Source organism: Metabacillus schmidteae (assembly GCF_903166545.1).
GTDB lineage: Bacteria > Bacillota > Bacilli > Bacillales > Bacillaceae > Metabacillus > Metabacillus schmidteae.
The window spans coordinates 3,654,777-3,770,119 of the sequence record NZ_CAESCH010000001.1 but is presented as its reverse complement, the minus strand read 5'-3'; the positions used below and the strand labels follow the sequence as shown (position 1 = coordinate 3,770,119).

The following is a 115,343-nucleotide window of genomic DNA, read 5'->3' as shown; positions in this document are numbered from 1 at the left end:
AAGAAAGCTACAATATTGAGATTGATTTAACAGCTTTAATAAAAGAAAGTGTCGAGAAGTATGTCAACCAAGAAGAAATAAAAAAAGAAATTGAAACCCTTGTTAAAGAAGAAGTAGAAAAAACATATAAAACAGCTAAAAAGTTAGGAGCAGATATTTTTCAATTAGAGGATCATGCATATCGATATCACTTTAAAGAGTGGCAAAAAAATAAAGAAGACCAAAAAAATATAACCCTTTCTACTGTTACTATAAATGTCAAAGCATTATACAGCGTTGACAAATATAAAAGTAGAAAAAACGATGCAAATACAAAGAGAGAAGAAATTGAATGACCGGAGCCCTAATATCATGCAGAAAAAAGCTCTGTATGGTACACTAGGCTCAAAAGAAGCAGTGAGGAGTTTTTTCATGCAAGTAACCTTTTCAAAAGAAGCGATCGAGCAATTAACACCAAAGTTAAATGACAATAAAGACCGTCAATTGAAATTAAAATATGACACAGATGGTTGTGGCTGTGTTATGAGTGGAGTAACAGCATTGTGGCTCGTTGAGCAGGAGGACCAAGGAGATGTAAAGCTTGATACAAATCTAGTGCCTTTACTAGTAGAGAAAACCAAAATGGTCTTTTTGGATGAACAGCTAACAATAACTTATAATGAAGCTGCGAAAAGCTTCATGTTAAAAAGTCCTTCACAAATTCTAAATCCTAGAATGAGTATACTTCTAAAGTAAGGAGTTTGAGTGTAGATGAAGGATCGATTAACTGCAATAAAAAACGTAGCATTAAACAAAACATGGGTCTCATTTTTACATGAAAACCACCCGTATAGCCTTCTCCATTGGTCAATAGGTGGAGTTCATGATGAAACAAAGGATGTATGGCTGCTTCAAGACGAAATGTCGTTTGAGGCACAGGAGTTTCCGACAATCGATGAAGCTCTTCAGTGGATGGAAGAGAACATGGTAAATATTTCTGATGTTTTAGGTTAAAAGAGAATGATTCAGGAAATTAACTAACTTCTGAATCATTCTCTGCTTCCTTCTGTAATGCAATTTCTTCTAAAAAATCATCAATAACTTTAGCATATTCCTCGCGATTTTCCGCATATGACATAGCATGAGAGCCTTTTTCAGCTATAAATAGTTTCTTAGCACCCTGCTTTTTCTCAAAAAGCAATTTTGACATATCTGCAGGTATGTAATCATCATCTTTACTGTGAATAAAAAGAACAGGGCTTTTAATGTTTTGAACAGCTTGTAAGGGTGAGACTCCTTTAATAGAATAACGATCACGCAGCTGAACAAACGGCTTTGCAATTGGCATAACAAGAACACTTGGTAACTTAAATTCGACTTTAAGACGATATAGCAGCTGGGCCTCGAGTTCGGAAAAAGGACAATCTGCAATGTAGAAATCTGCTCCATCTTCAACCATTCCAGCATAAAGAAGCGTTGTAACAGCTCCCATCGATTCACCATGAATACCTAAGATAATGGAGTCCCCAATCTCTTGTTTTAACCAATGAACAACCGATTGAAGATCAAATTTTTCATAATGGCCGTAGCTGGTAGTTTTTCCACCACTCTCTCCATGTCTGCGATGGTCATAAATGAGCACATTCCACCCTTTTTGAAGAAATAAATTCATGTATTTCACAGAATTTAACCGATTAACGGTGACACCATGACAAATAATCATATATTTATTCGTTGCATGAGGTTCAAAAACAGAGCCCTTAATTGAATAGCCAAACTGTGATTCAATCGAGAAATCTCTTCTATCAAGAGCATCATATTCCTGTTGGTTATAAAGTCCATATTTGCTATCACGATCAATAATGTCCTTATTATCCTTCTTTTTGATAAACATCAGTTTATTTGTGAAGAAAAATCCGACAATCAAAATGTAGGATAGGAGAATAAGGAATGAAATCATCATTTTTCTCACTTGGTTACCTCCATGGATAAGCATTACCTATATTTTACATGAACGAAAAGGAACTTCCAAGGAGACACTCGAACAATCCATAAAAAAAGACAAGCAGGAGCCTGTCTTCTTAATTATTGCGGAGAATTCTGTCTTTTTGTTGGGTGAATCGCTTTTTCCATTTCTTCAGCCGCCATCTTATTATTGGTTGTGTCAGCATTCGGCTTTCCTTTTTGACCACGTTGTTTTGCCACTAGAAATCGCTCCTTTCTCCATCTTAAAATGTCATAAGAGATCAAAAATTATACAATTCATAACAGAAGAAAAGATACTTGAATCCTAGTGAATATATTTACTATAATTTTGATAAAGGCAGTCGGTAAGAGGAGGCAACTAAGATGAAAAAGTCAAAGAAAAACAAGGACGAGCAAGCAGTCTCATTAACTGATCATTTAAATCGTGATTTAGTAGAGCAGTTAAAGGCTGTTAAGAAGGATTTAACAAAGGAACAGGAAGAGAAAGAGGCAGCTCTTGAACAACAGAGAATTGCAGAGAGAAAGCAAAGAGAAAAAAATAAAAGCTTTGAAGAGCTGTTTAGTGAAAGCTCTTTATCATGGAAGGATTTTAAATAAATAAATAAAAAGCGGAGCATAGTGCCCGCTTTTTATGTAGAAAATTTTAGCGATGTTGCTCATATTTTTCACATTTAGTAAGTTCTTGAAGATGATGATAGACTTGAGGAGATAGTCTTTCTGAAGAACCGGCATTAACATTTTCAATTAACTGCTGTAACTTACTAGCCCCGGGAATAACTGCACCTACTACTTCTTCAAATAGGCAATACTGTAGAGCTAACTCGGTCATGGAATGGGTTGAATCAACATCTTCTAATTTAGATAAAAGCTGTGTAAGCTCTTCGTTTGAATAGGATAAGTAACCTTCTGACTTTAATTTTTCCTCAAGAGGTTTTTCAGTTAGAAGCCCTTTTGCCAGGGGGCCGCGTGCAATCACACTGACATTATGTTCTTTTAAAAGTGAGAACCACTCCTCAGGTCGACGGTCTAACAGGCTATATTGCATCATGATCGACACTATATTTGATTTTTCTACATATTCTTTAATAACATTTGGACGTATAGAAGAAATACCATAGTATCGAATTACACCTTCTTGTTTTAATTCCTCAAAGGCTTCTATTGTTTCATCAATATGATCCTCAATCGTACCGCCATGAAGTTGATAAAGGTCGATATAGTCTGTTTGGAGACGGTGCAGACTTTCTTTGACAGCTTGTTTAATGTAGGTCTTTGATGGATCCCACGTCCAGCCTGATCGATCTTCTTTCCAACGGTTACCCACCTTTGTTGCTAAAATAATGTCATGGCGACGATTTTTAATCGCTTTACCTACTAATTCCTCGTTCACACCAGCATCATATAAATCTGCTGTGTCAAAATAGTTAATCCCTAGGTCAATTGCTTTGTCAATAAGTGAAAGAGCATGCTGTTCCTCTGTACCCAGCGACATGCAGCCAAGTCCGACTTCACTAACAAATAAATCTGAATGTCCGAGTTGTCTTTTTTGCAAATCATACCACTCCCTAAAAAATTTGAGTATTCTTATCATCGAGAGTAGTATAAAGCAAATCAAAGGTCAACTGATAGGTATTAAAGTCAAACTACTTGCGGATAGAAAGAGGGGAATGTGGAGATTTTCTGAAAGCTTGTTTGCTTTCATCGTTAATCCATTCATTGACAGTTTCGTACATGCGGCTATATTCTTTTAATTTTGTACGGATTTCCCATGCTTTTCCGACTAAGATTATCCCTTTATCCAATCGATAGATTTTCATTCCAGGATTAATTCCCTTCCATTAAGATATGGTAGAATGTATGAAAAGAGAAATGTTTATAGAACAGGAGCTGAGAAAATGAATCATTTAATCGAAACAACACTATCTTCAAAAGAAATTTATAAAGGGAGAATCATTGATTTATACTTAGAAGAAGTTCAGTTGCCAAATGGAAATACGAGTACGAGGGAAATTGTGAGACATCCAGGAGCGGTAGCTGTCATCGCGATCACCCCTGAAAATAAGATTTTAATGGTCGAGCAATACAGAAAGCCATTAGGAAGAACAATTGTAGAAATACCTGCAGGAAAGCTGGAAAAGGGTGAAGAGCCAATAACAACAGCTAAAAGAGAACTAGAAGAAGAAACAGGTTATACTTGCTCGGATTTAAAGCCGCTTATTTCATTCTACACATCACCTGGATTTGCAGATGAACTCGTTCATTTATTTATTGCTGAAAATTTAGAGATCCTAACCGAAGCAGCAGAATTAGATGAAGATGAATTTGTTGAGGTGTTGGAGGTAACACTAGAGGAAGCTAAGGAAATGATTCAAAATAACCGGATTTTTGATGCAAAAACAGCTTATGCTGTACAGTATTTACTATTAAAGGAAGCTTTGGATAAATAACATTAAGGCTGTTTCATAAAAATTGTTTCTTTTGACTACCTATTTAAAATTGAGCGAATCTGTAGAGCAAAGGGACTATCCGTAAACAGCAGATTTAAAAAGAGGATGTAACATAAATGAACAGTTATTTTGCTGACTTACATATTCATGTTGGACAAACAAGCTCTGGAAAGCCAGTGAAAATTACGGCATCTAGAAATTTAACCTTAGAAAACATTTTGATAGAGGCGAGTGAACACAAAGGAATTGATATGGTAGGCATTATTGATTGCCATGTCCCGGAAATAATTGTCACACTTCAACATCTTATCGATTCTGGTGAGTGTATAGAAGTAAAGGATGGGGGAATACGGTTTCAAAATACGACTCTTATTTTAGGCAGTGAGCTTGAAATATATGATAAGACGTGTAAAGGTCCAATTCATGTGTTAGTTTTTATGCCCACTCTTCAAAAAATGAAAGAACTATCATCATGGCTTTCTTCCCGACTAACAAATATAACTCTTAGCTCTCAACGGATTTATGAGGACGGGAAGGCTCTACAGCGCTTCGTGAAAAAGCAAGGAGGATTATTTATTCCTGCCCATATTTTTACGCCACATAAAAGTTTATATGGAAGCGGTGTGGTAAGTTCTTTGAGTGAAGTTTTTGAAGAAGATTTAATTGATGCAGTTGAGTTAGGGCTAAGCTCAGATACGAAAATGGCCGATCAAATAGCTGAACTTCATAAATACTCGTATGTAACAAATTCGGATGCTCATTCTTTACCTAAAATAGGAAGGGAATATCAAAAACTTAAAATGAGAGAGCCGAGCTTCCTGGAGCTGAAAAAGGTGTTGAAAAACGAAGATGGTCGTAAAATTGAAGCAAATTATGGACTGAACCCATACCTTGGAAAGTACTATGACACCACCTGTGAAAAATGTGGTAAAAAGCCGGAAAAACATCAAACGAGCTGCACGAACTGTGGAAGCACAAGATTTACAAAAGGAGTTTTCAATCGATTACAAGAGTTGTCGAATGGAGTTGAAAACGCGAATGATCGTCCTCCATACATCCATCAGGTCCCACTTCAATTCATTCCAGGAATTGGACCGAAAACCCTGTCAAAATTAAAGGATATGTTTGGAACTGAAATGAATATTTTGCACGAGGTACCAAAACATATGCTTCAGGACGTTGTAACAGAAAAAGTAGCAAATTATATCGTTGCCGCTCGGGAAGGACGGTTGCAAGTTACCTCAGGAGGCGGTGGAACGTACGGGAAAGTGACAGGAGTGTAGGGAAGTAATAGTAATAGAAAGAACGAAGTTGAAGTCTAGTAAAAAAGACGAAAACAGCTGCCTCTCCACCATTTAAATACTAAATTCTATTAACCAAAAAGAAAGCCATTTTTAAGTCATAGATTACGTTTCCTCTCATATACTCTAGTAAGTGAAAGACGGGAGGAAATAATTTATGCGAAGACAACAACTGCCAGTAAGTGCAATGATAAAGCAGCATCTTAAGGAGTATTCTTCAATATATTTGTTTGTGTTTGTCTTGTTTTTGATGGGAGTCATTTTTGGAGCGATTATTGTTAACAGTATGAACTTAAGTCAAAAAGAAGATTTATACTATTATTTAAATCGTTTTTTTGGACAAGTCGCTGAAGGAAAAGTAGCGAGTGCAGCTGAAATGTTTAATCAAAGCTTCTTTCATAATTTAAAATATCTTGGGTTAATGTGGATCCTTGGAATTTCCATTATTGGATTACCTGTTATCCTTGTTATGCTTTTTATAAAAGGTATGGTTGTTGGATTCACGGTTGGATTTTTGGTAAATCAATTAGGGTTAAAAGGCTTCCTTCTATCATTTGTTACGGTCCTACCGCAAAATATCCTATTGATCCCAGCCTTTATCATTATGTGTACTGTCGCGATTTCCTTTTCTTTAAAAATCATAAAGCAGCTCTTTGTGAAAAAAACAAACACTCTAGAGGCACCTTTGACACTTTTTATGAGGTATGCGTCCGTTTTTGTTTTTATTGGAATTCTTGCTGTACTTGCGTCAGGCTTTGAGGCTTATGCATCACCCTTTTTAATGAAGAATGTTGTAGAGTTTGTGAGTAAATAATAATTATTATTAAATAATAACATTTACTTTTCTTACATTAAAATCATTTTAGTTGGACACTTTCCTTACCTATGATATATAATAGTTTTGGGAACGCGGCGAGGGAGGAAAAGTGTTATGGAAAACCGCATTGATCGGATAAAAAAGCAGTTACATACTGCTAGCTATAAGCTAACACCACAGCGTGAAGCAACCGTTCGGGTTTTACTTGAAAACGAAGAAGATCATTTAAGTGCAGAAGATGTTTACCTTCTCGTTAAAGAAAAAGCACCTGAAATTGGTTTAGCCACTGTTTATCGTACATTGGAATTATTAACGGAATTAAAAGTTGTAGATAAAATTAACTTTGGTGATGGTGTTTCCAGATATGATCTTCGTAAAGAAGGTGCAGCGCATTTTCATCATCATTTAGTATGTATAGAATGTGGATCTGTAGCAGAAATCGAAGATGATCTTCTAGAAGATGTTGAAGAGATAGTTGAACGTGACTGGAAATTTAAAATAAAAGATCATCGCTTAACCTTCCATGGTATTTGTGAGAAATGTCAGGAAAAAGGCGAGAACAAAGCAGAATAAATTCGAAAAAGTCTAACAGATGTTAGGCTTTTTATATTACTTAAAAAGTAAAAAAACATGTATAAAGTTTGTCCTTTTTGGCATATCTTCTAATAATCACATAAAATGTGAAAAGATTATTGGAGGTAGCTATGATTAGGTGGCTAAAAACTGTAAAAGATATGATCAAGGTTTTTGTCCTTTTTACTGGATTTACGATTTTGTTCTATTATGCTATTATGTGGGTGAACTTAGAATATCAACAGATGCATCGCTATGATCAACCGGAAGGTGCAGCACTAAAGGTAACAAAGATGATTAATAATGAGGAAGAAAACTGGTTAAACAGATTGATTTTCTTTATTGATAACGGGGAGTAGACAAATTTGAAGGATCAAATAAAAGATTTTATCCATTACCTAATCGTAGAAAGAGGATTATCAAACAATACGATTGTTTCTTATGAGCGAGATTTGAAAAGCTACCAAAAGCATATAAACGAAGTCCAAAAAATTACTTCATTTAACGATGTATCCCGTCTTCATATCATTCAATTTTTAAAATTTTTAAAAGAGTCCGGAAAATCAAGCAAAACGATCGCCAGGCATACGGCTTCTATTCGTAATTTTCACCAATTTTTATTGAGAGAAAAGCAAGCAGACCAAGATCCATCTGTGTTAATTGAATCACCGCAACTTGAGAGAAATCTCCCGAAAATTCTATCTCTCCAAGAGGTTGAACAGCTTCTTGAAACGCCAAAGCCAACAACTCCCTTTGGATTGCGGGATAAAGCTATGTTAGAACTTCTGTATGCAACAGGAATTCGTGTAAGCGAGATGATTAATTTGAACTTAACCGATGCTCATCTTACTATGGGCTTTATTCGCTGCTATGGAAAAGGAAACAAGGAGAGAATCGTTCCGATTGGCAGAACTGCAACAGATGCAATAATGAATTATGTTGAAAAAGGCCGTTCAAAGCTAATGAATAAAAAGGAACCAACAGAAGCCTTATTTATCAACCATCATGGAAAAAGAATAACGAGGCAGGGGTTTTGGAAAAATTTAAAAAAAATTGCTCTTGAGGCGAACATAAACAATGAATTAACACCACATACATTAAGACACTCATTTGCAACACACTTACTTGAAAATGGTGCAGACTTGCGAGCAGTCCAGGAAATGCTTGGACATGCTGACATTTCAACCACTCAAATTTATACACATGTTACAAAAACTAGACTAAAGGATGTATACAATCAATTTCATCCTCGTGCCTAAAGCATCACCCAGGAGGGAGATGCTTTTTAGTTTAGGTAAATTAGAGAATAATAGATGTGTTGATAATATTCTTAAGGAAAGTATATAATGGAAACGAAATAGTTGTCAGACTTCCGACAAGTTCCTCGGAGAGAATGGAATGTTATGATAAATGGAAAAGTAAAATAAGGGTATGAAGTAAAGGAGGACATTGAAGTATGGAGAACTATACATATAAGCGAGTGTTTTTAATCGTATTGGACTCTGTAGGGATTGGTGAGGCACCTGATGCAGAGAAATTCAACGATTTAGGTGCGGATACACTAGGACATATTGCTGAACAGATGGACGGCTTAAACATGCCGAACATGGCGAAGTTAGGCTTAAGCCATATTCGGGAAATTAAAGGAATACCAACACAATCACATCCAGCTGCTTTTTATACAAAAATGCAAGAAGCATCAAATGGGAAAGATACGATGACAGGACACTGGGAAATTATGGGCCTCAATATACAACAGCCTTTTCAAGTATTTCCGGAAGGATTTCCAGACGATTTAATAAAAGAGTTAGAGGAAAAGTCAGGGCGTAAGATTATTGGCAATAAGCCGGCTTCAGGAACTGAAATCTTAGATGAACTAGGTGAAGAGCATATGAAGACAGGAGCTCTTATCGTCTATACTTCAGCTGATTCAGTTTTGCAAATTGCTGCACATGAAGATATTGTACCGCTTGATGAATTATATAAAATTTGTGAAATGGCCAGAGAAATGACGATGAATGATAAATACATGGTTGGCCGAATCATTGCTAGACCATTCCTTGGAAAACCGGGAGAATTTACGCGAACAGCTAACCGTCATGATTATGCTCTAAAACCATTTGATCGCACTGTAATGAATGAACTCAAAGACAGTGGCTTTGATGTTATTTCAATCGGAAAAATTGCCGATATTTATGATGGAGAAGGAATTACCCAATCGTTACGAACAAAGTCTAATATGGATGGCATGGATAAGTTGAATGAAACATTAGATATGGAGTTTACTGGTTTGAGCTTCTTAAACTTAGTCGATTTTGATGCCCTCTTTGGCCATAGAAGAGATCCGCAAGGTTATGGAAATGCACTGGAAGAATTCGATAGAAGATTAACTGAAGTCCTAGATAAATTAAAGAAAGACGATCTTTTAATTATTACAGCAGATCACGGAAATGATCCAGTACATCATGGAACAGATCATACAAGAGAATTCGTTCCTTTATTAGTCTACAGCCCAAGTTTTAATGAAGGAAAAGAACTTCCGTTAAGAGAAACGTTTGCTGATGTAGGGTCAACGATTGCTGATAATTTCAAAGTAAAGCTGCCTGCATATGGTAAAAGCTTTTTGTCTGAGTTGAAATAGGAGGAGATACATAGTGAATATCGAAAAAATTAGAGAAGCAGCTAATTACTTAAAAGAAAAATACAGTGATATCCCAAGCATTGGTTTAATTTTAGGCTCAGGCTTAGGTGTGCTGGCAGATGAAATTGAAAGCCCTGTAAAAATTCCATACAACGAGATTCCTAATTTTCCTGTATCTACTGTTGAAGGACATGCAGGTCAACTAGTGTTTGGACAATTAAAGGGAGTAAAAGTAGTAGCCATGCAAGGAAGATTTCATTTCTATGAAGGCTATAGTTTAGATAAAGTGACTGCACCAGTACGAGTCATGAAGGAATTAGGCGTTGAAACATTGATTGTAACAAATGCCGCAGGAGGAATAAATAAAACATTTGAAGCAGGAGACCTTATGCTAATTAGTGACCACATTAATAATATGGGCACAAACCCATTAATTGGTCCTAATGATTCAGAGATAGGTGCCCGCTTCCCGGATATGTCCGAGAGCTATGACCGTACATTAAGAGAATTAGCTAAGAGCGTTGCAAGTAAGTTAAATATTAAGCTGCAAGAAGGCGTTTATGTCGGAAACACGGGTCCATCCTATGAAACTCCAGCTGAAGTTCGCGCTCTCCGAATCATTGGGGGTGACGCTGTCGGAATGTCTACAGTTCCGGAAGTCATTGTTGCAAGACATGCAGGATTAAAGGTACTAGGTATTTCATGTATCTCCAATATGGCTGCAGGAATTCTAGATCAACCACTATCACATGATGAAGTTATGGAAACAACCGAGAAAGTCCGTGCAAACTTTTTGAACTTGGTGAAAAGCATAGTAGAAAAAATTCACTCCTAAACTAAAGTGAAAAGGTGATAAAGCGATGAGAATGGTTGACCTAATTGAAAAAAAACGTGATGGAAAAGAGCTGACTAAGGAAGAAATCCATCACATAATAGAAGGCTATACTTCTGGAGATATTCCTGACTATCAAATGAGCGCTTTTACAATGGCTGTCTATTTTCAGGGAATGACAGATCACGAACGAGCTGAACTTACAATGGCAATGGTACATTCAGGAGATACCATTGATTTAAGTGAAATAGAAGGAATTAAAGTTGATAAACATAGTACTGGCGGTGTCGGTGATACAACGACTCTAGTTCTAGGTCCATTAGTAGCGGCAGTAGGTGTTCCGGTGGCAAAGATGTCCGGCAGAGGACTTGGGCATACAGGTGGTACAATTGATAAACTCGAATCTGTACCAGGTTTTCATGTTGAAATTGAAAACAAACAATTTATAGAATTAGTAAATAAAAATAAAATAGCTGTCATCGGTCAAAGCGGAAATCTTACTCCGGCAGACAAAAGCTTATATGCATTACGTGACGTAACGGCTACAGTAAACAGTATTCCTCTCATAGCAAGCTCGATTATGAGTAAAAAAATTGCTGCCGGTGCGGATGCCATAGTTCTTGACGTCAAGACTGGTGCAGGAGCTTTTATGAAAGATCTAGATGATTCAAAAGAGCTGGCAAAGGCAATGGTTGATATTGGAAACTTAGTAGGCCGCAGAACAATGGCGATTATTTCTGATATGAGCCAGCCGCTCGGATATGCAATCGGTAATGCATTAGAAGTAAAAGAAGCAATTGATACATTAAGCGGAAAAGGTCCAAAAGACTTAGAAGAACTTTGCTTATCACTTGGAAGTTATATGGTCCTTTTAGCTGAAAAAGCAAAAACTTTAGAAGAAGCAAGATCTATGCTTATTGAAGTCATGAACAATGGAAAAGCTCTAACAACACTTAAAACGTTCCTGGAAGCTCAAGGTGGAGACGGATCTGTTGTAGATAAACCTGAAACGTTGCCACAAGCAACCTATAAAATAGAACTTGAAGCAAAACAAGATGGTAATCTCTCTGATATGATTGCCGACTCAATCGGAACAGCCGCCATGCTGCTCGGAGCAGGCCGCGCAACAAAAGACTCCCAAATTGACCTGGCAGTAGGACTCGTTTTAAACAAAAAAATTGGGGATCCAGTTAAAAAAGGCGAATCCTTGGTGACAATTCATAGTAACCGAGAAAATGTAGAAGATGTAAAAGCGAAGCTATACGAAAGCATTTCAATTAGTGACCAGAAAGTAGACGCACCAAAATTGATTTATGCAACTGTTGAATAGTTTATTTTAGTGGACCACAGCCGGAGGCTGTGGTTTTTTGTTGCTTAGCAGGAAATTATAAGATTCTTGAACTGTGGCTAAGCGCTTCGACATCCAGCTCCGAAGCACAGGATGTGCAAGTGCAGTCAGTGCGACAGGACGTCGCGTCTTTGACTGCCAGCACCTAGCCCCTCGAGGTCATAAGCCACAAATGAATTGAAGACAAAGAATGTCTTCTTCTATTCATTTGCGTCTTATTTGCCCTAGGCTGGTCAAGGCGCTTGCGCTTTTGTCCTTAGGTAGAGGAGGCGAAATAGAAATGAATGGTGGATAAAAGTAGATTAATGGTTGATATCTACTCCGAGATGGTTGAAAAGTTATGATGAATAGGAGTTTAAGTATTTAATTGGAATTGAAATTACCAATAAACAAGCTAGAGCATTTTTGAAAATTCAGTCAGAATCAACGACAAATAAATTCTTACATCATTAAACATAACAAAAAGTGGTTCATATATAAAGGCAGAAAATATGAACTAAAAAATCTAAAGTAAATATCTCAAATAAATTTTCTCCCTCCACTAGTATATTTTTCCTCCTACTGGAAAAAATGGAATGTATAAAGAATGGAGGGCTTATGAAATGAAACGAGTGATATCGTGTTTAACACTTATAACAATGCTGCTTTCTGTAACACCTATGGCTTTAGCTAAAGAATCAACAACTGTCGAGCTTGCAGATAAAGCGAAGTCTGCTGTTTTAATTGAACGGGATACCGGAACCATTTTATATGATAAAAACAGTGATGAAAAACTTCCTCCAGCAAGTATGACGAAGATTATGACAATGCTTTTAATTATGGAAGCGTTAGATAAAGGACAAATTAAATGGGATGAAAAAGTACGTACAAGTGAATATGCAGCCTCAATGGGAGGGTCACAAATCTTTCTTGAGCCTGGAGAAGAAATGACTGTTGAGCAAATGTTAAAAGGAATTGCAATAGGATCTGGTAATGATGCTTCTGTTGCAATGGCTGAAAAAATTGCTGGATCTGCTGAAGAATTCGTCAATATGATGAATAAAAAGGTAGAAGAATTGGATTTGAAAAATACACATTTTAAAAATCCCACTGGTTTACCTGAACCAGATCATTATAGTTCTGCACATGATATGGCTTTAATGGCAAAAGAATTATTAAAATTCGAAAAAATCACAAATTTTACAGGCAAATACGAAGATTATTTACGTGAGGGAACAGATAAAAAATTCTGGCTTGTCAACACGAATCGTCTCGTTAAGTTTTATCCAGGAGTAGATGGAGTAAAAACAGGGTTTACAAATGAAGCAAAATACTGTTTAACAGCAACAGCTAAAAAGGACAATATGCGTGTTATCGCAGTAGTGTTCGGTGCAGATACTCCTAAAGATCGTAATGCACAAGTTACAAAAATGCTAGACTTTGCATTTAGTCAATATCAAACACATCCATTATTCAAAAAGGATCACGTGTTATCGCAATTGAAAGTAAGCAAAGGTAGCGAAAAAGAAGTAAATCTTATGACTTCAGAGCCTATTTCTGTTCTTACGAAAAAGGGTGAAAAAGTTGATGATGTGACACAAGAGATTTTAATGAAAAATGATATTAAAGCTCCCGTGAAAAAAGGAGATGAACTTGGCACTCTCCAATTAAAGAAAGAAGGCAAAGTAATTGCTGAGAGTAAGCTTGTTGCTGAAAAGGACATTGATGAAGCGAGTTGGTGGACGATGTTTAAGAGAGTGATGGGCGACTTTACAAAGGCTGGCTAATGTTGACGAAATGCCACTAGTTTTGTCATTGAGCAGGAAAATCAATGTTCAATCAAGAATTGACTCTTTATCCAGAATTTAAGGAGGGGTAAAACCTTGAGTCTAGCGATTGAACTTGATGTAAAAGAATCTGTGCTGTGTATAAGACTCTCAGGTGAGCTTGATCATCATGCAGCAGAAGAATTACGTACAAAGGTGACAGATACTTTAGCTGCAAATCAAATCCAGCACATTGTGTTGAATCTTGGGAATTTATCGTTTATGGATAGTTCAGGATTGGGTGTCATTTTAGGAAGATATAAGCAAATAAAAGCAACTGGCGGGGAAATGGTCGTATGTGCAATTTCTCCAGCAGTAAAACGTTTATTTGATATGTCAGGTTTGTTTAAAATTATTCGATTAGAAGAAGATGAGCTCAAAGCGCTCCAGACTTTGGGGGTGGCATCATGAAAAACGAAATGAACCTTCAGTTTTCTGCGCTAAGCCAAAATGAATCATTTGCAAGGGTAACGGTAGCAGCATTTATTACCCAATTGGATCCCACAATGGATGAATTAACTGAGATTAAAACAGTGGTGTCGGAAGCTGTTACGAATGCCATTATCCATGGATATGATAATGATCCTAATGGAATTGTTTATATCTCTGTTGCGCTAGAGGATGGAATTGTCCAATTAACGATCCGTGATGAAGGGATAGGAATTGTTGATGTAGAAGAGGCAAGACAGCCTCTATATACGACAAAACCAGAACTGGAGAGATCTGGAATGGGCTTTACGATCATGGAGAACTTCATGGATGAAATTACTGTAGAGTCATCTGAATCAACAGGAACAACTGTCAAATTGGTAAAACATTTATCGAAAAGTAAAGCTTTATGCAATTAAAGGGAGACTTGCTATGGATGTGGAGGTCAAGAAAGATCAATCAAATACACAGTTAAAGGACCATGAGGTTAAGGAATTAATTCGTCGTAGTCAAGAAGGTGACCAAGAAGCACGAGATTTAATTATCCAAAAAAACATGAGGTTAGTTTGGTCTGTTGTCCAACGTTTTTTAAATCGTGGATATGAACCTGATGATTTATTTCAAATAGGTAGTATTGGATTACTGAAATCTGTTGATAAATTTGATTTATCTTATGACGTTAGATTTTCAACCTATGCTGTACCAATGATTATTGGTGAAATTCAACGTTTTATTCGCGATGATGGTACGGTGAAAGTGAGCCGTTCCTTAAAGGAACTTGGAAATAAAATCAGACGCGCCAGAGATGAATTATCAAAGACAATGGGAAAAGTACCAACAGTTGCAGAAATAGCCTCCTATCTTGATATTGCTCCTGAAGATGTTGTACTTGCACAGGAAGCTGTCAGAGCACCTTCATCTATCCATGAAACTGTTTATGAAAATGATGGAGATCCCATTACATTGCTTGATCAAATTGCGGATAATACGGAAACAAAGTGGTTTGATAAAATTGTATTAAAGGACGCCATCCGCGACTTAGACGAGCGGGAGAGACTCATTGTGTTCCTGCGATATTATAAAGATCAAACTCAGTCAGAGGTAGCGGATCGACTGGGAATATCTCAAGTACAAGTTTCAAGGCTTGAGAAAAAGATACTACAGCAAATGAAAGAAAAGATGAATCAAATATAAGAGGAAGAATTATTGATTATTACTCCGTTTAATCAGGAGGATAATGAATATTCTTCCTCTTTTTTTATTTTCTTCCTCAACAATCCAATGGTAATTGTTGGACTTTATTACAGGACTGCATGATTAAAATTAAGGCAATGCATACTACTTATACAATCAAATGTTTTATTTGTTAAAGATCTAATATAAAGACAAAGAAAGTATCATCTATTACATTCATTAGGAAGTGAACCTTGATGGATAAGACGGTATATATTAGACTTCGTCACCGAATTCAAGTACATCCTAACGATGTTATTACAATTGAAAGAATTGCACTCATCGTAGGCAATAAGGAATTGACGGGAAAGCTAAAGAACATCGTGATTCATGAAGTCCAGTTAAGTGATAAAAATATGGTGGTCATCGATGTTATGCATGTCATAAAGGAAATACACAAGTATGACAATCAAATCGATGTTCAAGCTTTAGGGTCAAACCAAACAATTGTCGAAATCATGTACAAAAAAAAGAAGCTATCTCCTTTATTATTTTGCATTGTCTGGTTATTACTCTTTATTGGAGCCGGATTGGCGATTATGAATTTCCACGAGGATGTTAGTATGCAGGCTGTTCATCAACGTATATACAAAATTGTAACAGGAAAAGAAAATGCTCAGCCGCTAATTCTGCAAATTCCTTATTCAATAGGATTGGGATTAGGAATGATATTGTTTTTTAATCACTTATTTAAAAAGAGAATTAACGAAGAACCAAGTCCCTTAGAGGTAGAGATTTTTAACTATCAACTTGATTTAGATCAATATGTAGCGATGAATGAAAATAAAGAAAATTTAAACGCAAATAATGATCATGATAGTAAATAGCATAATTCTTATCATTATTGGATTATCCGGGGGGCTTGTTGTAGGTTCTGGTTTTGTTGCATTTTTAGCTGTTCTAGGAATTATTCCAAGACTAACACAGCTAACAAAAACCTATCAGTTTATTCATGTATATGAAGGGGCTATTATATTAGGCGCTGTTTTGGTAGGATGGGTCAGCTTAAGAAATAGTATGCTGTTTCAATCAGAGCTTTGGTTAGTCCCGATTGGTCTATTATGTGGAATATTTATAGGAATGTTAGCTGCAGCACTAACCGAAGTTTTAAATGTTTTCCCTATTTTAGCTAAGAGGGTTGGGCTTGGAGAAAAGATTGTTGTTTTGTTAATGGCTATTGTATTTGGGAAAATTGTCGGTTCATTATTTCATTGGATGTATTTTGTAAATCAATAAGGAGGGTCTTATATATGGCCAAAATGAAAGAAGATTATAAGAATAAAATAAAAGATTATCAGCCGAAACCACCATATTTTATTAATTGCCTAAAGGCGTTTCTGATTGGTGGATTTATTTGTTTATGTGGTCAGGCCATTCAGAATTTTTATATGAATGTTTTCAACTTTTCAGAAAAAGATGCAGGAAATCCGACTGTTGCCACGTTGATTCTAATATCTGCTTTACTAACGGGAATTGGTATTTATGATAAGCTTGGACAGTTTGCAGGAGCGGGATCTGCGGTACCTGTAACAGGGTTTGCTAATTCGATGACAAGTGCTGCAATAGAACATAGAAGTGAAGGTATTGTGTTGGGAGTTGCAACCAATATGTTTAAGTTGGCAGGAAGTGTCATTGTTTTTGGTGTTGTGGCAGCCTATATAGTCGGAATGATTCGCTATTTTTATGGACTAGCATTTTAAGGTGGGGTGGAAATATTGAAACTAACAGGAAAGCAAACATGGCAATTTGAGAATCCTTTATTTGTTCATTCAAGTGGAACAGCTGTCGGACCAAAGGAAGCGGATGGACCACTGGGGCAATATTTTGACGTTAAACATAAAGAACTTCATTGTGGTGAAGACAACTGGGAGCTAGCAGAACGAAGATTAATGGAGCAGGCAGTTGAGCAATGTCTTACCAAAGGAAATAAAACAATAGATGATATAGATTTATTTTTAGCAGGAGATTTACTGAACCAAAACGTAACGGCTAATTATGTAGCAAGACATCTCAGTCTTCCTTTTCTTTGTATGTTTGGAGCTTGTTCAACATCTATGGAAACTGTAGCACTTGGTTCCGCATTAGTTGATGGTGGCTTTGCTAATCAAGTAATTGCAGCAACAAGTAGTCACAATGCAACAGCAGAAAGGCAGTTCCGTTATCCAACAGAATACGGGGGCCAAAAGCCTGATACTGCAACCTATACAGTAACGGGCTCAGGGGCTGTTTTAATTAATAAAGAAGTTAGTGATATTAAAATCACAGCTGCGACAATCGGGAAAGTCGCAGACTTAGGGATTAAGGATCCTTTCGATATGGGTTCAGCAATGGCACCTGCTGCAGCAGATACAATTGCACAGCATCTTAAGGATTTAAACAGAACTCCAGAGGATTATGATCTTTTTCTAACAGGAGATCTCTCAGGAGTTGGTAGTCCAATTGTAAAAGAGTTGCTGAAAGAGGAAGGCTATGATGTACATGACAAGCATAATGATTGTGGCTTAATGGTTTTTCGTCCAGATCAAAAAGTATTTGCCGGTGGCAGTGGTTGTGGTTGTTCAGCTGTCGTAACATATGGACATATATTTAACGAGCTCAGGGCTGGTAATTTAAGACGAGTATTAGTTGTAGCAACCGGTGCACTACTTAGTCCAACAATGATTCAGCAAAAAGAATCAATACCAACGATTGCACATGGAGTTGTTTTCGAAAGAGCAAATGGAGGAGTGATTGGCTAATGGAATATTTGTTAGCTTTTGTTGTCGGAGGAGCGATTTGTGTAATCGGACAAATCCTATTAGATGTTTTTAAATTAACACCGGCACATGTTATGAGTTCTTTTGTTGTATCAGGGGCCATACTGGATGGGTTTGGTATATATGATAATTTAATAAAGTTTGCTGGAGCTGGAGCAACCGTACCTATCACAAGTTTTGGACACTCTCTCCTGCATGGGGCAATGGAACAAGCTAAGGAGCATGGCTTTATTGGCATAGGTATTGGTATATTTGAACTAACGTCAGCAGGTATTTCAGCAGCAATTTTGTTTGCATTCATTATGGCACTTATCTTTAAACCGAAAGGATAGGTCACATTGGCAGAAAAAGTGAGGGTCATTATTGTAACTGATGGAGATGAATATGCTGCAAGAACAGTTGAATATGTGGCAGCCCAAATAGGGGGAAGAGCCATTTCACAAACCCAAGGGAATCCTACTATATTAAGTGGACCCCAAATAGTTGAGCTAATTCTTCAGGCAAAAAATGACCCTGTCTTTGTCATGTTTGACGATTGTGGATTATTAGGAGAAGGGGCTGGAGAAGTGGCTTTGAAATACGTCGCTGAACACCCCAAAGTAGAGGTGCTTGGAGTAATTGCAGTAGCATCTAAAACACATCAGACAGAGTGGACGAGAGTTGATGTTAGTATTGACCGATTTGGTGAATTAACTGAATACGGTGTAGATAAAAGCGGACTAAAAGACATTGAACTTGGAAGAATAAGCGGTGATACGGTGTATTGTTTAGATCAGTTAAAGGTTCCGATTATTGTTGGAATTGGAGATATTGGAAAAATGGCAAGAAAAGATAGTGTGAAGAATGGATCGCCAATCACATTAAAAGCTGTTGAATTGATACTAGAAAGGAGCGGTTCCGATTGTCAACAGAGAAGGAAGCTAAACAGTACCCAATCACGGGAAACTTAGCAGAAAGCGAAAGGTTTTTTACCGAACATGTTGGTTTAAATACGAGCTTTGATTTAGGTGTCAGGAAATTATCCTTATTAGACTTTCAAGTCAATATGTATTATTTAAACGGTCTATGTGATACGAATTATATTACGCAAATATTAAAGAATGTAACATTAATTAACGATAGTGAAGTAAATCATATAAAATTTAAAGAAATTTTAGAAAATAGAATTGTTAACCAATCCGTCCAAAAAATAAAAACGCTGGATGAAGTGGTGGACCAGGTTCTTTCGGGATTAATTGTATTTCTTATGGAAGGCTCTGACTATGGACTTGTTGTTGATGTGAGAAGTTATCCCGGTCGACAACCTCAAGAGCCGGATACAGAGAAGATTGTTCGTGGAGCAAGAGATGGTTTTGTTGAGAATATTATCGTTAACACAGGCTTAATTCGAAGAAGAATTAGAGATGAGCGTTTGCGATATGAAATGATGAAAATTGGTGAACGTTCAAAAACAGATGTTTGTCTTGCTTACATTAAAGATGTGGCTGATCCCGGACTAATTAAAACCATAAAAAAAGAACTTGACACAATTAAAGTTGATGGAATAACGATGGCAGATAAAACGGTTGAAGAATTCTTAGTTCGACAGGGCTACAATCCTTATCCTCTGGTTAGGTATACAGAAAGACCGGATGTTGCAGCAAATCACTTGTTAGAAGGTCATGTATTGATTATAGTTGATACATCACCTAGTGTCATTATCACTCCTACAACATTTTTTCATCATGTTCAGCATGCAGAAGAATATCGTCAAGCTCCTGCTGTTGGTACGTTTTTACGTTGGGTCCGATTTTTGGGAATTATTGCATCAATTTTTCTTTTACCATTATGGTTTTTATTTTGTTTAGAGCCGTCACTTTTACCAGAAAATATTGCTTTTATTGGTCCTAATGAAGAGAAAAATATCCCTATTGTTATCCAAATATTTTTAGCTGATTTTGGGATAGAGTTTTTAAGAATGGCTGCGATACATACGCCGACATCTCTTTCTACTGCGATGGGTCTAATCGCAGCAGCGTTGATTGGTCAAATTGCGATTGACGTTGGATTGTTTGTTCCGGAGGTAATCTTATATGTAGCGGTTGCAGCAATCGGAACATTTGCAACACCAAGCTATGAATTAAGTGTTGCGAATAAGATATCAAGGTTATTATTGTTAGTTGCAGTTGCAGCTTTCAAATTAGAGGGATTTGTGATTGGATGTACAGTTTTTATCATCTTGCTTGTAAGAATAAGATCTTTGAACACTCCTTATCTGTGGCCATTTCTACCATTTAATGCAAAGGCCTTATGGCAAATCATTGTTAGGACTTCTGTGCCGGGCGCAAAGCTAAGACCAAGTATTGTCCATCCTCAAAATGTAAAAAAACAACCGAATTAGGGTAAAGTGACATTGAAAGAACCCCTCTTTTATGATATTGTATGTTTAATTTCATGCAGAATTTTCATAACAGACAGTTAATAACCAGCTGGTGTTAACTGTCTTTTTCCTTGTTAATTAATCTTCTATTGATTGGTTTTCAAGATAAGAAAACGTAAAAGCCTAGTTGTAGAAAGAGGGGATACATTTTGTTCTTACATGGTACTAGCAATATAAATGAAAAAGGACATTTAGAAATAGGCGGAGTGGATACCATTCAATTAGCGAAAGAATATGGTACACCTCTTTATATTTACGATGTAGCGTTAATAAGAGAACGCGCTCGAAGCTTTAAAGAAGCATTTGAAAAAATGGGCGTAAAAGCACAAGTTGCTTATGCAAGTAAAGCATTTTCATCGATTGCCATGTTTCAGCTGATTAATGAGGAAGGACTTTCATTGGATGTTGTCTCTGGTGGTGAATTGTATACTGCAATTGCTTCCGGATTTCCTGCATCAAGAATCCATTTACATGGAAACAATAAAAGCAAATCAGAACTTAAAATGGCTTTAGACCATCAGGTAGGGTGTATTGTTGTAGATAACTTCTATGAAATTGAAATGTTAGAAGAACTAACAAAAGCATCTGAACAAAAAGTAGCAGTTTTGCTACGTGTTACACCTGGTGTTGAAGCACATACTCATGATTATATTACTACAGGCCAAGAAGATTCAAAATTTGGATTTGGTTTGTTAAATGGACAAATTGAGAAGGCTATTGAAGCAGTGTTAAAATCAAGTCATATTCATTTGCTTGGAATTCACTGCCATATTGGTTCTCAAATATTTGATACTGCCGGATTTGTTCTTGCAGCAGAAAGAGTATTTGATAAAATCAAGGAATGGCAAAGTCAATTCTCATTTATCCCGGAAGTTGTTAATCTGGGTGGAGGATTTGGAATTCGCTACACAGCAGAAGATGAGCCGCTTCCAGCTACTTATTATGTCGAAAAAATTGTTGAAGCAGTTAAAACACAAGTAAATGAAATGGGCATTGAAATGCCCGAAATTTGGATTGAGCCAGGTCGCTCCCTAGTAGGAGATGCAGGAACAACATTATATACAACCGGATCAACAAAATCTGTTCCAAATATTAGGGAGTATATTGCAATTGATGGGGGAATGAGTGATAATATTCGTCCAGCTTTATATCAAGCCAAATATGAAGCAGTATTAGCAAATCGCGCATTAGAAAAGCATGATGTCCCGGTTTCAGTCGCAGGAAAATGCTGTGAAAGTGGAGATATGTTAATTTGGGACCTGCCATTACCAGAGGTTAAGCCAAATGATATTTTGGCCGTATTCTGTACAGGTGCTTATGGCTATTCAATGGCTAATAATTATAACAGAATCCCAAGACCGGCAGTTGTTTTTGTTGAAAATGGCGAAGCGCAACTTGTAGTGAAAAGAGAGAGTTTTGAAGATTTGATTGTGAATGATCTTCCCTTTCAATCGAAAGTAATTAATAAATAATAAAAAAACAAGAGCGGTGTTAAAAATACACACGCTCTTGTTTTTTATTATGCGGATTGCTCATTATTTGTAAAGATAGAAATAATCGCATTCCATAATGCTATAAAGAATTCTTTTACTTGCTGTAGAAAAGTTTGGCCTTCCTCAGAATTCAGAAAATTTGAGATTTTATCCCTTGCCTGATCGAGCTGATCACCAACCTGATTCCAATCGATATTTATATCCTTCATCTTATTAAACAAATCAATTAAACTATTGATATCTTCTTCTGAAAGTGTAATACCTAAATCATTTGCTGCATTTTCAATCATTGTACGTAATTCCGCATCGGTCTCAGGAATACCATTTTTGGCAATGTCATCCTTGATTTTTGCCATTAAAGCTGATGCATTTTCCGCTCCAACCTCATCACCCAATTTTGCTGTTGTGACAAGTTCTTCATTCGCAACCTGTTTTACATCTTCCGGTATAGCTTCTTCAGAAGAAATCTCATAAGCCTTGATTAAACCTGTTAAGGCAGCAGTACCTGAAACTTCAAAAGGTGCGGTAACATAAATGGACGCATCTTTAACACCTGCTGTCATGAGGGCATTTAAATACATTTCATCCGTTACCCAGTTGATATTCTTTGTTTTAACTTCAAGACCTGAACCAGCTTTTTCAATTGTAATACTTGTTGACGATATAGCCTTCGTTCCGATTGTTGCTTTTGGAATATAATCACCTAAATATTGATGTTCTTCCTCATTAGAAACTGTGATGATTTGATCATCTGCAGTTGCATTCATTTCATTAAGAATCGTTTGTTTTTGTTCTTCTGTTAAATTTTCTCCAAGCGTAATAATCATATCCCCCACTACTGCATCTGCGTATGTTAAGGATGGAAAAGCAAATAAAAGTAAAGCGATGAAACTAACTATATATTTCTTCAAAATAATGCCTCCTTATTCAAACAATGACTGGCTCTCCTCATCTATTATAGAGCTTTTTATAAAATGTCAATACATTCAACATGGAAATTAAGAATTTCTTAATATTATTTATTAACGATCTATTTGGTATTCCTCCCTTGAGTATAGTAGAATAGGTAGGTATTCATGTCTATTAGACGTACAAAACATATTGGAGGTTTCATACATATGAAAAAAGCACAAATTACAATGGAAAATGGCGATGTAATGACAATGGAGCTTTACCAAAATGAAGCACCAGGAACAGTTGCTAACTTTGAAAAGCTTGCTAATGAAGGATTTTATAATGGCTTAACATTTCACCGTGTTATCCCTGGGTTTGTAGCACAAGGTGGTTGTCCGCATGGAACTGGAACTGGAGGACCTGGCTATACGATTAAGTGTGAAACACAAGGTAATCCACACAAGCATGAAGCAGGATCCCTTTCAATGGCACATGCAGGGAAAGATACAGGCGGCAGCCAATTCTTTATCGTTCACGAGCCACAACCTCATTTAAACGGGGTTCATACTGTTTTTGGTAAAGTAGTGGATAATCTAGAAGCTGTTTATAAAATTAAACCAAATGATGTAATGAAAGAAGTAAAGGTTTTTGAAGAATAAAATCTAAAAAATTTTAGAACTGTCTAGTATATGGGCAGTTCTTTTTCATTGCCAGGAAAGTTTAACAATAAATTTACCTTTTAATTTCTAAAAATGAAACATAAAGATTGCAACATGCTCGTTATATGGATAAAATATAATTTATAATTTCATATTTCGTTTTACATTCTTCGGGGCAGGGTGGAATTCCCTACCGGCGGTGATGAAGGGGAGTGACTCTTCTAAGTCCGTGACCCGTAAACATTAATTGTTACGGTGGATCTAGTGAGATTCTAGGGCCGACAGTGAAAGTCTGGATGGGAGAAGAATTGCGTGAATTTTTTGCGGTGTATTAAAGTCTGTGAAAAAAATAGACATTTAATACTCTTATTTGACATACTCAAATATCAATTTCTGACAATTTCCAAGCCCCTAGTCTCTTTGACAGTGGGCTTTTTTTGCATTGCATAATATATGCAATGCAATGTAAACGTAAATATGACATGTATAAAAGGAAGGAGGAAATCGTGTGTTTACAGGGATCATTGAAGAAATTGGCACAGTTCAAAGTGTACAAAGCTCAAAAGAAGCGATCGTTTTCACAATAGGAGCAAAACATATACTTAAAGATGTAGCTTTAGGGGACAGTATTTCAGTAAATGGAGTATGCTTAACAGTCACACAATTCTCGGCTGCTTCTTTCTCAGTTGATGTAATGCCTGAAACGGTTAGAAGCACATCTTTATCCCTTTTAAAAAAAGGGTCAACAGTAAACTTGGAGAGAGCAATGGCAGCGAACGGAAGATTCGGCGGTCACTTTGTTTCTGGACATGTTGACGGTATTGGAAAGATCGTGAAAAAACAGCAAGTGTCTAATGCAGTTTATTATGAAATACAAGTGCCTGAAGAATTAACTAGTACCTTGATCCATAAAGGTTCTATTACAGTAGATGGAATAAGCCTGACGATTTTTGGGTTAGAGAAAGAAAAAGTAGTCATTTCTATTATTCCTCATACTTTAGGTGAAACCATTTTAGGAACAAAGGGTGTTGGTGATATTGTGAACATCGAATGTGATATGGTTGGGAAATATATAAAAAAATTTGTTTCTCAACAAGATAACACAAAAGGCTCTTCATTAAGTAAATCATTTTTAGAAGAAAATGGCTTTGTCTAAGGATAGACAATAAACAACAGCTGACTAGCAGGTTGTTAGCCAATGTAACATATATGAAGGGAGTTATATCATGTTCAATACAATCGAAGAGGCAATTACAGATTTGAGAGATGGTAAAGTAGTCATTGTTGTAGATGACGAGGACCGTGAAAATGAAGGAGATTTTGTTTCCCTGGCTGATAGAGTGACTCCTGAAGTAATTAATTTCATGATAAAGCATGGTAGAGGGCTTGTATGTGTTCCAATAACAGAAAATCAGGCAGCTAAATTGGATCTTTCTCCTATGGTCTCTCAAAATACCGATCCACATGGAACGGCTTTCACCGTTAGTGTTGACCATAAAACAAATTCAACAGGAATTAGTGCATTTGAACGTGCCGATACTGTAAAAGCACTTTTATCGGAAGATTCAAAGCCCGCAGATTTCAAGAGACCAGGACATACATTTCCATTAATTGCAAAAGAAGGTGGAGTTCTCCGTAGAGCTGGTCACACTGAAGCAGCAGTAGATTTGTCCCGTCTATGTGGTGCAAAGCCTGGTGGAGTCATTTGTGAGATTATTAAAGAAGATGGTACGATGGCAAGAGTGCCTGACTTATTAGTCCTTGCTAAAGAGCTTGACTTGAAAATTATTACGATTAAGGATTTAATTAAATATCGTAATCAGAGAGAAAAGTTGGTTAAGAAAGAAGTTGAAATTGAGCTGCCAACTGAATTTGGTTCTTTTAGAGCTATAGGCTATTCTAATGTTTTAGATCAAAAAGAACATGTTGCATTTGTGAAAGGCGATATTAGCCCTGAAGAAGAGATATTAGTAAGAGTCCATTCTGAATGTCTTACAGGAGATGTATTTGGATCTTACAGATGTGACTGTGGCCCCCAATTACATGCTGCACTTTCTCAAATTGAGAAAGAAGGAAAAGGGGTTTTACTCTACATGAGGCAAGAGGGTAGAGGGATAGGTCTACTAAATAAGATGAGGGCTTATAAGCTTCAGGAACAAGGGTATGATACCGTTGTAGCAAATGAAAAATTAGGATTTGCTCCTGATTTAAGAGATTATGGCATCGGTGCTCAGATTCTTAAAGATCTGGGAATTGAAAAAATGAAGCTCTTGACAAATAATCCGCGTAAGATTGCTGGACTTGAAGGCTATGGCTTAACAATTGTCGATAGAGTACCGATTGAAATGCCTGCAAGAGAAGAAAATGAAAATTACTTAAGAACAAAATATGAAAAACTAGGTCATTACTTACATTTTTAAATCGAAAGTTGGAGGAATAATAATGAAAACATTTGAAGGACATTTAATTGGAAGTGGATTGAAAGTTGCAATTGTAGTAGCACGTTTTAATGAGTTTATTACTTCTAAGCTATTAGGAGGAGCAGAAGATGCTTTGAAAAGACATGGCGTCGAAGAATCAGATGTAACTGTTGCTTGGGTTCCAGGTGCATTTGAATTACCTTTAGTTTCAAAAAAATTAGCTGAATCAGGAAAATATGATGCGGTTATCACTCTGGGTACTGTGATTCGTGGTGCTACAACTCACTATGATTATGTTTGTAATGAAGCAGCAAAAGGAGTTTCACAAGCTTCTCTAACAACAGGTGTACCGGTTATTTTCGGTGTTCTAACAACTGAATCGATTGAGCAAGCTGTCGAAAGAGCAGGAACGAAAGCAGGTAATAAAGGCTATGAAGCTGCTGTTACTGCAATTGAAATGGGTAACTTATTAAAGGCTCTTGATTAATTTTTCCAAAAAAGGTGTTTAAAATCGTCGAAAAACTGTATATAATGATTGAGTAACAATTGATTAATTTGAATCATATATATAGTTGTATTTTACTTTTGTTATGTCTGTAGTTAATTAGTGACACCTGCTAAAGCATGGCTAATAAAAACTGATTTTGTACGGTTTCAAACACTTTGCTTTCATTTTGAAAGCTAATTCGTTAATGAGGGGTATCTATGTTAATTCGCTTTAAAAAAAGTTTTGAAAAAATTGCGATGGGCCTTCTTTCCTTTATGCCGGCAGAAAAGGACTTAAAGCAATTACAACAAACAATAAAACAATATGAAACATTAGATGATTGGCAATTGTTTTTATGGAAGCAAGACGAAGATATCATTGGTGCAATTGGTGTCGTGTTTAAAGATGAAAACACTGTTGAAGTTCAACATATTTCCGTTAATCCTTCCCACCGACAACAAGGAATTGGTAAACAAATGGTTCAAGCTGTTACAGATCTTTATAAGAAGAAAACAGTTATTCCAAATAACGAAACAGAATCATTTTTCAAAAAATGTAGAGATTGTAAATAGTAATTTTAAAATTTAAGGGTCAGACTTCATAATAAATTTACGCTTCCTATCGATCTTACTAAGGTGGCGTTAGAAAAATTATTGAAGACTGACCCTTACCTATTAGGATTCCATGTTATTTTTATGAGACCTTTCCACTTTTCTTTTTTCTAATTGAAATAAACGCTCTTCAATGACGTCTGTTCTATCCCGTCTTTTATGTCTATGAATAAGCTCTTTATCTGTTAAATTACTCTCAGCTCCCCATTCTATTCCTTCATTTTTGCAAATTGAAAGGCATTCTTTCATTAATTCTTTATTTTTGATCGGAAGGTCGATGCTTGTATATGGTCGTTGATGTTGAATTTCATTTTTTCTCTTAACGAGTAACTTCATTAGCAGATCACTATGTAAACCTAACTTTTCGATATGGTCTCGTTCACTTTCTATAATACCTATAGCGTTAGAAATCATTTTTAAAGCTCCGCTAAAATTTCCTCTTCTATGATGGTAAAGCGCAACAGCGATTTGAATTAACCCAACCCAGTATTTCTTTCTATCCTTAAGTACATCCTTTTTCCAGTGTTCTTCAAGCACTTCATGGCATTCAAAATAATCTCGATCACAATGAAAATGCAAGAGGTAATCAATATATGCACGATCAAACATTGTATGATAACACCTTCAATTCAATAAATTTTTAATGACAGTGTACCATAAAACAACATTCTCAATTTGAAAAAGCAATAAAAAATTTTGAGGTTGCTGAGAATCCAGCAACCTCTTTTATCAAATTATAACCAAGCAGCACCAACGATAATTAATAAGATAAACAATACAACAATTAACGCAAACCCTGCACCGTAATTATAACCTTGATCACCCATGTTTTGAATCCTCCTTCAAGTTTAGCTTTTATACACTTGTAATATATGAGTGAAAGTTGAAATTGTATAGGCAGGAGTCCAGCTTTTAAAGTTTTTAGGTATTTTAAAAGTGTTTGCCAAAGAAATAATTATTGGACATGTTAAGAAAATACTCTATACTATATGGTGGCAAGTAGTAAGATTGGTGGGATAGAATTTGCAATATCATGTAAAAATAGACGCTTTTGAAGGACCTTTAGATTTATTACTTCATTTAATAAACCGATTAGAAATTGATATATACGATATTCCTGTCTCAGAAATAACAGAGCAATATATGCTATATATTCATACAATGCAAGAGCTTCATCTTGATATTGCTTCTGAATATTTAGTTATGGCAGCGACATTACTGTCAATAAAAAGTAGAATGTTGCTCCCGAAACAAGAAGAAGACTTATTTGAAGACGAATATGGAGAAGAACCTGAGGAAGATCCACGTGATGAGTTAATGAGACGGTTAATTGAGTACCGTAGATTTAAAGAAGCGGCAGATGACCTTAGGACACTTGAAGAAGATCGTTCTCACGTTTATACTAAGGCACCAAGTGATTTAAGTGAATTTGTAACAGAATCAACAACACAAATAGATTCCTTAAATGTTACCATTTATGATATGTTAGGCGCTTTTCAGAAAATGTTGCGGAGAAAGAAAATTCAAAAGCCGGTACAAACCAAAATAGCGCGTCAAGAAATTCCAATTGAAAAAAGAATGGAAGAAATATTAGCTGACTTAAAGTCAAGACCAGGCAGGAGGAAATTTCATGATTTGTTTCCTTCTAATATTAAAGAGCACTTAGTTGTGACTTTTTTAGCCATATTAGAGCTAATGAAAACACGTTCAATAGTTATTGAGCAAGAAAACAATTTTTCAGATATTTATGTTATGGGGAGTGAATCTTAGATGACCTTAGGTGTGATTGAGTGGAATTCAATCGTAGAAGCATTATTATTTGCCTCAGGTGACGAGGGTCTTTCCCTTAAACAATTAATAATGGTTTTAGAGGTTGAAGAGCAGGAAGTCGTTGCTATTATGAAAGAGCTAGCGGAAAATTATAAACAGAATGACAGGGGAATTGAGCTAGTAGAGGTTGCCGGTCAATATCAACTGACAACAAAAAAAGAGCATGCAGCATATTTAAAGAAATTAGTTGAATCACCTGGGAGTGGCTCACTTTCACAGGCTGCATTGGAAACATTAGCTATTGTTGCATATAAACAGCCTATTACAAGAGCAGAAATTGAAGAAATTCGCGGTGTGAAAACAGAAAGACCGATTCAAACACTTGTATCAAAAATACTTATTAAAGAAGTTGGAAGGGCCGAGGGAACAGGCCGTGCAATATTGTATGGAACAACCAAGGAATTTCTGGAATATTTTGGGCTTAAATCGATAAAAGAACTTCCGCCACTTCCGGAAAAAGCTGATAATGAATTTGAACAAGAAGAAGCTGATCTTTTCTTTGAAAAGTTTAACGAAACACTGGAAGATTTGAACTAATTTTGACTGACCTGAAAAAATATTTTTAGGTCAGTCTTTTTTTTTTGAAAAGACAATATGATGTAGTGTATATAAAGGCTTTTAGTCATATTAAAGTAAATTGTTAATAGGTCCTTTTATTAACTAAATCTTGAAGAGGTGTATGATGAATGACAGCGATATTATTAAGAGTTGAAACGAAAAAAGTAGCCGCTTTCTTAGAGAACATTGTCGAGCAGCTAACTGAATATGTAAATTCGATTACGATACATTCCCTAGGACAAGAAGGAATATTTGATCATGAATATCTTCTAGAGTTATTAAAAACAACCCGGAGATTATTAGTTTTTTGTGAGGAAGGACTTGAAGCATGTAATAGTATTCTCAAAAAAAAGTCAACTGATGAAGAATATATGAAACATGTGCTGGATAAGGTTTATTGTCAATGTATTGAAAGGTTTTTTCATCCCAAAAATGATGTATGGTATGAAAATAGTCGAAGTTCCTATTCGGATGAACACTGTATAGTATTTAGAAAAGCTGTCCCTCCTACATATGTTTCATTTATTTATTCGATAGAATTAGAATTTCAAATGATACGTGAACAAATGGAGCACAGGGTACAGTCACAATTTTAATTTTTCATTCATAAGCTTTGTCCACGTGCATAAACTTGTACAAAACGAACGAGTAAGGGACGTGGATGCTTTATGCTGCACATGAAGAAAGTGACAACAGGGATTATCATTATGATCTTATTACTTTGCTGTAATCTTACGCAGACCTCTGCTATTGGTGTAAGTGCTCAAGCAGCCATTCTAATAGATCAAGAGTCTGGAAGGGTGTTATATGAAAAACAGGCACATCAGAAAATGAGAATTGCAAGTATCACGAAAATAATGACCGCAATTCTTGCAATTGAATCTGGTAAGTTAAATGAAATGGTCGCAGTAAGTGAGAGAGCGCTTCAAGCGGAGGGATCTTCGATTTATTTACAAAAAGGGGAAAAGATTAAACTAGAGGACTTAGTCTATGGACTAATGCTTAGGTCTGGAAATGATGCAGCTGTAGCCATTGCCGAACATGTTGGAGGTAGTCTGGAAGGATTTGTATTAATGATGAATCAAAAGGCAGAAGAAATTGGAATGACAAACACGATGTTTGCAAACCCTCATGGATTAGATGATCATGAAAATCATTATTCAACTGCCTATGATATGGCCATATTAACACAGTATGCCATGCAAAATAAAACCTACCAAAAAATTTCTGGAACTGAAACACACCGGGCGCCAAACCCTAACGAAAAATGGGACAGAGTTTGGCATAATAAGAACAAACTTTTGACAACACTTTATGAATATAGTACTGGTGGAAAAACAGGCTATACTGTTAGAGCCAAAAGAACATTAGTTTCAACTGCATCAAAAGATGGATTTGATACCATTGTTGTCACGTTAAATGATCCAGATGATTGGGATGATCATATGAACTTGCACAATTATGCTTTCAATCATTATGACCTGGTCAAATTGAAAAATGAAGGAACACTGGATGGTATTGATCATGAATTTTATAAAAAACATGTATTCATCGATCGCAATGTTCTTTATCCCTTAAATAAGGAAGAACAGGAAAAAGTAAGAATTAATATTTCTTTACAGGAACCACAAAAAGATTGGGAAGATGTTGAAAAGGTACCGAATGTTGTTGGTGAAATGTCAATTAAGATTGAAGAAAAGTCCATAGCCAATATTCCTATATACTTTGACAACGGAAATGTTGAAAAACCAAAAGGGTCGTTCTGGAACATATTTAAAAATATCTTTTTTGCATCAATGGGGGTAAATCGTTATGGTTAATATCATTTGGGTGATGTTAACCGTTATTGGTATTGTGTTTGCGATGTTTAATGGAACAATGGATGAAGTAAATGAGGCCATATTTAAAGGCGGGAAAGAAGCTGTTACAATTGCAATCGGATTTATTAGCGTTTTAGTTTTTTGGCTTGGATTGATGAAGGTTGCAGAAGAGGCTGGATTGCTGGAGAAGTTGGGGAATTTATTTAAACCAATTGTATCAAGGTTATTTCCTGATGTGCCGCCTGAACATCCTGCAATGGGGTACATGCTTTCAAATATGATGGCAAATCTTTTCGGCTTGGGAAATGCAGCTACACCTCTAGGCATTAAAGCTATGGAACAGTTAAAAGTATTAAATGGCGGATCTGATAAAGCAAGTAGATCCATGATTACTTTCTTAGCCATAAATACTTCAAGTCTAACGCTAATTCCTACTACGGTTATTGCAATAATGATGACCTATGGATCATCATCACCTACTAGTATCGTTGGCCCTACATTGATTGCAACATTCCTTTCAACTTTGGGAGCTATTCTTATAGATCGTTTCTTTTATTATAGGAGAAAGAGAAAAGGTGATTGACTATGGGACTTATTGGAGCAATATCATTATGGATCATTCCGGTAATCATTGGTTTTATCTTAATTTATGGAACTGTAAAAAAAGTACCGACCTATGAAGCCTTCGTAGAAGGTGGTAAGGAAGGAATCACCATTTCATTTTCAATCATTCCTTATTTAGTCGGTATGTTAGTGGCTGTTTCTGTTTTCCGTGCATCTGGAGCGTTAGAGTTTTTAATGAATTTTATGAAACCGGCACTGGAAGTTTTAAATATTCCTGCTGAAATTGTACCATTGGCATTTATCCGGCCAATCTCAGGGACCGCTGCGTTAGGATTAACATCTGATATTATTTCAACATATGGGCCGGATTCCTTTATAGGTATGCTGGCTGCAACAATGCAAGGCAGTACAGATACTACTTTATATGTTTTAACAGTATATTTTGGAGCAGTAGGGATAAGAAAAATGGGAGATGCTCTAAAGGTAGGCTTATTAGCTGATTTAGTAGGCATTATTGCAGCAATTGTTATTGTCACAATTATGTTTTCATAATAAATCCACTAAAAACTTGGTTGATACCAAGTTTTTTTTATTGTATTAGGCAATTGGATACTACCACGATTACAACATCTTAAATAATTATGGTATGATGGTTAAGCACATTTTGACAAACAAAATTAGAATTTTAATGTCGATACTTGTGAAAAAAAAGAGAAAGCAGTAATATGTTATCGAGGTGAACGAGATGGAACGCTTACAAAAAGTAATTGCTCATGCTGGTATAGCTTCTAGACGAAAAGCAGAGGAATTAATAGTAGATGGAAAAGTAAAAGTGAACGGAAAAGTGGTAAAAGAATTGGGTATAAAAGTAACGGATCAGGATCGTGTTGAAGTCGAAGGGATTCCGCTTGAACGAGAAGAACCTGTCTATTTGCTTTTATATAAACCAACAGGTGTTATTTCTGCTGTAAAGGATGATAAAGGTAGAAAGGTTGTTACTGACTTTTTTCCATATATAAAACAAAGAATTTATCCTATTGGCAGGCTGGATTATGATACATCAGGTATTCTTTTATTAACTAATGATGGTGAATTCGCGAATATTCTCATGCATCCACGCTATGAAGTAGAAAAATCTTATGTAGCAAAGGTAAAAGGAATTCCAGCCAGAGAGAAGATTAAGCAATTGGAACGAGGAATACAACTTGAAGACGGGAAAACATCTCCTGCACAAGTTAAGGTTTTGTCGATAGATAAAAAGAAACAAACGTGCATCATTGAATTAAAGATCCATGAAGGGCGTAATCGTCAAGTTCGACGCATGTTGGAAGCAATAGGACATCAGGTTGTAAAGCTGAAAAGGGAAAAATTCGCATTCCTTAACTTGAATGGATTAGCTACAGGTGATTCCAGAGAACTAACACCACATGAAGTAAAGCAACTTAGGGCCCTTGCACAACATGGGAAACAGGCTTAGTAATTTTCACATAAACTTCAAAATATAGATTATACCAGGTATTTGGATAGTGTTATAATGACCTAGAATGTTCAAGGAGTAGGGGAGTATGTAAATGAAAAAAAACCGTTTACTTATGCGCTCTATCATATTAATTTTGTTAATTGGTGCATTGGGATATACGCTTTATTCAAATTTTTTTGTTAGTAAGGAAAAGGTGAAAGTAGGGTCAAAGGCTCCAGATTTTGTTTTAACTGATTTAGAAGGAAATGAACATCAACTTTCTGACTATAAGGGAAAAGGCGTTTTCTTGAATTTTTGGGGCACTTGGTGTGAGCCTTGTGAACGGGAAATGCCATATATGGACAATCAGTACGAATACTACAAAAATCAAGGTGTTGAGGTTTTGGCCGTCAATATTGCTGAATCGAATATTGCTGTTCAAAGCTTCGTAGATAAACATGATTTAACGTTTCCAATACCCCTAGATAAGGATCGTCAAGTTTTAAACGCTTACGGAGTCGGCCCATTGCCGACGACCTTTCTGATCAATCCTGAAGGGAAGGTTGTTGACATTACCTCAGGTACCTTAACAGAGAGAATGATTAGAGATTATATGGAACAGATTAAACCTTAATATGGGGAGTTTTCAGCATGAATAAGGTAAATTGTGAGTGTGGTCATGCAAATCCGGAAGGTACAATTTTATGTGGATCATGTGGAAAGCCGATAAGTGAAAAAGAGAAAAAAGATACAAAAAACTTATTGGATATGAAATACGAAGGTTCTGCCAGACGCTCTCAAACGTATAAGAGAACCTTTGTCGATAAAATATGGAATTTCTTTTCATCAGTAAAAGTCGGTGTATGGTTGATATTCTTAACTTTACTTGCTTCGGCATTAGGAACCGTTTTTCCACAGGAAATGTATATTCCACCTTCTGTGACAGCAAGTCAATTTTATAAAGATGAATATGGATTTCTCGGTCAACTATATTATGAGCTAGGTTTTCATAACTTATACGGCTCTTGGTGGTATATGATTTTAGTTGCTTCCATTGGTATTTCTCTTGTGATTGCAAGTCTTGATCGATTTGTGCCTTTACATAGAGCATTAAAAAAGCAAGGTGTGTCAAGACACCATACGTTTATGAAACGTCAGCGATTATATAGTTCAACTAAAACAAGCGGGTATGATATTGAACTAGTAAAAAAACATCTTACAGCCCGGCGTTATAATGTGCGGGAAGAGAATGGGAATTTGTTGGCGGAAAAAGGTCGATTTTCTAGATGGGGCCCATATGTGAATCATTGTGGACTTATTATCTTTTTAATTGGGGCTATGCTAAGGTTTGTACCAGGCATGTATGTCGATGAAGTGCTTTGGGTAAGAGAAGGAGAAACAGCCGTTATCCCAGGTACGGAAGGACGCTATTATTTAGAAAATAAAGACTTTATTATGGAAGTGTATGAAAAAGATAAAGAATCCGAAGTATTTGAAGAAGCGATCACCAGAGTAGGTGATGGAAGCGTTGTGAAAAACTTCCAATCAAATGTTGTTCTCTATGAAAGGGAAGGGGAAATTGTTCACGGAGCTGAGCCTGAATTAACCAAAGTAAAGGGCGAGGAAATTAGGGTAAATGAGCCGTTAAAATTTGATTCCTTTTCGCTATATCAAGTGGATTATAAATTAAATGAATTAAACAAAATGAAGTTTAGTTTAATAGATAAGGAAACGGAAGAAAGCTTTGGTCAAATTGAGGTCGATCTTTTAGATCCAAAAAAAGAATATGATCTTGGAAATGGATATCGAATAGAAATAGCCACATATTTACCAGATTTTTATTTTGATGAAGAAGGTGTTCCAGCGACAAAAACCAGGATTCCTGATAATCCTGCATTTGTTTTCAAAATGTATACACCACAAACTCCAGAAGGTGAATCAAGCTTTGTTGCAATTCAGCAAACAATTGAGCCGTCAGGTGAAAATAAATATAAGATGAAGTTTGAAGGAATTGAAACAAAAGACTTAACAGCATTAACTGTGAGAAAAGATTTAACTTTATGGATTCTTGGTTTAGGTGGAGCTATTTTTATGATAGGGGTTATCCAAGGGATGTATTGGAATCACCGTCGCATATGGATCCAACGATATGATGATGAAATTTTAATTGCAGGGCATACGAATAAAAATTGGTATGGATTAGCAAAAGAGATGGAGATCGTTGTAGACGGTACGCCACTTAATGTACCAAAAGATCAAAAAGACAAAGAATAAATTAAAGGAGGGAGAAATTTGGCAACACTTAGTAGTACTTTTCTTGAAATTGCCTTTATCATTTATTTAATTGCCATTTTCTTATTTGGCGGTTCAATAAGGGATAAACGCAATAAATCTGAAAAAATAAGCAAATGGACAATAGCTGCCATAGCAACGACTATTTTAGGGTTTGTATCACAACTAGCCTACTTTATTACTAGATGGATTGCAGCTGGACACGCACCGGTCAGTAATTTGTTTGAATTTACGACAGCGTTCGGAATGATGCTTGTACTAGCCTTTATTATCCTGTTCTTTATTTATAAAGTAGCCATTTTGGGATTATTTACACTTCCAATCGTTGTTTTAATTATTGCTTATGGTAGTATGTTTCCTAATGATATAAGTCCGTTAATACCATCTTTACAAAGTCATTGGTTGTATATTCATGTAACAACGGCTGCATTAGGACAAGCTATCCTAGCCATAAGTGCTGTTGCCGGAATTATCCATCTAGTAACGGTTGTAGATCAGTCAAAATCCTCAAAGAAAACATTTTGGCTGGAATTTATAATGTACATTTTGGTAGTCACATTAGGTTTTATTATTGTTACTAGCACGTTTAAAGGTATGGACTATCAAGCTGATTTTAACTGGATTGATAAGAATGAACAAGAAGCAGTTATGACATTTAATTTACCAGCGTTAGTTGGTCCTCATGAAGGGGAACTAATTACGGATGGGAAATTTCAACCTTTAGTCGAAATGCCAGCTATAATCTCTGCAAGAAAGTTAAACACAGTAATATGGTCAGTGGTTGTTGGATCAATTTTATACGGTCTTCTCCGTTTGATCTTACGTAAACGATTGGCTGCTGTTATTAAACCATTTACGAAAAATGTAAATCTTGATCTTGTTGATGAAATAGGATATCGTTCTGTAGCAATTGGTTTTCCTGTTTTCACTTTGGGAGCTTTAATATTTGCGATGATTTGGGCTCAAATTGCTTGGACAAGATTTTGGGGCTGGGATCCGAAAGAAGTCTGGGCACTCATTACTTGGTTATTTTATGCAGCCTACTTGCATCTGCGTTTGTCAAAGGGGTGGCATGGAGAAAAATCTGCATGGCTTGCCGTTGTTGGTTTTGCCATCATCATGTTTAACCTTATCTTTGTTAACCTTGTAATTGCAGGCTTGCATTCTTACGCTTAAGCATAGATAACTATATCGATCAAAAGTAGATAAAAATATGTGACTAGCGTACAATTAGTATAATCACTGCTATCAAAGCCTTCACTCTATGCAGTGAAGGCTTTATGTTTATTTTTAACATTTTTTAATAGGAAAACGGTTGCTTTTGCTTTATACATAATGAACTAACCACCCCTGGAAATAACTTACTAATTAAGGAGGGTTCTTATTATGGAAGAGAACCAATTTGCACGAATTTTAGTTGTAGATGATGAGGACCGAATTCGTCGACTACTAAGAATGTATCTTGAAAGAGAAAATTATGAAATTGATGAAGCAGAAAATGGTGATGAAGCTTTAGAGCTTGCCCTAAATCATGAATACGATTTAATAATGTTAGATGTCATGATGCCTGGAATCGATGGAATAGAAGTATGTAAGCAATTACGTGATAAAAAAGCAACTCCAATTATTATGCTGACAGCAAAGGGAGAAGAGGCAAACCGAGTTACAGGTTTTGAAGCTGGTGTTGATGATTATATTGTCAAGCCTTTTAGCCCTAGAGAGGTTGTTCTTCGAGTAAAGGCATTACTCAGAAGATCCTCCCAAACATCTTTCTTAAAAACCGAAACAAAAGCGAAAAATGTTATCGTATTTCCTCACCTATCCATTGATCATGACGCACATCGCGTCACAGCAGATGGAACAGAGGTTAGCTTAACACCTAAGGAATACGAGTTGTTGTATTTTTTAGCAAAAACTCCAGATAAGGTTTATGATCGTGAAAAGCTATTAAAAGAAGTGTGGCAATATGAATTTTTTGGTGATTTACGTACCGTTGATACACACGTAAAGCGTCTGAGGGAAAAATTAAGTAAGGTTTCACCTGAAGCTGCAAAAATGATCGTAACTGTTTGGGGAGTTGGCTATAAATTCGAGGTAAGTCAAACATGATTTTGTGGCGCAGTGTAGTTGGAAAGCTATGGGGAACGATTATTTTACTCGTTTCCTTTGTTTTATTTGTCCTAACAATCTTAATGCTCGAGTTTATGGAAAACTATCATGTGGAAAAAGCGGAGAAAGAACTCACACAACTAGCGACAAAAGTCTCAATGATTTTGGAAAGTCATGAAGATCAAGAACTTGCGAAGTCCATTTCATGGGAATTAGCAGATGAACTTACTCATATTATTATTGTAGAAAACGATAAAACATTTTCTAATTCACCTTTAAAGAATGAAGAACTTCCCCATCTTACTATAGAAGACATTGAAAAAGATGACGAGCTTTCATTACCATTAACAAAACAACAAAGAATAAGTAAACGAACAAACCTTGAACAGCCAAATAATGTTTTTGCTAATGGTGAAGATGAAGTTCTGATTGTAGGAGTACCATATAACGTTTCAAAAACCAATACAGGCGCTGTATTTATTTCTCAATCACTTCAAGCGGTCCACGAAACGACAAAAGAAACGACAAGTAACATTATTCTTGCGGCAGGAATTGCGATTATATTAACCACAGTCTTTGCGTTCTTCTTATCAACAAGAATAACGTATCCGTTAAGAAAGATGAGGGAAGTGGCGCAAGAATTAGCAAGAGGGAAATTTGAATCGAGAGTCCCAATCATGTCAAATGATGAAATTGGAGAGTTGGGAATCGCGTTTAATCAAATGGGAAAACAGCTTAAGTTTCATATAAATGCACTTAATCAAGAAAAAGAGCATTTAACAAATATTTTAAGTAGTATGGCTGATGGTGTTATTACTTTAAATATTGATGGAATGATTTTAGTAACGAATCCACCTGCAGAAAGATTCCTTAAAGCCTGGTACTATGAACAAAATATGAACGTTGAAACAGGTGGGGAGCTTCCATCTGATATGAAAGCATTGTATCAGCGCGTTGTGAATACAGAAAAAGAGCAAATGCTTGAAATTATGATTCAAGGAAGAAGCTGGGTAATATTAATGACACCATTATATAATCAATTAAATGTTCGTGGAGCTGTAGCTGTTTTACGTGATATGACAGAAGAACGTCGATTAGATAAACTTCGTAAGGATTTTATTGCTAATGTTAGTCATGAACTAAGAACGCCAATCTCCATGCTGCAAGGTTATAGTGAAGCCATTGTCGATGATATTGCCAGTACAGACGAAGAGAAAAAGGATATCGCAAAAGTTATTCATGATGAATCATTGCGCATGGGAAGACTTGTAAATGATTTATTAGATTTAGCAAGAATGGAAGCAGGCCATATTACGCTAAATTTAGAACAAATTCAATTAAGTGATTTTGTTGAAAAAGTTAGCCGGAAATTTCAAGGTCTTGCAAAAGATAAAGATATTTCTCTATTAACAGATGTACACATAACTGAACCTGCTCATATCATTGATCCTGATCGTATTGAGCAAGTTTTAACAAATTTAATCGATAATGCCATACGTCATACAAGTGAAAACGGTTCGGTTGTAATTGCGGTTAAAGACCAATTGAACGGTGTCATAATAGATGTTAAAGATTCTGGCTCGGGTATACCGGAGGAAGACCTGCCATTTGTATTTGAACGGTTTTATAAAGCCGATAAAGCAAGAACAAGGGGGAGAGCTGGAACAGGACTAGGATTGGCAATTGTAAAAAATATTGTTGAAGCACATAAAGGTAAAATAAGTGTTCATAGTAAGGTAAATGAAGGAACGACATTTAGCTTCTTTTTACCTCGAAAAAAGCTGGAATCTGAATAAAAATGACGAACAATCTTGTTCCATGCGAAACAAATAAAAAAATTATGAAGGCTTATTATTAAAATGATTTTATTGATAATAAGCCTTCATTAAACTTGCTGGCAAATTTATAATTCCTGTTATGATAGAGTTGAGGTCGTCATCAAAAATTGTTTATCCATGAATTTTGCATGATTGATTTGTTGAAATTGAAAAAAGCGGAGAGTGATAAAAATGAATCTATATACACGAACTGGTGACAGTGGGAAAACAAGTATTATAGGAGGGCGTGTTGATAAGGATCATTTACGCGTAGAAGCATATGGAACAATAGACGAAGCGAACAGCTTTATTGGTCACGCTATGACGTTATTAACAGATTCAAAATTCCAGGATATCTATTACGAACTAGAGAAAATTCAACATGAGTTATTTGATTGTGGAGGTGATCTTGCTGTAGTAAAAGAAAAGTACCCTTATAAAGCAAAAGCGGAAATGATTGAATTCTTAGAGGAGCGAATTGATCATTATGTAAAAGAGGCTCCACCGTTAGAAAAATTTATTTTACCAGGTGGTAGTAGTGCTGCTGCAGTTATTCATGTTGCAAGAACCGTCACAAGAAGAGCGGAAAGGTGTACAGTCACTCTCCAGAGAGAAATGGATATTAATGAGGTTGTGCTGAAATATTTGAATAGATTGTCAGATTATTTATTTGCTGTAGCAAGGGCGATTAATTTTCGTTTAGGTGTAAATGATGTTGAATATGAGAGAAGTGCACTTGTTTTTAAGACAAAGCCAAAAGAAAAGCAATAAAAAATACTGTAGACATGTAAAATCGCTAGAACCTGGTAGGAAAAATGGTTCTGGCGATTTTTTATTTAATTTAGTCTGATAGATCTGTCCGCATTATGTTAAAGTAGAAGGTAGTTGTTGGTTAATATTACATAAATATTTCAAATATATTTCAACTTACAGAAAGTGCAACTTTACACTTTTCGATTCGACTAAATTAATGAATGGAGGGTTATTCATGGAGGATACCTTTCACAGACTATATGAAAAATATCATCACGATCTTTTTCAGTTTTTGTTTTATATGGTGAAAAGTCGTGAACAGGCTGAGGATTTAGTACAAGAAGTCTATATTCGTGTTTTGAAATCATATGATCGTTTTGAAGGTAGAAGCAGTGAAAAAACCTGGCTTATCTCAATTGCAAGGCATGTAGCCATTGATTGGTTTCGTAAGCAGAAAACAATAAGGCAAAGAATACTAGAACGTTTTGAATGGGATCAACATCAAATTGAAGATGATGGGCAACCACTACCTGAAGAAATAGCTATGCAAAATGAACAGGTAAAATGGGTATATCGGGCGTTAAATGCATGTTCTATAGATCAGCGTGCTGTTGTTATATTGCGATACATTCAAGAGATGTCTATTACTGAAACAGCAGAAATTTTAGGTTGGTCAGTAAGTAAAGTAAAAACAACTCAACATCGTGCCATTAAGCAACTGCAAAAACAAATGATCAACCTTTCAGAAAAGGAGGGACTTTCGATTGAAAAAACGGGAGTGGAATGAAGATCAACTCGAGCAACTTTTACTACAATTACCCTCTGTTAAAGATAAGCAAAACAAAAAAGATCTTTATCAAAGCATCTATTATAGATCTCAAGGAAGGAAAAAACGACGTATATGGGTTGCTCCGACTGTTGCAACAATTACAGTATTATTTATTTTAGTTTTGATATCACCATTTCTATTTCAAGGAACAATAAATACAAGTGAAGAAAAAGCAATGGATATGGAATCATCCTCTTCTTCTGAGTCAAGAATAACTGAAAACAATCCTCAGCCGGAAGCAAAGATGGCTGAATCTTCAATAGCTGAAGATAAGGATGAAAATGTAGAACTAAGCAGAGAGGAAATAAAACAAGAAACCTTTGTAACTGATTCTGACGATTCTGCTCATATACTTACTGTTGGACTAACAGATAATAATTTACAGAATATTATTCCGGTCAGTTTCAAGGAAGAAGAGGGAAAGGAAGAACTTGAACAAATAGAAACATTTAATCCGGAAAAATTTGCAGAAAAGCTTGGACCACTCTCTATAGCATTGGAAAATACAGATCTTGAGCAAGAAAAAAATGATGAAATTATAATTAATTATAAAGCTGATAAAGGTAGTATCACAGGATCTGGTTCTGAAATTGCTTATAAAGAATCTATTATTGAAACATTTAGATGGAAAGGCTATAAAAAGGCGAATCTGTACACAAATGGAGAACAAGGAATTGAATTTAGCAATTATGGTCAAGAAAATCAAATAGAAATAAAAGAAACGAGAAATAAAGCATATCTAGTTTATCAATATGATGAGTCAAAGGCGAAATTACTTGTCCCATCTCCGGAACCCTTACCAACTGTAGAAGAGGCAATTCATATTATGAGAGAAGGAATTGATAATCAGCAACTGAAACCATCTATACAGGAAAATATAGGAGAAATACAAATTAAAGAAGATGGTGAACATCTAGAAATTAATTTTATGCAAAATGCTAATGTCGAAGATAATGAAGAAAGCATTATTATGTTGGAATCAATTTTGTTAACGGCTAAAGATTTTGGATACGAATCCGTTCAATTTTATGGCACAACGGATAATGAAATTGGTGTAATGGATGTTTCCAAACCGGTAGAAGTTCCTTTTTCACCAAATCCAATAGACGAAAATGAATGAGAGGCTCAGGCGATGAGTCTCTTTTTTTGATGCCTGCCATGACCTGAATAAGATAATTAACTCCCCTCAATTTTTCTAAATAACTTTATATCTTTCGGATGATTGAAGAAGATTATTGTATACACTCCTTTAAAATGGTAAATCCTTAAATTTGTACTTTGATTTTCCAGAAGGACAAATTTAGTTAGTTAAAAGGAAAAAGTCAAAAAATTAAATGGGGGAAAAGAATGCAAGATACTAAACAAAAGCTTTTCGTTTATACGATAGGTATTTTATTTGGTGCATTACTTATTGTCAGTAATAGTGTGAAGGCAGAGTCATACATAGAAGAACTAGAAAAAACATGGATTCAACCTGTAGAAGGAACAATCACCGATACATTTGGAACGCGTAATGGTAAACATAAGGGAATTGACATTGCTGCCCCAGAAGGAGCAAAAATTGTCTCAGTATCGGATGGAGAGGTTGTGAAATCGTATTATTCAGACACATATGGACATGTTGTGTTTATCCATCATCCGGAAGGATTTGAAACTGTTTATGCCCATTTAAATAAAAGACATGTCGAACAAGGGGAAAAGGTAAAAAAAGGACAAGTACTTGGTATTATTGGCAATACGGGGATTTCAACTGGAACCCATTTACACTTTGAATTACATAAAGGCAAATGGACATTTGAGAAAGATCACGCATTAGATCCTTTATTTGTATTCAATGAGGATGAAGAACAAACAGTTTATACAGGTCAGCTGGATAATGGTAAAAACAACGATTCTGTCGAAACAAATACAGTACCCTCAATTGATAGAGGAAATACAATAAAGAAAAAGATAACAGTAGTGAAAGGTGATACATTGTGGGGGCTTTCAGATAAGTTTAAAGTGCCTGTTTTATCTATAAAAAAATGGAATAACCTGGAGCTTGATATTATATATCCAGATCAGGATCTAACTATTTTTATAAATAACAGTGAAAATTATGTTGTACAGCCCGGAGATACAATACAATCGATTGCAGCTGAATATAGCACAAGCCCGGAAGAAATAAAAAAAATAAATGATATAACTTCAGATAAAATTTATCCGGAGCAAGTACTAGTTATTAGTAAGAAATAAAGTGACAATCTTACATTACAGGTAATGAAAAAAGATGGCTTGGAACCGATCCCACATCCTTCTTAAATAGAGTTTAGGTAGCTCTATAAAAGGAAGCTTAATATCAGTTCTCATAATGCCATCTTTTTACTTATGATTATTCAAATTTTAATGCGTCACCATCAAATTTCTCATCGGAAATTTTGATCGAATCTGTCGGACAGCCCTCAAAGGCATCCATCATATCTTCTTCAAGGGCATCAGGTACTTCTACAATCCCCTGATTATCATCTAATGTTACAAATGCAATACCTTCATCATCATAATCATAAATATCTGGTGCTGCAGCTCCACAAGCACCACATGCAATGCATGTATCTTTGTCAACTATCGTATATTTTGCCATTATACAAACCTCCTGAAAAAATCATACCATATTTTATTATATGGTCATACTGATTAAATGAGTGAATTCCTTTTTATTATCATCATTCTCTTTTTTGCCCTACATAGTATTGTAAATCGGATTTTTCGACTTTTCAATAAAAAACTCTTATGATGTTACGTTGAATACATTAATTTCTCCTAGTTTTGTCAAAATAATTGCTTTAATTAGCGCAATAAAGAGTAAATATGGTAAACGAATGTCCATAAATTTGTTAAAATAGTGCATGTAATCGAATATTGTCAAACATTGTAGGGTGGTATAATGAAGCTAGATTACTTTCATACGGTTTTACTTAATTGTATAAACCAATTTAATGGAGAAAGAACCCTCTCCGCTATTTATCATTTACTTAAAGGGAAAAAATCTTCACAAACTATCCAAGATGGCAAACTTTTTAATTTATCTCATTTGTTCGGGGTAATTCCCAAACTATCTAGAAAGCAAACCGATGCTGCATGGGAATTACTTAGTCAGGAAAAACTTATCGACATCTTACCCGATAATCATTGCTTTATAACTCTTAAAGGAAAAGAAGTATTGTTAAACAACCTTAAAAAAAATCCAATACCTTCTTCGTTAGATGGATGGCATTATGGGGATAGTAGTAGAGTGTTTTGGAAAAGATTATCATTGCTAGTGCAGGTAGTATCTAACTTGTCCTATGGTAAGACTGGGTATTTACCAATAACAAAAAACCAGGAAGAGTTGCAATGGGTAAAGGGATTTTTGAAACATAATACTGTAACAAGGGAAGACTTATCCAAAAAGCTTCATAATGAACTGGAATTGGCTTTGCATTTACAACCTGTAAAAGATGCAACCATTTTTGTTCAAAGACTTACATCTTCCATGAAAATTGGGCTAACATTTGAACAAATAGCATATAAGCATGATGATGATCCATTTTATGTGTATCTGTTATTTTGGAATGTCGTTCATTCCATCATTAAGCTACAACAAATCCAGGACAATGACTTTGAGTTATTAAAGAAAATCATAAAGGATAAAGTTACAGTAGATGCTCTTACAACCTCAACTAAGGTGACAAGGTCATATGTTCTACAGGGAAAGAGCATAAATGAAATTGCCTTAGTAAGGAATTTAAAGCAAAGTACGATAGAAGATCATATTGTTGAATTGACATTACATGATCCACACTATTCTCCGTCATTTTTTTTGCAAGAAAATGACTATAAAAAAATAATTAAAGCAATTGAAGAGTTACAAACACATCAGCTTAAAAAAGTTAGGGAATATTTAGATAATCAATATAGTTATTTTCAAATTAGGTTGGCGTTTGCATTAAATGGGAGGAGAAAATGAAGCACCAATTAGAAAGCGTACTTCAGTCAAATTTTAATCTCAAGAAATTTAGAACCGGTCAGCAAGAAATTATTGAAGCAGTTTTACAAAAAAAAGATGTTATAGCCATGCTTCCGACTGGCGGTGGAAAATCTCTATGTTATCAACTACCGGGGTATCTATTAAAAGGGCCAATTCTAATCATTTCACCTTTGTTGTCATTAATGGAAGATCAGGTAGAGCAAATAAAGCAAAGAGGCGAAAAAAATGTAATTGCCTTAAATAGCACAATTTCTGTTCATAAAAGAAAGCAAATTCTAATGTACCTAAAAAAATATCGATATATTTATGCTTCTCCTGAAATTCTTCAATTTGATTATGTGATGGAAGCATTAGCAAAAGCGAATATATCACTTTTTGTCGTCGACGAGGCTCATTGTATCTCACAATGGGGGCATGATTTTAGACCAGATTACTCTAAATTAGGTGAGCTGAGGAAAAAGCTTAATAATCCTTCTTGCTTAGCATTAACAGCAACCGCGACAAAGCAGGTTTTAGAAGATATTCAGTATATCCTTCGATTAAATCGTGATGTCAAAACATTCATTTACTCTATTAACCGTCCTAATATTGCGCTTTCTGTAGAAAAGCATCAATCTATAGATGAAAAAATAAGTAGATTACAACAACTCGTTCATACTTTAAAAGGTCCAGGGATTATTTATTGTTCAAGTAGAATATGGACTGAACGATTAGCGCAATTTCTTATCGATTCGGGGATTGAACAGGTTGCATTTTATCATGGTGGAATGGATCAGGAGCAAAGGATACTGATACAACAGCAATTTTTATATGATCAGTTAAAAATTGTGTGTTGTACAAATGCTTTTGGAATGGGGATAAATAAAGGAAATATTCGCTATGTTATTCATTTCCATTTTCCTTCACAACTGGAATCTTATATGCAGGAAATAGGAAGAGCCGGTCGTGATGGTAATAAAAGTGTTGCGATCACACTAGTAACTGATAAGGACTATGAAATTCCTAAGTCATTAGTTGAATCAGAATTTCCATCATATGAAGACTTGAGCAGAACCATTCATTATTTACAAAACAAGCATGAACCTTCCTTTGAATTCATCCAACAGTGGTGCGGACTTACAGAAACACAATGGAGGTATGTTGAACATGTTTATGAAAAGCTTACATCTCATGACATGGATACCGAACAAATCATTTCAGTCATTTGGGAAGAAATTGAAAAAAGAATTGCAATGAAACACGAAAAGTTATCAGAAATGTATACATGGCTATATTCTAAGGGATGTAAAAGACAAAAACTGTTAGCGTATTTCGATGAAATCTATGTTGATCAAACGGACAATTGCTGTGATAATTGCGGGATTGATTTAGAATGCTACCATGAAGAACAAAATAGCAACAGCGGAATACAACAAATGAATTGGCAAGAGGAATTAAAGTTGATTTTTGGCAAGGCGAGTGATTAAGATTTGTTTAAAAAACAAAATGAGTTAATAAAACAATTAACAGATAAGCAAATTGTTCAAAATTTATATTTTACTCAATTTCTACTTATTTGTTTATCTTTTATCCTAGGGATATTTTTATTTCAGAATGTACAGGAATTCTTAGGTCTTTTTCATATGCGTGATCTACATTTTCTTTATTTTGGAATAAGTACTGCAATATTCGTTATTATAGTAGATTTTATCATTTTTAAAATAGCACCTAAGGATCTTGTTGATGATGGTGGGATAAACGAAAAGATCTTTGAAAAAAGATCTATTCCACATATAGTGTTTTTGACTGCATTAATTGCTGTTTCAGAGGAAATTTTGTTTAGAGGAGTCATTCAATCTCACTTTGGATTGTGGGTGGCCAGTCTCATTTTTGCCGTTTTGCATTTTCGATATCTTTCCAAGTGGCTTTTATTTATCATGGTTGTGTCAATTAGTTTCTTATTAGGTGTTGTGTATGAAATCACAGCAAACCTCTATACAACCATTTTAGCTCATTTCTTGATAGATTTAGTCTTTGCGATTCAAATTAGGGTGCAATATGTGAGAGAGGTGAAAACAAATGAATGAGGTTGAAAAACGACAAGATCAAGCTGACGACTTAAGAACTAGAATGATTGATGAATACAGACAAGAAAATGGTAAGTATCCTCCACGAAGTGAGATTCATAAAGGGAAAGACAAAAAAACAAAGCGGAAAATGAAATACCCAATTATAAGTATTTTGGCCTTATTTTTTATCCTACTGCCTGTTTTGTTTTTGTCCATGAATCTTTATTATGGCTCAAGAGAAGATCAAAGTTCCACTGAAGAATTGGATATTGGTGAAAATAGGGTGTATATCTCATCAAATCAAGAGTCTGATAACCAATCAACAGAAATGGACGAATCTCCAAATACTGGTGAGGATATTGAGTCGGAATCTGAGGGGAATTCTAATGAAGATAATGGGGGAAAGGTCATTGAGGATCCAACCCCTGATACTAATGAAAAACAAACTGAATCAGAAGAAGTAGTTAACCCACCAAGTACCACTACCACTGAAGTTTTACAATCAGAAAGTACTGAAGATAAAAGTCAAGATCAATATAGAGAAATTAAAACACATAAAGTGGCAACTGGAGAAACGCTGTTTAGCATCGCAATAAAATATTATAATAACCGCTCTGGAGAAGAGATTATTAGGCAATACAATAATCTTGCAGGAAACGAAATTTACGTAGGTCAAACGCTAAAAATTCCTATAAAATAAATAATGAAACTGATAAAATAGCTCATAACTAGATGGACGACCTCATACAATGTAGTACATTATATTCGTTGTATGAGGGGAAGTGAGCATAATCGAACCAAGTATTCAACTTCTAAACAATCATACTGATGAGCCAACAAAACAGATGCTTGATCATTTAGTTGACCGTAAACGTAAATTCGAAAAGTATAAAAACAAATGTTTCCAAGCGCAGTTTTCGACGTTTATATTATTAATGGGTTTTATCGTTTATTTATATGCATTTATAATAAAACCAACTGGTGGTCAAATTGATGTTGTTTTTCAGATGATTTTTGATAACGAGATTCATATCTTTTTTATTTTACTTATTGTAGCAGGTTATGCAACTGCCCGGTATTTCAAGAAAAAAGAAGACAAATCTGAAACTGAATATCATAATTTAAGATGTGAAGTGATCAGAAAAAGTGCAGAACTGTGGCCACAGCCAGCACAGTGGCAAAATAGACATGAAGTTTTTAAACTTATGAAAAGAGAGTTTGATATAAATTTATTTCATGAAAGTAAATAATAAAGCAATGATATTCCCTTCTTTTTAATATATAGAAAAGGAGGGGTTTTTTGTACATAATAGTTCTACTGCTTGCATTGGTTAGGAAAGGATTGATTAGGTTGATAACATTGCCACTCTTGTTAATCTTCACATTAAGTTTTGCCACCATAATGTTAATCATCATGCTTTTAAACGCAAAAGAAAATCGTGTAATGATTCACCAGCTTGAATTTAATACCTTTCCTCCAGATTTGGATTCTTTAAGAATTTTTTTTATCTCGGATATTCATAGGAGAACGGTGACAGATGAATTACTAAATAAAATACCGAATCAAGTTGATGTTGTTATGATTGGTGGGGATTTAACTGAATCAGGTGTTCCATTTTCCAGGGTCGAAAGTAATATTCGAGCATTAACTAAATTAGCACCTGTCTATTTTGTATATGGAAACAATGATTATGAAGTGAGTCAAGAAACGCTCGAAACTATTTTAGAAAGAAATAATGTAACCATATTAAAGAATACATGTAAAGAGCTTGCATCATCAGCAGGTGGGAGAATTGTATTATTAGGTATAGAAGATATGAGTGGTGAACGAGATAGATTAGATTTGGCTTTAGCTGATCCAAAACAATCAAAAGCTGACTTTAAAATATTATTAAGCCATAATCCGGAAATTCACCACAAAATTAGTCAAAACGATTGTATTTCCCTAGTGTTAAGTGGGCATACTCATGGAGGACAAATCCGTTTTCTTGGATGGGGTTTATATAAAAAGGGAAAATTACATAATCTAAAAAACACTAAACTTTTAGTTAGCAATGGATATGGTACAACAGCATTACCACTCAGATTAGGTGCACCAGCAGAGACCCATTATCTTCATTTGAAGAGAAAAAATCGTTAAAGATGTTAGTTAATCGCACAAAAACCATGCTTTCTTAAGCATGGTTTTTTCATTTGTTATACAAAGTTTACACAAAATAAAACATTCGATATAATTTGGCTAATAGAGTACATTGTGGGGGATTAATCATGTCAAATCATGAAGGAAAATACAATATAAAGGCTGCTTCAAAGATGCTTGGTATTCAAGCTGGAACATTGAGAGCCTGGGAACGAAGATATAACATGATTGCTCCTGTCAGAAATGAATCTGGACATCGTTTATATACCGATGAGCATATCAAAATACTTAAATGGTTGATAAGTAAAGTGAATAATGGTTTTTCAATTAGTCAAGCTGTAAACTTACTTGAAACAAACCAAGTTTCTATAAAGGGAAATGATGAAATTACTGAGGAAGGTGTGTCAGTAGATCGATCATTGAACTTAATGGACGAGCTGCTTCATGCATTACTGAAGTTTGATGAAAATAAAGCATATGAGCTCTTAAACAAGGCTTTTAGCATTTATTCTGTAGATAAGGTTGTTATTGATATATTAGGGACACTGTTGGTGAAGATTGGTGACAAATGGGAGAAAGGGCAAATTACATCTGCACACGAACACTTTGCTTCTTCATTTTTAAGGTCACGGATAGGGATGATTTTACACACATTACCAGTTGATGGATTTCTGCCAAAAGTCATTGCTGTTTGTGGTCCTGATGAATCCCATGAATTAGGTTTGTTAATTTTTACTTTATTTTTAAGAAGAAAAGGTTTTGAAGTTATTTATCTTGGTGGAAGTATTGCAGAAGGAGATATCGATATCGTATTACAGGAAGTAAAACCTGAATTTTTATTTTTGTCATGTACATTAGTGCGAAATTTAAAGAAAACATTGGAACTTGTCGATCAACTTTCTCCAAAATTCGAACATTTAAAAATTGGGCTTGGTGGCAAGGCATTTAGGAAAGTAACATCCTCTACCCTTGAACCATATAATCATTACCTAGTAGGTGATGATAAGTCACAATGGGAAAAGTGGTTAAAAGAAAGATTAAGAGTAAGTAGTTAAGAAAAAACAAATCTCCATCATTCGGGTCTGAAAAAATTTTGAACCATCTCCTATAAAAATCATACTATGATCTATATAGAGCGGTCTCAAGGCAGGAGGGTATGGGATGCGGCTAGAGCGACTGAACTATGATAAAATAAAAATATTTTTAACAACGGATGACCTACGAGACAGGGGATTAACAAAAGAAGATCTATGGAAGGACTCTTTAAAGGTTCATCAATTATTCAGGGATATGATGAATGAAGCCAGTGCTGAGCTAGGTTTTGAGGTACATGGCCCAATTGCAGTTGAAGTTTATTCACTTCATGCTCAAGGGATGGTCGTTATCGTTACAAAATCCTTAGAATCCGAAGAATCTGAAAATGATTTTTCTGATGAATATATTGAGATGCAAGTAAAAGTGGATGAAAGCTATGATATTATTTTCGAATTTGAGACATTTGAGGCATTAATTCAACTGTCACGATACACATTTCGTCAGAATATTCATGATGGCATGGTCATTTATTTTGAAGGACATTATTTCTTATTGTTAAATGATGAACAGCCAGTTGATATTGATAATTTAGTCTCAATCTTAGCTGAATTTGGTAGCCCTTCAACTTTAACTGTCCATAGATTAAAAGAATACGGAAAAATCATATTACAGGAAAACGCATTGAAAGAAATATATCATCACTTTTGGGAAAGTTAAAAAATATGGAAATGAAAGTGGTGAGTTTAACCTTTGATCTCTTATAGAGGAATGATGGTAGAAACGTACTATCTGGTTAAATTCACCTTTTTTACCTTTTATACAATTAGTGTTTACTTGATATGAAAAAACTAGTAACTATTTATATGCTTAAGGTGATATCGTTTCCATGCTTGGGATGAAATTGTTATAATTATCATTTTTCTGCTTTGCATGAGAGCCTTGAAAGTGTATACTATGTCATGAAAGGTGGACATTCTTTCATTTACTGATTAGATTTAGGAGGTTAACTTTAATGGTAGCCGAGAAAAACACCGATGCACAAAATGATAAATTAGATGTGTTAAAATCAACTCAAACGGTGATACATAATGCCCTGGACAAACTTGGGTATCCTGAAGAAGTATATGAATTATTAAAAGAACCAATTAGATTAATGACAGTGAAGATACCAGTTCGTATGGATGACGGATCTGTGAAAATTTTTACTGGTTACCGTGCTCAACACAATGATGCTGTTGGTCCGACAAAAGGTGGAATAAGATTTCACCCCAATGTAACAGAAAAAGAGGTAAAAGCACTTTCCATTTGGATGAGTTTAAAATGCGGCATCGTTGACTTACCATATGGTGGAGGAAAAGGTGGCATTGTCTGTGATCCAAGAGATATGTCGTTTAGAGAATTAGAGCGCTTAAGTCGTGGCTATGTTCGAGCGATTAGTCAAATTGTTGGACCAACAAAAGATATTCCGGCTCCTGATGTTTTTACAAACTCACAGATCATGGCATGGATGATGGATGAATACAGCCGTATAGATGAATTTAATAATCCTGGATTTATAACAGGTAAACCACTTGTTTTAGGAGGGTCACATGGTCGTGAATCTGCTACTGCAAAGGGTGTAACGATATGTATTCGCGAAGCAGCTAAGAAAAAGGGCATTAACATTGAAGGTGCAAGGGTTGTTGTGCAGGGATTTGGAAATGCAGGAAGCTACCTTTCAAAATTCATGCATGATGCAGGTGCAAAAATCGTCGGTATTTCAGACGCATACGGTGGTCTCCATGACCCCAATGGCTTAGATATTGATTATCTTCTAGACCGTCGTGATAGCTTTGGTACAGTGACAAAGCTCTTTAATGATACAATTACTAATAAAGAATTACTTGAACTTGATTGTGATATATTAGTACCTGCAGCAATTGAGAACCAAATTACTGAGGAAAATGCAGCGAATATTCGCGCTAGTATTATAGTAGAAGCAGCTAATGGTCCAACAACACTTGAAGCAACAAAAATACTTTCTGACAGAGGAATATTATTAGTTCCAGATGTTTTAGCAAGTGCTGGTGGTGTAACTGTTTCTTACTTTGAGTGGGTTCAAAATAACCAAGGTTATTATTGGACTGAGGAAGAAGTAGAAGAAAAACTTGAACGTGTGATGGTTAAGTCATTTAATAATATCTATGAGACAAGTCAAAACCGCAGGGTTGATATGCGTTTAGCTGCCTACATGGTAGGAGTAAGGAAAATGGCTGAAGCATCAAGATTTAGAGGCTGGATTTAAGACCTGGTTTATGAATTGGAGACGTGACTTTAGGATGTCTAGCTACTTTATTCAATTTTTAGTTCAGTCATTGGTACTGAAAATTGAAAATGGCTTGATGTTACAGAAAGTCAGTCTCTTTTTTATTTACTAGTTACCTTTTTATACAACGCCTGAATTTGGCTTAAATAGAGTACGGGAGTGAAATTTCTTGATCAAAGAGGAAACTATTATTGTTGGAGGAGGGCCATGCGGCTTATCAGCTGCAATTGCCTTATCAAAAATGGGCACTAAACCATTAGTAATTGAAAAAGGCAACATCGTAAATGCAATTTATCATTATCCAACACATCAAACATTCTTTAGCTCAAGTGAAAAACTGGAAATAGGTGATGTTCCATTTATTACGGAAAATCGTAAACCAGTTAGAAATCAAGCATTAGCTTACTACAGAGAAGTTGTAAGAAGAAAAGAATTAAGAATAAATGCATATGAAAAGGTTGAAAAGGTTGAAAAGAAAGCAGATCAACAGTTTGTTGTGAAGACGAATAAAGAGACATATGAGACAAAACAAGTAGTCATTGCAACAGGATACTATGATCATCCAAACTATTTACATATACCGGGAGAAAATTTGCCGAAAGTATTCCATTATTTTAAAGAAGCTCATCCATATTTTGATAAAGATGTAGTCGTAATTGGAGGGAAAAATTCCAGTGTTGATGCAGCTTTGGAGTTAGTAAAAGCAGGAGCAAGAGTCACTGTTTTGTACCGCGGGAGTGAATATTCTTCAAGTATTAAGCCATGGATTTTACCGGAATTTGAGTCTCTTGTGAGAAATGGAGTAATTAAAATGGAATTCCATGCAAATCTCCTTGAAATCGATGAAGATTCAGTTGTTTATAAAGGCAGTGAAGGAAAAAAGACAATTCGAAATGATTTTGTCTTTGCTATGACTGGATATCATCCTGATCATGATTTTCTGAAAAAAATGGGAGTCACCATTGATACAGAAACAGGAAGACCAGCATTTAATCCTGAAACAATGGAAACAAATGTAAAAGGGATTTTTATTGCAGGTGTAATTGCCGCAGGAAATAACGCAAACGAAATCTTTATAGAAAATGGACGTTTTCACGGGGAATTAATTTATGATGCTTTACGTATGAATAAATAATAAAGAGGGAGTGTACACTCTCTCTTTATTGTAATTATGATGAGAAAATGGCTTCTAATTGGTCTCTCTTAGTCGTTGTTTCAAGTGCAATCATTAATTTAATTCTAGCTTTTTGACCATTTAAACCATTACTGAAAATTAAGCCCATATCTTTTAACTGTCTGCCCCCGCCCTCATAGCCATACACATCTTGAGCAATACCGTTAAAGCAACGGGAAACAAGCACAATCGGTATGCTCTTATCTAAAAGATTTTTTAAACCAGGTAACATCATTGGAGGCAAATTTCCTTGTCCTAAAGCTTCGATTACCAACCCATCTGGATTTAGTTGCTCAAGACCCTTCAAAAGACTACTATCCATGCCTGCAAAAGCTTTTATTAAGAACACGTTCTTATTCAAAGTGGATACATGCAAGGCTTTAGTTTGGATAGGTTTGTGATGAAAGAATACACCTGCTTTATTGACAATGCCGATCGGGCCATATTGGGGACTTTGAAATGTCGCAATATTGCTAGTATGTGTTTTCGTCACATTTTCTGCAGTGTGAATTTCATCGTTCATCACGACAAGAACCCCCATAGACATGGCATGATCTGATACTGCAACTTTTATTGCTGACAGTAAATTATAAAGTCCATCAGAACCTAATTCATTACTAGATCTCATGGCCCCTGTTAATACAACAGGTATTGTTAATGATAATGTAACATCAAGAAAATAAGCAGTCTCTTCAAGAGTATCTGTTCCATGAGTAATAACTACTCCATCGATATGCTTGGTTTTGCTTTCTTCTTCTATAAATGCTTTTAATTGGAGCATGTTTTCTGGTGTTATATGTGGAGAAGGTAAATGAAATAATTCAGTTGTTAAGAGATTTATGTCAGGTAATTCTTTTAGATGGTCCATAAGCGGATTCGTGTTCCCGGGCTTCACTTCCCCCGTTTCCTGGTCCTCTTTCATTGAAATAGTACCACCTGTATGAATAAGTAAAATGTTTTTTTTCATAGATGCCAAACTCCTTCAAAAAATAGTGAAAATCTTGTATATACGACATTCTGACATTTTCAATTTTACGATAACATGATACGATAAATAAAGTGAATTCTATCATAATATTAATAATGTATAAATTAGTATGGAAAATAATGTTACTAATGGAAAAGAGGCCTGTGAATGATTGCAATTATTTCTGCGGGCATTGCCCCAGGTCTTGCTTTATTAAGTTATTTTTATTTAAAAGATCAATACGATTCTGAACCTATATCTTTAGTAATGCGCTCTTTTATTTTCGGGGCCTTGCTCGTATTTCCAATTATGTTTATCCAGTATGTGTTGGATGTTGAAGCCGTCTTTGCTTCACAATTTTTATATACCTTTGTAGCAGTTGGATTTTTAGAAGAGTTTTTTAAGTGGTTTATTTTATTTTTTACTATATATCAACACATCCATTTTAATGAGCATTATGATGGGATTGTTTATGGAGTATCTGTTTCTTTAGGATTTGCTACCTTGGAAAATATTTTATACTTATTTGCAAATGGTGTTGAGCATGCATTAGGGCGCGCTATATTGCCAGTTTCAAGCCACGCATTATTTGGAGTTATTATGGGATATTATCTAGGGAAAGGAAAGTTTACATCACAAGTGAATCGTCCAAAATGGATTGTCTTATCATGTACAATTCCAATATTATTACATTCAGTTTACGATTCTATTTTATTAAGTTACCTTAACTGGGAATATACAATGGTTCCATTTATGTTGTTTCTTTGGTGGTTTGCTCTCCACAAAGCGAAAAAAGCCAGAATAAAAGTAATTGATACTAAGCTGCCGTAGTGCAGCTTATTTTTTTGCCGTATTTTAATTAGATGACTCTTTTTTTGAACTTGGTTATATGTATATAGATGAATAAAATACCAAAGACTACAAAAAATACATTTAAGCAACTACATCTATTAGAGGAGGCATTCAACATGAAAAATATGCGCATAATGATGATGGTTGTCGTCATGACGTTTACTACTGTCACATATCAGTTTTTTTCAGAACAAACCCCAGAGGCACATGCTTTTTCAGGACAAATCATACAAAGAGGTGCAACGGGAAGTGATGTAATCGAATTACAAGCAAGATTACAGTATAACGGATATTATCATGGACCAATTGATGGTGTTTATGGATGGAGTACGTATTGGGCGGTAAAAAACTTTCAAAATATGTTTGGTTTAGAGGAAATTGATGGGCTGGTAGGACAAAAAACAAAGGATATGTTAGCAAGATCAACAAAATTCTATAGTGATTTTGTTTATGAACAAATTAATAATGGGAGAAAGTTTACTCATTATGGAGGAGTACCTTTAGATATTCAATCAGCGCCAACGGAACAAGAAATACAAAAAGCCAGACAAATTGCAGAGCAGAGAAAAATAGAGTCTGAAAAACAGTACAAAGCACAGGCAAATATTCAACAGCAGCAAAAGCAGCGAGAAGCTCAACAGCAACAACAGCAAAAACAGCAAGATGCTCAACAACAACAACAACAGCAAAAACAGCGAGAAGCTCAACAGCAACAACAACAGCAAAAACAGCAAGATGCTCAACAACAACAACAACAACAACAACAGCAAAAACAGCAAGAGACTCAACAGCAACAACAACAGCAAAAACAGCAAGAAGCTCAACAGCAACAACAACAGCAACAACAACAGCAAAAACAACAACAGGCACCACAAAATCAACAAGAGAATAATCGGAACGATCAGGCACAACAAAACAATCAGCAACAAAATGACTCTACTGCCGTTAACATGCCTGGTGGATTCTCACAAAATGATATTCAGTTAATGGCCAACGCTGTATACGGGGAATCGAGAGGAGAGCCATATATTGGTCAGGTGGCTGTTGCTGCAGTTATTTTAAATCGTGTAAATAGCCCAACTTTTCCAAATACAGTTTCAGGTGTAATTTTTGAACCACTTGCCTTCACCGCTGTTGCAGATGGTCAAATATGGTTAACGCCTAATGAACAGGCAAAAAAAGCCGTACTTGACGCAATAAATGGATTCGATCCTACAGAAAATGCCATCTATTATTTTAATCCAAATACAGCTACAAGTTCTTGGATTTGGGGTAGGCCACAAATTAAGCGTATTGGGAAACATATTTTTTGCAAATAGAAGGGGTGACAACTTATGATACGTGGAATTTTAATCGGCGTTTTATCAGTAGCGGTCATCGGTTCCGCTTACTGGGGATATAAAGAACATCAAGAGAAAAATGCAGTATTAATTCAAGCGGAAAACAGTTATCAGCGTGCATTTCATGATTTATCGTATCGAGTTGATCAACTGCATGACAAAATAGGTGCTACTCTGGCAATGAATTCAAGAAAGTCCTTGTCACCGGCACTAGCTGATGTATGGAGAATTACGTCTGAAGCACAATCTGATGTTGGACAACTACCATTAGCACTAATGCCATTTAACAAGACTGAAGAGTTTTTAGCAGGAATAAGTGATTTTAGTTATCGTGCAGCTGTTCGTGATCTTGAAAAAGATCCTTTAACAGAAAAAGAATATGAAACGCTAAAATCTATGTATACAAATGCAGCTGATATTCAGAAAGAGTTACGTAATGTCCAAAACCTTGTACTAAACAATAATTTAAGGTGGATGGATGTTGAACTTGCATTAGCATCAGGACAAAAACAAGCGGACAACACAATTATTGATGGTCTCAAAACAGTTGAAAAAAATGTGGAAAGCTACTCTGAAGCTGATTTTGGTGCAACAAAAACATCGATGAAGACTGACGCCGGCTTTGAAAAGCTGGAAGGTAAAGAAATAAGTAAAAAAGAAGCGGAAGCAGTCGCTAAGAAGTTTGTTGAAAATGAGGTAGCCGATATTAAAGTAACCGAAAATGGCGAAGGTTCAGATTTTGGGTTTTATAGCGTGTCAATGGATGATAAAGAGCAGAAAGTTGATATTAATATGGATATTACAAAAAAAGGCGGATATCCAATTTACTTAGTTCAAAATAGAGAAATAAAAAAGAAAGAAATAAGTCTTAATCAAGCTACTGAACATGCAAGTGATTTTCTAAAAAAACACGGTTTTGAAGATTTAGATCTATTTGAAAGTGCACAATATGATAATGTTGGTGTTTTCACATTTGTATCTATTATTGATGGTGTAAGAGTCTACCCGGATTCGATACGAATGAAAGTAGCTTTGGACAATGGTGAGGTAATTGGTTTTTCAGCAAGAGACTACCTTGCTGCACACAAACAGCGGGAAATTACAAAACCGAAGATTTCAAAGGCAGAAGCTTCGAAAATGCTCAACCCAAGTCTTGAAGTTCACGAAGATCGTCTAGCGCTCATTTTAAATGAGTTTGGTGAGGAAGTTCTCTGTTATGAATTTTTAGGAACGATTGAGAATGATACGTATCGAATCTTTATTAATGCTGATAATAACACAGAAGAAAAAGTGGAAATGTTGAAAAATCCGGAGCCGATTTTTCAAGAAATATAAAACATGAGGAGGATACCCATTTTTAAAAAAAGTGGTGTATCTTCCTCGTGTTTTATTACATTTTAAGAAGTATTATTTTGTGATTCAAAACCGATACCAAACAAAAGTTTAATATTGAATTGTCTCTTGCGCAACGGTATTGTCCATGCTTTAATAAGAAAGAGAGTACTTAGAAAGAGTGATAATGTGCTGAAAATTGGGGATGTCATTACTTTAGAAACAAAAGGTGAAAAATTAGAAAGATTAAAATGTAAGCTTGTTGAAAGAAAAGGTAATAAGCTTTTTATTGATTATCCCATTAACCTAGAAACAGGCCGTACAGCTTTTTTAATTATTGGAACTGAGTTAAATGCTTCTTTTGTAACTAACGATAATGTATATCGATTTCAAACAGAAGTTACAGGTCGATCAAAGGAAAATATTCCAATGATTTCATTAACATATCCTGGTGATAATCAGCTTATCCGTATACAAAGAAGACAGTTTGTTAGAATTAATACGAACTTAGATGTTGCTATACATCCAAAAGAGAATGAATTTGAAGCTTTTACAGCTGTAACTTCAGATATAAGTGCCGGTGGGACAGCTCTTCTTCTTCCTAAAACAACAAAACTAAAAAAAGATCAAGAAATTATGATTTGGTTTGCTCTTCCCTTTCATAAAGATCAAATGGAATACATAAAGGTTAAGGGGAAGATTATTCGAATCATGCCAGGAGATCATGAGCTATTCGTAAAGGCTCCAATCCAATTTCTTGATATAAATGAAGAGACAAGACAAATTTTACTTCAATTTTGTTTTAATCAACAAATTCAATTGCGTAGAAAAGGGCTTATTGAAGAATAATACTCGGTATTTTTAACCATACTAGTAAGAAAATGCCGGAGTTGAATCGTATTGGAACGAGTTGAACGCATATTAATTAAATTAATAGTTATCCAATTTATAGCACTGGTTTGTGCACAGCTATTAATACAAAATTCTCATGTACAACCTTACCTTTCTCGCGTTGTTCAATATGAAGGTGTAAATAAAATGACTATAACTGAGTGGCTGGAAACATTTAGTCAATAAACAGATGCAGGTGACCTTGACCTGCTTCATTTATTTGTTATTTTTTATATGAAGATTTTGGAGATATAGTTAAAAATGATAGCTAGTAATTAAACAAAGATTTCATAAAAATCTTAAGAATAGTAGTAAAGGGTTGCCAAATATGTACTATTGATACTAACAAGAAACTACTAGACTAAAAACCTATTTGGAGGAAACAATGACATTGAAAAAAATATCTGTTGCAATTGATGGACCAGCTGCAGCAGGAAAAAGTACAGTTGCAAAAATAATAGCAGAAGATTACTCATATATATATATAGATACTGGTGCGATGTATCGTGCGCTAACGTATAAAGCATTACAAGAAGGTGTGGATTTAAGAAATGAGCAGCAAGTAGCCGATGTGCTGTCACAAATTACAATTGAGCTTTTTCCATCTGACAATGGACAAATTGTTAAAGTGAATACCGAGGATGTTACAGAAGTGATTCGTACAAATGAAGTAACAAATCATGTTTCATATGTTGCCATGCACCCATTAGTGAGGGAAGAAATGTTAAAGCGTCAGCGCCTCCTTGCTTCAGAAGGTGGTGTAGTAATGGATGGCCGAGATATAGGTACCCATGTACTACCTGAAGCTGAACTTAAAATCTTTCTAAGGGCTTCTGTTGAAGAAAGAGCTAAAAGACGACATGATGAAAATGTAAAAAAAGGATATGAATCAAATCTTGAACAACTTAAACAAGAAATTGCGAATCGTGATAAGCTTGATTCTGAAAGAGAGATTGCACCTCTAAAAAAGGCAGAGGATGCAATAGAACTTGACACCACTGCTTTATCTATTCAACAGGTCGTAAAAAAAATAGAAGACTATATAGAAGAAAGGCTTTGATATCGTGTCATTATATCCTTTTGCAAGGTCAGTTGTTGCAGGCTTATTAAAACCAACATATCGTATTAAAGTTGAGGGATTGGAGCACTTTCCCAAAGAAGGTGGAGTATTACTTTGTACAAATCACATAAGTAATTTTGATCCTCCGGTAGTTGGAGTAACTGCGCCAAGAAAAGTATTATTTATGGCGAAAGCAGAACTTTTTAAAGTACCGGTATTAAAGCAATTATTAACCAACTTTGGAACTTTTCCTGTGAAGCGCGGTGGAGGAGACCGTGAAGCAATCCGGGCAGGTCTTAAAGTGTTAAAAGAGGGTCATGTATTAGGGGTGTTTCCGGAGGGAACAAGGAGTAAAGATGGAAAACTGGGAAAAGGACAAGCTGGTGCTGGATTCTTTGCACTTCGGTCTACTGCTGCTGTTGTTCCATGTGCTATAATTGGACCATATAAATCTTTTCGCACTCTACGGGTTGTTTATGGTAAACCTATAAACATGGAAGAATATCGCGAGAAAAAAATAAATGCTGAAGAAATGACAAGTATTATTATGGAAGAAATAAATAAACTACTTCAAAAGTAAAGGAATTGAAGACTTCTTGCTTGACAAAAAGTATCATTTATTAGAAGTTTAAAATGAAGGGATTTTTCATTTTATTTTTAGGGGGAGGAAAACTCTTTTATTTATAAATAAAATGAAATCTTACATAAAGTTAATCAAAAGTCGCTCAGGTTTTGACAAGGAGGTAATTGAAATGGTAGAAGATTTAAACAGTGTTCAAGTTGATACACCTGAAGTTGGTGATGTTGTTAAAGGAATCGTAACAAAAGTCGAGGAAAAACAGGTAATTGTAGAAATTGAAAATTGTAAGCATTCCGGTATCATTCCAATCAGTGAGCTTTCAAGCCTACATGTTGAAAAAGCTTCTGATGTCATAAGCGAAAATGATGAACTTGAATTAAAAGTATTAAAAGTTGAGGAAGAAGCATTAGTTTTATCCAAACGAGCAATTGATGCAGAAAAGGCATGGGATGAACTTGTAAAAAAATACGAAACAAAAGAAGTATTTCATGCTGATGTAAAGGATGTCGTAAAAGGCGGTCTTGTCGTTGATTTAGGAGTAAGAGGGTTTATTCCTGCATCTTTAGTAGAAGCACACTTCGTAGAAGATTTCTCAGAATATATGGGAAAAACTCTTTCTCTTATCGTAGTAGAATTAGACAAAGAGAAGAATCGAGTGATTTTATCACATCGAGCAGTTATTGAAAAAGAGCAAAGTGAGAAAAAATCTGAAGTTTTAGATTCTATTAAAGTTGGTTCCACAATTGATGGAACTGTTCAACGCTTAACTGATTTTGGAGCGTTTGTAGATATCGGCGGTATTGATGGTTTAGTGCATATTTCTCAATTATCACATCAGCATATTGATAAGCCATCTGATGTTGTACAAGAAGGACAAAATGTATCTGTAAAGGTACTTTCAGTTGATCGCGATAATGAAAGAATCTCTTTATCAATCAAAGAAACATTACCTGGACCATGGGCCAATATTAAAGAAAAAGTCCAAATTGGTGATGTAGTAGACGGTGTTGTGAGACGTTTAGTTTCTTTTGGTGCATTTGTTGAGATACTTCCTGGAGTAGAGGGACTTGTACATATTTCGCAAATCTCTAACAAACACATTGGCACACCACACGAAGTATTAGAAGAAAATCAGGAAGTTAAAGTGAAAGTTTTAGATATTAATGAATCTGAGCAAAGAATTTCATTAAGTATTCGTGAGCTTGAAGAAGCGACGAAAGCTACGGATGAAGACGTTATTCAATATCAGTCTCAAGAAGATTCATCTTCCGGTTTCCAATTAGGAGAGATGATTGGAGATCAACTAAAAAAACTAAAATAAACGGTGATAAAGGTGAGTAAAAGAGCAGAGAGAAAAATTGAGCATATTCAACATGCCTTGTCTACAGGACAAGAACTTACAAATGGACTCGAAGATATAACCTTTGTTCATCAGAGCTTACCAAATTTGTCTGTTAACGATATTGATTTATCAACCCAAATTGGCGAACTTACTCTAAGTTCGCCTCTTTTAATAAATGCGATGACAGGCGGCGGTGGCGAAGATACAAGGATTATAAATGAAGCACTATCGATGGCTGCAGGTGAAACAGGTATTGCAGTAGCTGTTGGTTCCCAAATGTCCGCTATAAAAGACAAAGGGGAGCGACCTTCATATGAAATTATGAGAAAGGTGAATCCTAAGGGGATAATTCTGGCGAACCTTGGAAGTGAGGCAACCATTGACCAAGTGAAAATTGCAGTCGACATGCTTGAGGCAAATGCCTTGCAAATACATTTAAATGTTGTTCAAGAACTTGTGATGCCTGAGGGTGACCGTGACTTTAAAGATGCGTTAAAAAGAATTGAAAGCATCACTAAAAATATTTCTGTACCTGTTATTGTAAAAGAGGTTGGCTTTGGGATGAATCGTGAAATGGCTTCTAAATTACACGAAGCTGGCATTTCAGCGATTGATATTGGAGGCTATGGAGGTACAAATTTTTCAAAAATAGAAAATCTTCGCAGGCAACGGGTTCTATCTTATTTTAACTCTTGGGGTATTTCAACTGCAGCATCAATCGCTGAAATACATAGTTTTAACAAAGATATATCTATTATCGGTTCAGGAGGAATTCAATCAGCTCTTGATGTAGCAAAAGCAATTGCATTAGGTTCATCAATGGTAGGTGTAGCTGGTCATTTCTTAAAAATCTTTATAGAAAAAGGATATGAAGATTTAGTCCAGGAAATAAAAGAAATAGAAGAAGATCTAATCCTTATTATGACAGCTCTTGGTGTAAGGAATACATATGAACTCAAACATGCACCATTAGTTATTACCGGTCAAACACATCATTGGTTAACCGAAAGAGGTATTAATACCACAAAATATAGTCAAAGATAAACAAAGTAAGAGGAGAACCTATTTTATATAAGGTTCTCATCAAAATGTAGACAAAGTAACATTGCTAGCCCCTCAGACTGATTGCTAACGCTTGCTTTCGAGGCACGAAGCCTTGTGAGGAGCGGAGTTACCGGGGGTGGTAATGAGCACACCGCAGCAAGGTGAGTAACGAAGAAAGCGAGCGTTTGTCAACAGTCTGAGGAGAACCTATTTTATATAAGGTTCTCCTTTTTTAATCTATTTATTACGTTTTCGTGCTGCTTCAGGACCTTCTAAAGTTGTTGCTCCTGGATAATTTAATGATTGATCTCGATCAGATTCTACGTGTTTACTTTCCCTTAATTTTTTTTCTTGACGGTCTTTACCCATTTTATTTCCCCCTTTAATCGTTATATTTCATTTTTTGTTTTTTTTCGTTCATTCATGCCTACTATTTTTTTCTAATATTCGATTAAACATAATGAGAAATAGACATAATGGGAATAGTAGGAGGAGTGAGATGGAAGGTATCTTTTTTTATTGGATCATGTGGTTGGTTTGGATCTTCACAACATTTATGATGGATAAAAATAAAAAACGTTTAACAGTGAGTATTTTTATTTTAATTTCGATTTTATTAAGTAAGTGGTATTTAGTTATTTCTACTTATTCCATCAATATGACATTATTGTTTTTTTTATTTTTAGGATATTATCTGGCTGTAAATCTTAATAAGTTAAAATTGGTTTCATTTTATTTAACGAGTTTATCACTCACCTTTGCTTATTCAGGTATTATGTTATTTAGAATTTATGATCCAGTTTGGTTTATTTTTGATGTTCGTTTTATTATTGGCTTTATCATAAGTATATTAGCGATTTATTTAGGACGTACTTCTATTGAACGATTTTCTTTGTACGTAATTTCCCTGTGTCAAGGAGAATGTCTATATTGGATCGTTCTGGGACAATTTCATGATGTATTAACATTTGGAACACAATCCTTTTTAGATATGTTGTCAATTGGCTGTCTCATCATCTTTTTATGGAGTGCTGTACAACATCTTACTATTATGATGGAGAACTCTATAGGAAAGTTGCAAAAAACAACAAAGGAGAAACAAGGATAAAATGAATGAATACACTTTACCAGTTTTCTTTGGTGTCATAGTAGGAGTTCTTACAAGGCTTCATATGTTAAGAACTGATTACCGGCAATATCCAACATATTTACATGGGAAAATTATTCACATAGCATTGGGGTTTATTGCTGCAGGTCTTGGTACAGTTGCTGTACCTTCTATTATGGAGGAAGATTTTACGGCAATCACGTTTTTGACTCTTGCTGCATCACAATTTCGGGATGTCAGGAATATGGAAAGAAACACGCTGACTGTATTAGATGAATATGAGCTGGTCCCAAGAGGAAATACATATATTGAAGGAATTGCTATAGCATTTGAAAGTAGAAACTACCTAGTTATTTTCACATCACTTTTAACGACCTTTGCCTATTTAGTCATTAATGTATATGCAGCTATTATTGTTGGGATCGTTTGTTTTTTGATATGTCGTAAATTGATGTCAGGTAGTAGAATGAAGGACCTTGTAGATATTGAATTTGTTGAGCCCCATTTTGAAGGTGCAGGTTTATTTGTAGATAATATTTATATTATGAATATAGGGATACCTGATAAACAAAAAGCAGTACTTAAATATGGAATGGGTTTTGTTTTAACACCCAAAAATGAAAATTCTCGAACGACGATTGCGAATCTAGGTCAACGTCAAGCGATATTACATGATGTTTCAACTGCGTTGGGTGTTGTTCGGGACTCTGGAGAACCATCATTAGTTCCATTAGCGAAACGGGATCTCGGAGATGGCCGCCTTGGAGTATTTGTTTTACCACAAGACCATGATGTTGATAAAGCTATTCGCGTTATTGGAAATGTACCGACCCTTGAAAATGCAATTAGAATGCCGTCTGAAGCGAAATCAAATCGTCGAGGAGGGGAATAATGAGTGCGATTGAAAAATATATACTTGCCATTATAACAACAGATAAAACAAAGGCAGCAGGTGGGACAGCAATTTTTATATGTAAAACAACTGAAGAGATGAATTTCTATGCTAAAAACCTTGAAGCAATATTAGATGGCATCGCACACGGTATTGGTGATGATATGTATGTCATCGTCAAACACTAAGTTGTGATTTAAGGAAATGTTTGATAATATATAAAAGTTAAGCCCTTCTTAATAATTAGAAGGGTTTCTTTTATAAGATCAGTCTGAAGGATTAAATTGAAGAAAGAGTCTTATTTCAAATGAAGTGGCGAGAGCCGTTTTTTAATAAGAGCCTATTTTGCATTGAAGTGATAGTTTATTATTTGAAAAATAAGCTAATGACTACATATATAGAGTTTCGTTGTTTAGTTTGAGATAGAGAGAGTCTCATGTTAGATGAAAGATTTTATTAAACTTTTGTATAGGTAACATCACCATAATGTTGCACTTATTTGCAAAATGAGTTTATTTAGTTAGGGAAGGTGTATTGTATGGCAAAACCAGTAATAGCAATTGTAGGAAGACCGAACGTAGGAAAGTCAACAATCTTTAATCGAATAGTCGGTGAACGTGTTTCAATCGTTGAGGATATACCAGGTGTTACTAGAGATAGAATCTATAGTTCCGGTGAATGGTTAAATTATCAATTTAACATAATTGATACAGGTGGAATTGATATTGGTGATGAACCTTTTTTAGCACAAATACGACATCAAGCTGAAATTGCCATTGAAGAAGCCGATGTGATTGTGTTTTTAACAAATGTGCGAGAAGGAGTAACTGCAGCAGACGAAGAGGTTGCAAAAATTTTATATCGTTCAAATAAACCGGTCGTTTTAGCAGTTAACAAGGTCGATAACCCGGAAATGCGCGCAAATATTTATGATTTTTATTCATTAGGCTTTGGAGAACCTTTTCCAATTTCAGGATCACATGGCTTAGGATTGGGAGATTTATTAGATGAAGTAGCTAAGCATTTCAAAAATATGGGGTCAGATGATTATGATGAAACGACAATAAAGTTTTCTTTAATTGGACGGCCAAATGTAGGGAAATCTTCCCTTGTTAATGCGATTTTAGGAGAAGACCGAGTAATTGTTAGTGATATTGCAGGAACGACTAGGGATGCAATTGATACAATCTATAAATATGAAGGACAAGAATTTGTAATTATCGATACAGCGGGTATGAGAAAAAAAGGGAAAGTATATGAAACGACCGAGAAATATAGTGTTTTACGAGCTTTAAAAGCAATTGATCGTTCAGATGTTATATTGGTAGTAATAAATGGAGAAGAAGGAATCATTGAACAGGACAAGCATATCGCTGGATACGCTCATGAAGCAGGCAAGGCTGTAGTTATTGTCGTAAACAAATGGGATGCTGTTGAAAAAGATGAAAAAACAATGAAGGAATTTGAGGCGAATATACGTGATCATTTTAAGTTTTTAGACTACGCTCCAATCGTCTTCTTATCTGCAAAAACGAAAAAAAGAATCCATACATTAATGCCACACATTATACTAGCTAGTGAAAATCACTCAAGACGTGTACAAACAAATGTGTTAAATGATGTCGTGATGGATGCTGTTGCAATGAACCCAACACCTACACATAAGGGGAAACGATTAAAGATCTTCTATACTGCTCAAGTGGCTGTAAAACCGCCTACTTTTGTTGTATTTGTTAACGATCCGGAATTAATGCATTTTTCATATGAGCGATTTTTAGAAAACAGAATCAGAGCAGCTTTCGAGTTTGATGGGACGCCAATCAAGATCTTTGCTAGAGAAAGAAAATAATTGATCCATTATCTAAACTGACATAGTCCATGTTGAAGAAATGTTCAATATTTTCAACATGCCCCACTGTGTCTTTGGATCGAGTCATTAATTTTCAGATAAAGGGCGTGAAATTATGGAACAAATAACAGTATTAGGTGCAGGTAGCTGGGGAACAGCACTTGCTATTGTGTTAGCTGATAATGGACATCATGTTAGAATATGGGGCCATCGTCCTGAATTAATTAAAGAGATTAATGCTACAAAAAAGAATGAAAAGTATTTACCAGGTGTAGAACTTCCGACTAATATTGAAGGATATTCTAATCTTCAAGAAAGCTTGAAGGATGTTAAAACAGTCGTGTTAGCTGTTCCGACAAAAGCGATTAGAGATGTATTGAAAGATATGCAAGAGGTCTTAAAGGAACCTGTCACAATTGTACATGTAAGCAAAGGGATTGAACCGGATACTTTACTTAGAATTTCTGAAATTATTGAACTGGAAATGCGTGAGGACCTATTAAGAGATGTTGTGGTACTTTCAGGTCCGAGTCATGCGGAAGAAGTGAGCCAAAGACATATTACAACAGTAACTTCCTCATCAAATAATATGAAGGCAGCTGAATACATACAGGATCTTTTTATTAATCAAAACTTCAGAGTCTACACGAACCCTGATATTATTGGTGTTGAAATAGGCGGAGCTCTAAAGAACATAATAGCATTGGCAGCAGGAATTACCGACGGACTCGGTTACGGAGATAATGCCAAAGCAGCACTTATCACTCGTGGTTTAGCTGAAATTGCTCGCCTGGGAAGCAAGATGGGAGGGAATCCTCTCACATTTTCCGGATTAACTGGAATTGGTGATTTAATTGTTACTTGTACAAGCGTTCATTCAAGAAACTGGCGTGCAGGTAATTTGCTGGGCAAAGGCCATAATCTTGAGGAAGTACTTACAAATATGGGTATGGTTGTTGAAGGTGTTAGAACAACAAAGGCCGGCTTTCAATTAGCAAGAAAGTATGATGTAAAAATGCCGATAACTGAAGCTTTATATGATGTTCTTTTTAATGGAAAAGCACCTAAGGAAGCAGTTGATGCCTTAATGGCACGTGTAAAGACTCATGAAATGGAAGATCTTGTGAATATTATGGAAAATCGATAATTATTGATGTGACAATTGTCAATGATTTTGCATAAAATACCAAGAAACAAAACAAAGAAACATATTATCCTATAAGGTATTTACTGCTTGCATAAAGTGGATTGCAGGTTTTGAAACTCAGGTTCCTAAAAAGCCAGTTCATTAACCGAAAATAGGAAAGATTAGTGGCTATAATAGGCATTAGAGGATACAAAAGCTTCTTCTTCCGCATAAAATGCATCGTAGTCAAATTAGAGTTGTTCTTATTGTTGGGTACTATTTAGTCGTTTACCATGTGCTGAAGTAAAGTTCGTCCCCTCTTTACTTCAGTTTTTTTCTGTCAAAATATTATTAAATATGAAGGCTATGCAAATTTAACATGGCAACGCTAAAAATTTTTACTGTAATGAAAAAGTTCAGTGTTGTACATATTAGAATTTACGGGATTTTTGGACAAGCAATTAGAAGTATAATATAATCGACGGTGAGTCTGTAAAATGGTAACTGTGTAAAAGTGCACCATTTATTAGTCATATCTTACATATTGGACAAGTGATCATATCGTTTAAAGTTGTTGTAAGGCGGTTGTATTAAGCGTTGTCAAAAGGAGGAATAAGATGAGTCCGGCGTTAATGAAGATGTGGATTTCATTTGCATCAATGGGATTTATGTTTATCTCGATCATACTTATTTATTTTAGTCGTTTTAAGCTGAAAGGTTTATTTAAAGCAATAGTAACAATTTTAGCCTACATCTTTATGATTCTAGCAGGAATTATTATTATATTTGTCGTATTTACAGGACCTGTTTCAGAATAAATATATGTTAAAAGGAAGTTATTGACTATGAAGTTGTCAAATACACTCTTAATAATAGTAAGCTGTTTCTTATTGACAGGATGCTTATATCCTGAAGAAAGGCTTCAAAAAAATACCATACCTTATAATGATCAAATACAGGCAGTACAAACCTCAATTGATCAATATCAACAAGATACAAATGGTTTATTGCCAATTAAAACAAGAGACATGTCAACGCCAATTTATCAAAAGTATCCGATAGATTTTTCTGCTTTAATTCCAAAATATATGGCCGAGCCACCCGGTACTGCTTATGAAACTGGCGGAATTTATCAATATGTCTTAGTTGATGTAGAAGAGGATCCAAAGGTTAAATTAATTGATTTAAGAATGGCTGAGGAAATTCACGAGCTTAATGTGAAGCTGAATGTTTATCGACAGGCAAATGGATATCCTCCATTTAAAGATGTTATTACAAATGAAATTTATACATTAGATTATGAAAAACTTGGTTATAAAGAAGATCCGATGGTTGAGAGTCCTTATTCTGGAGAACTATTGCCATTAGTTATTGATAAAGATGCACAAATTTATGTTGATTATCGAATTGACCTGAACCAAGCGCTACAAGATCATGGAAACAACAACTATAAACAAGGTGACGATATTAGAGGGATATTAGTTAGAGAATATCAATTCGTGCCTGCCTATTCTCTTCCATATACAATAGATAGTAAGGGAGAGCCTATGTTTCTTATAGAAACAAATAAATGAAAAATTTAGTCATGAACCCTTCTTAAGAGAATAAACTCTAAAAGAAGGGTTTTCTTTTTCGCTTTTTAACTTAAACACAATAAGGCGATAGTTGAAAAAAATTTGGAAACAAAGTCATAAATAAATAGGACAATGTCATACATATATAGTGTCCTATAAGAAAACGGATAAGCTTTATCCCAAATTGTATGATCGGGAGGGGATCACTTGGAAAAAGTAGATATTTTCAAGGATATCGCTGAACGAACCGGTGGCGATATATATTTAGGAGTAGTTGGTGCAGTACGAACAGGTAAATCTACTTTTATTAAAAAATTCATGGAATTAGTCGTACTACCTAACATTGACAATGAATCTGACAAAGCAAGAGCTCAAGATGAATTACCGCAAAGTGCTGCTGGTAAAACCATCATGACAACTGAGCCGAAATTTGTCCCTAATCAAGCTGTTTCCATCCATGTTGATGAAGGACTTGATGTCAATATTAGATTAGTAGATTGTGTCGGCTACACAGTTCCTGGTGCTAAAGGTTATGAGGATGAAAATGGCCCTCGAATGATTAATACACCATGGTACGAAGAGCCTATACCATTTCATGAAGCAGCAGAAATTGGAACACGTAAAGTTATTCAAGAGCACTCTACTCTAGGCTGTGTTATCACTACAGATGGTTCTATCGGAGATATTCCGCGCAGAGACTATTTAGAAGCTGAAGCACGGGTTATTGAAGAGTTAAAAGAAGTCGGTAAACCGTTTATTATGATTATTAACACGGTACACCCGCATCACCCTGAAACAGAATCCCTTCGTCAAGAATTAAATGAGAAATATGATATCCCTGTATTAGCAATGAGCGTTGAGAGCATGAGAGAAACAGATGTAATCAATGTTCTTAGAGAATCTTTATATGAGTTCCCGGTATTAGAGGTAAATGTGAACCTGCCTAGCTGGGTTATGGTATTAAGAGAGGATCATTGGTTAAGGCAGAGCTATCAAGAGGCAGTTAAAGATACAGTAAAAGATATTAAGAGATTAAGAGATGTTGATCGAGTTGTTGGGCAGTTTAGTGAATATGACTTCATTAACCGTGCTAGTTTAGCTGGGATTGAGATGGGTCAAGGTATAGCAGAAATTGATTTATATGCTCCTGATGATTTATATGATCAAATCCTAAAAGAGGTTGTAGGAGTCGAAATACGTGGAAAGGATCATTTACTTCAATTAATGCAGGATTTTGCTTATGCAAAGGCTGAATATGATCAAGTGGCTGATGCGTTGCGAATGGTTAAGCAGACAGGATATGGTATTGCAGCACCTGCATTAGCTGATATGAGTTTAGATGAGCCTGAAATTATCCGCCAGGGTTCCAGGTTTGGAGTAAGATTGAAAGCTGTTGCACCTTCTATCCATATGATTAAAGTTGATGTGGAATCAGAGTTTGCTCCGATTATTGGAACAGAGAAGCAGTCAGAGGAACTTGTACGATATCTAATGCAGGACTTTGAAGATAATCCATTATCAATTTGGAATTCAGATATATTTGGGAGAAGCTTAAGTTCAATCGTTCGAGAAGGAATCCAGGCAAAACTTTCGTTAATGCCGGAAAATGCAAGATATAAATTAAAAGAAACACTTGAAAGAATTATCAATGAAGGTTCCGGTGGATTAATTGCAATCATTTTATAATGATTTGACCTCTGTATAAGGGGTCTTTTTTTATTCCTTCAGAAAGAATGTATTAAATTGTTACAATCAGAAATTATGAAATCTGCCTAAATACCATCACAAGAAAATTAGTTTTTTCTTCAGTTTTAAGAGTGATTTATCCAGAAATAGGAACAAACGCTCGTGAAAATAGTGATAAGCCTTGATATCATTGGTTTTTTATTTTGTTTCTACTTGATTCGCCTGAATGATTATGTTAATCTTTTTACAGAAATTCTTTTCTCTATTGGTCAATTCTTCCTAAATATCCAATCATCATGATGAAAATGATTGAATTATGTAGAAAAATCGTTTAAGATAAGCGTGTTGCTAACAAATCATGAACTATCATGTATACAATTGATGAAAACTGTGAAGAAATGAAGACTAATAAGAGTTCCATCCCTTTGGGAGGAGGTGAAAGGCATGAATAAAACAGAACTTATCAACGCAGTAGCAGAAGCTAGTGAATTATCTAAAAAAGACGCAACTAAAGCAGTTGATGCTGTTTTCGATACAATTTTAGATGCACTAAAAGATGGTGATAAAGTACAACTTATCGGTTTCGGTAACTTTGAAGTTCGTGAGCGTGCGGCTCGTAAAGGTCGTAACCCACAAACTGGTGAAGAGATTGAAATTGCTGCAAGCAAGGTGCCTGCTTTCAAACCAGGTAAAGCACTTAAAGACGCTGTTGCAGGAAAATAAGTTGATTTGTCATGTAATGACTATTACATACAAGCTTCTTTAAGAAAGCCCCTTTTTATAAGGGGCTTTTCATTTGGATTGAATTTAGTAAATATGATCAATTTTAATTATGGTTTTTGGTATCTGAAACAGAACTGTTCGTCTAGTCTTATTTTGCTTTTCATATGATGAATATGCTAGAATCTGAATCAAATAAATGATCAGGAGGCTAAAGGGATGGTGCAAGTAGATCATGAAAAAATTGAAAAAGCTGTTACTTTAATACTTGAAGCAATTGGAGAAGATCCGTCCAGAGAAGGATTAGTAGACACACCTAAAAGGGTGGCTAAGATGTATGCTGAAGTATTTAGCGGCTTGGGCGAAGATCCTAGTGAACATTTTAAAACAATTTTTGGAGAAGATCATGAAGAGCTTGTATTGGTCAAGGATATCCCATTTTACTCAATGTGTGAGCATCACTTAGTTCCTTTTTTTGGTAAAGCGCATATTGCCTATATTCCTAAAGGTGGAAAGGTAACAGGGTTAAGTAAACTTGCTCGAGCTGTAGAGGCTGTTGCAAAAAGGCCTCAACTACAAGAAAGAATAACTTCAACTATTGCTGAATCCATAATGAGTTCACTTGAACCTCACGGAGTTATGGTTGTCATTGAAGCGGAACATATGTGTATGACAATGAGAGGTGTGAAGAAACCTGGATCACAGACAGTTACATCAGCAGTAAGAGGAATTTTTCGGACTGATGAAGCATCTAGGTCAGAAGTGCTCTCACTTATTAAGGGATAGTTTAAAGAGATAGTTCAGCTCATTTATTCAATAAACATTTTTATGAGTTTTCTCTATTAGAAAATGGTATAATGTATAATAGAATATATAGTTAAACTGTAAAAACAGGCAGGTGCAAGTATGAATCAAAAAAATGATTTTGTAGTTATTAAGGCAATTGAAGACGGTGTGCATGTTATTGGCTTAACAAGGGGCTCTGATACAAGATTTCACCACTCCGAAAAGCTGGATAAAGGTGAAGTGATGATTGCCCAATTCACAGAACATACTTCAGCTATTAAAATACGAGGAAAAGCACAAATTCAAACGGCTATTGGGGAATTGGAAAGTGATTCTCGTAAATAGTTCTCCGATTATATCGTGTTAGGTGAAGAGTGAGATTAAGGTGATTGTTTTGGAGACGCTCGCCTTTTGATCGTTCATACATTTAATAAAAAATATTAGATCGTGCAATGATGGTGGGAGCAGGCGTACTGTACACTCTAATCTCATAATGATTATAGGAATACCATATTTAAAATGAAAAATAAATTTGGATTATGCTATAATTGAATTTGTTTAAATTTATTAATAACATAGTACAAGATGATAAATAAATGTTTGAAACCGTATAACAGTGGAGTAGAGGTCATAGAAAATGAGTTTTAAATTTGTCCCCTTTTCCACATATGCAGTTTCTTACTAGCCAAGTAATGTCTATATAAGAAGAGAAGGCTAGTGAGTAGTATAGAGATAAAATGTTAAATTGGGGACAAGGGTGATATATTTGCAGGACTTAGAAGTACATTTAGCTAAATTGAAGAAAGATTTAGAGGAGAAGCTCGAACATCCTTTTTTAGTCAAGCATTTACCTTCACCCAAGATTGATGAAGATAAATTGCTACTGCTATGTGCGATTTTTGATGAGATAGACCTTTCAGAAGAAGTAAGGAGAAGCTATATATTGACGGCTATACTTGTTCAAATTGCCCTTGATACACATGATGATGTTTCAACCAATCTCACTATTAATTCCGAAGAGTTTATACAAAGACAACTAATAGTCTTAGCTGGTGATTACTTTAGTGGATTATATTATTTATTGCTTTCCGAAATAGGCGATATCAAAATGGTTCGAACGTTAGCAATGGCAATTAAGGAGATTAATGAACATAAAATCAGACTATATCATGATCATAATTTGAAATTGATCTCTATGATGAATAGTCTTCAAATTGTTGAAACAAGCCTATTTCAACATATAGCCGATCATTTCAAACTTAATTCTCTTAAGGCATTTAGTATAGATTTCTTAACATATAAAAGACTATCTCATGAGAAATCTCAACTTATTAGAGGGTTAAAACGAAGTCAATTTTCAATAAGCTATTTAACAGATGCGTGTAATATGTATTTTGATAAATCGATTTCACACCTTCCTACAGCATTTCTAAGAGGACCTGGCTATAGAGATCTTTTATTGGATCGTCTTCATTCAATCCGTTTTCACGATTGCATTTTAAATGAGAAAAAGACAGTGGAAGAAGGGTTATAAGTATGGGTCAGTCGAAAGAAGAAAGAGTCCATGGAGTTTTTGAGAAAATTTATGAAAATTATGATCAAATGAATTCTGTCATTAGCTTCCAGCGCCATAAAGCATGGCGAAAAGAAACAATGAAACGAATGAATGTTAAAAAAGGACATTCAGCATTAGACGTTTGTTGTGGTACAGCAGACTGGAGCATTGCCCTAGCTGATGCAGTTGGTCCAAAAGGAAGTGTAACAGGTCTGGACTTTAGCCAAAATATGTTGAAGGTTGGTCAACAGAAGGTAGAACAGCTGGGATTGCAAAATGTAAGATTAATTCATGGCAATGCTATGCAACTTCCTTTTGAAGATGATAGTTTTGATTTTGTGACGATAGGATTTGGTCTACGGAATGTTCCGGATTACATGCAAGTATTGAAGGAAATGAATCGAGTATTAAAACCAGGTGGAAAGGCAGTTTGTTTAGAAACATCCAAACCAACTCTGCCGGTATTTAAGCAATTCTTCAATTTGTATTTCCGCTATATCATGCCACTATTTGGGAAAATTTTTGCGAAAAGCTATAATGAGTACTCATGGCTTCAGGAATCTGCACGTGATTTCCCTGGAATGACTGAACTAGCAGCTATGTTTAAAGAAGCAGGCTTCAACGATGTTCAAGTTAAGGCCTTTACAGGCGGTGTTGCAGCGATGCATCTTGGTGTTAAGGAAAAAGAAGAACGTAGATAAAAATGAGGGGTATGACCACTTTTCTGTAGTGGTCATTCATTATTATAGGGTCCTCTTTATACATAACAATGAATCGGAGTTTAAGGTGAAAACGTATGAAATTAAAAGCAATGTACTCTTTTTTAAATAATGACCTTAATATAATTGAACAAGAATTAGAGAAAACGGCAGTTTCAGAATACCCTTTATTGCGGGAAGCGAATTTAGAACTTCTAAAAGCAGGTGGTAAACGAATTCGGCCGGTGTTTGTTCTGCTGTCTTCTATGTTCGGAAACTATGATATTAACAGAGTTAAACATGTAGCCGTTACGTTAGAAACAATACATATGGCTTCACTTGTTCATGATGATGTTATTGATGATGCTGAACTGAGAAGAGGTCAACCAACTGTAAAAGCAAAATGGGATAACCGAATTGCTATGTATACTGGGGATTATCTACTGGCAAGGTCACTTGAAATGATGACAAATATTGATAATACTTTAGCTCATAAAATCTTATCACAAGCCATAGTAGATGTATGTCTTGGTGAGATTGAGCAAATTAAAGACAAATATCGATTTGACCAATCACTTCGTACATATTTAAGAAGAATAAAGCGTAAGACGGCGCTTTTAATTGCTGTAAGCTGTCAATTAGGAGCAATTTCCTCAGGGACATCTGAAGAAATTCATAAGAAATTATACTGGTTTGGTTACTATGTTGGCATGTCATTCCAAATTACAGATGACATTTTAGATTTTACCTCTACCGCAGAGGAGCTCGGTAAACCGGTTGGAAGTGATCTCTTACAAGGAAATATCACTTTACCTGTGTTGTTTGCTCTTGAAAATTCATCTATTAAAAAGGAAATTGAAAAAATTTCAATCGATACAACAGCTGGTGATATAGAGCCGGTTTTAGAAATGATTCTTTCGTCTGGAGTTATTGAGAAATCTGTCCAAATAAGTGATCGGTACTTGCAAAAAGCCTTTCTAGTACTAGAAGAACTTCCGAAAAATAAAGCAAGGTCAACCCTATATAGCATTGCGAGATATATTGGAAAAAGAAAATTTTAAATTTTATTTTAAAGATCTCCACCCTGTTATTGCAATCTTATACCCTGCATGATATGATTTTTTTGGGTATGAAAGCCTATACATAAATTTTCTATGGGGTGGAGAATATATATGGAAAAAACATTTTTAATGGTTAAACCTGATGGGGTACAACGCCAACTTATTGGGGAAATTGTTAGTAGATTTGAGAGTAAGGGTTTTCATTTGGTTGGTGCAAAATTGATGACTATTCCTGTTGAATTGGCAGAACAGCACTATGGAGAACATAAGGGCAAACCTTTTTATGAGGAATTAGTAAAATTCATCACTTCTGGACCTGTCTTTGCAATGGTCTGGGAAGGTGAAAATGTCGTGGAACTATCCAGAAAATTAATGGGGAAAACAAATCCTAAAGAGGCAGAACCGGGAACTATACGCGGTGATTACTCAATGTATGTAAGTAAAAACATCATTCATGGTTCAGATTCAAACGAAAGTGCTGAAAGAGAAATAAATCTATTCTTTAACGAAAATGAACTAGTAAACTATAATAAAGCAATAAGTAGCTGGATTTATTAAAATATAAATGTAAAAGGGGTTTGAATGTGAAAATTCAAACCCCTTTTTCTATTTAATTACATGTTTCGGCATTTTTCTAAAAAATTGAGCAAATTCAAACAAATTTAAGATATACTATATAGTATTATTGAAATGTTATTTTGACACGTTTTAGGAGAGTTGACAATGGTTGACCAGGATTATGAATTGTTCATAAAAAATATTAAAAGAAAATCAGGAATCGATCTATCTCTTTATAAAGAAGCACAAATGAAAAGAAGGCTGGTATCACTTTATGAAAAAAGAGGATTTACCAGTTTTACTGGTTTTTTTGAAGGGATATCTAAAAAAAGTGAATTATATTATGAGTTTTTAGATCGGATGACGATTAATGTATCAGAGTTTTACCGGAACTATAAAAGATGGCAAGTTCTTGAAGAAAAAATTTTACCTTCTCTTATAGAAAAAAACGGTAATATAAAAGTCTGGAGTGCTGCTTGTTCAACAGGTGAGGAACCGTATACTCTTGCCATGATTCTATCAAAGTTCATGCCCATTTCCAAAGTAAAGGTTTTGGCAACTGACATTGATGAGAATGTTTTAGCCAGAGCAAAATTGGGAATTTACCCTGAGCGTTCCTTAAATGAAGTGCCCGAAGATATCAAAAAGAAATACTTTAAGAAAGATGGTACTAATTATGTAGTTAGTGAAGAAATCAAGAAAACAGTCCAGTTTAAAAAACATAATTTATTATCTGATTCTTTCGAATCTAATTTTGATTTAATTGTTTGTCGAAATGTATTAATTTATTTTACAGAAGAGGCAAAAGAGAAATTATACTCAAAATTTAGCCAAGCATTAAAAAAAGAAGGCGTTTTCTTCGTGGGTAGTACAGAACAAATTTTTAATGCAGACCGTTTTAATTTAAAATCTGCAGATACATTTTTTTATCAAAAGAACTAAAACTTGCTATTTAATTTTAAAAAGTTATGTTATATTTATACTTAAAAGCGTTAGTGCGTTGAAGGGAGAGAGAACAATGAGATATTTAACAGCTGGAGAATCTCACGGGCCTCAATTAACTGCTATTGTAGAAGGTGTGCCGTCAGGATTAAATTTAACAGCAGAAGCTATAAATGTTGATTTAGCGAGAAGACAAAAGGGATATGGTCGAGGCAGAAGAATGCAAATTGAAAAAGACCAAGTACAAATTTTAGGTGGAGTAAGACATGGAAAGGCGCTGGGTTCACCAATATCTTTAGTTGTCGAAAATAATGATTGGAAACATTGGACAAAGATCATGGGGGCAGAGCCAATTTCAGAAGAAGAGGAAAAAGAAGTAAAACGCCAAATTACTCGTCCTCGTCCTGGTCATGCGGACCTTGTCGGTGCAATGAAATATGGTCATCGAGATATGCGTAATGTTCTCGAGCGCTCCTCGGCACGTGAAACGACCGTAAGAGTAGCAGTTGGGTCGTTAGCAAAACAAATCCTATCTGAACTAAATATTAAAGTTGTTGGTCATGTATTGGAAATTGGTGGAGTACGCGCTGAAAATATAAATTATCAAAATACTGATGATTTATTGGCAGTGACTGAGGAGTCTCCTGTAAGATGCTATGATCGCGAGACAGAATCAAAAATGATGGAAGCAATTGACAATGCAAAGGCAAATGGCGACTCAATTGGCGGTGTAGTTGAGGTTGTTGTGGAAGGTTTACCGGCTGGTATCGGTAGTTACGTACATTATGACCGTAAACTTGATAGTAAAATAGCAGGTGCTATTGTTAGTATCAATGCGTTTAAAGGTGTTGAATTTGGAATCGGGTTTGAAGCAGCACGTAAATTCGGCAGTCAAGTTCACGATGAGATCATCTGGTCTGAAGAAGATGGATACACAAGAAAAACGAATCGTCTAGGAGGATTTGAGGGAGGCATGACTACTGGAATGCCAGTTGTTGTAAGAGGAGTAATGAAGCCAATTCCAACTCTTTATAAACCCCTGCAAAGTGTGGACATTGAAACCAAGGAACCGTTTACTGCAAGTATTGAACGTTCCGATAGTTGTGCAGTTCCTGCAGCAAGTGTAGTTGCTGAAGCTGTTGTAGCCTGGGAAATTGCTAATGCGATCGTGGAACAATTTGGTACTGATCGTATGGATTTAATTAAAGAAAATATTGAAGCAATGAGAAAACACACGAGGGATTTCTAATGCAATCAATTAAAGTTAAAACAACAGATTTAGAGTATCCTGTGCTTGTTGGTGCAAATGCAACAACTGAACTTACGACGATTCTAAACGATCTATCTCCATCAAAGATTTTAATAGTAACTGATTCTAATGTTGATAAGCTCTATGGAGAGAGTTTAGTTAACATGGTAAGTCCACATTACACAACATATAAATATGTTATCCAAAGTGGTGAAGAGGCGAAATCCTTTGATGTGTTTTATGAGGTGCAAACTTTTGCCTTAAAAAAGCAGTTGGATCGTAAGTCTGTCATTCTGGCATTTGGCGGTGGCGTGGTTGGAGATTTAACAGGGTTTGTTGCAGCAACATTTATGAGGGGGATCCCTTACATACAGATTCCAACAACTCTTTTAGCGCATGATAGTGCTGTTGGAGGTAAGGTTGCTATCAACCATCCAGAAGGTAAAAATATGATTGGTGCATTTTATCAGCCAAATGCAGTTGTTTATGATAGTCAATATTTAAGCAGTTTACCAGAGGGAGAATTGAGATCCGGCTTTGCAGAGGTTATTAAACACGCTTTGATTCGTAGTGAATCATTGTTTGAATTTTTAAGAAATGAACTACATGATTTACAGGATATGAATTCTGAGCGATTAGAAAAGATGATTCTGGAAGGTATTAAAATCAAAGCAGACGTAGTTTCAAAAGATGAAAAAGAGTTAGGCTTAAGAGAAATTTTAAATTATGGGCATACTTTAGGTCATGCAATTGAGGCTGAAGCGGGCTATGGGAAACTATCTCATGGGGACTGTGTTGCTACAGGAATGTTATTTGCTACTTGGTTAAGTATGAAATCTTTACAGGTTTCATTACCATATGAAGAACTTAAAGCATGGTTTAAGCAAATAGGCTTTCCAACGACTATTCCAGATTCACAAGAGACTGAGAAATTGATTAATAGAATGATCAAGGATAAGAAAACTAAAGCAAATCAAATTAAAATGATATTGCTTCAAAGTATCGGAGAAACGACATCTTTGACTTTTACTAAGGAGGAACTTCACTCATTGGTTAATGAATGGAGATCAATCGAATTGGAGGAAGACGCTTGATTAGGGGGATAAGAGGAGCTACGACCGTTACCAATGATAATGAGCAGCAAGTATTACAAGCAACTGATAAGTTGTTAAAGGAAATGATTAATAAAAACAGTATACAACCTGAACATGTAGCACAAGTTTTAATAACGGTAACAGATGATCTTATATCTGCTTTTCCTGCAAAAGCCTTGAGAAATATTGAAGGGTGGACATATGTCCCTGTTATGTGTATGCAAGAGATCCCTGTTAAAGGAAGTTTAAAAATGTGTATTAGAGTTATGATGACTGTAAACACAGAGATTGAGCAGGATAAGGTTAATCATATATATTTAGAAGGTGCAACAGTCCTTCGACCGGATTTGTCCGTTTCGTCGTAATAATTATTTGAATATTTAAAACTGTGAAATAATCAATCTTGACAGGTCGGTAAGTTTTATAATAACATGTTGGAGAAGATTGATTACTAGATGAGTAGAAGAGTTTAGATTAGGGTAGCCGAGAATGAGTGAGTTTAGTTGAGGTTTTTTCTTAAAGGCACAAGTCTACCCAAAAACCGTTCGTGTTTTTGGGTTTTATTTATATTATCTTTTTTTGAAAATATTAAATATTGTGCTAACACAATCTTCAAAAGTTCATAACCTCCTAAATGCTCGTTCTCCAAAAATTATTTGGAGGAGTGAGTTACATTGAATTTTTCTTCTTTTTCCACTTTTTGTGAAGATAGCAAGCATTTTCGCACAATCCCTATTGTAAAAAAATATATTGTGGACACCTTCACACCAATTCAATTATTTCAATTATTTAAGGATGAAGCCGTTTATTTGCTAGAAAGTAAGGACGCTGAATCAGAATGGTCCAGATATTCTTTTATTGGGTTAAACCCGTTTTTATTTATTGAAGAAACTCATGGAGAATTTTCATTATTAAATGAACAGCGTAAAACGATCGCGAAGTCCACTTCCATTACTCAAGTGTTTAAAGATTTACAGAAGCATTTGTCTATTAAATTACCGGAATTGAATATCCCTTTTGTTGGTGGTGCGGTTGGATATATCGGGTACGATACTGTTTCTATTATTGAAAAGGTTGAAAAACATAGAGTAAATGATTTGAATCAACAAAATTGTATGTTCTTTGTATGTGAAACGGTTATTGCATTTGATCATCAGGAAAAACAGCTTTATTTTATTCACTATGAGCGAGTGAATGGTAAAGAAGATGAGGAACATTTAAAAGCTACTTACGAACTTGCTGAAGCAAAACTGAATAAATACGTAAGTATGCTGAAACAAAAACCTCAAGTAGAAAATATGCCACTTGCGGTATCAGACGAATTTGATCTGAATTTTGATGAAATTAAATCAAATTACGAGAAATCGAAGTTCTTAGAAGACGTAGAAAAAGTAAAAGAGTATATCAGAGCTGGTGATATTTTTCAAGGAGTACTATCACAAAGATTTGAAATTCCAATTTCAACAGACGGCTTTTCTCTTTACAGAATTTTGAGAATTGTCAATCCATCTCCGTATCTTTTCTATATTCGAATCAATGATACAGAACTTGTTGGAAGCTCACCAGAAAGATTAATCTACATTCAAAATAAACATTTAGAGATTCATCCGATTGCAGGTACGAGAAGACGCGGAAAAACCATTGAAGAAGACTTGTACTTTGAAGAAGAGCTAAAACATGATGAAAAGGAAAAGGCAGAGCATTATATGCTTGTTGATTTAGCTAGAAATGATTTAGGCAGGGTTGCAGAATATGGATCTGTTAACACGCCAACATTAATGGAAGTAGGCAGGTTTTCACATGTTATGCACTTAATTTCAAAGGTAACGGCAAGTTTAAAAGATGAAATCCACCCTATGGATGCACTTCTTTCATCATTTCCGGCCGGGACAGTTTCCGGTGCACCTAAAATACGTGCTATGCAAATCATTCAGGAGCTCGAACCGACTGCAAGAGGCAGTTATGCTGGGTGTGTAGCATATGTAGGATTTGATGGAAATGTTGATTCATGTATAACGATTAGAACCATAACAGTTAAAAATAATGTTGCCTATGTTCAAGCAGGTGCCGGCATTGTTGTAGACAGTATTCCGGAGCTTGAATGGAAGGAAACATGTAATAAAGCAAGTGCGATGTTAAAGGCTATACAATTAGCAGAAAAAGTTTTTTCTAAGGAGGAGAATTGCGATGAAAGAGCTTCTAGCAAGATGTATTGAGGGAAAAACGTTAACGGAAAAACAAGCCGAAGATGTAATGGACTTAATCATGACAGGTGAGGCGACCCCTAGTCAGATTGCTAGTTTAGTATCGATCATGCGACTTAGAGGAGAAACTGTTGATGAACTGGTAGGATTTACAAAGTCGATGAAAAAGCATATGTCACCCTTAACTTATAAAAGTAATGTCATTGATACATGTGGTACTGGTGGAGACGGGGCTTCTACCTTTAACATATCAACTGCTGCAGCGATTGTTGTATCGTCGTTAAAGGTAAAAGTAGCTAAGCACGGTAACAGGGCAGTTTCCTCAAAAAGCGGAAGTGCAGATGTGCTTGAGAAACTGGGAGTGAATATTCAAACTTCTAAAGAGGAAGCAGTGCAAAGCTTAGATGAACGTCATATGAGTTTTCTCTTTGCTCCTATGTTTCATTCCTCAATGAAGCATGCAGTAGCTCCAAGGAAAGAACTCGGGTTTCGTACAGTATTTAATTTACTAGGCCCTTTATCAAATCCTGCCAATGCGAAACGACAAGTTATTGGTGTCTTTTCGACCGAATATGCTGAAAAAATGGCTGAAGCATTAAAGCGTTTAGGTGCAGAGCATGTTTTGCTTGTTACTGGTCGTGATGGTTTGGACGAAATTTCAATCACAACTGCAACAGATGTTGTTGAATTAAAGAATGGAGAGATTAAAAGGTATGTTCTTCACCCGGAAGATGTGGGGCTAACTAGTGGTACATTAGATGAAATCCAAGTATCTAATTCAGATGAAAGTGCTTTGTTAATTGAAGAGATTCTGAAAGGAAATGGAACAGCAGGTGCTGAAAATATAGTTGCACTTAATGCCGGTGCAGCTTTATATGTTGCTAACCATGTTCCAACATTAGACATGGGTGTGATTTTAGCAAAGGAAGCCATAAAAAATGGTATTGCATACAAGCAATTAAGATCATTACGCTATCAGCAGGAGGAGCATTATGCTTGAACAAATACTTGAAACTAAAAAAGAAGAAGTTAAACAGTTAATCATACCGGAACATGAAGGACTACCACATCGATCTTTTTTACAAGCCTTAAAAAACTCAAATCGTAGGGTAGCGTTAATTGCAGAAGTAAAAAAAGCATCACCTTCAAAGGGGTTAATTAAAGCTGATTTCCATCCGGTTAATATAGCAAAGGCATATGAAAAAGGAGGAGCGGATTGTTTATCCGTTCTTACCGATACTCCTTATTTTCAAGGGAAAAAAGAATACCTTACAGAAGTGAAAAAAGCTGTTAATTTACCAGTTTTGCGTAAGGACTTCATTATAGACTCCAAACAAATAATAGAAGCGAAACACATTGGTGCTGATGCCATATTGTTGATAGGAGAAGCGCTTGAGCCATCTCTATTAAAAGAATTGTATTTTCATGCAGAGGAAATTGGTCTGGATGTTTTAGTTGAAGTACATGATCAGCACCATCTAGAACAGGTTCTAAAGGTGATTACACCGAAAATACTTGGAGTAAACAATCGGAATTTGAAAACATTTGAAACGAATATTCAACAATTAAGTGGAATGATCTCTTCTATTCCACAAGACACAATTCTTGTTAGTGAAAGTGGTATATACACAAATGAGGATTTGAAATTAGTCCACCAATTTGGAGCAAGTGCTGTCTTGGTTGGAGAATCATTAATGAGAAAAGAAGATCAATCAATTGCAATAAAGGAATTGTTCGGAGAGCATGTTTATGAATAAACCTGTTATCAAGTATTGCGGTGTTCAAAGTCTAAATGATTTGAAAGTTGTTTCTCAATCAATTGCTGATTATATTGGATTTATCTTTGCTGAAAGTAAACGAAAGGTTGATCCATTTTATGTGGCAAAATGGTTAAAGGAAGTAAACACAACTAAGAAGGTTGTCGCCGTTTTTGTAAATCCGACTGATGAAGATATAAACTCCGTTTTGGAGCAAGTACCAGTCGATGTAATTCAATTTCACGGAAATGAAACGATCGATCAAATCTCACGGGTTGGTCATTCTTTTGAGGGGCAAATTTGGAAGGCACTTCATCATCATGACGAAACAATTGAAGAGATGGAACTTTATCAATCAGTGATAGATGGTTATGTTATTGACTCAAGGATAAAAGGTCAATGGGGAGGAACAGGTGTAAAGTTTGATTGGAATGCTGTTCCGACATACATTGAAGTCGCTAAGCGGTATAACAAACTTTGTTTGATTGCTGGTGGTGTGAATGAAGAAAATATTAGTGAGCTATTATTACTTCAACCTCAAGGAATTGATTTATCCAGCGGCATTGAAATAGATCAAAAGAAGAGTAACGAAAAGATCCAAAAGATCGAAGAAAGGGTGTTACAGAATGTTGATATATCCAGATGAAAATGGTCGTTACGGAGATTTTGGAGGACGTTTTGTTCCGGAAACGCTTATGACTCCGCTAGCAGAAATTGAACAAGCACATAAAGAAGCAATGAATGATCCGGACTTTCTAGAAGAATATCATCATTTGCTAAAAGAGTATTCAGGTAGACCTACCTCAGTTACTTATGCCGGGAACGTAACCCAAAAATTAGGTGGAGCAAAAATTTATCTGAAGCGTGAAGATTTAAACCATACTGGAGCACATAAAATTAATAATGCAATTGGACAGGTATTATTAGCTAAACGAATGGGAAAAACGAAAGTTATTGCAGAAACAGGAGCAGGACAGCATGGAGTTGCTACAGCAACAGTTGCAGCGAAATTTGGTATGGAATGTAAAGTGTTTATGGGAGAAGAAGATGTTAGACGCCAAGAGTTGAATGTTTTTAGAATGCAGCTTCTCGGTGCTGAGGTAATCCCTGTAACGAGCGGTAATAAAACATTAAAAGATGCAACGAATGAAGCAATGCGCTATTGGGTACAACATTGTTCAGATCATTTTTATATCATTGGTTCTGTAGTAGGCCCGCATCCTTACCCATATATCGTTCGAGAATTTCAGCGTGTAATCGGAGATGAAGCAAAGGATCAATTTTATAATATTGAAGGATCATTACCAACAAAAGTTGTAGCATGTGTTGGAGGAGGAAGTAATGCAATTGGAATGTTCGCCGCTTTTATACCTGAGGAAGTTGAATTAGTGGGTGCTGAAGCAGCAGGAAAAGGTGTTGATACTGATTTACATGCAGCAACAATCACAAAGGGAACAAGAGGGGTTCTTCACGGATCGTTAACATATCTTTTGCAGGATGAATACGGTCAAATTATTGAACCATATTCTATTTCAGCAGGATTAGATTATCCGGGTATAGGACCTGAACATGCACATTTGGCTAGTACAGGTCGTGTGAAATATGAGAGTGTTACAGACCAAGAAGCATTAGATGCATTGGAGCTTCTTGCAAGAGAGGAAGGAATTTTAGCAGCAATAGAATCTGCTCATGCCCTTTCTGCAGCCTTTAATCATGCCAAAGATATGAAGCAAGACGAAAGTATTTTGATTTGCTTATCAGGAAGAGGAGACAAGGATGTTCATACATTAATGGCTCATTATAAGGAGGTAGAAAAAGCATGACCCTTTTTAAGCAGTCGGTAAATACCCAGTTATTCATTCCTTTTATTACAGCAGGAGATCCACATTCTGACGTCACTGTTGATTTGGCGATTGCTCTTCAAGAGGCCGGAGCATCAGCGATAGAATTAGGTATTCCATACTCTGATCCAGTTGCAGACGGGCCGGTTATTCAAAAAGCATCTAGTCGAGCTTTAAAAAATGGTATGAACATTGTAGAAGCTATGAAGCTAGTCCCGAAAATGAGAAAAAAAGGTCTGAACATTCCAATAATACTATTTACGTATTATAATCCTGTGTTACAATTAAACCAGGAATCCTTTTTCGCTTTACTGCGGGAAAATACAATAGACGGTCTGTTAATTCCTGACATTCCTTTTGAGGAGAGTGAGGAATTAAGACAAAAATGTAAGGAACAGTCAATTTCGTTTATTTCTTTAGTCGCTCCTACCTCATCTAGCAGAATTAAGATGATAGCGGAAGCTGCAGAAGGTTTTATATATTGTGTATCCTCATTGGGGGTAACAGGTGTTAGAAAAAGTTTTGATGAAACAATTACATCCTTCTTAGAAGAAGTAAAAAGCTATAGTACTGTCCCGGTGGTAGTTGGTTTTGGTGTATCTTCAAGGGAACAAGTAAACCAGCTCTCAAGTGTTTGTGATGGAGTTGTTGTCGGAAGTGCTCTGGTTGGTGAAATTGAGCGCCTGCAAAAAACTCTATTAAATGAAGCGGACCGTCAACAAGCAATTGAAGAATTTAAAGAGTTTGCCAAAACTTTTGTGTTGGACAACGAGATTCAATTGCTTAAATAAAATTCAAACTTTATGATGTAACAATAGCGTGTATGATCAAGTATTAATGGTACACGAATGTTGTTTACTTATTAAAAAGAGGTGTTTGCTTTGCATGTAAAAGAACAGTTATTAAATCTAAAGCCGTATCAGCCGGGTAAACCTATTGAAGAAGTAAAAAAAGAATTTAATTTATCAAAGGTTGTAAAGCTCGCTTCAAATGAAAATCCTTATGGATGTTCACCAAAAGCTAAACAAGCAATTGTAGATGAACTGGGACAATTAGCGATCTATCCTGACGGATATAGTGCGCTGCTTCGTACGAAATTGGCTGACCACTTAGGGGTAAAAGAGGAACAATTAATTTTTGGAAATGGCTCAGATGAAGTTCTTCAAATTATTTGCCGAGCTTTATTAAACCAAGAAACAAATACAGTTATGGCTACACCAACATTTCCTCAGTACAAGCATAATGCCGTCATAGAAGGTGCTCAAATTAAAGAGGTTCCATTAGTAGATGGTCATCATGATTTAGATGCGATGCTCAATCAAATTGATGAAAAAACAACTGTTGTTTGGGTTTGTACTCCTAATAATCCAACGGGTACTTATATTTCCCGTGAGAGATTGCAAGACTTCATAAACAAGGTACCTAAACATGTATTAATAGTTGTGGATGAGGCTTATTTTGAATACGTAGTCGCAGAAGATTATCCACAAACAATAGAGTGGATTAATGACTACCCAAATATGATGATCCTTCGCACATTTTCGAAAGCGTATGGACTTGCTGCATTACGTGTCGGCTATGGAATTGGAGATGCGGAATTCATTCGTAAGATAGAACCCGCAAGAGAACCTTTTAATACAAGCAGAGTTGCCCAAGTCGCAGCAATAGCAGCTTTAGACGATGCAGAATTTGTAGCTGAATGTCGTGGTAAAAATAAAAAAGGCTTAAAGCAATTTTACGATTTCTGTGAAGAGCTGGGGCTTGAATACTATCAATCAGAAGGAAATTTTATTCTAATCAATTTTAACAGAGATTCTGATGAGGTTTTTCAAGCTTTATTGGAAAAAGGTTATATAGTTCGATCTGGTAAGGCTCTTGGATTTCCAACACACTTACGTATCACAGTTGGAGATACACAGCAAAACGAAGAAATCATTGAGGTATTAAAAGATTTTGTTCAATAAAGGATGAAGAGGGTGCTGGTCTAGTTGAGTGTAAGCTTAAAAGAAGCACCTTCTTTTTACTGAATTCGAAATAATTTATGACTAGCCTCTTAGATGATAGGCCAAAAAAGGTGATTATAATAATGGTTAAAAAAGTATATTTAATAGGTCTTGGGTTAATAGGAGGCTCGATTGCATTATCCATTAAACAAAAAGATCCGTCTATTCACATCATTGGTTTTGATATTAATAAAGAGCAGGCTGCCTTGGCTAGAAGAATAGGTGCGATCGATGAGGTATCTACAGAACTATTTCCTGACTTATCAACAATTGATATGATCTTTCTTTCTACTCCTGTTCAGCAAACATTGAATATTATTGAAGAACTTAAATCTCAACGTTTAAAAAAAGATGTTATTGTAACTGATGTTGGTAGTACAAAAGTAAAGATTGTAGAATGTGCGAATAAACATTTGAATGGGAAAATTAAGTTTATCGGCGGTCATCCTATGGCTGGGTCACACAAATCAGGAATTTTAGCAGCAAAACCACATTTATTTGAAAATGCATTTTACATATTAACTCCTTCTAAATTTGTAACCTCCAATGATGTACAGAGCTTAATAAATGTTCTAGACGGGACAAAAGCCAATTTTATTGAAATGACGCCTGAAGAACATGATGAGGTAACGGGTGTCATTAGTCATTTTCCGCATATTGTTGCAGCTAGTTTAGTGTATCAGGCTAAAAATCATGAGGAAAATTTTCCGCTTGTTAAGAGATTAGCTGCAGGTGGTTTTCGTGATATTACAAGAATTGCATCTAGTAATCCTTCAATGTGGCGAGATATTTTGCTTCATAATAAAGGTCCATTATTAAACTTATTCGACGAGTGGATCATTGAAATGAAGAGAATTAAAGATTTTGTTGAAAAGGAAGAAGATGAGAATCTTTTTACTTATTTTCAACAGGCTAAACAATATCGTGACGGTCTTCCTGAAAAGCAAAAAGGGGCTATTCCTTCCTTTTATGATTTATATGTTGATGTACCTGATTACCCTGGTATTATATCGGAAATTACCGGATACCTGGCAAAGGAAGAAATTAGTTTAACGAATATACGTATTATTGAAACACGTGAAGAAATTTATGGCGTTTTGAGGTTAAGTTTTCAAACTGAAAAGGATCGAGAGCTTGCTATTAAATGTATTAATAAATACTCTTCATATGAAACGTTTATAATGTAATTTTTAAATGAAATGATTCAATAGGATGAATAGAATGGTTGAGGTGGTATTATGGTAGATGTAATAAAATTATCAAAGATCAATCAATTAACTGGTACAATTGAAATTCCCGGTGATAAATCTATTTCTCATCGTGCAGTTATGTTTGGATCAATAGCGAATGGAAAAACAGAAATTTCAAATTTTTTAATGGGTGCAGATTGTTTAAGTACTGTATCATGTTTTAGAAAAATGGGTGTATCAATTGATATTAAAGAAGGCCATGTTACGGTTGAAGGAAATGGGTTTACTGGCTTAAAAGAACCTTCAGATATTTTGGATGTTGGTAACTCAGGAACAACGACAAGATTGATGATGGGAATATTGGCAGGAGCACCTTTTCACTCATGTGTGATCGGAGATGAGTCAATAGCAAAAAGACCGATGTCTCGAGTAACAAACCCTTTAAGAATGATGGGGGCAAAAATTGATGGTAGAGAAGATGGACAGTTTACACCACTAGCAATTAGAGGTGGTAACTTGCAAGCAATAGATTACAATTCACCAGTTGCGAGTGCACAGGTAAAATCAGCTATTCTGTTAGCAGGCTTAAATACGAACAATGAGGAAACAAAGGTTACTGAACCTCATAAATCCAGGGACCATACTGAGAGAATGCTAAGAGCATTTGGTGTGGATGTGAAGGAAGATGAATACTCTGCTTCCGTTGTAGGTGGACAATCCTTAAAAGCAACAAATATTTTTGTTCCAGGCGATATTTCATCTGCTGCCTTTTTCCTCGTTGCAGGAGCTATTGTTCCTAATAGTGAGATCTTATTAAAAAATGTTGGGATTAATCCAACACGGACTGGTATTTTAGATGTTTTAGAAAAAATGGGCGCTACAATTGAAGTTACCCTTAAAGAGGGCCACACTTTTGAACCAGTAGCAGATATTCTCATCAAAACTTCTTCACTAAAAGGAACTACAATTAGCGGAGATCTTATTCCTAAATTGATTGATGAAATACCTGTCATTGCTCTATTAGCTTCACAAGCTGAGGGAGAAACAATTATAAAAGATGCAAGTGAATTAAAAGTAAAAGAAACAAATCGTATTGATACAGTTGTTGGTGAATTGAGAAAAATTGGTGCATCTATTGAAGCAACTGACGATGGGATGATAATTACTGGGAAAACGAAGCTAAAAGGGAACGCTACAGTATCTAGCCATGGTGATCATCGAATTGGAATGATGCTTGCAATTGCATCCTGTATTACGGAAGCACCAATTGAATTAGAAAACGTAGGCGCAATCGATGTTTCATACCCTACATTCTTTGAACATTTAGATTCCTTAGCTAAATAATAATAGAACCCTTCAAACGATTTGAAGGGTTCTTTACTTTTTAAATAAGAAATAAAAACACAGCTAAATATATATCGATCCCAAACGAAATTATGGACATTCAAAAGACATAAAATTTCGTTTTTCATCATAGCTTGTCTTAAGAAGATGAAAGGAGGGGACATAATATATGTGTTATATTATGGACAGAGTTGGTATACTGAAAAATGATCGTATCGAACAGGCTACATTATTAGTAAACCAAAATAAAATTGAATTTATGCGGCAGTCGATGGATAATATCAAGTATATGAGAATGGATTTAAGTTCTTATTTGATAACCCCTGGCTATGTTATGCTCGATTTTTCTCTTCATTCATTACTTCCTTTTCAAGACTTTAAGCAAAAAATTATTGAATTTTTAAAAAAGGGCTGTACTTCCCTATTAACTGTTGTCGACGTAAAGTATGAAAAAGAATTAGCATCCATGGTAAAACAACGCAGACATTTAATGATTAATTCTCCGATTGATTATTATATGGCAATTAAGCTTCCCTTAAAGAGTCTAAATCAGTCGATGTTAAGAAAATGTAAACAACAGCAGATTTCGATCGTTTTTGTTGAAATTAACAAGGATGATAGACTGGATTTGATATCCTGGGGTTGGATAAGAGATGCAATGTTTTCTAACCCAATTACACTCATACCATATATGACTGATGAGTCATTGTCTCCCTTTAAAAAACAAAGAACCTTACAGAACTGGAACCGGGTCGTCAAAGAACATCGTATTTCGTCATTACATGAATACTTAGAAGAGGGTACACCTCTTACAAAAGATATACTTATGAGATTAGGGATCTACCCAGTTAAAGGCGATATTCGGATTGGAAGTAATTTAAACTATAATTTGTACAAAGTAAATGAGCTTAAATACAATATTGATGGTAAACCAATGATTAAGCAAAATGAAATCTTACCTACTTTCACTTCTCATAATGGAAGGCTTATAAATGTAAATGGTGACATCTCATTCCTTCCAGGAAAAGGGGAAGAATGTTTTATAACCATTTCAGGTCGTTTTATACCACAATCAGCTTCATTTTGATGTATGATATAAACAGAAAATAAATATAGCAATTGAAACATCAAATACCAATTCATTGGTCAGGAAAGGATCGTTTATGTTTAATCAAGTATTAACTGAAGCAATAAACCTCGTAAATAAAGGAGAAACAGAACAAGGACTGACTCTTTTAGAAAACATAACACCTACGTTACATGATGAAGAAAAACTTCAATTAGCAGATCAGTATTATCAGTGGGGTATAATAGATAAAGCACATGAAATAATTGAAGAACTTCATTTTTTATACCCTGATGAGATTCAAATCACATTGTTTTTGGCAGAGCTTAAAATTGACTTGGAAAATGAAGAAGATGCGATCGCTCTATTAAATATGATTTCTAAAGATGACGAATCATATCCACATGCTTTACTCCTATTAGCAGATTTATATCAAATGCAAGGCCTACCTGAGGTAAGTGAGCAAAAACTAAAGGAGGCAAAAGAAATATTGCCAGAAGAACCTGTACTTGATTTTGCTCTGGGGGAGTTATATTTCCATCAAGCACAATATAAACATGCTATTTCTTACTATCAAGAGCTTTTAGAAGAACATAACATGATTTCAGGTGTGAACCTCCATCAAAGATTGGCAGAATGTCTAAGTGCAAATGGACAGTTTGAAGAAGCACTTGAACATTACAGGCATACTGTAGATGCTCAAGAAGATGCTGATACACTTTTTGGTTATGGATTTACTGCATATCAAGGGGGATTCTACAAAACAGCCATACAACAGTTCTTATCCTTAAAAGAGGCTGATCCACACTATACATCACTTTACCTATATTTAGCGAAGGCATATGAACATGAAAGCTTATTAGAAGAAAGTCTTGAAGCGGTTCAAGAAGGTTTAAAGGTGGATGAATACAACAAAGATCTATACTTATTTGGTGGGAAAATAGCGATTAAGCTAGGTCAAATCCAAATTGCAGAGGATTTATTACGTGAATCCTTGGCAATAGATCCGGGACATATAGAAGCAGCGATTACATTATCACATATTTTTCTCCAGGATGAACGTTATGACGATGTAGTTGACCTTATCACTGAAATTAAAAAGTATGGTGAAGATGATCCACAATTTGAGTGGAACTTAGCCCGAGCTTATCATCAAAAAGAAGAATATACACAGGCATTAAAACATTATGACCTTGCATATACTTTTTTCAAGGATCAACGAGACTTCTTACAGGAATATGGCTATTTCTTGTTAGAAGAAGGAAGAAGAAAGCAAGCTAAAGAAGTTTTTCAAGAAATTTTGAAACAAGACCCTTCAAATGTCGAAATCGATGAGATTTTGCTACAATTAGAAGATGAGTTTTAATGGAAAAGAGAAGGATTTTATTTTTATTTTGTGGAATTATCAAAGTAGGAATAAACTCAAATTGCAGAGGAGGGAATAGTATGGTGGCCCCTGTATCTGTCCATGAAAAGAAAGACTTCATCAGGTGGTTTCTAAATCATTATCAATTAAAAAGAAGAGAATGCGTGTGGATTTTAAATTATTTAATGAGTCATGATACTTTGATGGAAAAAGTTCATTTTGTTGAGCAGGCCCAATACTGCCCAAGAGGCATTATAATGTCCACGCATTGCGTTGAAGAAGTTCCATTCCGTTTTTATAAAGAAAACGTTATGACAACAGATGCTGAAAAATCGTTTCATGATATTAGACTAAATAAAGACGAAGAGCTTTTCATTCAGCTAAATTTTCGATCTGCCTATCAGTCACCACAATATGCAGCAGTACTCGAATCAAATCCATACATGCCGGAACATTTAAATGAGAATGAAAAAGATAAAGAAATAGCAGAACAAATACTTAAGCATTCCATTCATCGTTTTCAAAAAGAAAAGCTTCTCCATTTAATTGATAAAGCACTTGATCAGCAAGACAAAGAAACATTTCAGAAATTAACTGCTCAATTAAATCAATTAAAAAATTTATAGTGTACCTTATGGTAGCTCTTATGAGATTGTCACAAAGACAAAAATCGTTAGTGTCTTAAGTGATTAACTTAGTAAGAGCTACTTTTTTATTTTGGCCTGTTATAAAGAGATTGGAGTAATTTATGGGAAAGAATTTGATTAAATAGTGATTACAGTATAAAACATGCTTTTGTCTATTGAGAGAGTGCGTGTTGCTATTTAGCTTTAATTTAACAAATTTCCATACAAGCTTTATAATAAGAGTATAAATATGATTGCAAATAGGGAGATGAAGAAGTTGAAATGGGTATCCAATGATGTAGATTCATATAATCAAGCTAAGGAGTACATAGATACGGCAATAGTACCATTAATGGCTGTTTCAATCGGTTCAGAAATGAAAAATATCGTCGCAAAAGGTGAATTCATCACTCTGGTTAGCACAGACCTTGAAAGACAGCTGAAGGGAAGAGTATTCCTGTTCCCATCCTATTCTTACTTAAAAAAATCAGAAAATGTGATTGAAAATTTGATAGAGTGGAAAACTGAATTACAACAAGAATTTAAACATGTATTCTTCTTAACAAGTGAAGATGATTTGAAAAAGATGAAGAATGAACATTTGGAGGGAGAATTAATATGGCTTCCAACAATACCTCTTGAGCATATGGACGATAACTTAAAAAGAAAGCTGTTACAAGATCAAGTAGAACAAATTTTGAACATTTTATTACAATCTTGGAATAAATCATAAAAACCTTTTCATTTCCAGGAGAAGAAAACAGGATTTTATTGACCTCATGGAAAGATTGATATATCATGAGTATGTCCTAGTTTTATATATCATTTCCGTATGTCCGGGAACGGACAGAGCTTAAGATAGAGGGGGGAAAATGATGAGCGAGAAAAAACATCGAGTTTCTAGACGTCAATTCTTAAACTATACGCTTACCGGTGTAGGCGGTTTCATGGCCGCAGGTATGTTAATGCCAATGGTCCGCTTTGCACTTGACCCTGTGCTCCGACCAGCAGAGGAAACCGATCTGGTTCAAGTAGTAAAGGTTGACGAAATCACGGAAGAACCTCAACGCTTTGACTTTAAAATCAAACAAAAAGATGCTTGGTATGAATCAGAAGAAACAAAATCAGCTTGGGTTTTTAAGGAAGGCGATAAAATTACAGCCCTTTCACCAATCTGTAAGCATCTGGGATGTACAGTAGGTTGGAACAATGATCCAAAGAATCCGAACAAATTTTTCTGTCCATGTCATTATGGTTTATATGACAAAGACGGTACAAATGTTCCTGGAACACCGCCTCTTGCACCACTTGATGTTTATACTCAACAAGTTAAAGACGGATATTTATTCTTAGGTAAAGCAAAACCACGAGGGGAGGCGTAATCAATTGCTTAACAAAATTTATGATTGGGTTGACGAACGATTAGATATTACGCCTATGTGGCGCGATATTGCTGACCATGAAGTTCCAGAACACGTAAACCCTGCACATCATTTTTCTGCCTTTGTATACTGCTTTGGCGGATTAACGTTTTTTGTTACCGTTATACAAGTACTTTCTGGAATGTTTTTAACGATGTATTATGTTCCGGATATTAAAAATGCTTGGGAATCAGTTTTTTATCTTCAAAATGAAGTAGCATTCGGACAAATTGTTCGTGGTATGCACCATTGGGGAGCAAGTCTTGTTATTGTTATGATGTTCTTACATACACTTCGTGTCTTTTTCCAAGGAGCATATAAAAAACCTCGTGAATTAAACTGGGTAGTTGGTGTACTTATTTTCTTTGTTATGCTTGGACTCGGTTTAACAGGTTATTTATTACCATGGGATATGAAAGCATTATTTGCTACAAAAGTTACACTGCAAATTGCAGAATCTGTACCATTAATTGGACCAACAGTTAAGACATTGTTATCAGGACATCCGGACATTGTAGGTGCTCAAACACTTACTCGTTTCTTTGCTATCCATGTCTTTTTCCTACCTGCTGCATTATTCGGTCTAATGGCAGCTCACTTTATTATGATACGAAAGCAAGGTATTTCTGGTCCACTATAAGAAGAAACACATATTTTCAATCATGTGTAATTTTATTTATTATATCGGAAACCACCTTAGTAAGGAGGGGAAATCATGCATCGCGGAAAAGGTATGAAATTTGTCGGTGACTCTCGTATTTCAGCTGAGAGAAAGCCTAATATTCCGAAGGACTATTCGGAATATCCAGGAAAAACGGAAGCATTCTGGCCAAACTTCCTTCTTAAGGAGTGGTTGGTTGGTGCCGTTTTCTTAATCGGTTTTTTATGTTTAACAATAGCGCATCCATCACCGCTTGAACGTGTAGCAGATCCAACGGATGCAGGCTATATTCCATTACCAGACTGGTATTTCTTATTCTTATACCAATTGTTAAAATATTCGTTTGCATCTGGTCCATATACAGTAATTGGAGCAATCGTCATTCCAGGTCTTGCATTCGGTGCATTAATGTTAGCACCTTTCCTTGATCGTGGACCTGAACGTCGTCCCGCAAAGCGTCCTGTTGCGGTTGGTATGATGATTCTTGGTGTAGCAGCAACATTCTTCTTAACTTGGGAATCAGTTGCAACACACGATTGGGAAGCAGCAGCTGAACAAGGGAAAATTAAGGCTGAAGCGGAAATTGACAAAGAATCTGAAGGGTATGCACTTTATCAAGAGCAAGGTTGTATTTCTTGTCATGGTGATAATCTAGAAGGTGGAGCAGCTGGTAAAGCGCTTGTTGATAATGGATTAGAACCGGATAAAATCGCAGATATTGCGAAAAACGGTCAAGGAAGCATGCCTGCTGGAGTATTTAAAGGTACTGACGAAGAATTAAAGGTACTATCAGAATTTATCTCTGGTGTTACTTCAAAATAAAAGCTGACATTTGTCAGCTTTTTTTTGATAAAATCACAATGGTAAGAAGTTTTAGTAAGTTAGAAAATATTACTCTAAGTTTGGTGTGTGGAATTTATGAAATTATTCCAATATTTTTTAGGACAGAAACCAATCATATTTATCATGTTCATCATTAATTTGTTAGGTACGGCTTACGGTTATTATTGGTACAGATATCAATTGGAGGAAACACCTGCCCACTTTTATATATTTGTTCCTGATAGCCCGACAGCAAGTTTATTTTTCCTCATTGTATTGCTTGCCTTCTTATTCAAGCGGAATTTGCCTGTTATTGAAGCTTTAGCGATTGTCACGTTATTTAAGTATGGAATATGGGCTGTCATTATGAACCTGCTTGTATTAGCTGTAAACGGTACTTTACCGTGGGAAGGCTATATGCTTATAGCTTCTCATTTTGGCATGGCCGTTCAGGGCTTACTTTATTCTCCTTATTACCGGTTTAAATCATGGCATTTAATTGTGGCTGCCATTTGGACTTTACATAATGATGTCATTGACTATGTATTTGGCATGATGCCCCGTTATAGTGTTTTAATGGATTATATCAATGAAATAGGCTATATGACATTCTGGTTAAGTTTAATATCTCTAGGAATAGCCTATTATTTAGTCGTGAAAAATCAATCAAAACAGTTGGAATTAGCCTAGTGTTTATATGCTAGGTTTTTTGTTTTTCTAAGTGTGTAAAAATTTATTTAACAGAAAAATAGTTGGTCTAACCTTGTCCCAATGAACATACTTTTTAAATAGATGTTCGAGGGGGGACAAGGATGAAGAAACTATTTTTTGCAATTATGATTAGTTTGTTGCTGATACATATAAAACCAGTACTTGCAGATGAAGCGTATGACTGGAAATCGCTAAATAAGATAGCTGACACTGCCTTACAACTAGCTAAACAAGAACGCTTTAACGAGTCTGCCCAACTACTCGAGTACTTTGCTGTGAAATTTGAAGAAATCCCGGTAGATCGACAAGTTCTTTCACTTGATCACTATCGTACTCTATCGAATACCCATCAAAATGCACAAGAGCTGTTATTGGACAATAAAGTAAGTTCAACCGAAAAGGTGAGATCCTTAACAAAGTTTCGCTTAGTTGTTGATGCAATGGTCTCGGAGCATCAACCATTATGGAGTTCTATGGAAGCATCCATCATGGAGACTTTTTCTCAAATGAAAAGTGATGTACAAGAAGGGGATAATCAATCATTTCAACATGATTTTAATGAATTTCTTGCACTTTATGAAGTAATATATCCTAGTATACAAGTCGATCTTGATAATCAACGGATAAAACGAATGGACGAATATATCTCAGTTGTAGAAAATCAACTTTTTCAAGAGATTCCGGAAACGAGTCAAGCAAAACAATTAGCTGATATGGAAGTAGAATTAAAAGCAATTTTTGAAAGAGTAAAAGAGGATGAAGCTGATCCATCATTATTATGGGTCATGATTTCAACAGGGAGTATCATCCTGCTGGCATTATCTTACGCAGGTGTTAGAAAATATCGAGGTGAAAAAGAAAGACTTCCGAAACGAGAAATAAATAATAGTAAAGAATAAGTAATTGGTAAAAAAGAGAGTGAGGTCATTCACTCTCTTTTAACATGCTTATCTTGGTAATGGTTTTTTATTTTCATCTAATGTGAATCCTTCACCCAATACATCATGGACATCACTAACAGCTACAAATGCATGAGGGTCAACAGATGTAATAACACTTTTTAAACGAACAATTTCATTTTTCCCAACAACACAATAAAGAACATTAAGGTCTTGCTTTGAAAACGACCCTTGTCCTTTTAAAACTGTTACCCCTCGATCCATTTCCTTCATGATTTTAGATGAAATTTCTTCAGGGAGATTTGAGATAATCGTAGCACCTTTGGCTGCATATGCCCCCTCCTGCATAAAGTCAATCACTTTGGCACCAACAAATACAGCTACAAGTGTATACATTGCCTCTTTATATGACAGGTATGCGATCAATGACACCGTGATAACACATAAATCAAATAAAAACATTGTTTTTCCCATACTCCAACCAATGTAACGATGTGCTAATCTGGCAATGATATCGACACCACCTGTTGTTCCCCCATATCGGAAGATCGTTCCCAGCCCTACACCAATTGAGACACCAGCAAATAACGCGGCCAATGTAAGATCGTCTTTTAATGGCATATGAATTTGGTATCTTTGGAAAATCCATAAATAGACAGATAAACTAACAGTTCCAATGATTGTGTAAACAAAAGATGTCTTACCTAACACCCGCCAACCGATTATAAAGAGGGGGATGTTCAAGACTAGGTTTGAAATGGAAGGGTCAATATGAAAAAGGAAAAAAAGCAATAGTGTGATTCCTGTAAATCCGCCCTCTGCCAGGTTGTTTTGAATGTTAAAGTGAACAAGTCCGAAACCAAAGATACCTGATCCAATCAAAATAAATAAGATGTTTTTTATTCTAAGATCCTGCAGCATGTTCCACCTCCGGTAATACATCACAGCGTAAATATTATAGTTGATAGAATGTCAAGGTGCAAATTTTGAGAAATTCATGACGAAATAATTGTAAATTTAAGATGTATTAGCTAACATTGAATAGAAAAGATGAGGTGATAAAAGTGGAGAATAAGTCTATGAAGGACCTTCAAAAAGAAGTAGATGATTATATTGGTCAATTTAAAGAAGGGTATTTTTCACCATTAGCCATGATGGCTAGAATTACTGAAGAGGTTGGAGAATTAGCTAGAGAAATAAATCACTCCTATGGTGAAAAACCTAAGAAATCATCTGAAGAAGAAAAAAAGATCGAGGAAGAAATAGGTGATGTTTTGTTTGTCCTTATTTGCCTTGCTAATTCTTTACATATAGATTTAGAACAGGCCCATAATCTAGTCATGGAAAAGTTTAATACTAGAGACAAGGACCGTTGGACAAGAAAAGAAAATTAAAGGAGTTTTAGAAATGGCAGAAATTAAGATTGTAATTGCTGGTGCACGTGGAAGAATGGGTAGTGAAGCTGTAAAGCTTGTAGAAGATACAAAACATTTTCAGCTGGTTGCTGTTGTTGACCATAAGAATGAAGGAATGAGACTTAATCAAATCGAAGGTTTTCAAGCAGACGTTCCAATTTATACTGATATTGAAAAATGTTTTTTCGAGACTAACCCTGATGTATTAATTGATTTAACTACACCTGAAATAGGGAAGGTACATACTATAAAAGCATTACAACATGGTGTACGACCTGTTGTTGGGACTACCGGTTTTTCTGAAGAAGATTTGAAGGAACTTGAGCAACTAACCGAAGAAAAAGGGATTGGTGCTATTATTGCTCCTAACTTTGCAATCGGCGCTATATTAATGATGAAGTTTTCACAAATGGCAGCAAAGTATTTCCAAGATGTAGAGATTATTGAACAACATCATGATCAGAAATTAGATGCTCCTTCAGGTACTGGATTAAAAACAGCCGAAATGATCTCAGAAGTGAGAGAAGAAAAACAACAAGGTCATCCAAATGAACATGAGATCTTACCAGGTGCACGTGGGGCTAACATGAAGGGTATTCGTCTTCATAGTGTCCGTCTTCCAGGCTTAATTGCCCATCAGGAGGTTCTTTTTGGCGGAGATGGTCAAACATTAAAAATTCGCCATGACTCGTATAACCGTGCTTCGTTTATGTCAGGTGTTAAATTAGCTGTTGAAAATGTAATGAATGTGGATTTACTAGTTTATGGTCTAGAAAATATTATTGAATAAAAGATAAAGGGGAAAAAGTTCATGAAAATTGCATTAATAGCACACGATAAGAAGAAAAACGACCTTGTCCAATTTGTAATGGCTTATCAGCCCATTATTAAGGAACATCAACTGTTTGCTACAGGTACAACTGGTTTTCGTATTCAAGAGGCTACTGGCTTATCTGTTCATCGTTTTCAGTCAGGTCCTCTAGGAGGAGATCAAGAGATTGGAGCTCTGATTGCCAAAAATGAAATGGATATGGTTATATTCTTTAGAGATCCATTAACAGCGCAGCCGCATGAACCGGATATTTCGGCATTAATTCGTCTTTGTGATGTTTATGCGATACCACTTGCAACAAATATGGGGACAGCTGAGATATTAGTACGTGGATTAGATCGTGGAGATTTCCAATGGCGAAATGTAATTCATGAAAAGAAAGATAAATCATGAGCTGTAATTATACGATTTAATTGAATATAGACTATGTAACAAGGAGAGGGAAATGAGTAATCAATTAGATTTCCTAGCAATTGGAGCCCATCCTGATGACGTTGAAATCGGGATGGGGGGAACAATTGCTAAGTATACTCAAAAAGGGTTTAAGGTAGGGATTTGTGATTTAACGAAGGCTGAACTATCATCAAATGGTACTGTTTCAACCAGACAGGAAGAGGCAAAACATGCAGGTGAAATTTTGGGTATTTCAACGAGGATTCAGCTTTCGATTCCAGATCGAGGTCTTTATTTAACAGATCCGTACATAAAAGAAATTGTAGAAATCATTAGAACATATAAACCACGAATTGTCTTTGCTCCCTACAATAAAGATCGTCATCCAGATCACGGTAATTGTTCACGATTAGTTGAAGAAGCGGTTTTTTCAGCTGGAATCAAAAATTTTCAAGATAATCAAGGTCTACCAGCACACCGTGTTCAGCATTTGTATTTTTATATGATCAACGGTTTTCATAAACCTAATTTTGTTGTTGATATTTCTGAGACTATTGATTTCAAATTAAATAGCCTACGTGCTTACGAAAGTCAATTTGAAAAAAGTGAAGGATCAACAGACACACCTTTAACAAATGGCTATATTGAAGCTGTAGAAAGTAGAGAAAGACTTTATGGAAAAGAGGTTGGTGTTATGTATGCTGAGGGATTTTTAGCCAAAAAACCAATCCTGATTTCTAATGATTTATTAGGTGATGCATAATGAAGAAGAAACTTAGAATAGGAATTACATGTTATCCATCTGTTGGTGGCTCAGGTGTCGTAGCAACAGAGCTGGGGAAATTATTAGCAGAAAAAGGACATGAAGTGCATTTTATTACCTCAAGTCTTCCTTTTCGACTAAATAAAGTTTACTGTAATATTACATTTCATGAAGTAGAAGTCAATCAATACTCTGTCTTTAAATATCCACCATATGATTTAGCTTTAGCAAGTAAAATGGCAGAAGTCGCTAACAGAGAGGATTTAGACCTGCTGCATGTCCACTATGCTATACCTCATGCTATATGTGCTTACTTGGCAAAGCAAATGGTGAAAAAGGATTTAAAAGTCGTAACAACACTACATGGTACTGATATTACGGTACTTGGGTATGATCAATCACTTGCTGATATGATTCGATTTGGTATTGAATCCTCTGATCAAGTTACGGCAGTATCTAACGCATTGGTTAATCAGACATACGACTTACTACAACCAGATAAAAAAATAGAAACAGTCTACAACTTTATTGATGATCGTGTTTATTTCAAACATGATAACATGTATCTCAAAAAAGAGTACAAAATAGATGAAGATGAAAAGGTCATTATTCATGTATCAAATTTTAGAAAAGTAAAACGAGTTCAAGATGTTGTTTACGCTTTCCAAAAAATAAATAGAAAAGTAAAATCTAAGCTTCTTCTTGTAGGAGACGGCCCTGAAATGTCATATGTTAACAGACTTGTACGGGAATTAGGTCTTGTAGAAAATGTTTTATTTCTTGGTAAGCAAGATAGCTTGGAAGAACTTTACTCAATTAGTGATTTAATTCTTTTATTGTCAGAAAAAGAGAGTTTTGGCTTGGTCCTCTTAGAAGCAATGGCATGTGGTGTTCCTTGTATCGGGACAAATGCCGGGGGGATACCGGAAGTAATTCATGAAGGAGAAACAGGATACATATGTGAGGTAGGAGACATCGAATCTATAGCATTAAGGGCTATTCAACTATTGTCGGATGAAGATTTACATAAAAGAATGTCAGAAAGCTCGACAATATTAGCTAAGGAACGATTTCATTCTGATAAAATTGTTTCTCAATATGAATCCATTTACTATAAGCTATTAGAAGGTGTAAAAATTGGAGACTCCATTTGATGAAGCCAAACCAATCTTAGATAAACTACATCAATCAGGATTTGAGGCCTATTTTGTTGGTGGAGCTGTTCGTGATTTCTTATTAGGAAGAGAAATTGGAGATGTAGACATTGCGACCTCAGCTAAACCAGAGGATATTAAAAACATCTTCTCTAAAACGATAGATGTCGGAGCAGAGCATGGCACAATCATTGTTATACATGAAGGAGAACAATATGAAGTAACAACATATCGTGCGGAATCAGACTATGAGGATTTCAGACGCCCAAAATCTGTCCAATTTATTACTTCATTGAAAGAGGATTTACGTAGAAGAGATTTTACCATAAATGCAATGGCAATGGACGTCAAAGGAAATGTTTTTGATTATTTTCATGGTAAAGAACATATGAAGCAAAAGCTTATTCATACTGTTGACTCACCTTCAGAAAGATTTACAGAAGATGCACTAAGGATGCTGAGAGCCCTTCGTTTTACAAGTCAATTAAATTTCACTTTGTCTTCTGAAACAGAAGAAGCAATCGAACATCACGTTCATTTACTTGACGCAATCTCTGTTGAAAGAAAAACAGCCGAGATAGAAAAGCTGTTTATGGGTGAAAATGTTAAATTAGCAATAAATCTTATGATTCAATGCAAGGTATATAACTATTTACCAGGTCTTGTTGGAGGAAATATGCAATTGGGAAGACTTTCCTCCTTTCAATTCCCATACCTTACATCGAAAGAAGAACTTTGGACAGTATTGGTATATTTTATAAGCCCTCCAACAATTGATGGTTTTTTAAGAAAATGGAAGCTTTCTAATAAATTAATTAAATCTGTTCATAAAAATCTGTCTATTCTTGACGTAGTCTTAAAAAATCCAGTATGGACAGATCTATTATTATATAAGGCTGGTCCTGATACAGCAGTTTCTGTTGAACGGATACGGTCTATTTTAATAAATCCTGAACAAATAAAAGAAAATGTTGCTAGAGTAAGATCCTCTTTAAATCTACTGCCAATTACAAATAAAAGCCAAATGGCAGTAAATGGTCATGATCTTGTTCATTGGTTAAATAAAGAACCAGGTCCTTGGTTAGCTAAAATGATAGAAGAAATTGAAAAAGCAATTATATTAAAGGAAGTACAAAATAAAAGTACTGAAATAAAGGAGTGGCTATTAGCATGCAGTCGGGACTTCGATCAAAGTTATTAGAAGCCTTTTCAAATGCAGAAGGCGGTTTTGTATCAGGTCAAAAACTAAGTGAATATATTGGCTGCTCTAGAACAGCAGTTTGGAAACATATCGAAGATCTAAGAAAAGATGGATACGAATTAGAGGCTGTGAGAAGATTAGGCTACCGTATTACAAAAAAGCCAAATAAAATAAGTGGAAATGAAATAAAGATTGGACTTAGGACTTCAAAGCTGGGACACCATGTTCATTTTGAAGAAACTGTATCCTCTACCCAAAAAATAGCGCAAACGTTAGCGAATGAAGGTGCTGAAGAAGGAACAATAGTAGTTGCAGAACACCAAACAAATGGTAGAGGGAGAATGGCTAGGCAATGGCATTCTCCAAGTGGAACAGGGATTTGGATGAGTCTAATTATCAGACCTAATATACCTGTTCAGGCAACTCCGCAATTGACCCTTTTAACCGCTGTAGCTATTGTACAAGCTATTGAGGAGATTACACCTTTAAACCCGGAAATAAAATGGCCAAATGATATCTTAATTAATGGTAAAAAGCTGGTAGGTATTTTAACTGAATTACAAGCAGAAGCAGATCAGGTTCATTCAATCATTATTGGGACAGGAATAAATGTCAATCAATCTATATCTGATTTTCCTGAGGAGTTACATCATATTGCTACATCTATTCATATAGAAACTGATAAACATTGGGATCGGGCACAACTAATTCAAGAATTACTCTTAAAATTTGAAAATCTCTACACTCTTTATTTAGCACAAGGTTTTAAACCAATTAAATTGCTTTGGGAAAGCTATGCAGTAAGTTTACATAAACCAATAAAGGCTAGAACAATAAATGGTACTGTAGAAGGTAACGCAATCGGAATTGATGATACTGGTGTCTTATTAATTCAAACAAGCGACGGTTCGATTAGTCAGATATATTCCGCTGATATTGAACTTCAGTAATATGAAAAATGAGATACCTTACAATGGTTTTTAGCAAATTTTTCTGCTATACTTTTCTATGGGTAGTATCTAAAGCAGAACTACACCGTTAAAAGAAAAATTTGAGCAATAAAATGTTTGTAAGAAGTAATAATAAGAACAGAATGCGTAAATTTAACCTGCCTTGATCCATTAGTGGACTAGGACAGAGGGATGAATCTGACTATATAAACTTTTAATCCTTCTATCTTTGTCGATAAGAAGGATTTTTTAATTCCAGATAAAACAAGTCGTGCATTTTATGACATAATTTATATCAATTAATTTTCTGGTCATTCATCTTCTCTCCTTAGTTTTTCTTTTAATGTACTACCCAACAAAACAGTAATAGTGATGTGCTGGACACCTATTAACTAGGAGGGAACTTAATGAAAACAAGACAAGATTTTATGAAGATGAAAGAAAACAATGAACCAATTACAATGTTGACAGCTTATGATTTTCCCAGTGCTAAACAAGCTGAACTTGCAGGAATAGATATGATTCTTGTAGGAGATTCATTGGGGATGGTTGTACTTGGATATGAATCGACAATCCCTGTAACGGTTAATGATATGATTTATCATACAAAAGCTGTTAAACGTGGTGCCAAAGACACATTTGTTGTAACGGATATGCCATTTATGTCCTATCATCTATCAAAAGATGAAACAATGAAAAATGCCGCTAGAATCATGCAGGAGGGTGGAGCGGATGCCGTAAAAATTGAAGGAGCGGATGGTGTAACTCCTGTAATTGAAGCGCTTACTAATGGCGGTATTCCAGTTATTTCACATTTAGGTCTGACTCCACAATCTGTTAATGTGCTGGGTGGATATAAAGTTCAAGGAAAAAATGCTGAAGCAGCAAGGAAACTGATAGAGGACGCCAAAAAGTGTCAAGAAGCAGGTGCAATTGCTCTTGTTTTGGAGTGTGTCCCACAACAATTAGCAGAAGAAATCACAAAAATAATAACAATCCCTACAATTGGAATAGGTGCTGGTCGTCAAACAGATGGTCAAGTATTAGTCTATCATGATTTAGTTGGTTACGGATCTGGGTTTGTGCCGAAATTCGTCAAACAATATGGTTCAATTTCTGATACAGTACAGACTTCAATTAGTCAATATATTGCGGATGTAAAAAATAGATCATTTCCAGAAGAAAAACATTCTTTCAATATGAAAGAAGAAGTATTGCTCAGGTTATATGGAGGAATTAGTAAATGAATGTTGTTGAAACAAAACAAGACCTTAGAAATACCTTAGAAAGCTTTATGAATAACCAGCAATCAATCGGTTTTGTTCCTACGATGGGTTTTTTACATGAAGGACATGTAAAGCTAATTGAAGAAGCGAGAAAGGCTAATGATGTAGTAGTTTTAAGTATTTTTGTTAATCCTCTTCAGTTTGGTCCTAATGAAGATTTTGATTCATATCCAAGAGATGCAGTACGTGATGATGCAATTGCGATACAAGCTGGTGTAGATGTGCTGTTTAGACCTCAAGTAGAAGAAATGTATCCTGAAGAGCCTTCATATACAGTTTCTGTTCAAAATCGTGTTAATGTTCTATGTGGAAAATCCAGAAATGGGCATTTTGATGGCGTGGCAACTGTATTAACAAAGCTGTTTCATCTAGTTCAGCCAAATCGGGCTTATTTTGGAATGAAAGATGCGCAGCAGGTTGCTGTCATTGATGGATTAATTGAGGAGTTTCACTTTCCAATTGAATTAGTCCCTGTCCAGACTGTTCGTGAAGAAGATGGTTTAGCAAAAAGTTCCCGAAATGTCTATTTAAATGAAAAAGAACGAGCAGAAGCGCCGATTCTATATAAGAGTTTAACTAGAGCGAAAGAAACGATTGTACATGGGGAAAGAAAAAAACAGGTTATTATTGATCAAGTCTCATCTTTAATTGAGTCAGAATCATCCGGTACAATCGATTATGTTGAACTATTATCATATCCTGATCTTAAGGAAGTAGAGGTAATAAACGGTAAAATCATTATTGCCATAGCAGTTAAGTTTACAAATGCAAGGCTAATTGATAATATAACGATTGAAGTTTAGAAAAGAAATAATGATGACGATATAGATGATAAATTACTTGGGGGAGAAAATACATGTTTCGTACAATGCTGAATGCTAAAATTCATCGTGCACGCGTGACAGAAGCAAATTTAAACTATGTTGGTAGTATTACAATAGATCAAGATATTATTGATGCAGTTGGTATGCTTCCAAATGAAAAGGTGCAAATTGTTAATAATAACAATGGTGCCAGATTTGAGACATATATTATACCCGGGGAAAGAGGCAGTGGGGTAGTATGTCTTAATGGGGCAGCAGCTAGACTTGTTCAGGAAGGTGACGTTGTCATCATCTTAACGTACACAATGATAGCTGAAGAAAACATTGCTACTCACCAGCCAAAAGTAGCCATTATGGATGAGCATAACAAAATTGTTGAAATTTTAGGGATTGAACCAGCCGGTACAATCCTATAATGAAAAAGACCTACTTCATAGTTGACTCTTTCGTAAATGATCATAAAAGCTTACGAAAAAGTCTTTTGTGAATAGGTCTTCTTTATTTTTCTTTAAAATATTATGAAGTGTTCGCTGCTGTTCACATTTTTGTTATGGCTTCATTTTTGAAAAGTTATTCAAAACTCCTTCAGATTAGGGTAAACTATTACAACAGATAGAGAGAAAAGAGATACTTAGATGAATAGTACCTGAGCTAAGCTTTTTGAAATAATTGAGGTGTTTAATTTGAAAGACCAACGCTATGTTGTCATTGACTTAGAAACAACAGGAAACTCCCCTAAAAAGGGTGATAAGATTATACAAATTGCAGCCGTTGTAATTGAAAATAATCAAATTGTTGATCGATATATGAGTTTTGTTAATCCATTACAAAGCATTCCTTTATTTATTGAACAATTAACAGGGATTACAAACGAGATGGTTGAACATGCACCAACTTTTGATGAAATTGTAGAGGATATCTATAAATTACTCAAAGACTCTTTTTTTATTGCACATAATGTGTATTTTGACTTGTCATTTTTACAAGAAGAATTTATGAGATGTGGATACCAATTTTCTGGCCCTGTCATTGATACGGTAGAATTATCCAGGATGGCTTATCCTACTGAAAAGAGTTATAAACTATCAGATCTAAGTGAAGAATTCAGAATGGATCATGAAAATCCTCATCGAGCTGATAGTGATGCAGAAGTTACAGCTTTGTTGTTTTTACATATTCTAAAAAAATTAACTGAATTACCTATTATTACACTTCAACAGCTTACAAAGTTGTCGAGGTCATTTATTAGTGATATGGAAGAAATTTTGGAACAGATCCTTTCAGAAAAACTAATTAAATTAGAACAACAAATAAATCCTGATATTGAAATTGTTAGGACATTGGCCTTAAGAAAGAAATTAAAAGAAAACAAAGAGGCCATTGCTTCCACTATCTCAAAAGAAGAATTGTTTGAACTTTTTTCTAGTAATAACGATGAATTAAAAAAGATATTCCCGTTATTTCATGAAAGAGTTGGCCAGAAGAATATGATGGAGGAAATCATTGGTGCTTTCAAGACCAATCAACATGTTTTAATAGAAGCAGCTACAGGCATCGGAAAAACAATAGCTTACCTGGTTACATCTATTTTCCATTCCATGCAACAATCAAGACCAATTGTAATCAGTACGTATACGAACAACTTGCAAACACAAATCATGGATCAAGAAATTCCTTTTTTAAAGAAACTTTTACCATTCTCTTTTTCTGCTACTGTGTTAAAAGGGCAGAGTAATTATTTATGTTTGCAAAAGTTTGAACAATCATTAAAAGAGTTAGATGATAATTATGACTTTGTGTTAACAAAAGCCCAAATATTAATTTGGTTAACAGAAACGGTTAATGGAGACTTAGATGAATTAAACTTACCATCAGGCGGGAAAAAAATCTGGGAAAATCTCCATGTTGATCAATCATCCTTTTTAAGCAATCCTTTTCAAGAGTATTGTTTTTATCAACAAGCTAAAGAAAAAGCTTTATTTGCAAATATCATTATCACAAACCACGCTATGCTTTTATCTGACTTAGCACGTGATCAAAAAGTTTTACCAATGTATCAAGAAGTGATCATTGATGAAGCTCATCATTTTCATCATGTAGCGACTGAACAGCTTGGAGTAAGATTTCACTACCTAGATCTCCATTACATGATAAATCAATTGGGAAACACCCATTCAATAGGATTGTTAAAAAAGTTTGTGAAAATCCATAATCAACATGATATATCAGCTTCATTTTATAACATTGATGAGTTACTCTTGCAATTACAAGAAGAAAGTCACCAATTTTTTGCCGGGTTGCACTCTTATGTATCAAAGAAAAAAAAGAACAGCCCACTGAATAGAGCCTCATATCGTTATCTCCCTAATAAGGAAAACAATCGAACGTGGGATGCTTTATTAGAATTAGTAAAGAGAATCCAATTTATAATAAAAGATATTACTCATATAATGGAAAAAGAAAGTCATGGTATTGATGAAACATATATGAAGTCAAGGCCAATAAAAGAAAAACTGGTTCTTGAAGACTTTAGGCAAAGCATTTCACAATTGAATACCTATAAAAATCATTTTGACTTATTATTTAATATCCAGGATGATTTGGTTGTTAGATGGATTGAAATAGACACGAAGGGTGCAAAAAATGCCGTTTCTATCTATGCACAACCTATTGAGGTAAACGATTATTTAGCAGATGAATTTTTTTCAAACATCCAAAGTGCAATCTTAACATCAGCGACCTTAACAGTTGGAAATTCATTTGCATATATGTTACAAACAATTGGCTTGTCTGATTTTTATCCAAAGCAAATACAAATAGAATCGCCATTTAACTATGAGAACCAGGTTAAAATGTTTATTCCCAGCGATATGCCAAATGTCAATGATGTGACACTAGAAGAGTATTCAGAAGCAATAGCAGTTCATATTAGTACTGTTTCACAGATAACTGAAGGTAAACTACTTGTTCTTTTTACCTCTTATGAGATGTTGAGAAAAACCTATTCATTATTAAAGGAAGATGTGACCCTTGAGGATTTTATTATTATGGGGCAGGGAACAGGGAGTGGAAGTCGTAGTAAGTTAACGAAAAACTTTCGTCAATTTGATAAAGCAATTTTATTAGGGACAAGCAGTTTTTGGGAAGGGGTTGATTTTCCTGGAAATCAATTAAAAGCCTTAATGATTGTGCGACTTCCATTTGCTTCTCCTGATGAACCTACTGTTGCAGCTACTTGCCATCATTTAGAGAGCAAAGGGATGAACTCATTTTATCAGTACTCACTTCCTGAGGCTATACTACGCTTTAAACAAGGTTTTGGCAGGCTAATTCGTAATGAAAGTGATAAGGGCGTTTTATTTATACTAGATAATCGGATTTTATCCACTAGATATGGGAAAGATTTCATCGCTTCCATTCCAAAACTGGAAATAGAAAATAAACCAATGCACCAATTAACACATGCTATAGATGATTGGATCAATTAAAAAAAGTATGTGAAAAAAATGGCTGATATAATATCAGCCATATAATATGGTGTGAGTTAGGAGAAATTTATTTTCACGTAAATGTTTACACTATATAATGAATCAATTTACAACAATATATTGGATGTTGTATTGTTATTGTGTCCAGAGGAAACAGACATATAAGTTACAATATTTGTGTTAGGTGGGAGGAATATAACATGGAAAGTAAAATTGAAATTATTTCAACGGTAACAGTTGATCATTCTGATGATTTATATAAAATTGTTGATTTATTAAACAGAACATTAAAAAGAAATGACTTAATGTTTGGGCTTGCACTTGATCAAGATGACAAATCTAAAGCTGTATTTACAATATATCGTACATAAGGGTGTAATAAACAATGGAGAAAAAATTCGGTATACCATTATTTGTCGTGATTGTTCTATTGATATCAGGAATTTGGATCTTAACATCAAGTTACCTATCAGCAAGAGGACAGTATGAAAATGGACATGAACAATCCAAACAGTTTGCTAAAGAAGAAGCAAAGCTTAAAACAATCAGTAAGATCAAAACATTTAGTGCAGATCAGAAATATCATGTTATTACAGGCACAAACAGTGAAAACGAAACTGTTTACGGCTGGATTTCAAACATTGAGAAAGAAAGAAAGCTGATTGTAAAGAAAAAATCAGCTGGAATAACAAAAAATGAAGCTTTGGAAAGTGTATATCAAGAGCATAATCCTTCTGAAATAATTAGTGTTCAGCTTGGCATGGATGAAGGAATACCAATTTGGGAAGTAAAATACCAGGATGAATCAGATCGATATACATTTGATTATGTTAATTTTTATGATGGGAAAATTATTAAACATATGGCTATTAAAAATCTCTAGAAATAAATTATCCGAAAGTTTCGGCTTATCTTCGTTATATTGCGGCACCATTGAAAAAAACGTATAATATTACGATGTAAAGTACATAAAAGAGATATACATCGTGCTTGATGGAGGGAATAATGTGAAAACAACAATTGCAGAAGTTGGAAAATATGTTGGACAAGAAGTAACGATTGGGGTTTGGCTTGCAAACAAACGCTCCAGTGGTAAAATTGCATTCCTTCAACTTAGAGATGGTACAGGGTTTATACAAGGTGTCGTCGTGAAAGCTGAAGTAGAGGAAGAGGTATTCCAAAAAGCAAAATCAATTACTCAAGAAACATCACTATATATATCAGGTATTGTAAGAGAGGATGAGCGATCTCCTTTTGGTTATGAACTAGGTATAACAAATATTCAAGTGATTGCAGAATCTGTAGATTATCCGATAACACCGAAAGAACATGGTACAGAATTTTTAATGGATCATCGCCACCTATGGCTTCGCTCAAAACGTCAGCATGCTGTAATGAAAATTAGAAATGAGATCATCCGTTCCACATACGAATTTTTTAATAATGAAGGGTTTGTAAAGGTAGATCCGCCTATCTTAACAGGAAGTGCTCCTGAAGGTACTTCAGAGTTATTCCATACGAAATACTTTGATGAGGATGCATATCTTTCTCAAAGTGGACAACTTTATATGGAAGCAGCAGCTATGGCTTTAGGGAAAGTCTTTTCATTTGGTCCAACTTTTAGAGCAGAAAAATCTAAAACACGTCGTCACTTAATTGAATTCTGGATGATTGAACCAGAAATGGCATTTTATGAATTTGAAGATAACCTCCAGGTTCAGGAAACATATGTATCATATTTAGTCAAGAATGTTTTAGAAAATTGTTCTCTCGAATTGAACGTATTAGGAAGAGATATTTCTAAGTTGGAAAAAATCAAGGCTCCATTCCCTAGAATTACTTACGATGAGGCGATTAAGTTCCTTCATGAAAAAGGGTTCACTGAAATTAAATGGGGCGATGACTTTGGCGCACCACATGAAACAGCAATTGCCGAAAGCTTTGATATGCCGGTATTTATTACTCATTATCCTACCAGCCTAAAACCATTTTATATGCAACCTGATTCCAACCGTGAAGATGTAGTTTTATGTGCTGATTTAATTGCACCTGAAGGCTATGGAGAAATTATTGGCGGTTCAGAACGTATTCATGACGCCCAGTTACTTAAACAGCGAATTGATGAACATAAGCTGGATGAACAAGCGTATGATTGGTATCTTCAATTAAGAAAATACGGTTCAGTGCCACATTCAGGATTTGGTCTAGGTTTAGAGAGAACAGTAGCATGGTTAAGCGGTGTGGAGCATGTTCGTGAAACAATTCCATTCCCACGTTTACTAAATCGACTTTATCCATAATCGTGAAAATAATTTTAAAAGCTGACTCTTACTTGAGAGTCAGTTTTTCATTTTTATCTTTCCTTAAATGGGAATATAAACCGAAGCTTATTATGTACAATGTGAGGAATTGTCATGGTATACTACCATAAGGTAAGGGGTGTTTTTTATGAATAAAGAGCAATTTATTGAACTCCAGGAAACAGGTAATATTTCAGTACCTGTTATTTTATTAAATTACTATGCTAGATTAGGGCTAACCGAGCAAGAACTTATTCTTCTACTTCAAGTAAAAAAATTCAAAGAAACTGGAAATCAATTTCCTACTCCAACTGAACTTTCAGAGCATATGGTTATTTCAACAGCAGATTGTACAAATCTCCTAAGAAATCTAATTCAAAAAGGTTTTTTAATGATTGAAGAACATCAACAAGAATCAATTTTATTTGAATATTACTCATTAAAGCCGTTATGGGATAAGCTTTACACATTTCTTATAAATGAGAACAATCGTAAAATTCAAGAACAAAATAAAAAAGAGGACGAAAGTTTATATACAATTTTTGAAAATGAATTCGGTCGTCCGTTATCACCTTTTGAATGTGAGTCCCTGGCTATCTGGATTGATCAAGATGATTATGATCCTGTTATTATTAAAGCAGCACTAAGAGAAGCAGTTATGTCTGCAAAGCTCAATTTTAGATATATTGATCGCATTCTGTTTGAATGGAAGAAAAACGGCATTCGGACGATTGATCAAGCTCGAAATCATTCACAAAAGTTCCGTCAACATCAGGGGCAAGGCAATTCAGGAAATAAGCAGGATCAACAAGAAGAGTACCAAAGAAAGGTACCTTTTTATAATTGGCTTGAAAATTAGAGATTTATTTTTAATTGATAGTAGGTGAACATGATATGTTAACAAAAGTACAAATTCGAGAATGTTTGGACACTATAGGGGAAATGTTTCCGGATGCACATTGTGAATTGGTTCATGAAAATCCTTTTGAATTAGTTATAGCTGTTGCCTTATCAGCCCAATGCACGGATGCACTTGTTAATAAAGTGACAAAAAATTTATTTAAGAAATACAAAAAACCTGAAGACTACCTTGCTGTTTCACTGGAAGAGCTGCAAACAGATATTAGGTCTATTGGCTTATATAGAAACAAAGCGAAAAACATTCGAAAACTATGTGAAACACTGCTTGAACACTATAATGGGGAAGTACCTAATGATCATACAGAGTTAACAAAACTTGCTGGTGTGGGCAGAAAGACAGCAAATGTAGTTATGTCTGTTGCCTTTGGAGTACCAGCCATTGCTGTGGATACTCATGTAGAAAGAGTGAGTAAAAGACTGGGTATTTGCAGATGGAAGGATTCTGTATTAGAAGTTGAGAAGACACTGATGAGAAAGGTACCAGAAGAGGAATGGTCACTAACACACCACAGATTAATCTTTTTTGGTAGGTATCATTGCAAAGCACAATCACCTAAGTGTGAAGTTTGTCCATTATTACATTTATGTAGAGAAGGACAAAAGAGAATGAAAAAGGAAAAAATATCAAATGCAAAATAAAAATATAGGATTGAAAATTCCTGCATCCTTTCGTAGTCCTCTTTTTAATCCCGATAAGGATAGCTTCCATCATCTGAATGTGACTGATATCTCACAAGTCCTCTCAGAAGAACCTTTTTATTTCGATATGCTATATAATCTTAAAGAAAATATTGAATGTAATCCTTGGGAAAATCCTAGGGATTCTGTATCAATCATTTTTGAAGAATGGAAACGAGTAAGAGGGAAAGCGAGAGATTCATTTAAAGATTTAAGAAGGAAATCGAATATTTCTGAAGAGCGCTTGCTTGTTCACTGTGTCTCTCTTTTTATTGTTTGTTTATACTGGTTAAATAAAAGACCAGTTCCAGGACTTCATACTTCCAATATGCAGCTAGAACAACTAAAAATAAAGCCAGTAAACTGCGAAGAACGGCTTTTATTTATTATCTCCAAACCAACTCAATATCACGCGTATATTCAGCTGGAACAACTCTTTAATGAATGTGAAAAGATGTTTGCCAAGGCAATTGTATTAAAACAAATCTAAGAAGATTATTCAAATTGGAATAGTCTTTTTTGTGTGCGACGGGCAGTCGTACCTTGTGCAGATATCTGCACTGAATGAGCTGTTAAAGGTTGGAGTAAGTTATTTCGATAACAACTGCTCCCGAATCCTGGAAGACTCATTTTCTCGAAGGTGAAAGTCCTTCCACTAGGGTGCTGATACAACTAGTGAAGACTAATCTATGGCATGGTCGTGAGGCTTTGTCTGATGGAGATGCGGTAAATCGAGAGAACCGCAGTCGGATGTGCAGACCCAAATGCAATAAGTGTGAAGCACGGCGGCAGGATAAGTTGGCGACCATCCGCAAATAATGGGAAGTCTACAATAATTGTAATGGCAGGTCAGAGAAATCAGCCGATCTGTCGTAGCTTATTCGGTGATGGTGCTGGGTATGTACAGAAGGAAAGTACGATAACCCCGTGAGATCTCTATCTCACCATAAGGGCAAGGCTTTATAAGGATAATCCGAAATGAGCCTTGTGGATAGAGAAGTCAGACGTTCTCATAGTACGGAAGTAGGTGATTGACTAAACAATCATCGAAC

Annotated in this window: 129 protein-coding genes and 1 riboswitch (1 of these 130 only partly in view); of the genes, 119 read left to right on the top strand and 10 right to left on the bottom strand. The window is 35.3% G+C overall.

Annotation, left to right across the window (positions count from 1 at the left end; translation table 11 throughout):
- From HWV59_RS18420 to HWV59_RS18410, 3 genes are all read left to right on the top strand, one after another.
- A protein-coding gene (locus HWV59_RS18420) for a Ger(x)C family spore germination protein (RefSeq protein WP_175639734.1) crosses the window boundary here: on the top strand, positions 1–335 show its final stretch. The gene continues 832 nt to the left of window position 1, outside the view; 335 of the gene's 1,167 nt are visible here — the last part of the coding sequence; the start codon falls outside the window, past its left edge; the stop codon is at positions 333–335.
- A 76-nt stretch (positions 336–411) separates the two neighbouring features.
- A complete protein-coding gene (locus HWV59_RS18415) occupies positions 412–735 on the top strand; it encodes an iron-sulfur cluster biosynthesis family protein (protein ID WP_102229557.1) in 324 nt (107 codons plus the stop codon).
- Positions 736–750: 15 nt separating this feature from the next.
- Positions 751–993, top strand: a complete 243-nt coding sequence (locus HWV59_RS18410; protein ID WP_102229288.1) for a DUF2552 family protein — start codon at positions 751–753, stop codon at positions 991–993.
- Between the two features lie 19 nt (positions 994–1,012).
- Here HWV59_RS18410 and HWV59_RS18405 read toward each other — a convergent pair whose 3' ends face one another.
- Positions 1,013–1,951 carry an alpha/beta hydrolase gene (locus HWV59_RS18405; RefSeq protein WP_407941588.1) on the bottom strand — a complete coding sequence of 313 codons (939 nt, stop codon included), beginning with the start codon at positions 1,949–1,951 and terminating at the stop codon, positions 1,013–1,015.
- A 377-nt stretch (positions 1,952–2,328) separates the two neighbouring features.
- On the opposite strand from HWV59_RS18405, the gene HWV59_RS18400 reads away from it, so the two are divergent.
- Positions 2,329–2,562 carry a YqkE family protein gene (locus HWV59_RS18400; RefSeq protein WP_102229287.1) on the top strand — a complete coding sequence of 78 codons (234 nt, stop codon included), beginning with the start codon at positions 2,329–2,331 and terminating at the stop codon, positions 2,560–2,562.
- A gap of 46 nt (positions 2,563–2,608) precedes the next feature.
- Here the strand turns inward: HWV59_RS18400 and HWV59_RS18395 are convergent, their stop codons facing one another.
- Positions 2,609–3,517 (bottom strand): aldo/keto reductase, encoded by a 909-nt coding sequence (locus HWV59_RS18395; protein WP_102229286.1) that lies wholly within the window; start codon positions 3,515–3,517, stop codon positions 2,609–2,611.
- A 91-nt stretch (positions 3,518–3,608) separates the two neighbouring features.
- Positions 3,609–3,782 carry a Z-ring formation inhibitor MciZ gene (mciZ, locus tag HWV59_RS18390; RefSeq protein ID WP_102229285.1) on the bottom strand — a complete coding sequence of 58 codons (174 nt, stop codon included), beginning with the start codon at positions 3,780–3,782 and terminating at the stop codon, positions 3,609–3,611.
- 78 nt (positions 3,783–3,860) lie between these two features.
- On the opposite strand from mciZ, the gene HWV59_RS18385 reads away from it, so the two are divergent.
- From HWV59_RS18385 to lysA, 21 genes are all read left to right on the top strand, one after another.
- On the top strand, positions 3,861–4,412 hold the full coding sequence (locus HWV59_RS18385) for an NUDIX hydrolase (protein ID WP_102229555.1): 552 nt from the start codon (positions 3,861–3,863) through the stop codon (positions 4,410–4,412).
- A 116-nt stretch (positions 4,413–4,528) separates the two neighbouring features.
- A complete protein-coding gene (locus tag HWV59_RS18380) occupies positions 4,529–5,695 on the top strand; it encodes a TIGR00375 family protein (RefSeq protein ID WP_102229284.1) in 1,167 nt (388 codons plus the stop codon).
- Positions 5,696–5,870: 175 nt separating this feature from the next.
- A complete protein-coding gene (gene spoIIM / locus HWV59_RS18375) occupies positions 5,871–6,527 on the top strand; it encodes a stage II sporulation protein M (RefSeq protein WP_102229283.1) in 657 nt (218 codons plus the stop codon).
- A gap of 117 nt (positions 6,528–6,644) precedes the next feature.
- Positions 6,645–7,103 (top strand): ferric iron uptake transcriptional regulator, encoded by a 459-nt coding sequence (fur, locus tag HWV59_RS18370; protein WP_102229282.1) that lies wholly within the window; start codon positions 6,645–6,647, stop codon positions 7,101–7,103.
- 131 nt (positions 7,104–7,234) lie between these two features.
- Positions 7,235–7,462 (top strand): YqzK family protein, encoded by a 228-nt coding sequence (locus HWV59_RS18365; RefSeq protein WP_102229281.1) that lies wholly within the window; start codon positions 7,235–7,237, stop codon positions 7,460–7,462.
- A 6-nt stretch (positions 7,463–7,468) separates the two neighbouring features.
- Positions 7,469–8,362, top strand: a complete 894-nt coding sequence (xerD, locus tag HWV59_RS18360) for a site-specific tyrosine recombinase XerD (RefSeq protein ID WP_102229280.1) — start codon at positions 7,469–7,471, stop codon at positions 8,360–8,362.
- Positions 8,363–8,559: 197 nt separating this feature from the next.
- Entirely contained in the window at positions 8,560–9,744 is a 1,185-nt protein-coding gene (deoB, locus tag HWV59_RS18355; protein ID WP_102229279.1) for a phosphopentomutase, read from the top strand.
- Positions 9,745–9,757: 13 nt separating this feature from the next.
- On the top strand, positions 9,758–10,579 hold the full coding sequence (locus tag HWV59_RS18350) for a purine-nucleoside phosphorylase (RefSeq protein ID WP_102229278.1): 822 nt from the start codon (positions 9,758–9,760) through the stop codon (positions 10,577–10,579).
- Positions 10,580–10,604: 25 nt separating this feature from the next.
- Positions 10,605–11,906, top strand: a complete 1,302-nt coding sequence (locus HWV59_RS18345; protein ID WP_102229277.1) for a pyrimidine-nucleoside phosphorylase — start codon at positions 10,605–10,607, stop codon at positions 11,904–11,906.
- A gap of 620 nt (positions 11,907–12,526) precedes the next feature.
- Positions 12,527–13,690: a D-alanyl-D-alanine carboxypeptidase family protein gene (locus HWV59_RS18340; RefSeq protein ID WP_102229276.1), complete on the top strand. Its 1,164-nt coding sequence runs from the start codon at positions 12,527–12,529 to the stop codon at positions 13,688–13,690.
- A 96-nt stretch (positions 13,691–13,786) separates the two neighbouring features.
- On the top strand, positions 13,787–14,140 hold the full coding sequence (gene spoIIAA / locus HWV59_RS18335; RefSeq protein WP_102229275.1) for an anti-sigma F factor antagonist: 354 nt from the start codon (positions 13,787–13,789) through the stop codon (positions 14,138–14,140).
- Positions 14,137–14,577, top strand: a complete 441-nt coding sequence (gene spoIIAB, locus HWV59_RS18330) for an anti-sigma F factor (protein WP_102229274.1) — start codon at positions 14,137–14,139, stop codon at positions 14,575–14,577. Before spoIIAA ends, spoIIAB begins: the two co-directional genes overlap by 4 nt.
- Positions 14,578–14,590: 13 nt before the next feature.
- Positions 14,591–15,352 carry an RNA polymerase sporulation sigma factor SigF gene (gene sigF, locus HWV59_RS18325; RefSeq protein WP_102229273.1) on the top strand — a complete coding sequence of 254 codons (762 nt, stop codon included), beginning with the start codon at positions 14,591–14,593 and terminating at the stop codon, positions 15,350–15,352.
- A gap of 236 nt (positions 15,353–15,588) precedes the next feature.
- On the top strand, positions 15,589–16,218 hold the full coding sequence (locus HWV59_RS18320) for a stage V sporulation protein AA (protein ID WP_102229272.1): 630 nt from the start codon (positions 15,589–15,591) through the stop codon (positions 16,216–16,218).
- Positions 16,205–16,627 (top strand): stage V sporulation protein AB, encoded by a 423-nt coding sequence (locus HWV59_RS18315; protein ID WP_102229554.1) that lies wholly within the window; start codon positions 16,205–16,207, stop codon positions 16,625–16,627. The genes HWV59_RS18320 and HWV59_RS18315 overlap by 14 nt, the downstream gene beginning before the upstream one ends.
- 14 nt (positions 16,628–16,641) lie before the next feature.
- On the top strand, positions 16,642–17,091 hold the full coding sequence (gene spoVAC, locus HWV59_RS18310; protein ID WP_102229271.1) for a stage V sporulation protein AC: 450 nt from the start codon (positions 16,642–16,644) through the stop codon (positions 17,089–17,091).
- Between the two features lie 15 nt (positions 17,092–17,106).
- Positions 17,107–18,129 carry a stage V sporulation protein AD gene (gene spoVAD / locus HWV59_RS18305; RefSeq protein ID WP_175639733.1) on the top strand — a complete coding sequence of 341 codons (1,023 nt, stop codon included), beginning with the start codon at positions 17,107–17,109 and terminating at the stop codon, positions 18,127–18,129.
- Positions 18,129–18,479: a stage V sporulation protein AE gene (spoVAE, locus tag HWV59_RS18300; RefSeq protein ID WP_102229269.1), complete on the top strand. Its 351-nt coding sequence runs from the start codon at positions 18,129–18,131 to the stop codon at positions 18,477–18,479. Before spoVAD ends, spoVAE begins: the two co-directional genes overlap by 1 nt.
- Before the next feature lie 6 nt (positions 18,480–18,485).
- Positions 18,486–19,097, top strand: a complete 612-nt coding sequence (locus HWV59_RS18295; protein ID WP_102229268.1) for a stage V sporulation protein AE — start codon at positions 18,486–18,488, stop codon at positions 19,095–19,097.
- Positions 19,049–20,527, top strand: a complete 1,479-nt coding sequence (locus tag HWV59_RS18290) for a spore germination protein (protein WP_102229267.1) — start codon at positions 19,049–19,051, stop codon at positions 20,525–20,527. The genes HWV59_RS18295 and HWV59_RS18290 overlap by 49 nt, the downstream gene beginning before the upstream one ends.
- 188 nt (positions 20,528–20,715) lie before the next feature.
- Entirely contained in the window at positions 20,716–22,038 is a 1,323-nt protein-coding gene (gene lysA, locus HWV59_RS18285; RefSeq protein ID WP_102229266.1) for a diaminopimelate decarboxylase, read from the top strand.
- Between the two features lie 47 nt (positions 22,039–22,085).
- Here lysA and HWV59_RS18280 read toward each other — a convergent pair whose 3' ends face one another.
- The gene (locus HWV59_RS18280; protein WP_235991776.1) at positions 22,086–22,970 is read right to left on the bottom strand and encodes a DUF1002 domain-containing protein; all 885 of its coding nucleotides are present in this window, start codon (positions 22,968–22,970) and stop codon (positions 22,086–22,088) included.
- A 207-nt stretch (positions 22,971–23,177) separates the two neighbouring features.
- Here HWV59_RS18280 and HWV59_RS18275 point away from each other — a divergent pair, with 207 nt between their 5' ends.
- From HWV59_RS18275 to HWV59_RS18255, 5 genes are all read left to right on the top strand, one after another.
- Entirely contained in the window at positions 23,178–23,612 is a 435-nt protein-coding gene (locus HWV59_RS18275) for a peptidylprolyl isomerase (RefSeq protein ID WP_102229265.1), read from the top strand.
- 162 nt (positions 23,613–23,774) lie between these two features.
- A riboswitch (FMN riboswitch) is annotated at positions 23,775–23,924 on the top strand.
- A gap of 196 nt (positions 23,925–24,120) precedes the next feature.
- A complete protein-coding gene (gene ribE / locus HWV59_RS18270; protein WP_102229264.1) occupies positions 24,121–24,768 on the top strand; it encodes a riboflavin synthase in 648 nt (215 codons plus the stop codon).
- A 70-nt stretch (positions 24,769–24,838) separates the two neighbouring features.
- Positions 24,839–26,032 (top strand): bifunctional 3,4-dihydroxy-2-butanone-4-phosphate synthase/GTP cyclohydrolase II, encoded by a 1,194-nt coding sequence (locus tag HWV59_RS18265; RefSeq protein WP_102229263.1) that lies wholly within the window; start codon positions 24,839–24,841, stop codon positions 26,030–26,032.
- Between the two features lie 22 nt (positions 26,033–26,054).
- On the top strand, positions 26,055–26,519 hold the full coding sequence (ribH, locus tag HWV59_RS18260) for a 6,7-dimethyl-8-ribityllumazine synthase (protein WP_102229262.1): 465 nt from the start codon (positions 26,055–26,057) through the stop codon (positions 26,517–26,519).
- A 218-nt stretch (positions 26,520–26,737) separates the two neighbouring features.
- The gene (locus tag HWV59_RS18255; protein ID WP_102229261.1) at positions 26,738–27,091 is read left to right on the top strand and encodes a GNAT family N-acetyltransferase; all 354 of its coding nucleotides are present in this window, start codon (positions 26,738–26,740) and stop codon (positions 27,089–27,091) included.
- Between the two features lie 102 nt (positions 27,092–27,193).
- Here HWV59_RS18255 and HWV59_RS18250 read toward each other — a convergent pair whose 3' ends face one another.
- Together HWV59_RS18250 and HWV59_RS18245 are read right to left on the bottom strand one after the other, a co-directional pair.
- Complete coding sequence (locus HWV59_RS18250) at positions 27,194–27,739, bottom strand: DUF309 domain-containing protein (protein WP_102229260.1); 546 nt, start codon at positions 27,737–27,739, stop codon at positions 27,194–27,196.
- Positions 27,740–27,864: 125 nt separating this feature from the next.
- Positions 27,865–27,957, bottom strand: coding sequence for a YjcZ family sporulation protein (locus HWV59_RS18245; RefSeq protein WP_102229259.1), 93 nt, complete (start codon positions 27,955–27,957; stop codon positions 27,865–27,867).
- A gap of 196 nt (positions 27,958–28,153) precedes the next feature.
- Here HWV59_RS18245 and HWV59_RS18240 point away from each other — a divergent pair, with 196 nt between their 5' ends.
- From HWV59_RS18240 to HWV59_RS18165, 16 genes are all read left to right on the top strand, one after another.
- Complete coding sequence (locus tag HWV59_RS18240; RefSeq protein WP_175639732.1) at positions 28,154–28,900, top strand: segregation/condensation protein A; 747 nt, start codon at positions 28,154–28,156, stop codon at positions 28,898–28,900.
- Positions 28,901–29,497 carry an SMC-Scp complex subunit ScpB gene (gene scpB, locus HWV59_RS18235; protein WP_102229257.1) on the top strand — a complete coding sequence of 199 codons (597 nt, stop codon included), beginning with the start codon at positions 28,901–28,903 and terminating at the stop codon, positions 29,495–29,497. It begins immediately after the preceding gene.
- Between the two features lie 149 nt (positions 29,498–29,646).
- Positions 29,647–30,114 (top strand): DUF3907 family protein, encoded by a 468-nt coding sequence (locus HWV59_RS18230; protein WP_102229256.1) that lies wholly within the window; start codon positions 29,647–29,649, stop codon positions 30,112–30,114.
- A 72-nt stretch (positions 30,115–30,186) separates the two neighbouring features.
- Positions 30,187–31,338, top strand: a complete 1,152-nt coding sequence (locus HWV59_RS18225; RefSeq protein ID WP_217708477.1) for a D-alanyl-D-alanine carboxypeptidase family protein — start codon at positions 30,187–30,189, stop codon at positions 31,336–31,338.
- Positions 31,331–31,921, top strand: a complete 591-nt coding sequence (locus HWV59_RS18220; RefSeq protein WP_102229255.1) for a nucleoside recognition domain-containing protein — start codon at positions 31,331–31,333, stop codon at positions 31,919–31,921. The genes HWV59_RS18225 and HWV59_RS18220 overlap by 8 nt, the downstream gene beginning before the upstream one ends.
- Positions 31,922–31,923: 2 nt before the next feature.
- The gene (locus HWV59_RS18215) at positions 31,924–32,454 is read left to right on the top strand and encodes a spore maturation protein (protein WP_102229254.1); all 531 of its coding nucleotides are present in this window, start codon (positions 31,924–31,926) and stop codon (positions 32,452–32,454) included.
- Between the two features lie 193 nt (positions 32,455–32,647).
- Positions 32,648–33,379, top strand: coding sequence for a 23S rRNA pseudouridine(2605) synthase RluB (gene rluB, locus HWV59_RS18210; protein ID WP_102229253.1), 732 nt, complete (start codon positions 32,648–32,650; stop codon positions 33,377–33,379).
- A gap of 94 nt (positions 33,380–33,473) precedes the next feature.
- Positions 33,474–33,995, top strand: a complete 522-nt coding sequence (gene resA, locus HWV59_RS18205) for a thiol-disulfide oxidoreductase ResA (RefSeq protein ID WP_102229252.1) — start codon at positions 33,474–33,476, stop codon at positions 33,993–33,995.
- A gap of 17 nt (positions 33,996–34,012) precedes the next feature.
- Positions 34,013–35,635 (top strand): cytochrome c biogenesis protein ResB, encoded by a 1,623-nt coding sequence (gene resB / locus HWV59_RS18200; protein ID WP_102229251.1) that lies wholly within the window; start codon positions 34,013–34,015, stop codon positions 35,633–35,635.
- Positions 35,636–35,653: 18 nt separating this feature from the next.
- Positions 35,654–36,829, top strand: coding sequence for a c-type cytochrome biogenesis protein CcsB (ccsB, locus tag HWV59_RS18195; RefSeq protein WP_102229250.1), 1,176 nt, complete (start codon positions 35,654–35,656; stop codon positions 36,827–36,829).
- A gap of 210 nt (positions 36,830–37,039) precedes the next feature.
- Positions 37,040–37,762 (top strand): response regulator transcription factor, encoded by a 723-nt coding sequence (locus HWV59_RS18190; RefSeq protein WP_102229249.1) that lies wholly within the window; start codon positions 37,040–37,042, stop codon positions 37,760–37,762.
- Complete coding sequence (locus HWV59_RS18185; protein WP_235991775.1) at positions 37,759–39,558, top strand: ATP-binding protein; 1,800 nt, start codon at positions 37,759–37,761, stop codon at positions 39,556–39,558. Before HWV59_RS18190 ends, HWV59_RS18185 begins: the two co-directional genes overlap by 4 nt.
- A 213-nt stretch (positions 39,559–39,771) precedes the next feature.
- A complete protein-coding gene (locus HWV59_RS18180; protein ID WP_175639731.1) occupies positions 39,772–40,350 on the top strand; it encodes a cob(I)yrinic acid a,c-diamide adenosyltransferase in 579 nt (192 codons plus the stop codon).
- A 217-nt stretch (positions 40,351–40,567) separates the two neighbouring features.
- Complete coding sequence (gene sigX / locus HWV59_RS18175; RefSeq protein ID WP_175639730.1) at positions 40,568–41,119, top strand: RNA polymerase sigma factor SigX; 552 nt, start codon at positions 40,568–40,570, stop codon at positions 41,117–41,119.
- Positions 41,097–42,281: a hypothetical protein gene (locus HWV59_RS18170; protein ID WP_175639729.1), complete on the top strand. Its 1,185-nt coding sequence runs from the start codon at positions 41,097–41,099 to the stop codon at positions 42,279–42,281. The genes sigX and HWV59_RS18170 overlap by 23 nt, the downstream gene beginning before the upstream one ends.
- 227 nt (positions 42,282–42,508) lie before the next feature.
- Entirely contained in the window at positions 42,509–43,396 is an 888-nt protein-coding gene (locus HWV59_RS18165) for a M23 family metallopeptidase (RefSeq protein ID WP_175639728.1), read from the top strand.
- A gap of 136 nt (positions 43,397–43,532) precedes the next feature.
- Here the strand turns inward: HWV59_RS18165 and HWV59_RS18160 are convergent, their stop codons facing one another.
- Positions 43,533–43,781: a ferredoxin gene (locus HWV59_RS18160; RefSeq protein ID WP_026560247.1), complete on the bottom strand. Its 249-nt coding sequence runs from the start codon at positions 43,779–43,781 to the stop codon at positions 43,533–43,535.
- Positions 43,782–44,084: 303 nt separating this feature from the next.
- On the opposite strand from HWV59_RS18160, the gene HWV59_RS18155 reads away from it, so the two are divergent.
- The 10 genes from HWV59_RS18155 (at position 44,085) to HWV59_RS18110 (ending at position 53,830) form a co-directional block, all read left to right on the top strand.
- The gene (locus tag HWV59_RS18155) at positions 44,085–45,146 is read left to right on the top strand and encodes a helix-turn-helix domain-containing protein (protein ID WP_175639727.1); all 1,062 of its coding nucleotides are present in this window, start codon (positions 44,085–44,087) and stop codon (positions 45,144–45,146) included.
- Positions 45,143–46,633: a RecQ family ATP-dependent DNA helicase gene (locus tag HWV59_RS18150; RefSeq protein ID WP_175639726.1), complete on the top strand. Its 1,491-nt coding sequence runs from the start codon at positions 45,143–45,145 to the stop codon at positions 46,631–46,633. The genes HWV59_RS18155 and HWV59_RS18150 overlap by 4 nt, the downstream gene beginning before the upstream one ends.
- 3 nt (positions 46,634–46,636) lie before the next feature.
- The gene (locus tag HWV59_RS18145; RefSeq protein ID WP_175639725.1) at positions 46,637–47,233 is read left to right on the top strand and encodes a CPBP family intramembrane glutamic endopeptidase; all 597 of its coding nucleotides are present in this window, start codon (positions 46,637–46,639) and stop codon (positions 47,231–47,233) included.
- Complete coding sequence (locus HWV59_RS18140) at positions 47,226–47,915, top strand: LysM peptidoglycan-binding domain-containing protein (protein ID WP_175639724.1); 690 nt, start codon at positions 47,226–47,228, stop codon at positions 47,913–47,915. Before HWV59_RS18145 ends, HWV59_RS18140 begins: the two co-directional genes overlap by 8 nt.
- An 82-nt stretch (positions 47,916–47,997) precedes the next feature.
- Positions 47,998–48,465 (top strand): YpbF family protein, encoded by a 468-nt coding sequence (locus tag HWV59_RS18135; protein WP_175639723.1) that lies wholly within the window; start codon positions 47,998–48,000, stop codon positions 48,463–48,465.
- A gap of 50 nt (positions 48,466–48,515) precedes the next feature.
- On the top strand, positions 48,516–49,355 hold the full coding sequence (locus HWV59_RS18130) for a metallophosphoesterase (RefSeq protein ID WP_235991774.1): 840 nt from the start codon (positions 48,516–48,518) through the stop codon (positions 49,353–49,355).
- Between the two features lie 128 nt (positions 49,356–49,483).
- On the top strand, positions 49,484–50,410 hold the full coding sequence (locus HWV59_RS18125; RefSeq protein WP_175639722.1) for a MerR family transcriptional regulator: 927 nt from the start codon (positions 49,484–49,486) through the stop codon (positions 50,408–50,410).
- A gap of 106 nt (positions 50,411–50,516) precedes the next feature.
- Complete coding sequence (locus HWV59_RS18120) at positions 50,517–51,107, top strand: genetic competence negative regulator (protein WP_102229237.1); 591 nt, start codon at positions 50,517–50,519, stop codon at positions 51,105–51,107.
- Positions 51,108–51,402: 295 nt separating this feature from the next.
- On the top strand, positions 51,403–52,674 hold the full coding sequence (locus HWV59_RS18115; RefSeq protein ID WP_102229236.1) for a Glu/Leu/Phe/Val family dehydrogenase: 1,272 nt from the start codon (positions 51,403–51,405) through the stop codon (positions 52,672–52,674).
- A gap of 190 nt (positions 52,675–52,864) precedes the next feature.
- Complete coding sequence (locus HWV59_RS18110) at positions 52,865–53,830, top strand: YpdA family putative bacillithiol disulfide reductase (RefSeq protein ID WP_175639721.1); 966 nt, start codon at positions 52,865–52,867, stop codon at positions 53,828–53,830.
- 34 nt (positions 53,831–53,864) lie between these two features.
- Here HWV59_RS18110 and HWV59_RS18105 read toward each other — a convergent pair whose 3' ends face one another.
- On the bottom strand, positions 53,865–54,836 hold the full coding sequence (locus tag HWV59_RS18105; RefSeq protein ID WP_175639720.1) for an asparaginase: 972 nt from the start codon (positions 54,834–54,836) through the stop codon (positions 53,865–53,867).
- A gap of 168 nt (positions 54,837–55,004) precedes the next feature.
- On the opposite strand from HWV59_RS18105, the gene prsW reads away from it, so the two are divergent.
- The 9 genes from prsW to fni all read left to right on the top strand — a co-directional run bounded on the left by prsW (position 55,005) and on the right by fni (position 63,277).
- Positions 55,005–55,667 (top strand): glutamic-type intramembrane protease PrsW, encoded by a 663-nt coding sequence (prsW, locus tag HWV59_RS18100; RefSeq protein WP_175639719.1) that lies wholly within the window; start codon positions 55,005–55,007, stop codon positions 55,665–55,667.
- A 137-nt stretch (positions 55,668–55,804) separates the two neighbouring features.
- A complete protein-coding gene (gene sleB / locus HWV59_RS18095; protein WP_235991773.1) occupies positions 55,805–57,007 on the top strand; it encodes a spore cortex-lytic enzyme in 1,203 nt (400 codons plus the stop codon).
- 15 nt (positions 57,008–57,022) lie between these two features.
- Positions 57,023–58,363 (top strand): germination protein YpeB, encoded by a 1,341-nt coding sequence (gene ypeB / locus HWV59_RS18090; RefSeq protein ID WP_175639718.1) that lies wholly within the window; start codon positions 57,023–57,025, stop codon positions 58,361–58,363.
- A gap of 186 nt (positions 58,364–58,549) precedes the next feature.
- On the top strand, positions 58,550–59,209 hold the full coding sequence (locus HWV59_RS18085) for a flagellar brake protein (protein ID WP_175639717.1): 660 nt from the start codon (positions 58,550–58,552) through the stop codon (positions 59,207–59,209).
- Positions 59,210–59,260: 51 nt separating this feature from the next.
- On the top strand, positions 59,261–59,437 hold the full coding sequence (locus tag HWV59_RS18080; RefSeq protein WP_175639716.1) for a YpfB family protein: 177 nt from the start codon (positions 59,261–59,263) through the stop codon (positions 59,435–59,437).
- Positions 59,438–59,636: 199 nt separating this feature from the next.
- Positions 59,637–60,311, top strand: coding sequence for a (d)CMP kinase (cmk, locus tag HWV59_RS18075; RefSeq protein WP_175639715.1), 675 nt, complete (start codon positions 59,637–59,639; stop codon positions 60,309–60,311).
- A gap of 4 nt (positions 60,312–60,315) precedes the next feature.
- Positions 60,316–60,891 (top strand): lysophospholipid acyltransferase family protein, encoded by a 576-nt coding sequence (locus tag HWV59_RS18070; RefSeq protein WP_175639714.1) that lies wholly within the window; start codon positions 60,316–60,318, stop codon positions 60,889–60,891.
- Positions 60,892–61,063: 172 nt separating this feature from the next.
- Positions 61,064–62,212, top strand: coding sequence for a 30S ribosomal protein S1 (gene rpsA / locus HWV59_RS18065; RefSeq protein ID WP_175639713.1), 1,149 nt, complete (start codon positions 61,064–61,066; stop codon positions 62,210–62,212).
- Positions 62,213–62,215: 3 nt separating this feature from the next.
- A complete protein-coding gene (fni, locus tag HWV59_RS18060) occupies positions 62,216–63,277 on the top strand; it encodes a type 2 isopentenyl-diphosphate Delta-isomerase (protein WP_328824304.1) in 1,062 nt (353 codons plus the stop codon).
- Between the two features lie 237 nt (positions 63,278–63,514).
- Here the strand turns inward: fni and HWV59_RS18055 are convergent, their stop codons facing one another.
- Positions 63,515–63,646, bottom strand: a complete 132-nt coding sequence (locus HWV59_RS18055; protein ID WP_175639712.1) for a YpzI family protein — start codon at positions 63,644–63,646, stop codon at positions 63,515–63,517.
- A gap of 130 nt (positions 63,647–63,776) precedes the next feature.
- Between HWV59_RS18055 and HWV59_RS18050 the strand changes: the two genes are divergently transcribed.
- From HWV59_RS18050 to ypjB, 37 genes are all read left to right on the top strand, one after another.
- On the top strand, positions 63,777–64,385 hold the full coding sequence (locus tag HWV59_RS18050) for a YphA family membrane protein (protein WP_175639711.1): 609 nt from the start codon (positions 63,777–63,779) through the stop codon (positions 64,383–64,385).
- Position 64,386: 1 nt separating this feature from the next.
- Positions 64,387–65,277 carry a YIEGIA family protein gene (locus tag HWV59_RS18045; protein ID WP_102229225.1) on the top strand — a complete coding sequence of 297 codons (891 nt, stop codon included), beginning with the start codon at positions 64,387–64,389 and terminating at the stop codon, positions 65,275–65,277.
- On the top strand, positions 65,274–65,465 hold the full coding sequence (locus HWV59_RS18040; protein ID WP_102229224.1) for a capping complex subunit for YIEGIA: 192 nt from the start codon (positions 65,274–65,276) through the stop codon (positions 65,463–65,465). The genes HWV59_RS18045 and HWV59_RS18040 overlap by 4 nt, the downstream gene beginning before the upstream one ends.
- A gap of 350 nt (positions 65,466–65,815) precedes the next feature.
- Positions 65,816–67,126 (top strand): ribosome biogenesis GTPase Der, encoded by a 1,311-nt coding sequence (gene der, locus HWV59_RS18035; RefSeq protein ID WP_102229223.1) that lies wholly within the window; start codon positions 65,816–65,818, stop codon positions 67,124–67,126.
- Between the two features lie 115 nt (positions 67,127–67,241).
- Positions 67,242–68,273: an NAD(P)H-dependent glycerol-3-phosphate dehydrogenase gene (locus tag HWV59_RS18030; RefSeq protein WP_175639710.1), complete on the top strand. Its 1,032-nt coding sequence runs from the start codon at positions 67,242–67,244 to the stop codon at positions 68,271–68,273.
- Positions 68,274–68,869: 596 nt separating this feature from the next.
- Positions 68,870–69,070, top strand: a complete 201-nt coding sequence (locus tag HWV59_RS18025) for a DUF2768 domain-containing protein (RefSeq protein ID WP_102229221.1) — start codon at positions 68,870–68,872, stop codon at positions 69,068–69,070.
- 27 nt (positions 69,071–69,097) lie between these two features.
- Positions 69,098–69,826, top strand: a complete 729-nt coding sequence (locus HWV59_RS18020; RefSeq protein ID WP_175639709.1) for a hypothetical protein — start codon at positions 69,098–69,100, stop codon at positions 69,824–69,826.
- A gap of 207 nt (positions 69,827–70,033) precedes the next feature.
- Positions 70,034–71,512, top strand: a complete 1,479-nt coding sequence (gene spoIVA / locus HWV59_RS18015; protein ID WP_102229219.1) for a stage IV sporulation protein A — start codon at positions 70,034–70,036, stop codon at positions 71,510–71,512.
- Between the two features lie 444 nt (positions 71,513–71,956).
- Positions 71,957–72,235 (top strand): non-specific DNA-binding protein Hbs, encoded by a 279-nt coding sequence (gene hbs / locus HWV59_RS18010; RefSeq protein ID WP_034332307.1) that lies wholly within the window; start codon positions 71,957–71,959, stop codon positions 72,233–72,235.
- A gap of 216 nt (positions 72,236–72,451) precedes the next feature.
- Positions 72,452–73,018, top strand: a complete 567-nt coding sequence (gene folE / locus HWV59_RS18005) for a GTP cyclohydrolase I FolE (protein ID WP_102229218.1) — start codon at positions 72,452–72,454, stop codon at positions 73,016–73,018.
- 120 nt (positions 73,019–73,138) lie between these two features.
- A complete protein-coding gene (mtrB, locus tag HWV59_RS18000) occupies positions 73,139–73,363 on the top strand; it encodes a trp RNA-binding attenuation protein MtrB (protein ID WP_026560218.1) in 225 nt (74 codons plus the stop codon).
- A gap of 412 nt (positions 73,364–73,775) precedes the next feature.
- A complete protein-coding gene (locus tag HWV59_RS17995) occupies positions 73,776–74,552 on the top strand; it encodes a heptaprenyl diphosphate synthase component 1 (protein WP_175639708.1) in 777 nt (258 codons plus the stop codon).
- Between the two features lie 2 nt (positions 74,553–74,554).
- Positions 74,555–75,274: a demethylmenaquinone methyltransferase gene (locus HWV59_RS17990; RefSeq protein ID WP_175639707.1), complete on the top strand. Its 720-nt coding sequence runs from the start codon at positions 74,555–74,557 to the stop codon at positions 75,272–75,274.
- A gap of 95 nt (positions 75,275–75,369) precedes the next feature.
- On the top strand, positions 75,370–76,332 hold the full coding sequence (gene hepT / locus HWV59_RS17985; protein ID WP_175639706.1) for a heptaprenyl diphosphate synthase component II: 963 nt from the start codon (positions 75,370–75,372) through the stop codon (positions 76,330–76,332).
- A gap of 111 nt (positions 76,333–76,443) precedes the next feature.
- Positions 76,444–76,890 (top strand): nucleoside-diphosphate kinase, encoded by a 447-nt coding sequence (gene ndk / locus HWV59_RS17980; protein ID WP_102229214.1) that lies wholly within the window; start codon positions 76,444–76,446, stop codon positions 76,888–76,890.
- Positions 76,891–77,055: 165 nt separating this feature from the next.
- Entirely contained in the window at positions 77,056–77,832 is a 777-nt protein-coding gene (locus tag HWV59_RS17975; RefSeq protein ID WP_102229213.1) for a CheR family methyltransferase, read from the top strand.
- A 76-nt stretch (positions 77,833–77,908) separates the two neighbouring features.
- On the top strand, positions 77,909–79,081 hold the full coding sequence (gene aroC, locus HWV59_RS17970; RefSeq protein WP_102229212.1) for a chorismate synthase: 1,173 nt from the start codon (positions 77,909–77,911) through the stop codon (positions 79,079–79,081).
- The gene (aroB, locus tag HWV59_RS17965) at positions 79,081–80,175 is read left to right on the top strand and encodes a 3-dehydroquinate synthase (protein ID WP_102229211.1); all 1,095 of its coding nucleotides are present in this window, start codon (positions 79,081–79,083) and stop codon (positions 80,173–80,175) included. The genes aroC and aroB overlap by 1 nt, the downstream gene beginning before the upstream one ends.
- Entirely contained in the window at positions 80,172–80,540 is a 369-nt protein-coding gene (aroH, locus tag HWV59_RS17960) for a chorismate mutase (protein ID WP_102229210.1), read from the top strand. Before aroB ends, aroH begins: the two co-directional genes overlap by 4 nt.
- Before the next feature lie 309 nt (positions 80,541–80,849).
- Positions 80,850–82,391: an anthranilate synthase component I gene (gene trpE / locus HWV59_RS17955; protein WP_102229209.1), complete on the top strand. Its 1,542-nt coding sequence runs from the start codon at positions 80,850–80,852 to the stop codon at positions 82,389–82,391.
- Positions 82,363–83,379, top strand: coding sequence for an anthranilate phosphoribosyltransferase (trpD, locus tag HWV59_RS17950; protein ID WP_175639705.1), 1,017 nt, complete (start codon positions 82,363–82,365; stop codon positions 83,377–83,379). Before trpE ends, trpD begins: the two co-directional genes overlap by 29 nt.
- Positions 83,372–84,136: an indole-3-glycerol phosphate synthase TrpC gene (trpC, locus tag HWV59_RS17945; RefSeq protein ID WP_175639704.1), complete on the top strand. Its 765-nt coding sequence runs from the start codon at positions 83,372–83,374 to the stop codon at positions 84,134–84,136. The genes trpD and trpC overlap by 8 nt, the downstream gene beginning before the upstream one ends.
- Positions 84,129–84,782: a phosphoribosylanthranilate isomerase gene (locus tag HWV59_RS17940; RefSeq protein ID WP_175639703.1), complete on the top strand. Its 654-nt coding sequence runs from the start codon at positions 84,129–84,131 to the stop codon at positions 84,780–84,782. Before trpC ends, HWV59_RS17940 begins: the two co-directional genes overlap by 8 nt.
- A complete protein-coding gene (trpB, locus tag HWV59_RS17935; protein WP_175639702.1) occupies positions 84,763–85,959 on the top strand; it encodes a tryptophan synthase subunit beta in 1,197 nt (398 codons plus the stop codon). Before HWV59_RS17940 ends, trpB begins: the two co-directional genes overlap by 20 nt.
- Positions 85,956–86,768 carry a tryptophan synthase subunit alpha gene (gene trpA, locus HWV59_RS17930; RefSeq protein ID WP_175639701.1) on the top strand — a complete coding sequence of 271 codons (813 nt, stop codon included), beginning with the start codon at positions 85,956–85,958 and terminating at the stop codon, positions 86,766–86,768. Before trpB ends, trpA begins: the two co-directional genes overlap by 4 nt.
- A gap of 90 nt (positions 86,769–86,858) precedes the next feature.
- Positions 86,859–87,941 (top strand): histidinol-phosphate transaminase, encoded by a 1,083-nt coding sequence (gene hisC / locus HWV59_RS17925; RefSeq protein WP_102229203.1) that lies wholly within the window; start codon positions 86,859–86,861, stop codon positions 87,939–87,941.
- Between the two features lie 122 nt (positions 87,942–88,063).
- Positions 88,064–89,167, top strand: coding sequence for a prephenate dehydrogenase (locus HWV59_RS17920; protein WP_175639700.1), 1,104 nt, complete (start codon positions 88,064–88,066; stop codon positions 89,165–89,167).
- A 63-nt stretch (positions 89,168–89,230) separates the two neighbouring features.
- Positions 89,231–90,514 carry a 3-phosphoshikimate 1-carboxyvinyltransferase gene (aroA, locus tag HWV59_RS17915; protein WP_175640108.1) on the top strand — a complete coding sequence of 428 codons (1,284 nt, stop codon included), beginning with the start codon at positions 89,231–89,233 and terminating at the stop codon, positions 90,512–90,514.
- A gap of 169 nt (positions 90,515–90,683) precedes the next feature.
- Positions 90,684–91,601, top strand: coding sequence for a hypothetical protein (locus HWV59_RS17910; protein WP_175639699.1), 918 nt, complete (start codon positions 90,684–90,686; stop codon positions 91,599–91,601).
- 76 nt (positions 91,602–91,677) lie between these two features.
- Positions 91,678–92,946 (top strand): tetratricopeptide repeat protein, encoded by a 1,269-nt coding sequence (locus tag HWV59_RS17905; RefSeq protein WP_175639698.1) that lies wholly within the window; start codon positions 91,678–91,680, stop codon positions 92,944–92,946.
- Between the two features lie 80 nt (positions 92,947–93,026).
- Positions 93,027–93,572 (top strand): ReoY family proteolytic degradation factor, encoded by a 546-nt coding sequence (locus tag HWV59_RS17900; protein ID WP_102229199.1) that lies wholly within the window; start codon positions 93,027–93,029, stop codon positions 93,570–93,572.
- 268 nt (positions 93,573–93,840) lie between these two features.
- Positions 93,841–94,305 (top strand): YpiF family protein, encoded by a 465-nt coding sequence (locus tag HWV59_RS17895; RefSeq protein ID WP_235991843.1) that lies wholly within the window; start codon positions 93,841–93,843, stop codon positions 94,303–94,305.
- Positions 94,306–94,447: 142 nt separating this feature from the next.
- Positions 94,448–94,954 (top strand): QcrA and Rieske domain-containing protein, encoded by a 507-nt coding sequence (locus tag HWV59_RS17890; protein ID WP_102229198.1) that lies wholly within the window; start codon positions 94,448–94,450, stop codon positions 94,952–94,954.
- A 4-nt stretch (positions 94,955–94,958) separates the two neighbouring features.
- Positions 94,959–95,633 carry a menaquinol-cytochrome c reductase cytochrome b subunit gene (gene qcrB / locus HWV59_RS17885; protein WP_026560195.1) on the top strand — a complete coding sequence of 225 codons (675 nt, stop codon included), beginning with the start codon at positions 94,959–94,961 and terminating at the stop codon, positions 95,631–95,633.
- 75 nt (positions 95,634–95,708) lie between these two features.
- A complete protein-coding gene (locus tag HWV59_RS17880) occupies positions 95,709–96,476 on the top strand; it encodes a menaquinol-cytochrome c reductase cytochrome b/c subunit (protein WP_102229197.1) in 768 nt (255 codons plus the stop codon).
- Positions 96,477–96,572: 96 nt separating this feature from the next.
- The gene (gene lhaT / locus HWV59_RS17875) at positions 96,573–97,166 is read left to right on the top strand and encodes a lipoprotein heptaprenylglyceryl N-acetyltransferase LhaT (protein ID WP_175639697.1); all 594 of its coding nucleotides are present in this window, start codon (positions 96,573–96,575) and stop codon (positions 97,164–97,166) included.
- A 122-nt stretch (positions 97,167–97,288) separates the two neighbouring features.
- Positions 97,289–98,086 carry a sporulation protein YpjB gene (gene ypjB / locus HWV59_RS17870; protein WP_102229195.1) on the top strand — a complete coding sequence of 266 codons (798 nt, stop codon included), beginning with the start codon at positions 97,289–97,291 and terminating at the stop codon, positions 98,084–98,086.
- A gap of 48 nt (positions 98,087–98,134) precedes the next feature.
- On the opposite strand, the gene HWV59_RS17865 is transcribed toward ypjB, so the two are convergent.
- Positions 98,135–99,007, bottom strand: a complete 873-nt coding sequence (locus tag HWV59_RS17865) for a YitT family protein (RefSeq protein ID WP_102229194.1) — start codon at positions 99,005–99,007, stop codon at positions 98,135–98,137.
- A 158-nt stretch (positions 99,008–99,165) separates the two neighbouring features.
- Here HWV59_RS17865 and HWV59_RS17860 point away from each other — a divergent pair, with 158 nt between their 5' ends.
- The 17 genes from HWV59_RS17860 (at position 99,166) to HWV59_RS17780 (ending at position 114,781) form a co-directional block, all read left to right on the top strand.
- The gene (locus tag HWV59_RS17860; protein ID WP_102229193.1) at positions 99,166–99,480 is read left to right on the top strand and encodes a nucleotide pyrophosphohydrolase; all 315 of its coding nucleotides are present in this window, start codon (positions 99,166–99,168) and stop codon (positions 99,478–99,480) included.
- Positions 99,481–99,493: 13 nt separating this feature from the next.
- Positions 99,494–100,291: a 4-hydroxy-tetrahydrodipicolinate reductase gene (gene dapB, locus HWV59_RS17855; protein WP_102229192.1), complete on the top strand. Its 798-nt coding sequence runs from the start codon at positions 99,494–99,496 to the stop codon at positions 100,289–100,291.
- Positions 100,292–100,312: 21 nt separating this feature from the next.
- A complete protein-coding gene (gene mgsA, locus HWV59_RS17850; RefSeq protein WP_102229191.1) occupies positions 100,313–100,726 on the top strand; it encodes a methylglyoxal synthase in 414 nt (137 codons plus the stop codon).
- 52 nt (positions 100,727–100,778) lie between these two features.
- Entirely contained in the window at positions 100,779–101,489 is a 711-nt protein-coding gene (gene bshB1, locus HWV59_RS17845) for a bacillithiol biosynthesis deacetylase BshB1 (protein WP_175639695.1), read from the top strand.
- Positions 101,489–102,643, top strand: coding sequence for an N-acetyl-alpha-D-glucosaminyl L-malate synthase BshA (bshA, locus tag HWV59_RS17840; RefSeq protein WP_102229189.1), 1,155 nt, complete (start codon positions 101,489–101,491; stop codon positions 102,641–102,643). The genes bshB1 and bshA overlap by 1 nt, the downstream gene beginning before the upstream one ends.
- Positions 102,627–103,844 (top strand): CCA tRNA nucleotidyltransferase, encoded by a 1,218-nt coding sequence (locus HWV59_RS17835; RefSeq protein WP_175639694.1) that lies wholly within the window; start codon positions 102,627–102,629, stop codon positions 103,842–103,844. The genes bshA and HWV59_RS17835 overlap by 17 nt, the downstream gene beginning before the upstream one ends.
- Positions 103,814–104,794, top strand: coding sequence for a biotin--[acetyl-CoA-carboxylase] ligase (locus tag HWV59_RS17830; protein ID WP_102229187.1), 981 nt, complete (start codon positions 103,814–103,816; stop codon positions 104,792–104,794). The genes HWV59_RS17835 and HWV59_RS17830 overlap by 31 nt, the downstream gene beginning before the upstream one ends.
- Positions 104,795–105,201: 407 nt before the next feature.
- Complete coding sequence (panB, locus tag HWV59_RS17825) at positions 105,202–106,041, top strand: 3-methyl-2-oxobutanoate hydroxymethyltransferase (protein ID WP_175639693.1); 840 nt, start codon at positions 105,202–105,204, stop codon at positions 106,039–106,041.
- Complete coding sequence (gene panC, locus HWV59_RS17820; RefSeq protein ID WP_175639692.1) at positions 106,038–106,883, top strand: pantoate--beta-alanine ligase; 846 nt, start codon at positions 106,038–106,040, stop codon at positions 106,881–106,883. The genes panB and panC overlap by 4 nt, the downstream gene beginning before the upstream one ends.
- 53 nt (positions 106,884–106,936) lie before the next feature.
- Positions 106,937–107,320 carry an aspartate 1-decarboxylase gene (panD, locus tag HWV59_RS17815; RefSeq protein ID WP_102229184.1) on the top strand — a complete coding sequence of 128 codons (384 nt, stop codon included), beginning with the start codon at positions 106,937–106,939 and terminating at the stop codon, positions 107,318–107,320.
- Positions 107,321–107,587: 267 nt separating this feature from the next.
- On the top strand, positions 107,588–110,392 hold the full coding sequence (dinG, locus tag HWV59_RS17810) for an ATP-dependent DNA helicase DinG (protein WP_175639691.1): 2,805 nt from the start codon (positions 107,588–107,590) through the stop codon (positions 110,390–110,392).
- 200 nt (positions 110,393–110,592) lie between these two features.
- On the top strand, positions 110,593–110,763 hold the full coding sequence (locus HWV59_RS17805) for a YpmA family protein (RefSeq protein WP_102229182.1): 171 nt from the start codon (positions 110,593–110,595) through the stop codon (positions 110,761–110,763).
- Between the two features lie 14 nt (positions 110,764–110,777).
- The gene (locus HWV59_RS17800; protein ID WP_102229181.1) at positions 110,778–111,275 is read left to right on the top strand and encodes a cell wall elongation regulator TseB-like domain-containing protein; all 498 of its coding nucleotides are present in this window, start codon (positions 110,778–110,780) and stop codon (positions 111,273–111,275) included.
- 124 nt (positions 111,276–111,399) lie between these two features.
- Positions 111,400–112,692, top strand: a complete 1,293-nt coding sequence (gene asnS / locus HWV59_RS17795) for an asparagine--tRNA ligase (protein WP_102229180.1) — start codon at positions 111,400–111,402, stop codon at positions 112,690–112,692.
- Positions 112,693–112,840: 148 nt separating this feature from the next.
- Entirely contained in the window at positions 112,841–113,551 is a 711-nt protein-coding gene (locus HWV59_RS17790; RefSeq protein WP_102229179.1) for a DnaD domain-containing protein, read from the top strand.
- 35 nt (positions 113,552–113,586) lie between these two features.
- The gene (nth, locus tag HWV59_RS17785) at positions 113,587–114,252 is read left to right on the top strand and encodes an endonuclease III (protein WP_102229178.1); all 666 of its coding nucleotides are present in this window, start codon (positions 113,587–113,589) and stop codon (positions 114,250–114,252) included.
- The gene (locus HWV59_RS17780; protein WP_175639690.1) at positions 114,242–114,781 is read left to right on the top strand and encodes a YpoC family protein; all 540 of its coding nucleotides are present in this window, start codon (positions 114,242–114,244) and stop codon (positions 114,779–114,781) included. The genes nth and HWV59_RS17780 overlap by 11 nt, the downstream gene beginning before the upstream one ends.
- The last annotated feature ends 562 nt before the right edge of the window (positions 114,782–115,343 follow it).

Excerpts from the sequence above, each read along its gene's own strand:
- HWV59_RS18415 (WP_102229557.1), top strand. The coding sequence starts at position 412 with ATGCAAGTAACCTTTTCAAAAGAAGCGATCGAGCAATTAACACCAAAG.
- HWV59_RS18410 (WP_102229288.1), top strand. The coding sequence starts at position 751 with ATGAAGGATCGATTAACTGCAATAAAAAACGTAGCATTAAACAAAACA.
- HWV59_RS18400 (WP_102229287.1), top strand. The coding sequence starts at position 2,329 with ATGAAAAAGTCAAAGAAAAACAAGGACGAGCAAGCAGTCTCATTAACT.
- mciZ (WP_102229285.1), bottom strand. The coding sequence starts at position 3,782 with ATGAAAATCTATCGATTGGATAAAGGGATAATCTTAGTCGGAAAAGCA.
- HWV59_RS18385 (WP_102229555.1), top strand. The coding sequence starts at position 3,861 with ATGAATCATTTAATCGAAACAACACTATCTTCAAAAGAAATTTATAAA.
- HWV59_RS18380 (WP_102229284.1), top strand. The coding sequence starts at position 4,529 with ATGAACAGTTATTTTGCTGACTTACATATTCATGTTGGACAAACAAGC.
- spoIIM (WP_102229283.1), top strand. The coding sequence starts at position 5,871 with ATGCGAAGACAACAACTGCCAGTAAGTGCAATGATAAAGCAGCATCTT.
- fur (WP_102229282.1), top strand. The coding sequence starts at position 6,645 with ATGGAAAACCGCATTGATCGGATAAAAAAGCAGTTACATACTGCTAGC.
- HWV59_RS18365 (WP_102229281.1), top strand. The coding sequence starts at position 7,235 with ATGATTAGGTGGCTAAAAACTGTAAAAGATATGATCAAGGTTTTTGTC.
- deoB (WP_102229279.1), top strand. The coding sequence starts at position 8,560 with ATGGAGAACTATACATATAAGCGAGTGTTTTTAATCGTATTGGACTCT.
- HWV59_RS18345 (WP_102229277.1), top strand. The coding sequence starts at position 10,605 with ATGAGAATGGTTGACCTAATTGAAAAAAAACGTGATGGAAAAGAGCTG.
- HWV59_RS18340 (WP_102229276.1), top strand. The coding sequence starts at position 12,527 with ATGAAACGAGTGATATCGTGTTTAACACTTATAACAATGCTGCTTTCT.
- spoIIAB (WP_102229274.1), top strand. The coding sequence starts at position 14,137 with ATGAAAAACGAAATGAACCTTCAGTTTTCTGCGCTAAGCCAAAATGAA.
- sigF (WP_102229273.1), top strand. The coding sequence starts at position 14,591 with ATGGATGTGGAGGTCAAGAAAGATCAATCAAATACACAGTTAAAGGAC.
- HWV59_RS18320 (WP_102229272.1), top strand. The coding sequence starts at position 15,589 with ATGGATAAGACGGTATATATTAGACTTCGTCACCGAATTCAAGTACAT.
- HWV59_RS18315 (WP_102229554.1), top strand. The coding sequence starts at position 16,205 with ATGATAGTAAATAGCATAATTCTTATCATTATTGGATTATCCGGGGGG.
- spoVAC (WP_102229271.1), top strand. The coding sequence starts at position 16,642 with ATGGCCAAAATGAAAGAAGATTATAAGAATAAAATAAAAGATTATCAG.
- spoVAE (WP_102229269.1), top strand. The coding sequence starts at position 18,129 with ATGGAATATTTGTTAGCTTTTGTTGTCGGAGGAGCGATTTGTGTAATC.
- HWV59_RS18275 (WP_102229265.1), top strand. The coding sequence starts at position 23,178 with ATGAAAAAAGCACAAATTACAATGGAAAATGGCGATGTAATGACAATG.
- HWV59_RS18265 (WP_102229263.1), top strand. The coding sequence starts at position 24,839 with ATGTTCAATACAATCGAAGAGGCAATTACAGATTTGAGAGATGGTAAA.
- ribH (WP_102229262.1), top strand. The coding sequence starts at position 26,055 with ATGAAAACATTTGAAGGACATTTAATTGGAAGTGGATTGAAAGTTGCA.
- HWV59_RS18255 (WP_102229261.1), top strand. The coding sequence starts at position 26,738 with ATGTTAATTCGCTTTAAAAAAAGTTTTGAAAAAATTGCGATGGGCCTT.
- HWV59_RS18250 (WP_102229260.1), bottom strand. The coding sequence starts at position 27,739 with ATGTTTGATCGTGCATATATTGATTACCTCTTGCATTTTCATTGTGAT.
- HWV59_RS18245 (WP_102229259.1), bottom strand. The coding sequence starts at position 27,957 with ATGGGTGATCAAGGTTATAATTACGGTGCAGGGTTTGCGTTAATTGTT.
- scpB (WP_102229257.1), top strand. The coding sequence starts at position 28,901 with ATGACCTTAGGTGTGATTGAGTGGAATTCAATCGTAGAAGCATTATTA.
- HWV59_RS18230 (WP_102229256.1), top strand. The coding sequence starts at position 29,647 with ATGACAGCGATATTATTAAGAGTTGAAACGAAAAAAGTAGCCGCTTTC.
- HWV59_RS18225 (WP_217708477.1), top strand. The coding sequence starts at position 30,187 with ATGCTGCACATGAAGAAAGTGACAACAGGGATTATCATTATGATCTTA.
- HWV59_RS18220 (WP_102229255.1), top strand. The coding sequence starts at position 31,331 with ATGGTTAATATCATTTGGGTGATGTTAACCGTTATTGGTATTGTGTTT.
- HWV59_RS18215 (WP_102229254.1), top strand. The coding sequence starts at position 31,924 with ATGGGACTTATTGGAGCAATATCATTATGGATCATTCCGGTAATCATT.
- rluB (WP_102229253.1), top strand. The coding sequence starts at position 32,648 with ATGGAACGCTTACAAAAAGTAATTGCTCATGCTGGTATAGCTTCTAGA.
- resA (WP_102229252.1), top strand. The coding sequence starts at position 33,474 with ATGAAAAAAAACCGTTTACTTATGCGCTCTATCATATTAATTTTGTTA.
- resB (WP_102229251.1), top strand. The coding sequence starts at position 34,013 with ATGAATAAGGTAAATTGTGAGTGTGGTCATGCAAATCCGGAAGGTACA.
- HWV59_RS18190 (WP_102229249.1), top strand. The coding sequence starts at position 37,040 with ATGGAAGAGAACCAATTTGCACGAATTTTAGTTGTAGATGATGAGGAC.
- HWV59_RS18185 (WP_235991775.1), top strand. The coding sequence starts at position 37,759 with ATGATTTTGTGGCGCAGTGTAGTTGGAAAGCTATGGGGAACGATTATT.
- HWV59_RS18180 (WP_175639731.1), top strand. The coding sequence starts at position 39,772 with ATGAATCTATATACACGAACTGGTGACAGTGGGAAAACAAGTATTATA.
- sigX (WP_175639730.1), top strand. The coding sequence starts at position 40,568 with ATGGAGGATACCTTTCACAGACTATATGAAAAATATCATCACGATCTT.
- HWV59_RS18165 (WP_175639728.1), top strand. The coding sequence starts at position 42,509 with ATGCAAGATACTAAACAAAAGCTTTTCGTTTATACGATAGGTATTTTA.
- HWV59_RS18160 (WP_026560247.1), bottom strand. The coding sequence starts at position 43,781 with ATGGCAAAATATACGATAGTTGACAAAGATACATGCATTGCATGTGGT.
- HWV59_RS18155 (WP_175639727.1), top strand. The coding sequence starts at position 44,085 with ATGAAGCTAGATTACTTTCATACGGTTTTACTTAATTGTATAAACCAA.
- HWV59_RS18150 (WP_175639726.1), top strand. The coding sequence starts at position 45,143 with ATGAAGCACCAATTAGAAAGCGTACTTCAGTCAAATTTTAATCTCAAG.
- HWV59_RS18140 (WP_175639724.1), top strand. The coding sequence starts at position 47,226 with ATGAATGAGGTTGAAAAACGACAAGATCAAGCTGACGACTTAAGAACT.
- HWV59_RS18125 (WP_175639722.1), top strand. The coding sequence starts at position 49,484 with ATGTCAAATCATGAAGGAAAATACAATATAAAGGCTGCTTCAAAGATG.
- HWV59_RS18120 (WP_102229237.1), top strand. The coding sequence starts at position 50,517 with ATGCGGCTAGAGCGACTGAACTATGATAAAATAAAAATATTTTTAACA.
- HWV59_RS18115 (WP_102229236.1), top strand. The coding sequence starts at position 51,403 with ATGGTAGCCGAGAAAAACACCGATGCACAAAATGATAAATTAGATGTG.
- HWV59_RS18105 (WP_175639720.1), bottom strand. The coding sequence starts at position 54,836 with ATGAAAAAAAACATTTTACTTATTCATACAGGTGGTACTATTTCAATG.
- prsW (WP_175639719.1), top strand. The coding sequence starts at position 55,005 with ATGATTGCAATTATTTCTGCGGGCATTGCCCCAGGTCTTGCTTTATTA.
- sleB (WP_235991773.1), top strand. The coding sequence starts at position 55,805 with ATGAAAAATATGCGCATAATGATGATGGTTGTCGTCATGACGTTTACT.
- ypeB (WP_175639718.1), top strand. The coding sequence starts at position 57,023 with ATGATACGTGGAATTTTAATCGGCGTTTTATCAGTAGCGGTCATCGGT.
- cmk (WP_175639715.1), top strand. The coding sequence starts at position 59,637 with ATGACATTGAAAAAAATATCTGTTGCAATTGATGGACCAGCTGCAGCA.
- rpsA (WP_175639713.1), top strand. The coding sequence starts at position 61,064 with ATGGTAGAAGATTTAAACAGTGTTCAAGTTGATACACCTGAAGTTGGT.
- HWV59_RS18055 (WP_175639712.1), bottom strand. The coding sequence starts at position 63,646 with ATGGGTAAAGACCGTCAAGAAAAAAAATTAAGGGAAAGTAAACACGTA.
- HWV59_RS18050 (WP_175639711.1), top strand. The coding sequence starts at position 63,777 with ATGGAAGGTATCTTTTTTTATTGGATCATGTGGTTGGTTTGGATCTTC.
- HWV59_RS18045 (WP_102229225.1), top strand. The coding sequence starts at position 64,387 with ATGAATGAATACACTTTACCAGTTTTCTTTGGTGTCATAGTAGGAGTT.
- der (WP_102229223.1), top strand. The coding sequence starts at position 65,816 with ATGGCAAAACCAGTAATAGCAATTGTAGGAAGACCGAACGTAGGAAAG.
- HWV59_RS18030 (WP_175639710.1), top strand. The coding sequence starts at position 67,242 with ATGGAACAAATAACAGTATTAGGTGCAGGTAGCTGGGGAACAGCACTT.
- HWV59_RS18025 (WP_102229221.1), top strand. The coding sequence starts at position 68,870 with ATGAGTCCGGCGTTAATGAAGATGTGGATTTCATTTGCATCAATGGGA.
- HWV59_RS18020 (WP_175639709.1), top strand. The coding sequence starts at position 69,098 with ATGAAGTTGTCAAATACACTCTTAATAATAGTAAGCTGTTTCTTATTG.
- hbs (WP_034332307.1), top strand. The coding sequence starts at position 71,957 with ATGAATAAAACAGAACTTATCAACGCAGTAGCAGAAGCTAGTGAATTA.
- folE (WP_102229218.1), top strand. The coding sequence starts at position 72,452 with ATGGTGCAAGTAGATCATGAAAAAATTGAAAAAGCTGTTACTTTAATA.
- mtrB (WP_026560218.1), top strand. The coding sequence starts at position 73,139 with ATGAATCAAAAAAATGATTTTGTAGTTATTAAGGCAATTGAAGACGGT.
- HWV59_RS17990 (WP_175639707.1), top strand. The coding sequence starts at position 74,555 with ATGGGTCAGTCGAAAGAAGAAAGAGTCCATGGAGTTTTTGAGAAAATT.
- hepT (WP_175639706.1), top strand. The coding sequence starts at position 75,370 with ATGAAATTAAAAGCAATGTACTCTTTTTTAAATAATGACCTTAATATA.
- ndk (WP_102229214.1), top strand. The coding sequence starts at position 76,444 with ATGGAAAAAACATTTTTAATGGTTAAACCTGATGGGGTACAACGCCAA.
- HWV59_RS17975 (WP_102229213.1), top strand. The coding sequence starts at position 77,056 with ATGGTTGACCAGGATTATGAATTGTTCATAAAAAATATTAAAAGAAAA.
- aroC (WP_102229212.1), top strand. The coding sequence starts at position 77,909 with ATGAGATATTTAACAGCTGGAGAATCTCACGGGCCTCAATTAACTGCT.
- aroB (WP_102229211.1), top strand. The coding sequence starts at position 79,081 with ATGCAATCAATTAAAGTTAAAACAACAGATTTAGAGTATCCTGTGCTT.
- trpD (WP_175639705.1), top strand. The coding sequence starts at position 82,363 with ATGAAAGAGCTTCTAGCAAGATGTATTGAGGGAAAAACGTTAACGGAA.
- trpC (WP_175639704.1), top strand. The coding sequence starts at position 83,372 with ATGCTTGAACAAATACTTGAAACTAAAAAAGAAGAAGTTAAACAGTTA.
- HWV59_RS17940 (WP_175639703.1), top strand. The coding sequence starts at position 84,129 with ATGAATAAACCTGTTATCAAGTATTGCGGTGTTCAAAGTCTAAATGAT.
- trpB (WP_175639702.1), top strand. The coding sequence starts at position 84,763 with ATGTTGATATATCCAGATGAAAATGGTCGTTACGGAGATTTTGGAGGA.
- trpA (WP_175639701.1), top strand. The coding sequence starts at position 85,956 with ATGACCCTTTTTAAGCAGTCGGTAAATACCCAGTTATTCATTCCTTTT.
- HWV59_RS17920 (WP_175639700.1), top strand. The coding sequence starts at position 88,064 with ATGGTTAAAAAAGTATATTTAATAGGTCTTGGGTTAATAGGAGGCTCG.
- HWV59_RS17910 (WP_175639699.1), top strand. The coding sequence starts at position 90,684 with ATGTGTTATATTATGGACAGAGTTGGTATACTGAAAAATGATCGTATC.
- HWV59_RS17905 (WP_175639698.1), top strand. The coding sequence starts at position 91,678 with ATGTTTAATCAAGTATTAACTGAAGCAATAAACCTCGTAAATAAAGGA.
- HWV59_RS17900 (WP_102229199.1), top strand. The coding sequence starts at position 93,027 with ATGGTGGCCCCTGTATCTGTCCATGAAAAGAAAGACTTCATCAGGTGG.
- HWV59_RS17895 (WP_235991843.1), top strand. The coding sequence starts at position 93,841 with ATGAAGAAGTTGAAATGGGTATCCAATGATGTAGATTCATATAATCAA.
- HWV59_RS17890 (WP_102229198.1), top strand. The coding sequence starts at position 94,448 with ATGAGCGAGAAAAAACATCGAGTTTCTAGACGTCAATTCTTAAACTAT.
- HWV59_RS17880 (WP_102229197.1), top strand. The coding sequence starts at position 95,709 with ATGCATCGCGGAAAAGGTATGAAATTTGTCGGTGACTCTCGTATTTCA.
- lhaT (WP_175639697.1), top strand. The coding sequence starts at position 96,573 with ATGAAATTATTCCAATATTTTTTAGGACAGAAACCAATCATATTTATC.
- ypjB (WP_102229195.1), top strand. The coding sequence starts at position 97,289 with ATGAAGAAACTATTTTTTGCAATTATGATTAGTTTGTTGCTGATACAT.
- HWV59_RS17865 (WP_102229194.1), bottom strand. The coding sequence starts at position 99,007 with ATGCTGCAGGATCTTAGAATAAAAAACATCTTATTTATTTTGATTGGA.
- HWV59_RS17860 (WP_102229193.1), top strand. The coding sequence starts at position 99,166 with ATGAAGGACCTTCAAAAAGAAGTAGATGATTATATTGGTCAATTTAAA.
- dapB (WP_102229192.1), top strand. The coding sequence starts at position 99,494 with ATGGCAGAAATTAAGATTGTAATTGCTGGTGCACGTGGAAGAATGGGT.
- mgsA (WP_102229191.1), top strand. The coding sequence starts at position 100,313 with ATGAAAATTGCATTAATAGCACACGATAAGAAGAAAAACGACCTTGTC.
- bshB1 (WP_175639695.1), top strand. The coding sequence starts at position 100,779 with ATGAGTAATCAATTAGATTTCCTAGCAATTGGAGCCCATCCTGATGAC.
- bshA (WP_102229189.1), top strand. The coding sequence starts at position 101,489 with ATGAAGAAGAAACTTAGAATAGGAATTACATGTTATCCATCTGTTGGT.
- HWV59_RS17830 (WP_102229187.1), top strand. The coding sequence starts at position 103,814 with ATGCAGTCGGGACTTCGATCAAAGTTATTAGAAGCCTTTTCAAATGCA.
- panB (WP_175639693.1), top strand. The coding sequence starts at position 105,202 with ATGAAAACAAGACAAGATTTTATGAAGATGAAAGAAAACAATGAACCA.
- panC (WP_175639692.1), top strand. The coding sequence starts at position 106,038 with ATGAATGTTGTTGAAACAAAACAAGACCTTAGAAATACCTTAGAAAGC.
- panD (WP_102229184.1), top strand. The coding sequence starts at position 106,937 with ATGTTTCGTACAATGCTGAATGCTAAAATTCATCGTGCACGCGTGACA.
- HWV59_RS17805 (WP_102229182.1), top strand. The coding sequence starts at position 110,593 with ATGGAAAGTAAAATTGAAATTATTTCAACGGTAACAGTTGATCATTCT.
- HWV59_RS17800 (WP_102229181.1), top strand. The coding sequence starts at position 110,778 with ATGGAGAAAAAATTCGGTATACCATTATTTGTCGTGATTGTTCTATTG.
- HWV59_RS17790 (WP_102229179.1), top strand. The coding sequence starts at position 112,841 with ATGAATAAAGAGCAATTTATTGAACTCCAGGAAACAGGTAATATTTCA.
- nth (WP_102229178.1), top strand. The coding sequence starts at position 113,587 with ATGTTAACAAAAGTACAAATTCGAGAATGTTTGGACACTATAGGGGAA.
- HWV59_RS17780 (WP_175639690.1), top strand. The coding sequence starts at position 114,242 with ATGCAAAATAAAAATATAGGATTGAAAATTCCTGCATCCTTTCGTAGT.